General features: G+C 41.5%; 94 protein-coding genes, 7 tRNA genes, 1 rRNA gene, 1 pseudogene and 1 other annotated feature. Of the genes and pseudogenes, 38 read left to right on the forward strand and 65 right to left on the reverse strand.

Annotation, left to right across the window (positions count from 1 at the left end; all coding sequences use genetic code 11):
• Positions 1-224 precede the first annotated feature (224 nt).
• Together rsmD and SKA34_RS21025 are read left to right on the forward strand one after the other, a co-directional pair.
• Positions 225-830, forward strand: coding sequence for a 16S rRNA (guanine(966)-N(2))-methyltransferase RsmD (gene rsmD, locus SKA34_RS21020; RefSeq protein ID WP_006647444.1), 606 nt, complete (start codon positions 225-227; stop codon positions 828-830).
• Positions 827-1,093 (forward strand): DUF1145 domain-containing protein, encoded by a 267-nt coding sequence (locus SKA34_RS21025; RefSeq protein ID WP_005372036.1) that lies wholly within the window; start codon positions 827-829, stop codon positions 1,091-1,093. The genes rsmD and SKA34_RS21025 overlap by 4 nt, the downstream gene beginning before the upstream one ends.
• 69 nt (positions 1,094-1,162) lie before the next feature.
• Here the strand turns inward: SKA34_RS21025 and SKA34_RS21030 are convergent, their stop codons facing one another.
• The 4 genes from SKA34_RS21030 to SKA34_RS21045 all read right to left on the reverse strand — a co-directional run bounded on the left by SKA34_RS21030 (position 1,163) and on the right by SKA34_RS21045 (position 4,005).
• Positions 1,163-1,405 (reverse strand): hypothetical protein, encoded by a 243-nt coding sequence (locus SKA34_RS21030; RefSeq protein ID WP_006647445.1) that lies wholly within the window; start codon positions 1,403-1,405, stop codon positions 1,163-1,165.
• 287 nt (positions 1,406-1,692) lie between these two features.
• Positions 1,693-1,995, reverse strand: coding sequence for a DUF2007 domain-containing protein (locus SKA34_RS21035; protein ID WP_006647446.1), 303 nt, complete (start codon positions 1,993-1,995; stop codon positions 1,693-1,695).
• 50 nt (positions 1,996-2,045) lie between these two features.
• Positions 2,046-2,666 carry a lysoplasmalogenase gene (locus SKA34_RS21040; RefSeq protein ID WP_006647447.1) on the reverse strand — a complete coding sequence of 207 codons (621 nt, stop codon included), beginning with the start codon at positions 2,664-2,666 and terminating at the stop codon, positions 2,046-2,048.
• 982 nt (positions 2,667-3,648) lie between these two features.
• The gene (locus tag SKA34_RS21045; protein WP_006647448.1) at positions 3,649-4,005 is read right to left on the reverse strand and encodes a hypothetical protein; all 357 of its coding nucleotides are present in this window, start codon (positions 4,003-4,005) and stop codon (positions 3,649-3,651) included.
• Positions 4,006-4,194: 189 nt separating this feature from the next.
• Between SKA34_RS21045 and SKA34_RS21050 the strand changes: the two genes are divergently transcribed.
• A complete protein-coding gene (locus tag SKA34_RS21050) occupies positions 4,195-4,527 on the forward strand; it encodes a DUF2500 domain-containing protein (protein ID WP_005372057.1) in 333 nt (110 codons plus the stop codon).
• A gap of 61 nt (positions 4,528-4,588) precedes the next feature.
• Here SKA34_RS21050 and SKA34_RS21055 read toward each other — a convergent pair whose 3' ends face one another.
• Positions 4,589-5,593 carry an acyltransferase gene (locus SKA34_RS21055; RefSeq protein WP_006647449.1) on the reverse strand — a complete coding sequence of 335 codons (1,005 nt, stop codon included), beginning with the start codon at positions 5,591-5,593 and terminating at the stop codon, positions 4,589-4,591.
• A 160-nt stretch (positions 5,594-5,753) separates the two neighbouring features.
• Positions 5,754-6,476 carry an SDR family oxidoreductase gene (locus SKA34_RS21060; RefSeq protein ID WP_006647450.1) on the reverse strand — a complete coding sequence of 241 codons (723 nt, stop codon included), beginning with the start codon at positions 6,474-6,476 and terminating at the stop codon, positions 5,754-5,756.
• A 367-nt stretch (positions 6,477-6,843) separates the two neighbouring features.
• Here SKA34_RS21060 and SKA34_RS21065 point away from each other — a divergent pair, with 367 nt between their 5' ends.
• From SKA34_RS21065 to SKA34_RS21080, 4 genes are all read left to right on the forward strand, one after another.
• Entirely contained in the window at positions 6,844-8,433 is a 1,590-nt protein-coding gene (locus SKA34_RS21065; RefSeq protein WP_006647451.1) for an AbgT family transporter, read from the forward strand.
• Between the two features lie 113 nt (positions 8,434-8,546).
• Positions 8,547-9,404: a LysR family transcriptional regulator gene (locus SKA34_RS21070; protein ID WP_006647452.1), complete on the forward strand. Its 858-nt coding sequence runs from the start codon at positions 8,547-8,549 to the stop codon at positions 9,402-9,404.
• Positions 9,405-9,507: 103 nt separating this feature from the next.
• Positions 9,508-10,392 (forward strand): patatin family protein, encoded by an 885-nt coding sequence (locus SKA34_RS21075; protein ID WP_006647453.1) that lies wholly within the window; start codon positions 9,508-9,510, stop codon positions 10,390-10,392.
• A gap of 210 nt (positions 10,393-10,602) precedes the next feature.
• Positions 10,603-11,079 carry a Dps family protein gene (locus SKA34_RS21080; protein ID WP_006647454.1) on the forward strand — a complete coding sequence of 159 codons (477 nt, stop codon included), beginning with the start codon at positions 10,603-10,605 and terminating at the stop codon, positions 11,077-11,079.
• A 142-nt stretch (positions 11,080-11,221) separates the two neighbouring features.
• Here SKA34_RS21080 and SKA34_RS21085 read toward each other — a convergent pair whose 3' ends face one another.
• Both SKA34_RS21085 and rhtB read right to left on the reverse strand, forming a co-directional pair.
• On the reverse strand, positions 11,222-12,445 hold the full coding sequence (locus SKA34_RS21085) for an EAL and HDOD domain-containing protein (RefSeq protein ID WP_006647455.1): 1,224 nt from the start codon (positions 12,443-12,445) through the stop codon (positions 11,222-11,224).
• Between the two features lie 29 nt (positions 12,446-12,474).
• Positions 12,475-13,092: a homoserine/homoserine lactone efflux protein gene (gene rhtB / locus SKA34_RS21090; RefSeq protein ID WP_006647456.1), complete on the reverse strand. Its 618-nt coding sequence runs from the start codon at positions 13,090-13,092 to the stop codon at positions 12,475-12,477.
• A 265-nt stretch (positions 13,093-13,357) separates the two neighbouring features.
• On the opposite strand from rhtB, the gene SKA34_RS21095 reads away from it, so the two are divergent.
• Positions 13,358-14,278: an alpha/beta fold hydrolase gene (locus tag SKA34_RS21095; RefSeq protein WP_006647457.1), complete on the forward strand. Its 921-nt coding sequence runs from the start codon at positions 13,358-13,360 to the stop codon at positions 14,276-14,278.
• 157 nt (positions 14,279-14,435) lie between these two features.
• A complete protein-coding gene (locus SKA34_RS21100) occupies positions 14,436-15,242 on the forward strand; it encodes a Cof-type HAD-IIB family hydrolase (RefSeq protein ID WP_006647458.1) in 807 nt (268 codons plus the stop codon).
• A gap of 60 nt (positions 15,243-15,302) precedes the next feature.
• Here SKA34_RS21100 and SKA34_RS21105 read toward each other — a convergent pair whose 3' ends face one another.
• Positions 15,303-15,761, reverse strand: a complete 459-nt coding sequence (locus tag SKA34_RS21105) for an EVE domain-containing protein (protein WP_006647459.1) — start codon at positions 15,759-15,761, stop codon at positions 15,303-15,305.
• 60 nt (positions 15,762-15,821) lie between these two features.
• Between SKA34_RS21105 and SKA34_RS21110 the strand changes: the two genes are divergently transcribed.
• From SKA34_RS21110 to SKA34_RS21120, 3 genes are all read left to right on the forward strand, one after another.
• On the forward strand, positions 15,822-16,238 hold the full coding sequence (locus tag SKA34_RS21110; RefSeq protein ID WP_006647460.1) for a hypothetical protein: 417 nt from the start codon (positions 15,822-15,824) through the stop codon (positions 16,236-16,238).
• Between the two features lie 78 nt (positions 16,239-16,316).
• On the forward strand, positions 16,317-16,904 hold the full coding sequence (locus SKA34_RS21115; protein ID WP_006647461.1) for a tRNA-uridine aminocarboxypropyltransferase: 588 nt from the start codon (positions 16,317-16,319) through the stop codon (positions 16,902-16,904).
• 120 nt (positions 16,905-17,024) lie between these two features.
• The gene (locus SKA34_RS21120) at positions 17,025-17,492 is read left to right on the forward strand and encodes a glycine zipper 2TM domain-containing protein (RefSeq protein ID WP_006647462.1); all 468 of its coding nucleotides are present in this window, start codon (positions 17,025-17,027) and stop codon (positions 17,490-17,492) included.
• A gap of 86 nt (positions 17,493-17,578) precedes the next feature.
• On the opposite strand, the gene SKA34_RS23755 is transcribed toward SKA34_RS21120, so the two are convergent.
• Complete coding sequence (locus SKA34_RS23755; RefSeq protein ID WP_232284293.1) at positions 17,579-17,812, reverse strand: hypothetical protein; 234 nt, start codon at positions 17,810-17,812, stop codon at positions 17,579-17,581.
• Between the two features lie 150 nt (positions 17,813-17,962).
• Positions 17,963-18,298, reverse strand: a complete 336-nt coding sequence (locus tag SKA34_RS23845; RefSeq protein WP_006647464.1) for a prepilin-type N-terminal cleavage/methylation domain-containing protein — start codon at positions 18,296-18,298, stop codon at positions 17,963-17,965.
• 752 nt (positions 18,299-19,050) lie between these two features.
• Between SKA34_RS23845 and potE the strand changes: the two genes are divergently transcribed.
• A complete protein-coding gene (gene potE / locus SKA34_RS21135; protein ID WP_006647465.1) occupies positions 19,051-20,376 on the forward strand; it encodes a putrescine-ornithine antiporter in 1,326 nt (441 codons plus the stop codon).
• Positions 20,377-20,592: 216 nt separating this feature from the next.
• Positions 20,593-22,896, forward strand: coding sequence for an arginine decarboxylase (gene adiA / locus SKA34_RS21140; protein WP_006647466.1), 2,304 nt, complete (start codon positions 20,593-20,595; stop codon positions 22,894-22,896).
• A gap of 168 nt (positions 22,897-23,064) precedes the next feature.
• Here the strand turns inward: adiA and SKA34_RS21145 are convergent, their stop codons facing one another.
• The 5 genes from SKA34_RS21145 to SKA34_RS21165 form a co-directional block, all read right to left on the reverse strand.
• Positions 23,065-23,277: a cold-shock protein gene (locus tag SKA34_RS21145; RefSeq protein WP_006647467.1), complete on the reverse strand. Its 213-nt coding sequence runs from the start codon at positions 23,275-23,277 to the stop codon at positions 23,065-23,067.
• Positions 23,278-23,502: 225 nt separating this feature from the next.
• Positions 23,503-23,703, reverse strand: a complete 201-nt coding sequence (locus SKA34_RS21150) for a hypothetical protein (protein ID WP_006647469.1) — start codon at positions 23,701-23,703, stop codon at positions 23,503-23,505.
• Between the two features lie 336 nt (positions 23,704-24,039).
• Positions 24,040-24,273, reverse strand: a complete 234-nt coding sequence (locus SKA34_RS21155; protein WP_039861059.1) for a cold-shock protein — start codon at positions 24,271-24,273, stop codon at positions 24,040-24,042.
• 282 nt (positions 24,274-24,555) lie between these two features.
• Positions 24,556-25,623, reverse strand: coding sequence for an FUSC family protein (locus SKA34_RS21160; RefSeq protein WP_006647471.1), 1,068 nt, complete (start codon positions 25,621-25,623; stop codon positions 24,556-24,558).
• 31 nt (positions 25,624-25,654) lie between these two features.
• Positions 25,655-26,224, reverse strand: a complete 570-nt coding sequence (locus SKA34_RS21165) for an isochorismatase family cysteine hydrolase (RefSeq protein ID WP_039861083.1) — start codon at positions 26,222-26,224, stop codon at positions 25,655-25,657.
• Positions 26,225-26,377: 153 nt separating this feature from the next.
• Between SKA34_RS21165 and SKA34_RS21170 the strand changes: the two genes are divergently transcribed.
• Positions 26,378-27,280, forward strand: a complete 903-nt coding sequence (locus SKA34_RS21170) for a LysR substrate-binding domain-containing protein (RefSeq protein ID WP_006647473.1) — start codon at positions 26,378-26,380, stop codon at positions 27,278-27,280.
• A gap of 181 nt (positions 27,281-27,461) precedes the next feature.
• Here the strand turns inward: SKA34_RS21170 and SKA34_RS21175 are convergent, their stop codons facing one another.
• On the reverse strand, positions 27,462-27,803 hold the full coding sequence (locus SKA34_RS21175; protein WP_006647474.1) for a hypothetical protein: 342 nt from the start codon (positions 27,801-27,803) through the stop codon (positions 27,462-27,464).
• A 162-nt stretch (positions 27,804-27,965) separates the two neighbouring features.
• Here SKA34_RS21175 and SKA34_RS21180 point away from each other — a divergent pair, with 162 nt between their 5' ends.
• Positions 27,966-28,352: a hypothetical protein gene (locus SKA34_RS21180; protein WP_006647475.1), complete on the forward strand. Its 387-nt coding sequence runs from the start codon at positions 27,966-27,968 to the stop codon at positions 28,350-28,352.
• Between the two features lie 47 nt (positions 28,353-28,399).
• On the opposite strand, the gene SKA34_RS21185 is transcribed toward SKA34_RS21180, so the two are convergent.
• From SKA34_RS21185 to SKA34_RS21195, 3 genes are all read right to left on the reverse strand, one after another.
• Positions 28,400-29,164 (reverse strand): hypothetical protein, encoded by a 765-nt coding sequence (locus SKA34_RS21185; RefSeq protein ID WP_006647476.1) that lies wholly within the window; start codon positions 29,162-29,164, stop codon positions 28,400-28,402.
• Complete coding sequence (locus SKA34_RS21190) at positions 29,154-30,005, reverse strand: hypothetical protein (protein ID WP_006647477.1); 852 nt, start codon at positions 30,003-30,005, stop codon at positions 29,154-29,156. Before SKA34_RS21190 ends, SKA34_RS21185 begins: the two co-directional genes overlap by 11 nt.
• Positions 30,006-30,301: 296 nt before the next feature.
• Positions 30,302-30,619, reverse strand: a complete 318-nt coding sequence (locus SKA34_RS21195; RefSeq protein ID WP_006647478.1) for a hypothetical protein — start codon at positions 30,617-30,619, stop codon at positions 30,302-30,304.
• Positions 30,620-30,726: 107 nt separating this feature from the next.
• Between SKA34_RS21195 and SKA34_RS21205 the strand changes: the two genes are divergently transcribed.
• Positions 30,727-31,904 (forward strand): IS3 family transposase gene (locus SKA34_RS21205; RefSeq protein WP_086004105.1). Its coding sequence is split into 2 segments (ribosomal slippage): positions 30,727-30,985 and positions 30,985-31,904, totalling 1,179 coding nucleotides; the frame shifts between segments, so codons are not numbered across the junction.
• A 927-nt stretch (positions 31,905-32,831) separates the two neighbouring features.
• Here SKA34_RS21205 and brxL read toward each other — a convergent pair.
• From brxL to SKA34_RS21285, 14 genes are all read right to left on the reverse strand, one after another.
• The gene (gene brxL, locus SKA34_RS21215; protein WP_039861060.1) at positions 32,832-34,910 is read right to left on the reverse strand and encodes a BREX system Lon protease-like protein BrxL; all 2,079 of its coding nucleotides are present in this window, start codon (positions 34,908-34,910) and stop codon (positions 32,832-32,834) included.
• Between the two features lie 66 nt (positions 34,911-34,976).
• Positions 34,977-37,562 carry a BREX-1 system phosphatase PglZ type A gene (gene pglZ, locus SKA34_RS21220; RefSeq protein WP_006647481.1) on the reverse strand — a complete coding sequence of 862 codons (2,586 nt, stop codon included), beginning with the start codon at positions 37,560-37,562 and terminating at the stop codon, positions 34,977-34,979.
• A complete protein-coding gene (locus SKA34_RS21225) occupies positions 37,559-39,433 on the reverse strand; it encodes a DUF262 domain-containing protein (RefSeq protein WP_006647483.1) in 1,875 nt (624 codons plus the stop codon). Before SKA34_RS21225 ends, pglZ begins: the two co-directional genes overlap by 4 nt.
• A 9-nt stretch (positions 39,434-39,442) precedes the next feature.
• Positions 39,443-42,976, reverse strand: a complete 3,534-nt coding sequence (gene pglX / locus SKA34_RS21230) for a BREX-1 system adenine-specific DNA-methyltransferase PglX (protein WP_006647484.1) — start codon at positions 42,974-42,976, stop codon at positions 39,443-39,445.
• A 20-nt stretch (positions 42,977-42,996) separates the two neighbouring features.
• On the reverse strand, positions 42,997-43,521 hold the full coding sequence (locus SKA34_RS21235) for a hypothetical protein (protein WP_006647485.1): 525 nt from the start codon (positions 43,519-43,521) through the stop codon (positions 42,997-42,999).
• Positions 43,518-43,928: an AAA family ATPase gene (locus SKA34_RS21240; protein WP_006647486.1), complete on the reverse strand. Its 411-nt coding sequence runs from the start codon at positions 43,926-43,928 to the stop codon at positions 43,518-43,520. The genes SKA34_RS21235 and SKA34_RS21240 overlap by 4 nt, the downstream gene beginning before the upstream one ends.
• Before the next feature lie 66 nt (positions 43,929-43,994).
• Positions 43,995-45,172, reverse strand: a protein-coding gene (locus tag SKA34_RS21245; RefSeq protein WP_086004105.1) for an IS3 family transposase whose coding sequence is annotated in 2 segments (ribosomal slippage) — positions 43,995-44,914 and positions 44,914-45,172 — 1,179 coding nt in all. Because the reading frame shifts where the segments join, the coding sequence is not laid out codon by codon here.
• Positions 45,173-45,231: 59 nt separating this feature from the next.
• Positions 45,232-45,897, reverse strand: coding sequence for an AAA family ATPase (locus SKA34_RS21255; protein WP_006647487.1), 666 nt, complete (start codon positions 45,895-45,897; stop codon positions 45,232-45,234).
• Positions 45,894-49,475 (reverse strand): BREX system P-loop protein BrxC, encoded by a 3,582-nt coding sequence (gene brxC, locus SKA34_RS21260; protein WP_006647488.1) that lies wholly within the window; start codon positions 49,473-49,475, stop codon positions 45,894-45,896. Before brxC ends, SKA34_RS21255 begins: the two co-directional genes overlap by 4 nt.
• Before the next feature lie 15 nt (positions 49,476-49,490).
• Positions 49,491-50,114: a DUF1788 domain-containing protein gene (locus SKA34_RS21265; protein ID WP_006647489.1), complete on the reverse strand. Its 624-nt coding sequence runs from the start codon at positions 50,112-50,114 to the stop codon at positions 49,491-49,493.
• A gap of 1 nt (position 50,115) precedes the next feature.
• On the reverse strand, positions 50,116-50,706 hold the full coding sequence (locus SKA34_RS21270) for a DUF1819 family protein (protein ID WP_006647490.1): 591 nt from the start codon (positions 50,704-50,706) through the stop codon (positions 50,116-50,118).
• A complete protein-coding gene (locus tag SKA34_RS21275; protein WP_006647491.1) occupies positions 50,699-50,899 on the reverse strand; it encodes a helix-turn-helix domain-containing protein in 201 nt (66 codons plus the stop codon). Before SKA34_RS21275 ends, SKA34_RS21270 begins: the two co-directional genes overlap by 8 nt.
• A gap of 143 nt (positions 50,900-51,042) precedes the next feature.
• Positions 51,043-52,608 (reverse strand): TnsD family Tn7-like transposition protein, encoded by a 1,566-nt coding sequence (locus SKA34_RS21280; protein WP_006647492.1) that lies wholly within the window; start codon positions 52,606-52,608, stop codon positions 51,043-51,045.
• A 32-nt stretch (positions 52,609-52,640) separates the two neighbouring features.
• Complete coding sequence (locus tag SKA34_RS21285) at positions 52,641-53,543, reverse strand: ATP-binding protein (RefSeq protein WP_232284294.1); 903 nt, start codon at positions 53,541-53,543, stop codon at positions 52,641-52,643.
• Between the two features lie 61 nt (positions 53,544-53,604).
• On the opposite strand from SKA34_RS21285, the gene SKA34_RS21295 reads away from it, so the two are divergent.
• Positions 53,605-54,782, forward strand: a protein-coding gene (locus SKA34_RS21295) for an IS3 family transposase (protein WP_086004105.1) whose coding sequence is annotated in 2 segments (ribosomal slippage) — positions 53,605-53,863 and positions 53,863-54,782 — 1,179 coding nt in all. Because the reading frame shifts where the segments join, the coding sequence is not laid out codon by codon here.
• On the opposite strand, the gene SKA34_RS21300 is transcribed toward SKA34_RS21295, so the two are convergent.
• From SKA34_RS21300 to ftnA, 6 genes are all read right to left on the reverse strand, one after another.
• Positions 54,775-56,601 (reverse strand): Mu transposase C-terminal domain-containing protein, encoded by a 1,827-nt coding sequence (locus tag SKA34_RS21300; protein ID WP_006647494.1) that lies wholly within the window; start codon positions 56,599-56,601, stop codon positions 54,775-54,777. The genes SKA34_RS21295 and SKA34_RS21300 overlap by 8 nt on opposite strands.
• Complete coding sequence (locus SKA34_RS21305; RefSeq protein WP_006647495.1) at positions 56,588-57,415, reverse strand: TnsA endonuclease N-terminal domain-containing protein; 828 nt, start codon at positions 57,413-57,415, stop codon at positions 56,588-56,590. The genes SKA34_RS21300 and SKA34_RS21305 overlap by 14 nt, the downstream gene beginning before the upstream one ends.
• Before the next feature lie 132 nt (positions 57,416-57,547).
• A complete protein-coding gene (locus SKA34_RS21310; protein WP_006647496.1) occupies positions 57,548-58,735 on the reverse strand; it encodes an NAD(P)/FAD-dependent oxidoreductase in 1,188 nt (395 codons plus the stop codon).
• Positions 58,736-58,880: 145 nt separating this feature from the next.
• On the reverse strand, positions 58,881-59,990 hold the full coding sequence (locus SKA34_RS21315; protein WP_006647497.1) for a mechanosensitive ion channel family protein: 1,110 nt from the start codon (positions 59,988-59,990) through the stop codon (positions 58,881-58,883).
• A gap of 149 nt (positions 59,991-60,139) precedes the next feature.
• Positions 60,140-60,475 (reverse strand): universal stress protein UspB, encoded by a 336-nt coding sequence (uspB, locus tag SKA34_RS21320; RefSeq protein WP_005372140.1) that lies wholly within the window; start codon positions 60,473-60,475, stop codon positions 60,140-60,142.
• A 69-nt stretch (positions 60,476-60,544) separates the two neighbouring features.
• Positions 60,545-61,069, reverse strand: a complete 525-nt coding sequence (ftnA, locus tag SKA34_RS21325; protein ID WP_006647498.1) for a non-heme ferritin — start codon at positions 61,067-61,069, stop codon at positions 60,545-60,547.
• 254 nt (positions 61,070-61,323) lie between these two features.
• On the opposite strand from ftnA, the gene SKA34_RS21330 reads away from it, so the two are divergent.
• Positions 61,324-61,746, forward strand: a complete 423-nt coding sequence (locus SKA34_RS21330) for a universal stress protein (protein WP_006647499.1) — start codon at positions 61,324-61,326, stop codon at positions 61,744-61,746.
• Positions 61,747-61,894: 148 nt separating this feature from the next.
• Positions 61,895-62,767, forward strand: coding sequence for a carboxylate/amino acid/amine transporter (locus tag SKA34_RS21335; RefSeq protein ID WP_039861063.1), 873 nt, complete (start codon positions 61,895-61,897; stop codon positions 62,765-62,767).
• 65 nt (positions 62,768-62,832) lie between these two features.
• On the opposite strand, the gene fre is transcribed toward SKA34_RS21335, so the two are convergent.
• The 6 genes and pseudogenes from fre to trxA all read right to left on the reverse strand — a co-directional run bounded on the left by fre (position 62,833) and on the right by trxA (position 68,856).
• Positions 62,833-63,543, reverse strand: a complete 711-nt coding sequence (fre, locus tag SKA34_RS21340; protein WP_006647501.1) for an NAD(P)H-flavin reductase — start codon at positions 63,541-63,543, stop codon at positions 62,833-62,835.
• A gap of 9 nt (positions 63,544-63,552) precedes the next feature.
• Positions 63,553-63,819: pseudogene (locus SKA34_RS21345) on the reverse strand (2Fe-2S iron-sulfur cluster-binding protein).
• 73 nt (positions 63,820-63,892) lie between these two features.
• Positions 63,893-65,752 (reverse strand): 4-hydroxy-3-polyprenylbenzoate decarboxylase, encoded by a 1,860-nt coding sequence (gene ubiD / locus SKA34_RS21350; protein WP_006647503.1) that lies wholly within the window; start codon positions 65,750-65,752, stop codon positions 63,893-63,895.
• 170 nt (positions 65,753-65,922) lie between these two features.
• Positions 65,923-66,939 (reverse strand): hypothetical protein, encoded by a 1,017-nt coding sequence (locus SKA34_RS21355; protein ID WP_006647504.1) that lies wholly within the window; start codon positions 66,937-66,939, stop codon positions 65,923-65,925.
• A gap of 127 nt (positions 66,940-67,066) precedes the next feature.
• Complete coding sequence (rho, locus tag SKA34_RS21360) at positions 67,067-68,332, reverse strand: transcription termination factor Rho (RefSeq protein WP_005372168.1); 1,266 nt, start codon at positions 68,330-68,332, stop codon at positions 67,067-67,069.
• 197 nt (positions 68,333-68,529) lie between these two features.
• Complete coding sequence (trxA, locus tag SKA34_RS21365; protein WP_005372169.1) at positions 68,530-68,856, reverse strand: thioredoxin TrxA; 327 nt, start codon at positions 68,854-68,856, stop codon at positions 68,530-68,532.
• A 112-nt stretch (positions 68,857-68,968) separates the two neighbouring features.
• On the opposite strand from trxA, the gene rhlB reads away from it, so the two are divergent.
• Positions 68,969-70,282: an ATP-dependent RNA helicase RhlB gene (rhlB, locus tag SKA34_RS21370; RefSeq protein WP_006647505.1), complete on the forward strand. Its 1,314-nt coding sequence runs from the start codon at positions 68,969-68,971 to the stop codon at positions 70,280-70,282.
• Between the two features lie 22 nt (positions 70,283-70,304).
• Positions 70,305-71,795 carry a guanosine-5'-triphosphate,3'-diphosphate diphosphatase gene (gppA, locus tag SKA34_RS21375; RefSeq protein ID WP_006647506.1) on the forward strand — a complete coding sequence of 497 codons (1,491 nt, stop codon included), beginning with the start codon at positions 70,305-70,307 and terminating at the stop codon, positions 71,793-71,795.
• A 63-nt stretch (positions 71,796-71,858) separates the two neighbouring features.
• Here gppA and prlC read toward each other — a convergent pair whose 3' ends face one another.
• Complete coding sequence (gene prlC / locus SKA34_RS21380; RefSeq protein ID WP_006647507.1) at positions 71,859-73,901, reverse strand: oligopeptidase A; 2,043 nt, start codon at positions 73,899-73,901, stop codon at positions 71,859-71,861.
• Between the two features lie 214 nt (positions 73,902-74,115).
• Between prlC and SKA34_RS21385 the strand changes: the two genes are divergently transcribed.
• From SKA34_RS21385 to SKA34_RS21410, 6 genes are all read left to right on the forward strand, one after another.
• Complete coding sequence (locus SKA34_RS21385; protein WP_006647508.1) at positions 74,116-74,955, forward strand: 23S rRNA (adenine(2030)-N(6))-methyltransferase RlmJ; 840 nt, start codon at positions 74,116-74,118, stop codon at positions 74,953-74,955.
• Between the two features lie 205 nt (positions 74,956-75,160).
• Positions 75,161-76,519, forward strand: a complete 1,359-nt coding sequence (gorA, locus tag SKA34_RS21390) for a glutathione-disulfide reductase (RefSeq protein WP_006647509.1) — start codon at positions 75,161-75,163, stop codon at positions 76,517-76,519.
• A gap of 95 nt (positions 76,520-76,614) precedes the next feature.
• Positions 76,615-77,940, forward strand: a complete 1,326-nt coding sequence (locus tag SKA34_RS21395) for a tyrosine-type recombinase/integrase (protein WP_006647510.1) — start codon at positions 76,615-76,617, stop codon at positions 77,938-77,940.
• On the forward strand, positions 77,933-79,702 hold the full coding sequence (locus tag SKA34_RS21400; protein ID WP_006647511.1) for a hypothetical protein: 1,770 nt from the start codon (positions 77,933-77,935) through the stop codon (positions 79,700-79,702). The genes SKA34_RS21395 and SKA34_RS21400 overlap by 8 nt, the downstream gene beginning before the upstream one ends.
• The gene (locus tag SKA34_RS21405) at positions 79,695-81,743 is read left to right on the forward strand and encodes a hypothetical protein (RefSeq protein ID WP_006647512.1); all 2,049 of its coding nucleotides are present in this window, start codon (positions 79,695-79,697) and stop codon (positions 81,741-81,743) included. Before SKA34_RS21400 ends, SKA34_RS21405 begins: the two co-directional genes overlap by 8 nt.
• Entirely contained in the window at positions 81,740-82,201 is a 462-nt protein-coding gene (locus tag SKA34_RS21410; protein WP_006647513.1) for a hypothetical protein, read from the forward strand. The genes SKA34_RS21405 and SKA34_RS21410 overlap by 4 nt, the downstream gene beginning before the upstream one ends.
• A 43-nt stretch (positions 82,202-82,244) precedes the next feature.
• Here the strand turns inward: SKA34_RS21410 and SKA34_RS21415 are convergent, their stop codons facing one another.
• The 4 genes from SKA34_RS21415 to SKA34_RS21435 form a co-directional block, all read right to left on the reverse strand.
• Entirely contained in the window at positions 82,245-83,126 is an 882-nt protein-coding gene (locus tag SKA34_RS21415) for a hypothetical protein (RefSeq protein ID WP_006647514.1), read from the reverse strand.
• 126 nt (positions 83,127-83,252) lie between these two features.
• A protein-coding gene (locus tag SKA34_RS21420) for an IS3 family transposase (RefSeq protein ID WP_086004105.1) occupies positions 83,253-84,430 on the reverse strand; the annotation gives its coding sequence in 2 pieces (ribosomal slippage) (positions 83,253-84,172 and positions 84,172-84,430; 1,179 coding nt in all).
• Between the two features lie 59 nt (positions 84,431-84,489).
• Positions 84,490-85,476, reverse strand: coding sequence for a helix-turn-helix domain-containing protein (locus SKA34_RS21430; protein WP_006647515.1), 987 nt, complete (start codon positions 85,474-85,476; stop codon positions 84,490-84,492).
• Positions 85,477-86,496: 1,020 nt separating this feature from the next.
• Positions 86,497-87,084, reverse strand: coding sequence for a hypothetical protein (locus SKA34_RS21435; RefSeq protein ID WP_006647516.1), 588 nt, complete (start codon positions 87,082-87,084; stop codon positions 86,497-86,499).
• Positions 87,085-87,537: 453 nt separating this feature from the next.
• Between SKA34_RS21435 and SKA34_RS21440 the strand changes: the two genes are divergently transcribed.
• Entirely contained in the window at positions 87,538-88,911 is a 1,374-nt protein-coding gene (locus tag SKA34_RS21440) for a YjiH family protein (protein ID WP_369750695.1), read from the forward strand.
• 66 nt (positions 88,912-88,977) lie between these two features.
• Here SKA34_RS21440 and SKA34_RS21445 read toward each other — a convergent pair whose 3' ends face one another.
• The 9 genes from SKA34_RS21445 to SKA34_RS21485 all read right to left on the reverse strand — a co-directional run bounded on the left by SKA34_RS21445 (position 88,978) and on the right by SKA34_RS21485 (position 95,633).
• The gene (locus SKA34_RS21445; protein ID WP_006647518.1) at positions 88,978-89,916 is read right to left on the reverse strand and encodes an ABC transporter permease; all 939 of its coding nucleotides are present in this window, start codon (positions 89,914-89,916) and stop codon (positions 88,978-88,980) included.
• 3 nt (positions 89,917-89,919) lie between these two features.
• Positions 89,920-90,897 (reverse strand): ABC transporter permease, encoded by a 978-nt coding sequence (locus tag SKA34_RS21450; RefSeq protein ID WP_005372184.1) that lies wholly within the window; start codon positions 90,895-90,897, stop codon positions 89,920-89,922.
• Between the two features lie 75 nt (positions 90,898-90,972).
• The gene (locus tag SKA34_RS21455; protein WP_006647519.1) at positions 90,973-92,532 is read right to left on the reverse strand and encodes an ABC transporter substrate-binding protein; all 1,560 of its coding nucleotides are present in this window, start codon (positions 92,530-92,532) and stop codon (positions 90,973-90,975) included.
• A 56-nt stretch (positions 92,533-92,588) separates the two neighbouring features.
• The gene (locus tag SKA34_RS21460; protein WP_006647520.1) at positions 92,589-94,307 is read right to left on the reverse strand and encodes an ABC transporter ATP-binding protein; all 1,719 of its coding nucleotides are present in this window, start codon (positions 94,305-94,307) and stop codon (positions 92,589-92,591) included.
• Positions 94,308-95,077: 770 nt separating this feature from the next.
• A tRNA-Pro gene (locus tag SKA34_RS21465) sits at positions 95,078-95,154 on the reverse strand.
• Positions 95,155-95,207: 53 nt separating this feature from the next.
• A tRNA-His gene (locus SKA34_RS21470) sits at positions 95,208-95,283 on the reverse strand.
• A 9-nt stretch (positions 95,284-95,292) separates the two neighbouring features.
• Positions 95,293-95,369, reverse strand: a tRNA-Pro gene (locus tag SKA34_RS21475).
• A gap of 76 nt (positions 95,370-95,445) precedes the next feature.
• Positions 95,446-95,521, reverse strand: a tRNA-His gene (locus tag SKA34_RS21480).
• Positions 95,522-95,556: 35 nt separating this feature from the next.
• A tRNA-Arg gene (locus SKA34_RS21485) sits at positions 95,557-95,633 on the reverse strand.
• Positions 95,634-95,915: 282 nt separating this feature from the next.
• Between SKA34_RS21485 and SKA34_RS21490 the strand changes: the two genes are divergently transcribed.
• Positions 95,916-96,323, forward strand: coding sequence for a cytochrome c5 family protein (locus SKA34_RS21490; RefSeq protein ID WP_006647521.1), 408 nt, complete (start codon positions 95,916-95,918; stop codon positions 96,321-96,323).
• Between the two features lie 90 nt (positions 96,324-96,413).
• Here the strand turns inward: SKA34_RS21490 and rep are convergent, their stop codons facing one another.
• Positions 96,414-98,429: a DNA helicase Rep gene (gene rep / locus SKA34_RS21495; RefSeq protein ID WP_006647522.1), complete on the reverse strand. Its 2,016-nt coding sequence runs from the start codon at positions 98,427-98,429 to the stop codon at positions 96,414-96,416.
• Positions 98,430-98,739: 310 nt separating this feature from the next.
• On the opposite strand from rep, the gene SKA34_RS21500 reads away from it, so the two are divergent.
• From SKA34_RS21500 to SKA34_RS21525, 6 genes are all read left to right on the forward strand, one after another.
• Positions 98,740-99,888 (forward strand): efflux RND transporter periplasmic adaptor subunit, encoded by a 1,149-nt coding sequence (locus SKA34_RS21500; protein WP_006647523.1) that lies wholly within the window; start codon positions 98,740-98,742, stop codon positions 99,886-99,888.
• A 9-nt stretch (positions 99,889-99,897) separates the two neighbouring features.
• A complete protein-coding gene (locus SKA34_RS21505) occupies positions 99,898-103,029 on the forward strand; it encodes an efflux RND transporter permease subunit (protein WP_006647524.1) in 3,132 nt (1,043 codons plus the stop codon).
• Positions 103,030-103,235: 206 nt separating this feature from the next.
• Positions 103,236-103,847, forward strand: coding sequence for a TetR/AcrR family transcriptional regulator (locus SKA34_RS21510; protein WP_006647525.1), 612 nt, complete (start codon positions 103,236-103,238; stop codon positions 103,845-103,847).
• Between the two features lie 26 nt (positions 103,848-103,873).
• Positions 103,874-104,977, forward strand: a complete 1,104-nt coding sequence (locus SKA34_RS21515) for an efflux RND transporter periplasmic adaptor subunit (RefSeq protein WP_039861094.1) — start codon at positions 103,874-103,876, stop codon at positions 104,975-104,977.
• Positions 104,978-104,993: 16 nt separating this feature from the next.
• Positions 104,994-108,071 (forward strand): multidrug efflux RND transporter permease subunit, encoded by a 3,078-nt coding sequence (locus SKA34_RS21520; protein WP_006647527.1) that lies wholly within the window; start codon positions 104,994-104,996, stop codon positions 108,069-108,071.
• Positions 108,072-108,179: 108 nt separating this feature from the next.
• Positions 108,180-108,449: an accessory factor UbiK family protein gene (locus tag SKA34_RS21525; RefSeq protein ID WP_006647528.1), complete on the forward strand. Its 270-nt coding sequence runs from the start codon at positions 108,180-108,182 to the stop codon at positions 108,447-108,449.
• Positions 108,450-108,516: 67 nt separating this feature from the next.
• Here SKA34_RS21525 and ilvC read toward each other — a convergent pair whose 3' ends face one another.
• A complete protein-coding gene (ilvC, locus tag SKA34_RS21530; protein WP_006647529.1) occupies positions 108,517-110,001 on the reverse strand; it encodes a ketol-acid reductoisomerase in 1,485 nt (494 codons plus the stop codon).
• A 133-nt stretch (positions 110,002-110,134) separates the two neighbouring features.
• On the opposite strand from ilvC, the gene ilvY reads away from it, so the two are divergent.
• Complete coding sequence (gene ilvY, locus SKA34_RS21535; RefSeq protein WP_039861096.1) at positions 110,135-111,031, forward strand: HTH-type transcriptional activator IlvY; 897 nt, start codon at positions 110,135-110,137, stop codon at positions 111,029-111,031.
• Positions 111,032-111,069: 38 nt separating this feature from the next.
• Positions 111,070-112,275, forward strand: coding sequence for an NAD(P)-binding domain-containing protein (locus SKA34_RS21540; protein WP_006647531.1), 1,206 nt, complete (start codon positions 111,070-111,072; stop codon positions 112,273-112,275).
• Between the two features lie 104 nt (positions 112,276-112,379).
• On the opposite strand, the gene SKA34_RS21545 is transcribed toward SKA34_RS21540, so the two are convergent.
• The 3 genes from SKA34_RS21545 to rrf all read right to left on the reverse strand — a co-directional run bounded on the left by SKA34_RS21545 (position 112,380) and on the right by rrf (position 112,751).
• Positions 112,380-112,456: transfer RNA gene (locus SKA34_RS21545), tRNA-Trp, on the reverse strand.
• A gap of 37 nt (positions 112,457-112,493) precedes the next feature.
• Positions 112,494-112,570, reverse strand: a tRNA-Asp gene (locus SKA34_RS21550).
• 65 nt (positions 112,571-112,635) lie between these two features.
• Positions 112,636-112,751: ribosomal RNA gene (gene rrf / locus SKA34_RS21555) — 5S ribosomal RNA — on the reverse strand.
• Positions 112,752-112,882: 131 nt separating this feature from the next.
• Positions 112,883-113,755 (reverse strand) — a sequence feature (23S ribosomal RNA rRNA prediction is too short).
• Positions 113,756-113,794 lie beyond the last annotated feature (39 nt).

Below are 113,794 nucleotides of genomic sequence, written 5' to 3' on the forward strand. Positions count from 1 at the left end.
TCAGAGAAATGTGTTGATTCAGGGCTATCAGTAGCCCCATCCACTACCTGATGTTCAGTAGTTTGTTCCTTTTGAGCATCGTTATCTTCAGAGCCAAATCCGAGCCATGAAAATAAACCGCGTTTCTTTTTTTCTGCCATTGGCGAATCCTAGCGCTTGATTGGTACAATTTGCAGCCTAAAAACAGGTGTATACTATCATTTTCTTAACGGTCAAAAAAATCTATGACGCAGCGTAGACAACAAACAACTCGCAAACCACAAAATAATCGTCCTGGCGGGTTCGTTCGCATCATTAGCGGACAATGGCGTGGACGCAAATTACCCGTTCATGATGTCGAAGGACTACGTCCGACCACTGACCGTGTAAAAGAAACACTTTTCAACTGGTTAGCGCAAGACATTTATCAATCTAAATGCCTTGATCTGTTTGCTGGTAGCGGCGGTTTAAGTTTTGAAGCTCTTTCTCGTGGTGCTGAAAGCGTAACGATGCTTGAACTCGACAAAAAAGCCGCGAATCAATTAGAGCAAAACTTAAAAACCGTTGGGGCAAAAAATGCCACTGTGGTTAATGGTGACAGCTTAACGTTTTTGTCACAACAAGGACGTGCACATGATTTAGTCTTTATTGATCCCCCATTTAGAAAAGATCTTATTCAAGACGTGATCGCCGCATTGGAAAACAACGGCTGGCTTGCTCCCCATGCAATGATTTATATTGAAGCAGAAAAGGAATTGGGCAACCTGATAACGCCAAGCCATTGGCACCTATACCGTGAAAAAACGGCAGGACAGGTTTGCTACCGCTTATTTGCAAGAGAGGAACCATGAAGGCGCTAATACTTATCGCAAAACTTGCCATAGCCTTTGTTTGGCTGGTACTACTGATTAATATCGTTCACCCATTCCCTGGCGTTGCTGCCATGGCGTTGTACATCATGACAGCGTTCTTGTTTATGATGCATGGCTTACAAATGCTGATATTTATTGGCGCATTTGGTGACAAAATTAACATGTCCGGCTGGGAAAAGTGGTCCATTTTAATTTTTGGTATCTTCGCCCTACTTGATATCCGCCGTAAGCATATGATGTAAGTAAATAAAAAATAATAAAAAAGCGAACCATAGGGTTCGCTTTTTTTGTTGCTTGCCGATATCTGCGGCTTATTTATCTGCAGCAGACAGTAACTTTTCAGCAAAGGTAAGTTGTGATGCTGATTGAGTGAATACCACACCTGAGTGTGAACGCTCTGCGGTACCTTGTTTTTGGTAGTGACCTGCATTCAAGCCGTTCACCGCTGCTTTTTGAAATTGAACATTACCAGTGAACGCACCATCTTTTGCTGAAGCATTGTAAGACATAGCGATGATAGCGGCTGCGATAGTTGCTTTAATAACTGTTTTCATGAGTAATAAAACCTTATGCTTTTATGTTTTTGAACGCCTTGTGCGTTTCGATGGATGCATTATGAATAATTACACCAAAACAACAATACAGTATAAAAACAAAAGATTATTACCATTTAGTAACAGTAAAAAGAGGTCGTGAAATACTCAATAGCTGAAAATTAGACAATAAAAAGATTATTTGGAATAACATTTATCAAGTAATAAAAAGAATTAACGAAGGGGTTAAAGACGGCTGGGTTTTCTTATCATTTGCACGTTGATTTGATACTTACTTTTCATCTCGATTAAGGCTCTTGATCGCGATCACATTGGCAATTCCAACACAGTTCAAATTGCCCTTGGTTCACTTCACCGCATTGCGAACAATGCCAATCATGGTAATCAGTGCGTTCATAATCACTAACTATCCCTTGTGCGCGCTGCCATTGCCCTTGTTCAACCCACACTTTCACTTCAACAACATTTGCTGGAAGCTCTCCCATCGCGGCACCTAACGCCTCACCCGTTAACCGTGTATTAACTCCCTCACTTTCTAATAACCCTTTTACGCTATGCGCTTCCAAGCTATTACAAGCTATTACAAGCACTATAGATACACTGCCATTGCTCTGACATAGATAACTCCTCAAATGACAAGCTATAAAACGAGTACCGAGCCAACAAATAAACCTTGGGCAATAAAGTATGTCGACATAATGATCGCCGTTGCGGCACCGAACTCACCCTTAAAACGATTAACAGCCAAGGTAAGATCTGATAGCACAAATAAAATAGCGCCAACAATGGTAAATAGTGCAGCTTGGCTATGGGACAACAACCAATACTGCCCAGCAGCAAAGGTCATCGCCATAATAATGAGTATATAGAAAGCAACTGGCGTTTGTAGTGGTGCTAGAGAAGGTAACAACAGTAAGAAAACGACAATCCCGATGGCAAGACAAAGCGCAAGTAACCACCAGCTTATTGTGCCTTGCCATTGACTGACAAATGCGACGGTAAAAGCAACATGAGCAAGAAAAAAGCTCACCAGGCCTGCGAGAAAACGTTCTGCTGGCAACATTAAGTAAATGTCACCAATGATTGAAAAGCAAAGCCCTACAACAATTGCCCAGTAATAAAAACTCGGGGCACCGCTCCATACACATTGTATTACCATCAACATAACCGTTAACGGTTTACTGACATAGTAAAGCCAGCGTGGTCCACGATAAGCCGCAGTAATGTGCAATACCGCTAAAAATATAATACATAACCACATAATCAGACATTCACTACGATTTTAAATACACTCTTTGTAAAGGTGAGCAAATATCATTGTATTTGCCATCTCAATAATCAGAAATAGCGTACAACCACCTCATAATAGCTCTCAATACATCTTTGATAGATTGTAAAAGCAACCGTTCATCTCTCGTAAAAAGCTATTTTATTAATTTTTTATCACTTTATATCTACAAAAAACATCGCAACGACAAGGACACTATAAAGCCAATAAAAAAAACGCAAATAAAACATAAAGATAAGAAAGAAAGATCATGCTATCACCGTTATTTTTAACGCATATCACCTTGGTGAATAAACCACCAAAAAATAAAAACACAATCCAAATAGGCGTTTAGGTAATAATAAACACAAAAAACGACAGATTTAGTTATAAAAAAAACAAGCATCTCTACAGAAAAGTTAGAATAAACAAAAGGACAAAAGTCTAGATAACATAAACACTTATTTTGACAACTAAACAATTCACACCCGTAATGAAAAATAAAATAACAATTTAAAATCAACAATATAAAAACAAAAAAAAGTAGGAGAACGAAAACTCTCATAGTAAAAAAAACAATAAACTTCTATTTTTCTTCCATTTAAAAGCTTTATCTTGATTTTAAAATGTTTTTATCTAAGTTTTTCACTGATTTCAATTGCCAAGCCGGTTAAAAAAATGTTATTCTTTTTTTCAAGAAAAAATAGACACAGAAAAAGGATAACAAAATAATGACACCTTCACAAAAACAGGGACTTATGATGATTGCAGTTGTTGTAGGCCTAATGACATTGCCAGTTCTTTACTAAAAGAATTATCAATTTCAAAAAAATAGCGCCTATTGGCGCCATTTTTTTATCTGCGTCACAAAACGTTAAGATTCGTATTAAATTCCTACAATTTTTGATTTTTAAATAAAAGAAAACCCGACGCATTACTGCACCGGGCCTAATAAGAAAAATCTAATATTTAACGCTTACAACTTAATATGGTGCCAATTCACGCTATAAAACCATATTGCCGCAAGCGTAAAGCCACATAATAATGTAATAGCCACTCCCCATACCAGGCGACTACTTCGCGGGGCTAGCTCTTTCTCACACCAATTACATAATTTGATAAATTCATCACTAGAATCAACTAGTGTATCTGATGAGGTGAATTGTTTATTTAATTCAGCAACCTTATTCAGCTTAATTAGCACATCATGTGGTAGGCGATCTTCACAACTGATAATTAATTGCTGAAGGTCAGAGCCTTTCGCGTGATAATGCTGACGTAATAAATCTTCAATACGGCGAGAACGATCAATCACTTGCTCAATATCAATCATGAGCCCACTCCTTGTTGAGGCTATATCTTTACCTTACAACTAAAGTGCCAATATGCAAGACAAGTAACATAAAATTTGCTTCATTTTGTCGCATATAGATCACGCTTTTCTATCCATTGATTAGTGATATCTCACTGATTGTGAATAATAGCCAAGAAACTGTCTTTCATCGTTCAAGGAGTTAGTGTTATGCCAACAGGGATCATCGTGGCAATTTGCATTCTATTTATCTTCTCATTTGGCTATTTTATTTTTAGCTATCGTCGACATACGCTGGGGCTTGGCGCGCCAGAAAAAAAACTCGACGTTATGATCCTCGATAAACAGAGCAATAAAATCATCGGCGCTCAAGCGGGTGAAGAAGATGAAGAATATTGGATTTATGTTGAGCCGATATCAGGAGGACCAAAGCGTGAATTTATGGTGGGTATCCACTATTACCATGCTTTGAACCCGGGAGATAAAGGCACTATGACCTACCGTGGACAGCAGTTTATTCACTTTGCCTTACAACGTGATTAACGCTATTTAAACCGCCAATATGATGCAATAAAAAAGCCTGACATCGTCAGGCTTTTTTATTTTATGGTACCAACCAAGCGGTTTTAGGACTGCGGCTTAATAGCCAGCTTGTCCCTAATGCAAGTCCCCCCGCTATCACAGTCCAAACAGGGATAGCAATCAGAGGGTTCGCAAAATACCAATCATAATTTCGCAATGGCCATAAGAAAATAGGATGGATCAAATACACGCCTAGACTATAGCGGCTCAACACTGCTAATCGAGATCGCGCACTCTCACTAAATTTATCAAACATGTAACGACACAAAACAAAGACGCCTGCAGCAGCTATTGCCGTATTCAGGGTTTTATATGATAACCAGCGACCAATTTTATATTCGCCAGCCGTTAAACTATGGCTCACCACCATATAATCTGTCATCAACAAAGCCACAATTGCTAAAGGAATAAGCCACTTCATCGCAGGCCAATGATATTTGTACAGACAGTAGCCCAGGACTAAATAGCCACTGTATAGCAGGTAAGTTTCACTCCATAAACCATCAATGTGGTACAAATACGATCCAGTGATCACCAGCCATACCATCACCACCCCTTTAACTTGTCCAGGCTCCATACGTTGTACCGCCCATTGATAAAAAGGGACAATGACATATAAAGGAATAAAGTAGTAAAAGAAACCTAGGTGGTAATAAGTTTCATGAAAAGGCATATCAGTCAGTAGCTTCCAACTGGTCGAAAAGCTAGTGCCAGAGGCAGAAAAAGCCGAGAAGAAAGCGTAGAAAACAGACCAAACAACAAATGGGATCAACACTTTACCGACACGGCGCTTGAAATAATAGCGTCCTTCAAATGGACGTGCATCGCTGAGCATTAGCGCACCTGTGATCATAATAAACACAGGCACAGCCCAACGACTAAAACTGTTAAAAGTAATCGCGGTGATCCATTCCCAGTTAGGTATTTGCCCTAATTGTTCTCGATATGGCCCTAAAACATGGATCACAACTACAGCAATGGCCGCAACCACCCGCAGAAGATCAAAATACCCAACCTTTTCTCTCATTACCTATACCTCTGATACAAAAAAGAGAAGTTATTAATATCACTGATACCAATAACTTCTCTTTAAATATAACAGGGGATCAATAACATGTATTGAATAAGCGCGTCTTTATTAACATTACTCACGACATGCTGACATTGCCACCTTCAGCGACAACGCATTATGGTTGTTGGCGCGTTGCGGCAAGCACAATTTCACGAATACATAGATTCTGTGGTTGGTTATATGCGTAGCTAATCGCATTAGCAATATCTTGTGGTGCAATCACCCCACCCATGCCTTCTTTCCACTCTTCATAGCCTGCTTTAATTGCGTTGCTACTGGTATGGCTCAGTAATTCAGTTTCAACAGCACCTGGTGCAATGGTAATAAAGCGAACATTATCGTCAGCAACTTCTTCACGGATATTTTCAGTGATCGCGTGAACAGCAAATTTAGTTCCGCAATAAGCCGCATGATTAGGAAAGGTTTTACGTCCTGCAATAGAGCTAATGTTGATCACTGTACCGTGTTTACGTACTTTCATGCCTGCCAATACTACGTGAATACCGTTTAGCATACCCATCACATTAACATTAAACATCGTTTGCCATTCTGCTGGATCTTGTTCATCAGCCAGACCAAGTAACATCATGCCAGCATTGTTAATTAAACAATCTACAGGACCAAACTTTTCTTCCGCTTCAGCAACGGCTGCTTGGATGGCTTGCGCATCAGTCACATCTACTTCTCGACATAGTGTATTAGGTAAGTTCATTGCTTCCATACGCTCAACACGACGCGCAAGTAATAATAATGGATAACCTTCTGCAGACAATTGACGTGCTGTTGCTTCACCAATCCCCGAACTTGCGCCCGTAATAACAACTAAAGATTTAGACATAAGACTTTCCTACTCTGATAATTCGAAAAATATTCAACAGGCCGGCATGTTGTTGATGCATTCACTATAGGTCGGATTGAGAGAAGTGAAAAATATCGATTTCTTAGGTTTATCATCAAAAAAAATTATGGATAAGAGCATTTTTTATTGGCTTTTCTTATCTAACTGAAAGTATTTTTACGCAACAAAAAAACATAACATTAACATGCAGTTAAAAACCCTGTCTCAATTACATTTAAAAGACTTATTTATCAATCATTTACAATTAGAAACAATTTAACATTGATTTCACAATATTTTGCGATATAACATCTCATTCTCAAAAGCAGCACCCATTGATGGGATTAAAACTATATTGGAGGTAGTGATGCATTCATCAGCTTCACAACAACAACCTAAGAAAACACTTTTTACCCGTTTTCTTGATACCGTCGAATGGTTAGGTAACTTATTACCTCACCCAATCACACTCTTCGCTATCTTCTGTGTCGCGATTTTAGTTGCCTCTGGCATTGCAGGCTATTTCGGTGTTTCTGTTGCCGATCCTCGACCAGAAGGCGCGGCAGGTCGTGCTGCAGACGGTATGATCCACGTGGTCAGCCTATTTAATGCTGAAGGCTTGCAACTTATCGTGGCAAACCTTGTGAAAAACTTCACTGGCTTTGCACCACTAGGTACCGTACTGGTTGCCATGTTAGGTGTCGCAATTGCTGAACACTCTGGCCTACTTTCTTCGGCTATGCGTGGTTTAGTGATGGGGGCGTCTCGTCGCATGGTAACCCTCGTTGTGGTATTTGCCGGTATTATCTCTAACACCGCATCAGAGCTTGGCTACGTAGTACTTATCCCACTTGCGGCAATGCTATTCCACTCTCTAGGTCGTCACCCTCTTGCTGGTCTTGCTGCCGCTTTTGCTGGTGTGTCTGGTGGTTACAGTGCCAACCTATTACTTGGTACGGTTGATCCCCTACTTTCGGGTATTACCCAAACTGCAGCACAGATGATCGATCCTAACTACATTGTTGGCCCAGAAGTGAACTGGTACTTCATGTTTGCTTCAACCTTTGCGATCACCATCATGGGTGCATTCGTTACCGAGAAAATCGTTGAGCCGAAACTAGGCAAATACGATGCCTCTGAAGCTAGTGATGATCTAAGCCAAGATAAAATGGGCAAGCTAACTGCGATTGAAAAGAAAGGTTTGAAAGCGGCAGGTCTTGCAGCGCTAGCTGTTGCTGCGCTACTTGCACTAACCATTGTCCCTGCTGACGGTATTTTACGTAACCCACAAACAGGTTTAGTGGCTGGCTCACCGTTCCTTAAAGGTATCGTGGCATTTATCTTCGTGTTCTTCGCCATCCCAGGTTTTGTTTACGGTAAAGTAGTAGGCACAATGAAGAACGACCGTGATGTGATCAACGCGATGTCTGTGTCAATGTCATCGATGGGTATGTACATTGTACTCGTGTTCTTCGCAGCACAATTCGTGGCGTTCTTTAAGTGGACTAACTTCGGTCAGGTGTTTGCGGTAGGTGGTGCAGACTTCCTACAATCGATTGGTCTAACAGGTCCTGCACTGTTCTTCGCCTTCATCCTAATGTGTGGCTTTATCAACCTAATGATTGGTTCGGCATCAGCGCAGTGGGCGGTAACCGCACCTATCTTTATTCCAATGTTAATGCTGGTAGGTTACGCGCCTGAAACAATTCAAGCGGCATACCGTATCGGTGATTCTGTTACCAACATCATCACCCCTATGATGAGCTACTTCGGTATGATCTTAGCTGTAGCCACTCGCTACCAGAAGAACCTTGGTCTAGGTACACTGATCTCAACCATGCTGCCATACTCGATTGTATTCGTGATTGGCTGGAGCATCATGTTCTATGTTTGGGTGTTCTTACTGGGTATCCCTGTCGGCCCAGGCGCTAATACTTACTACAACATCGCAGGTTAACCTGTAATCCCCCTTTAGCCGGACATCATGTCCGGCTTTTTTATGCCTGTTTTCCCGCTTACTCGATTCCTATGATAATCTGCTCACTTAGCATCATATTCAGGTAACTTACGATGGATTTACGACTACTACGCTTTTTCATTGCGGTTTATGAAGAAAAAAATATCACCTTTGCCGCAGAGCGCTGTTTTGTTTCTCAACCGTCGATCTCCAATGGCATCAAGCAACTAGAGCAAGAGCTGAATACTGTGCTGTTCTTGCGTCATAAAAAAGGGGTCGATGTCACCGATGAAGCTCACTACCTATATCCCTTAGCAATCCGCTTACTTAACGACGTTAACACCTTGCCGCAATTGTTCCAGCAACGCACCGAGCGCTTACCATTAACCTTGGCAAATTTTCCCGATTTAAGCCAAAGCCAACTGGCGAAAGTATTTGCAACCTTGCACCACAACATTGCCAATTTATCGCTCGAACTGGTTGATCACGAAAAGCCTGCCGATGCTCGCTTAACTCTCGATATGTTCAAAGCAGAAGATGAGATCTTTTTGCCGCTATGGGATGAAGACTATGTGCTTTGCATGTTGCCTGATCACCCGTTGGCAAACTTAACATCAGTTTCGCCTGAGCAATTACATCAGCATGATTTTATTGAGTGCCCACCTTGTGAAGCCCATCAGCAAACCATCAGCTTACTCGCCTGTGATGGCCTATCCGTTAATCTCGTTGCAAAAGCTGAGCATAAAACTCAAGTTATGCACTTGGTTCAAGCAGGTCTCGGCATTTCATTTTTGCCTACAGGGGTACTGGAAAGTGCCAATCAATTGGTGACCGTTCCATTAGAAGGCCCACGCATGTTTCGCCGTTTAGGGCTTTGTTATCCCGCCAGTAAAACCTTAAATCCAGCACTTTCTGAGTGCATTAAAGTATTGAGCCAAAGTGTTACCACCATCCAAGCAGAAAAAGGTTAAGTTTTTCCTATCACACCGATAAGAAAAACCGACTGTCCCTACAACCCTGCTCGCTTTATTCTTGAGATATTGGTCACTTGATTCTAGTTATGGGTAGTTTGGTATGAGCACAGCAGAAAATTCACGAGCGCTTGTCGTTGAAGGTGGCGCAATGCGCGGTATTTTTACTAGTGGTGTATTAGATGCCTTTCTCGATAACAACTACTTAGACTTTGATTTTGCGATTGGGGTGTCAGCAGGGGCAACCAACCTCATTGGTTACCTGTGTGGTAATTACGGTCGCAGCCATAAAATCATTACCGAATATTCCCGTGCTCCTGAATTTATTAACTTTTCACGATTTACTCATGGTGGACACCTCACTGATATTGATTGGCTATGGCGAACCAGTACCCGCCATCTTCCACTCAACTTACACAAATATGAGCAGCGCCAAATTCCTTTATTTGCCACCACAACAAACCTAGAAACTGGCAAAGCTGAGTACATTGAAGTCACTCGTAATAACGTGACCCCCTTGATGGAAGCGACCTGTGCCTTACCCATTGCTTATCGTCATAACCCTACGATTAATGGCATTGCAATGAGTGATGGTGGCATAGCAGATTCTATCCCTGTGATCGAAGCTTACCGTCGCGGGGCCCGTGATATCACGGTAGTACTGTCTAAACCTTTAGGTTTCCACAAAGCAGAAACCAAGGTGCCATGGCTGATCAAATCCATGTTCCATGATCATCCTGCGTTTGCTGATGCGGTGATCAAACGTGCACAGCGCTACAATGCCGCGCTCGATTTTATTCATCACCCACCGAAAGATTGTAAAATTACCGTCATTGCGCCAAATAACGACTTTCAAGTTGGGCGTCTGACGCGCAAGCTCGATAAACTAGAGCAAGGCTATGCGATGGGTAAAGCAGCCGGTAACCGTATTTGTGGTATCACCCCTTGCTATGGTCAAAACTGCCACGGTGATTTAATCGCAGCGTAAATATTAATAACTATCTTAGAAAGCCACTCAATGTTTGCCGAATCTCATCTGGTGGCTTTCACTTATCTAGCCGGCAATAGATAGTTAACACCTATTGGTACAATAGAACCTAACAACTATACCTATCATAACGTTATCCCTATACTGACCACATCTTCTGAAAGGTAAGCACCTTTTGGTCAATTTATCGAATTAAGTAAGGAAAGTAGCATGACTAGCGAAATGAATTTAATCGGTCTCGATACCCAAAAAGCAAAAGCTCTGGCTACAGACCTCAATAAATTATTAGCTGATTACCAAGTGTTATACATGAATACCCGTGGCTATCACTGGAATATTAAAGGACAAGAATTTTTTGAGCTTCATGTGAAGTTTGAAGAGATTTACACTGATCTTCAGCTAAAGATCGATGAACTTGCAGAGCGTATTTTAACCCTTGGTTATACGCCAGATCATAGTTTCAGCTGTTACCTCGACGTAAGTGATATCCAAGAACATCGCAATGCAACACAAGGAAAAGACTGTGTTGAAGGCTTAGTGAATGGCTTTAGTGTCTTGCTACGTTTAGAACGTCAAATTTTAGTGCAAGCAGGTGATGCTGATGATGAAGGTACGGCTGCATTGATGGGTGATTACATCCGTGAGCAAGAAAAACTACTATGGATGTTAAACGCATACCGCCAATAGAAAATAAATAAACAAGCAGATATGGATTTAGTCGGCCATATTATGCGCTTGTAACGTTGTATCAACGACGCTGCTCCCTCCGACTCTCCAACTACAATATTACGATTCCTATTCGGGGGCGAGACTACATAGCCCCCACTTTTTATCGCTTTAAATTCACCGCGGTACATTTATCTGCCCACTCAACCGCAGTCAAATAACTTTCATGTACCACTTCTTCTTTTATTCCAAGCACCTGACAACAAATCTTTACCCGTGTCCAATCTGCAGTACTGAACGCATCAACCACATCCAACACTAACCCTAATCGCCCATTACGTTGTAAAAGTGCGGATTTAATTTCAGGTTGAAGCTGGATCATATTCAGTAAACTCTCTAGTGAATTATCAAGCAGAGCATCCAATAACGAAAACATCCCTGCTAAAAAGGCTTGTTCTGAGCGAAGCACAATGCCACCTTTTGTCACCAGTAACTCACACATTTTGGCGCGTAATAACGATAAAGCATAAAGTTCTTTCGGCTTCTCAAGCGCAGCATGTGCGGTCGCCACAACACCAATAAATAAGCGTAAGTTATCTTCACCTAAATACACTAAAGCTTGGCGAAATGAGCTGATCGGTGAGCGTAAACGCTTGGTCACGGTATTGACGTAACGGAGTAATAAATAGGACAGGGAGACGTCACGGCTAATAATGGTTTCGATACGAGAAAAATCCACCGGATCATTGGAAATTTCATGCAGTAGCTGTACCGTTGTGAGCTCTGATGGTGCCACTTTACGGCTTTTTAGCACTTCAGGTTTACTGAAAAAATAACCTTGGAATAAATGAAATCCCACAGCGAGTGCTTGCGCATAATCCTCATAGGTTTCGACTTTTTCTGCTAAAAACTTGGTTTTCAAGTGCTGGTTATCTTTTACATATTGGCAGGCTTGATCAAGGCCTAATGCCAGTAAATCTAGTTTAATGACTGATATGTAAGGCAGGAAACGCTGCCATTCAGGATGACAATCAAAATCATCAAGCGCAAAGATATAGCCTTTTTGATGGAGATGTTTAACTGCCTGTAAAAGTTCATCACTTGGACGACAACTTTCAAGGATTTCAATAATAACTTTATCTTTAGGCAGTAATAATGGCATTAATTCAATCAAACAATGCTCAGGAAAATTAATAAAGTTTCTCTGACCTTTGTATGAACGGTTGTCGCCAATCGCCATGTAATTTTCCATGACTAAGCGACATGTCGCTTCACTCGCATCGATATTCGGAAAAGCATTACTTTCTCCGTCACGAAATAATAATTCATAGCCAATCGTTTGTTGCTTACGATTAAAAATTGGCTGACGAGCAACATAGGAATACATCAAACCTTTCCTTTATCTATCATCAAAATTTACGCTCGAGCCAAAGCAAGTAAAGCACCACATCCAATAAACATAGATCCGAATAAACGGTTTAAACGAGACATCACCGTTGTTGAACGGATATAGCGAGTAAAACGTGACGCTAACAGTACATAAAATAACATTACACAACCATCAACGACTAATGTCGTTGTACCAAGTACCAATAACTGTGGCAATTGAGGTTCTAGTGGATTGATAAACTGAGGAAATAACGCAACTAAGAACACAATCGTTTTGGGATTCGTTAAATTGACAAACACTGCCCGTTTAAACAATGTAGCAGCCGATACAGAGCTATCACATTCGTGTAAGGCTAATGCTGACTTCTCGCGCCACTTTTGGATCCCCAGCCACACTAAGTACACCGCGCCTAGCCACTTAATAATGGTAAAAACCAACTCAGAGCCGGCGACTATAGTTCCTAGCCCTATGCCAACAAGAATGATGTGTGCAGCCATGCCACACTGCAAGCCGATAATAGAGGCTAATGACTTACGCCAGCCATAAACCATCCCATTACTGATTGAATTTACGGTACCAGAGCCTGGGGCAAAACTAAAGATAACTGCAGCGAGCAAATATGCTAACCAAACATCAATACTCATGTGATCTCAGTGAAATATTTATGACATTTATAAAATGCGTTTATAACCTGAATAGAGCAAATAAAGCAATATGGATACACTTATTCTGTCTTAGATAAATAAGGTATACTGTATTAATAATACCATTTTTGACTAATCCACAGTAATCGCCACGCCATAATTTGCTGTGATGCTTTTCAAACAGATAAATTTCGGACGCGCTTTAATGACTTGTCAACCTTCGACTTTTCCCCCTTTTTCTCAAGAAGAACATTTCAGCCACACAATGACGAATGCGGTAAGTGAAATGTGGCAACAACGTCACGAAGGAAAATTCACTGGCGTTAAACAATGTGAATTAGGATGGGTCAGTTTAACCCCAAAGCGCAGTGATAAAGTCATTATCGTGGTTAATGGGCGAGTAGAAACCTATTGGAAATACCAAGAGCTGTTCTACGATTTAGTTAAACAAGGCTACCACGTTTATTCCTTCGATCATCGTGGCCAGGGCGTCTCTGAACGATTAGTTGCTGATCATGAATTAGGATATGTCGAACACTTTGATGACTACGTTGAAGACCTGCATCTTTTTATGCAAAACATCGTAAAACCACAAGATTATAAACAGCACTTCATCCTTGGTCATTCGATGGGAGGGGCAATAACCAGTTTAGCACTGGCTCGTTATCCCACTCTTTTTGACCGCGCCGTACTTAGTGCACCCATGCATGGCATCTATGTTAAACCTCACTTAAAGCCCTTTGCCGAAGCACTGATCGGCATCACCGAATTATTTTGTCGTCAACCTCACTATGCTATTGGTCAAAAGCCCTATTATGCAAAACCGTTCGATGGCAACTTACTCACCCACAGCCAAACACGTTACCAATGGTTTCGCGATCTTTACGATGTTCGCCCTGAATTACGCATTGGTGGCGCAAGTAATCACTGGGTATGGGAAAGTATTAAAGCGGCCCGTCAAGCGATTCAGCAAGCCAATACCATCACTATCTCTGTTCTTTTACTTCAAGGCAGTGAAGATAAAATTGTTGATAACGCCTGTCAGCAGCAGTTTCAGCAACGGCTAAACCAAGGCTCAGGGCACTGTAATTTTCAGATTATTGAAGGTTCTCGCCATGAGATCTTATTTGAAAGTGATCCGCTCCGTAATCAAGCGATTACGGCACTCTTGGCGCATTTTGCTTAATCTTCACTAACAGACTTTCGTTTTTATCAAACGAAAGGAAAGCGGAAGTCTAATTATCCTACTTTAGCCTCTTTTTTCCTCATTAACTTGTTTTAGAATTAATCACTTTTTGGCATGCTACATATCATTACCGCCCGTTTTACTATCGAGAGTCCACATGTTTAAAATTGTTGCTTCAGATCTAGATGGCACCTTGCTTACTCCTGAGCATAAGATCGCCCCGTATACTCAAGATGTCTTACAACGTCTTTATCAACACGATAAGCATTTTGTATTTGCAACAGGTCGCCACCATATAGATGTCGCTGGTATGCGTGAAGAACTGGATATCCCTGCTTACATGATCACATCAAATGGCGCCAGTGTGCATGATGCCGACGGTAATCTTGTGTTTCAACAAAGTTTAAGCCCTGAAGTGATCCGTGGCGTTATTGCACTAGCAAAGCACGATCCTGATTTACACATTCACTTATACCAAGGCGACCATTGGCTACTCAATCATGAAAATGAGGCACTGCGTGAATTCCACGATAGCTTTCACTACCAGTTATTTGATGTTGAGAACCCACCGACAGATAACGTATTAAAAGTTTTCTTCACCCGCGATGATCTTGACCATGAGAAAATGGTGAAGTGGGAGCAAGCATTTAATCAAGAGTTTAAAGACAAAGCTAATATCGCTTTCTCCACACCTTGGTGCTTAGAAGTGATGGATGCTGGCGTCTCTAAAGGCGATGCCTTAGCTGCTGTAGCCAAAGCGCTAGAGCTGACATTAGATGATTGTATTGCCTTTGGTGATGGAATGAATGATATTGAAATGCTATCAATGGCAGGTAAGGGCTTAATCATGGGCACCTCTCATGACAAAGTGAAACAAGCACTACCAGATAATGAGGTTATCGGTTCGAGTGCTGATGAAGCGGTAGCGCACTACTTAGAAAAGCATCTCCTTAATCACGCATAAAAACCCGTAGAAAGGCTGTTAAACACAGCCTTTTCTTATATCACTCCCCTTGAAAACAGCTTAGAACTGCCCGGTCATGGTTAAAATTTCCTGCCATTGCGTGTCAGTAACTGGCATCACGCTTAAGCGACTGCCTTTTTTTACTAGTGACATCTCAGCCAAGGCTGGATTGGCTTTCATACGTTTTAAGCTAACTAACCGTAAATGACGTTGGTATTCAATATCGACCATAAACCAGCGTGGGTTCTCTGGATCTGATTTCGGGTCAAAATACGGACTTTCGGGATCAAACTGGAAGTGATCGGGATACGAGGCTTTAATCACCGTTGCGATCCCAACCACACCAACATCTTTACACGATGAATGATAAATGAAGACTTGATCGCCTAATTTTACCTCGTCACGTAACATATTACGTGCCTGATAATTACGAACGCCTTCCCAAGGTGAAACTTTTTGTAATTTTAGGGTGTCTATAGAAAATGTATCTGGTTCGGTTTTAAATAACCAATAGGCCATATTGTTCTACCATTACTGCCAACTTCCTCATGAATTTGAGCCTACCATAGAGAGAATAAAATGACAGTTTCACGGTTACCCCTCGCCCTTATCTTTACCGCATCCACACTAACCGGCTGTGCCAGTTGGTTACCAAGTAGCTTGGGTGGCGATGACAGTAATAGTACTTGGGTGGGTGAGTATCAAAGTCAGCCAGAAATGGGATTAACGACTCTACTTAGCCTTAAAAGCGATCACTCTGCGACAACCACATATCAATATACCAATGGCGATCCAAGTCTAAAAGAAAACGGGAACTGGCAGGCGATCAGCGACACTCAACTGCAAGTAAAGATGACCTCACATCATGGGCTCAATAGCGAACGTATTTATACCTTTGATCCGAGTAGGAAGCAGCTCAGCGCAACAGAAGAAACCGTCAACGGTCAGAAATATCACATCGGCAATGATGGGTTAGTGCTGACAAAACAAGACTAAACGCCACTATCACAATCGTGACTTAAGACATCGATATATGCCACACTGCAAGGGTATTTGAGGTTAGGAGAAATAACCATGTCATGCCCTCGCTGTGGCTTTCAGCATAATTGTATTTGCAACCTTGAGCCACACCTTCAGTGCCCCGCACACTTTGTGTTATTAACTCACCCTCGAGAGCTTAATAAAGATACCAACACAGGTAAGTTACTGGTAAACAGTTTGCCCCATTGCCGCGTTGAGGTATGGCAACGTACCGAGCCGCCAGTACACTTGCTAGCGCAACTGCGTGATCCTCGCTACCAAGCTTATTTGGTTTTCCCAAGCGATGAGCAACATCCGACTATCGAGCTACCTCAAGCACGAACTGAACAACCAATTCCCCTATTTATTATTCTTGATGCCACCTGGCAAGAAGCGAAAAAAATGGTTCGTAAAAGCCCTTGGCTTAGTGACTTGCCGCGTTTAGCTTTAACGCCACAACAGGCATCAAACTACGCCTTACGACGTAATCAACAAGACGGTAATTTATGTACCTGTGAGGTGGGGATAGTGCTACTTTCTCAACTGCGACTCACAACAGAAGCAGCACAGTTACAACAATACTTCGCGGCATTTATTGATACTTTTCATGCTGATAAAAGTGGGCATAAGAAAACGAATTAACAGATTCAGTACATTATGTTTACTGTTTTAGTAAAATGAGTTTTCGTGCTTTCTTTTCTCATCGAATGAGCTCAAATTACACCCAATATTTAAACACTGTATTTTTATTGAAGAAACAACATGAAAACAAAGATACTTGCCTTAACCGTGATTTTATCAACGCTAGGTCTCGCAGGCTGTGCAGCCAATCCTTATGGTAATGCTTACAATGTTAATGATGCACGCCAGATGCAAGAAGTATATTACGGTACTGTGGTTCGCACCCAGTCGGTCACATTAAATGGTAATGGTAATGGTATTGGTACACTTGCCGGTGGTGCTATTGGCGGTATTTTAGGCTCTGGCGTAGGTGGTGGGACAGGCTCTGAAATTGCAACCATCGGTGGTGCATTACTCGGCGGTTATCTAGGTAATGAAGCGGGTGAGCAAGTCACAAAACGTAATGGTGTTAACTTAACCATTAAGCTAAACAGTGGTCGTACCGTCTCTATCGTGCAGCAAGTTAATCCAAACGTCATGTTCCATAATGGTGAGCGTGTTCAAGTTAACATTTCTGACGATGGCACTTCACGCGTGACTCCAGCTTAAGTGTTTCTTCTCAAAACAACATCAAAAAGGCGCTCATTTAGCGCCTTTTTCATTGATAGTTATAGATAGTGTCTCAGCATTTATCATCAACGACTGTAATCGTCGGGGGCATTTAGCAAATTAGGCTCATTCTGATTATGGGCTTTATTATCTGTTGCTTGATGGCAGATATTAAAATAACTCTCTAAATGAAAGGCCGTTAATACATAAGGGCAAATCCCTTCCTGCCAAATTTTCTTATGGAACTGATACAGTTTATTTCGCCAGCCTGATAAAGATTTATCACCAATGTCGGGAACGGGAGGCGTATGACCAGACACTTCCGCTCCCTCAGCTAAATCAAGGTACATAACAATGCGTATCTAAAATCTGTTTTTGTGAAAGTCCTGATAGGTCTTTTAATGAAAAGACCATCATCCCCATATTCAGCTTCAGCTTACTGCCAGCCCAATCACTCCATACATGATCGCCTAACGCGAGTTTTTCATATCAATAGGATAATGATACCAAATATTCGGTGAGGCTAGCGCTTGAACAATACCGCTCTTCGTTGCTGTGAGATAACCATTCGCTATCGATATGCCATCAACAGTAATCACTAAAGCTGTTTCTTTCCCACTCATCATCGCTTTGGCGTTTACGGTTGCAGATGTTGATTGCAAGGTACCGACTAGCTGATGGAGATCAGCCTTACGAGCATCGGATTGTATTTGCAGAAATTTGGGTACCGCAATCACAGCTAAAATACCTAAGATAATAATAGCTATGACTAACTCTATAAGAGAAAAGCCGAATTTACGCTTCATTTATTTACCGCCAAAACCTAAAACATGATTTAAAGGCATAATAAATAAAATGAGTATTTTTATTGAAAATAATGACGGTCTTTTATTACAAAAAACGATTAAAGACATCATTAATATTATATTTATTATTAATGAATCCTGAACGTATCGTTTAAGTTTTTACTATACCTCTCAAAATGACGCCGATTTCTTACTAAAAAGTACTTTTTATTGTCATTAAATAAAAATTAACCCTGCATAAGAAAAAAATAAACGTCATTTAAATGGCATTTAACCGCACAAAAAGTGAATAACTATATTTTAGTTATTCTCTTTCCTAGCCTATTTTGTATGATGAATCTCATTCGGTGAGATTTTCAACCTCTTGTTATTCATTGCTATTTTAAAAAAACACCTGACAACAATAACTTATAAGCTGGCATTGTTCACGATAGTGGCTGATCGAATAACGATACTGTTTGTCATTTTTAACACTAAAAATGGAACGTTTCATTCCGAAATTAACGTTTTTTTTTTAGCAAAACAGTCGCATTATACGCTCCATCGAAGGGATGAAGAGTTCACTCTCATATATAAGTCTTAATAACCAAGGTTTATATCTGAGTTATTTTTTAGTTCGTTCCCCCTACTGAAAAATAATAAACAATAACCTAAATGTTATTAATGAATTCACCATGGATTGGGTCTTATTAAATATAACAATAGCTACTTATTTTTGTTGTAGTTATTACCTTCTAATCATAGGTGAATATATGTCATCAGATACTGGCACTAAAAAAATGGGCCTTGTCGGCTTAACTGTACTTGTTGCAGTTAACATGATGGGTTCCGGTATTATTATGCTACCAGCGAGCTTGGCTCAAGTTGGTGCAATTTCAATGTTGTCTTGGGTGGTTACAGCAATAGGTGCAATGTGTATTGCTTACACGTTTGCTAAATGTGGTGCTTTTTGTAAACGTTCAGGCGGTATGTCAGCTTACGCAGAAGAAGCACACGGCAAATCATCTTTCTTTATCTCTTCTTACACATACTATGTATGTCTAGTAATTAGTTGTGTAGCAATTGCCGTATCAGCTGTTGGTTACATTAAGCCATTTATGCCTTGGCTAGATACACCAGTACACACTTTCTTCGGTGTATGTGCAATTCTTATCATTACGATGATTGCTAACTTTGGTGGTCCTAAGATCACAGGTCAAATCTCAGCATTCACTGTTTGGGGTATTATTCTACCTGTACTTGGTCTATCTATGATCGGTTGGTGGTGGTTCGATCCACAAACATTCATGAGCGCATGGAATCCACACCATGACACTACAATGCACTCAGTATCTTCAGGTATCGCACTAACTTTATGGGCATTCCTAGGTATTGAATCTGCAGGTGCTAACTCTGATGCTGTTGAAAATCCAGAGCGTAACGTACCTCTTGCAGTACTATTTGGTACAGGTTTCGCAGCGGTTATCTACATTGCGTCTACTGGTGTTATCCAAGGTATTATTCCTAACTCAGAACTAGCAGCATCTACTGCACCGTTTGGCTTAGTATTCAGCCACATGTTTAACCCAACAGTAGGTAACATTGTTACACTAGCAGCGGTTATTGCATGTATCGGTTCTCTACTTGGCTGGCAGTTCACTAACGCTCAAGTATCTAAAGCTGCAGCAGATGAAGGTCTATTCCCTAAAATCTTCGCAAAAACTAACAAAGCAGGCGCACCAATTGCCGGTATGCTTATCATGTTAATTGCTGAGTTGCTCCTTGCTGTGATGACGATTTCTCCAAACTTGATCAGCCAGTTCAACGCACTATTGAACCTAGCCGTATTTATTAACATGGTACCTTACATCCTATCTATGACAGGTTTGGAAGTGTTACTTCGCAAAAATATGGTATCTAAAAAGCAATACCGCCTTGGTGCAACTGTGGGTACATTAGCTGTTCTTTACAGTATCTACGGTGTGTACGCTTGTGGTGCAACTGCAGTATTCGGCGGTACTATCTTGACACTACTTGGTTATATCTTCTATGGCTTCATTGCTGCACGTGATACTAAACCAACAGTTCAAGTAAACTAATTAAAAATTTAATAAATTCGATAATAAAGAAATTTATTAATAACCAGCTAGAACGAAAATGGGAATAAATAATAAATACACTGCAGATTAATATAGACATTAATAACAGTATTATTTATTCCCTACTAAAAATATTAGGTAAGACGTTTATTTCTTCATATTAATTATGTCGCGGTAAAACACATCTGCCATCAATTATTTTATTCAGGCGTTATTATGAACAACAATAATAGTACAAATAAAATGCGCGCTCTCGTTATTGAGCACCAAAACATTACTCCAAACAGCTTTGCAGATCGTGCAACTAAATCATTAATCGCTGAATTAGAAAGCCGTACTATCGAAATCATTACGGCAACTTCTTACGAAGATGCACGTGCTGTTATTATGGCGTCTCAAATCGATAGCCTTGTATTAGCACTAGAAAAAACAGAAGAGCAAATCGTTAACTCTCACGAAGAAGTAGATTTGTTAGCAGCACTACAAGCACGTCAACCTGAAGTGCCAGTATTTCTACTAGCAGAACGCGCTCGTACGTCGATTCTTAACAACCGCCAGTTAATGGAACGTGTTGATGAGTGTTACTCTGTACTAGAAGATACTGCAGATTTCGTTGCGGGTCGTATCGTTGCTTCAATGCGTCGCTACCGCTCACAAGTACTACCGCCTTTCATGAAAGCGATGATGCACTACAACGACATCCATGAGTACTCATGGTCTGCACCTGGTCACCAAGGTGGTATTGGTTTTACTAAGACCCCTGCTGGTAACCAATTCTTTGAATTCTTCGGTGAAAATCTATTCCGTACCGATATGGGTATCGAACGTGCAGCACTAGGTTCACTACTTGACCACAGCGGCGCATTCAAAGATTCAGAAGTTGAAGCCGCTAAAGTATTTGGTGCTCACCAATCTTACTCTGGTATCGTTGGTACTTCTGGCTCTAACCGTACAATCATGCAAGCTTGTATGAAAGATGACGACATCGCTATTTGTGACCGTAACTGCCACAAATCAATCGAACAAGGTCTGATCTTAACAGGCGCACGTCCAATCTACATGGTACCTAGCCGTAACTGCTACGGTATTATCGGCCCAATCAGCAAAGTTCAAATGAGCAAAGAAGGCATTGCACTTAAAGCTAAAAATGCAGGCATTCCTTTCAACGCTGATGAGAAAAAAGCAGGCTACGCGGTTGTAACTAACTGTACTTACGACGGTTTATGTTACCACTCAGAAGTGACTGAAGCACTACTAGGCGAAAGCTCTAGCCGTATTCACATGGATGAAGCATGGTTCGGTTACGCACGCTTTAACCCTATCTACAAGGGCCACTTCGCAATGCGTGGCGATGCTAAAGACCATAAAGGTCCAACAGTATTTGCAACTCACTCAACGCACAAGTTATTGAATGCATTGTCTCAAGCATCATACATTCACGTACGTAACGGTGAAAACGCGATCAACTTTGACCGTTTCAACCAAGCATACATGATGCACACATCAACATCGCCACTATACGCCATCTGTGCGTCTAACGACGTTGCGGCTAACATGATGAAAGGCGAAAGTGGTAAGACACTGACTGACGAAGTAAACCGCGAAGCGATCATCTTCCGTCAAAACATGCGTCAGCTATTCAACAACTACACCAATGACAACGATTGGTTCTTCAAGCCTTGGAACGCAGAAACTGTTACAGAAATGAACGGTGACAAGGTTAACTTTGAAGATGCATCTGTTGAGTCTCTAATGACTATCCAAGAGAACTGGAAACTGACTCCTGGCGACAAGTGGCACGGCTTTGACGAAATCGACAATGACTGGTGTATGCTTGATCCAATCAAAGTTAGCTTGCTAACTCCGGGTCTTGACGACAACGGTAATTTCCTAGAAACAGGTGTTCCTGCAGCGCTTGTGACTGCATACCTAGGTCGTTTCGGTATCGTACCAACACGTACTACTGATTTCCAAGTAATGTTCCTATTCTCAATGGGGATTACTAAAGGTAAGCGTGACACATTGATCAACACATTGTTGTCATTCAAGCGTCACTACGATGCTAACGCAGATATCGAAACACTATTACCTGAGCTAGTTGCATCAGCACCAGAAGTGTACAAAGGTCTTGGCCTTAAAGATCTTGGCGAGCGTATGTTTAAGTATCTAGTTCGTCACAACCCAAGCCAAGTACTAAACCACGCTTACTCTAGCCTTCCAAAAATGGAAGTGAAACCACGTACTGCTTACCAGTTCGTCGTATCTGATGACGTTGAGCTAGTACCTTCTGACAAGCTAGTGGGTAGTGTTGCTGCGAACTCTGTTATCCCTTACCCACCAGGCATCCCAATGCTAATGGGTGGTGAAAACTTCGGTGACGAAACAAGTCCTCAAATCCAGTACTTGAAAGCACTAGAAGCATGGGATGCAGAATTCCCAGGTTTCGAACACGAAACTGAAGGCGCAGAGATCGAAGACGGTAAATACCACGTTCTTTGTATCAAAAAAGACGCTCTATAATCGACTAAGTCGATAACGTGACTACCTAAATCCCCGCTCATTGAGTGGGGATTTTTTATCTATTTAATCGCGTATACATACCGACATAACATCACGATCACAGCACCAAATTACAGATATAAAAAATGCCGGCCTTAGCCAGCATTTCATGTTCATCAATAGATAAACTTATAGTGCAATAACATTTGCCGCTTGCAGGCCTTTTTGGCCTTGCTCTACGTCAAATGAAACTTTCTGACCTTCAGTCAAGGTTTTAAAACCTTCTGAAGCGATCGCACGGAAGTGAACAAAGACGTCAGCGCCGCCGTTGTCTTGGGTTAGAAAACCAAAACCTTTCTCTTCGTTAAACCATTTTACTAAACCAAGTGTTTTATTAGACATTATGTGTCCCTTATATTTATTTCATTGAGGTGTCGCAACACGCGACGGCCGAAATAACGATGTTTGAACTATCGAGAAAGCAAAGGGAAACACGGATAAAACAACAAAAATGCAGCTATAAACAGTTTTCTTCTACGAAAAAGATGACAAATTTCAATTTTCAGCGAGTAAGGTTATTAAATTAAGCGAATCAGTTTATTCGATTAATTTAATACTCTTCAGATATTAATAAGAGATGGTGAAATTACCAATTAATTTATCATCAGCATTAGTAATATCGCCTTTACCGGTTTTCTCACAGTATGTGAATTTAATATCAACATTACCTTTCATTAATACATGTCGGGTTAATACATCACTATTTAATTGATGAATAGTCGAATTCCAAGAATGTTTATTTTTTAATAAATCAAAGTTTACGTTCATTATTTTACTGCTTCTTTTGTTTGTGTATTAATTGTATTTACAGGGCGGTTTTGTTGAAACCAAAAGCGTTTACGACCAATTGATCGAGACATGGAATATCCTTATTTTTATCATTAACTTAAATGCATTTTTAAAACATTTATTAGTGCATTTAAATTGTAAAATGTGTATAGATTTATTTATTATAGGTAACGAGGGAAATAGAAACGTAACTACAAATACAAACAAAGCAGATATTGGAAGTGGTTATTATTTTCGATGATACGGTATAACTAATTATTATTAATTTTTAAATTGGCGCAAATAGCATATTACTCTTTGCGCCAACTTAATTTCTTATAGCGCTACAACGTTAGCTGCTTGTAGGCCTTTTTGACCTTGCTCTACTTCGAAAGAAACTTTTTGGCCTTCAGCCAAAGTTTTAAAACCTTCAGAAGCGATAGCACGGAAATGAACGAATACGTCAGCGCCGCCATTATCCTGAGTAATGAAACCGAAACCTTTCTCTTCGTTGAACCACTTAACGATACCAGTAGACATATTGTGTCCCTTATTTAATTTAAAATTCATGAGTTATCGTAATAGAAATCACGATGCGCTGAAAGCTTGAATTATTGAATGTGACGATGAAGCTAAGGGAAACACTGAGGATGACGACAATAACGAAGAAATTCTGAGGTTTTACTTTTACTTGATGTTTCATTAATAACTCTGAACAACAGAGCAGCGCCATTATTGTCTTATAACCAAAAATTGTAAAGGGTTATTTTCTATAATTCTTAGTTATCATTGCAACTTGTTGATAGTAATAAATTTAAATTTAAAATAAACATTTTAGGTTTAAATTTCGATTCAATATTCCTCTTTTTCTCTCTTTATTTTAAATACTGGGCTAATAAAATAAGTCACAACATAAACACTTATCACACCAATAGCACCACCCAATACAACATCGAACATTCGAACCAAAGCAATTGATTCTGTATGTGTCATCGAGCCAGCAGCAATAGCAATTAACATACAACGTAATGTAAAAGCGACAGGATAAGGTTTAATTACTAGGGTTAAAGGAATTAGAAAAGCGGCAAAGCTACTTAGTAATGTGGCACTTCCAATAAATGAAGATAGATAAACACCTCCACCTCCTAAACTTAAACCTAATACCGCTCCTCTACCTCGATGTTTAAACTTTTTATGCATACTACTTAGCTCTCCGGTTATCACACTCACCGAAGACCAAATAACCCACTGCCCTTGCTCTATAGCGAAATATTTAACAAAAGCCGCGGTCATAAAAATAGCGCAGAAAATACTTAATACCGAATAAATGACCGCTGGTTGTTTTTGAACGATATAGGGATGATCCCTACCAATCAGAGCATATGTCCGATTTTTCGGTTTTTTAGCCATATTTAAAAAGACTAAAACCAATATTGGCCCAATTAAGGTAACGGGTAATTGCTCAAGTAATTTTATATACGCAAGAGTAAAAGCATGAGGAGTTACACGATCATAAAGCTCACAACTTAAATATAACGCAGGGATCAATATCCAATTCCCTAACGATTTTAAATTTTGATCCCAATAAGCAAAACTAGCGCAAATCGCACCCAATAAAGCACTGAACAAAGCAAACAACAACGGAGAGTTTTGCACCCAATACAGCACCGTAAAACCTAAAATAATAGCCAACCAATGTAAGCACGTTTCTAATAACCCACTCAAGCCTAAACTATTTTGCACACAAAAAAGTGCCCCACTCACCAAACCCAGTTGCAGGTAATGATGATCGCCGGTTATACACGCCACAATGAAACAGGGAAAAATAGCAACCGTCATGTAAACAAGCGTTGGTACATCACACCATGCAGATAGCGTCTGTTTTATATGCCGCTGATTATAGCCCCATGTCATTTTCATCGGTTTTATGCTCCTGTATTTGCATCAATTACTAACAGGTAAGCTGTTCAACACTGATCACTTCGGCAAGTCGAGAAAGCAACTCTATAGACTGTTGATGCGTTTGCTGACTGTCTGCAGCACAAGCGTCTTCAATGATCGTTACTTGATAATCGCGGTCATGCGCATCTCGGGTCATTGATTGAATAGCTAAAGTTGTACTCACACCAGTTAAATACAAATGATCAATACGGTTAGCACGTAAAACCGCTTCTAGTGGCGTACCGTAAAAAGGACTAATCCTTGGTTTTTCAATAATAAAGTCACTCGTTTGTACATCTAAATCTTCATGAAAGTCAGTACCAAAGCCGCCTAACTGCAATGCCTGATATTGATTAGCCAAACCAAAGATTGGCGAGTTTTTGGGTTGAGCATAATAATGGGATTCGAATCCGACTTTAACGAGAATAACTATCCAATCATTTTTACGGGCATATGCTAACGCTTGGTTGGCATGGGTTATCGCATTTTGTTCTTGAGCATGCAAAGCACATGATGGGATTTTTCCGTCGGGGTGGACAATATCATTAATAAAATCGATAACGAGTAATGCTTTTTTCATCATGAATTTCTCTTGTTAGGTCATTAGCACTTCAATTAAATGTCCTGCTAAAAATGAATATTTCATATTGTTTTCACTATATTTTAGTTTTTAGCGACAATAGAGAGAAACGATATATACTTACGGTTATGTAAGTTTTTCTAACAAATAAAAATGAAGCATCTACCGCCATTAAAATCGCTGCCTGTTTTTCTCAGCGTATGTGAACACCTTAATTTTTCTAAAGCAGCCAATGAGTTGTGCGTCACTCACTCCGCAGTTAGTCAAAGCATTCAAAGCCTTGAAAGCTACCTTGGAAAGCGTTTATTTCACCGTACAACACGCCAAATGACGTTAACGGAAGATGGAAAACGCTATCGACGTGCCATTCAGGAGGGGGTAAATATCATTGAGCAGGCAACTCTTCGAGAGTTAACCTCTCAGCAGCAGATCTCTGTCAGTATTATTCCTTCATTAGGGCTAAAATGGTTAATTCCTCGAATGCCGGCATTACAAGAAAAGTATCCTGATATTGATTTACGCTTCTCTACGCATTCGACGTTGGCATTAGAGCTTCTTCCCCATAGCCTTGATATTGCTATTTGTTATGGTGAAGGAAATGAATGGCCTGAATACAATGTAGTTCCTTGGAATGAAGATAGATTGGTGCTAGTGGGTAGTCCCTCAAAAAAACCTTTTCCTGATGATTTAAATAACTACTTTGCTGAACAGCCAACGATTTGGGTTAATCGCTCTCTACGTGACTCTGATTGGACACATTGGTGTCAAAGCCTAGGCGTTGATGTACCTAACAACACCAAACGACGTTATTTTCAAAGTTCAGTGCAGGCAATTGAAGCTGCTATCGCAGGGTTGGGGGTTTTTGTTACACATCGAATGTTTGTCAACGATGAAATAAAAGCAGGCTTATTAGCTGAGCTTACTCCACATAGTGTATTAAGCCGTTGTAGCTATTTCATCGTCAGTAAGAAAGAAAACCAGAACAAACCAGAAGTACAAAACGTTATTGCTTGGCTGCAAGACACGCTCAAACAAGAAAAGTCAGCAAAGTCGTGATTGGCAGGTGGAATACTCTCTTATCTTTCTTAATAAGAGAGTGTTAAAACTAGAGACAAAGTATCGTATAAAATAAATTTGTGTAGAGACAATAAAGTTTGCCCGTAAGTGGGGAATGATACAATAAAGTTTGCCCGTAACGAGCCCCTTTCATCACCTTGCTTGAAACATTTGGAATGAACTAACTCAAAAATTGCTCTTCATACTTGCAAACGATATCAGCAAGCTTGTTTAGTTCTTTTCCCAAAGCAGTATCAGGCTTGGCCCCCCACAATTGCTCTATCCGCTTAAGAGCAAACTGATGTTCGACTGAGTTAGATATTTTACATTCCGTCAAAATGTCTCTAATAGCGATTAACAGATCGGAGTCATCTTTGAGGAAAGTAGCTTTTTCCTCATTTACAGCGTCAAAGATATTATCGTAATTGATAGATTCCTCATTTTGAGCGAAACACCTATTAACTGTTGATTCTGCAGTCTTTTTATTTGCAACCTCTGTTTTTAACGATGACTTTTTATTCATTCAGAAGTAACCAACTTTAAAGATACACTAGTCTCATTATACTCCGTTTTAAAAGAGTAAGTCAGAACGCTATGCATTAAAGTTGGCTCCTGGCATTAAGTTGCGATTCAGTATCAAGTGCTACTTTAACCAAATCTGAATAGGCTTACTTAAAGTGTATCTATGACCGAACTAACTAAAATGGAGCGTAAAAAAGAGCTCACCCGACTTAGGAAGCAATACCCACTAGTAGTAAAATACATCCAAAAGAACATGCCTCCGAACACTGACGATGACCTCTCATTGATGAAGTTAAATAATATACAGTATCAAGCACGATTGCGAAGAGTCAGTAGTGAAGTAAGTACTTATGCTGATGAAATTAATACCTTCTGCTCTATTAACAATAGTCGTCTAAATTTACTAAATATAAAATTAACTAGTGCAGTGAGTTTGTGTAAGCCTAGCTCTCCACGTTATCCAATTCGCGTCCAGCTCTGTTTTGCACTAGAACTCTTAGAACAAATAGCGACACAGGCAAGTATTACAAAACACAAAATATCGACATAACCATACACACATGTCGATATCATCAACATTTCTAGTTATTCAAGCCATTAAACAAACTCAGCTTCACTCTCACTCACCTCAGGCAGCAACATCCTAAAGATTTTCATAGACGACGGAGAAAGGAAAAACTCGTGTTGTTCGCAATAATATCCAAATAACATCAACTGATGACCTAGTAGCTTGCAGGATATAGGAGATCTCAACTCCTTATTGTTACTTAAATGAGCGAGTTGCGAATCAGGCCCAAGCTTGGCCGCGCCGTAACAGATCAAAGCCATTACATCCTCCAAGTTTATTTGATGGATATCTTTGCTAAGCTCATGCCTAACCGTCGCGGATAACTGAGCTACATTAAACTTCATTGCTGTAATGATTTGAGTTACTAGCTCATCATAGTTAGCGAGTTTAGTTTCTAGTGGGTAACGCCGCCACTTTGTTCCAGGTCGATAGGCACAAAATGAAACGCAAAGCTGTTCCCTTGCAAATCCATCAACCTCTTTAGCTATGTAACCTTTTAACTTAAGCGCTAGCTTTATCTGCTCTATATCATCGATATTCACTTTGTAATTGATAGATAAACGAATGTGGATATCACGTGCAGGCTCAATAAGGTAGATCTCACCCCAATGCGTCACTTGAATATCGAACTTCTGCACTTTTAACTGCTTAAAGAGTGCTTTCACAAAGACCTGCACATCAGAATACTGTTCTTTCGAAACGTCGATGCCACCAACTTGCCTTCGATGAAACAGAAGAATGGCTCTGAGCTTCCTCACCTTTCTTAGCTGTTGCAGCTTGCTTTCAATGTTCATGCTGCGATATCTCTATCGTAAAGCTTTCAACTCGCTTACCGACTTCTCCTTTCTGAGTGATATTTGCGCCACGAATAAATAACCACCCATCAGAATAACTTGCCGACTCGACCACCAGCTGAAGCTTCTTGCCACGTGCAACATCCGATGACACCCAATCTCCGCTCTGTACTTTCAGACATTGGTAAAGCAGCCTCATATTGAGCGCTTCTATTTCTTGCTCCAGTTGTTCAACAGCCTGAGTGAAACTATCGACTTCTTTCCTGAGTAAATCCTGATGCGTATCTAAATCGACATTAATGACCGCCGTCACCTCATCCAATTCACTCATGGCCTCCCCAAGCCTATCAAGCGCATAAGATTGTTCGAGCCGGCGGCCAAGTTCAGCGTCTTTGGCTTCTATTTCCGCAATGAGGCTTTTTACCAACGGACTAACATCGACAACGGGATCAGCGTGCTTGAATTGGCCTGGATTTAAGAGCAACTCCGCTATCGGTATTTTACAGGTTTGAAAATGTGGTTCATCAAACGGCGGAAGGAACCCGGTAAGAAACACCGCCTTTTCAGTCACGTTAATGAAGCTCTTCACTTCGTGATGATAGCGTTGGCTTAACTCATAAAACCAACGCGCCTCTGGTAGGCATTGAGTAATTTGATGAAAGCCCTCTTCAATCAACCGTTCCCTCAAGCTCAGCACCTGAGACACTAATTCATCATGGAATGCACAATGACAAAACAGCGGCTGGACACGCCCCGCGTGATACATACCATAATATGTTTCAACAAAGAGTGGCTTCACCTTCAAACAATAAACCCGCTTTTTCCCTGCTTTTTGCACCATAACCCTCCTTTATTTGTACATCCCCCCTATACATTTAGGTAGAGATAGCACTAATAAAAATACCTTTTATGGGATAGTAACTATATTAAGAGTCTACTGTTCAAGGAGCTTACCAAACACACAAACCGAGTCGTAGTGGCTTGCGATAGAGATAACTAATTCAATTATAGAATTTTTGCGACTGGTACTATGCGTTTATGAGAGTGAAAAATGGAGGTTGAGTTGTGGCTCAGATAACATCGATTATTAAGTTAACCCACACGGTAATAATAGAACTTACCTGTAGTGGATATGTTTTAACCTAAGTTAAAGTATGACTTATATGAAAAAGAGCAATATCCATACTTTTTTATCAGTGTTGCTACATGAGGTAAATGCTCATGCAAAATGCAAGCAGCCCTTACCGCATCATCATCGGTACAATTTTCAATATCTCTTTTTTCACATAGGAGTAAATTTTTTTTCATCTCATCAAATGAGAAAAACTCGACCCCTAATGAAAAGTAAGGACCCAAAAACTCTTTAATTTGCTCTTCTGTTCCAGAAACCAAGATATGAGTTAAACCTTCGCCTGTAGCAAAATATTCAACAAATCCAATAACATCTTGGCTCATACTCGCTCCTATATCTATGGACAGTAGTTATGTACTGTAGTGGCATAGTGAATTTGGTCACTTAGTTAGAGGTGATATCATCACTTCATACGTTAACAGGTGACACTATGACAAATCGTACAAGACGACTATTCAGCGCAGAATTCAAGCTCGAGGCTTCACAGTTAGTGATTGATCAAAATTACTCAGTGGCAGAAGCCGCCCAAGCCATGAATGTGGGTAAATCCACGATGGATAAATGGGTTCGTCAGCTTAAACAAGAACGACAAGGCAAAACGCCAAAAGCTTCGCCTATGACCCCTGAGCAAATAGAAATTCGGGAATTAAAAAAGAAGTTAGCTCGTCTTGAAGAGCATAATGAAATATTAAAAAAAGCCACGGCTCTGTTGATGTCGGACTCACTGAACAATTCTTGATGATCAAGAAACTCAAGCAGAGCTATAGCGTAAAAACATTATGCGAAGTCTTCAATGTTCATCGAAGTAGTTATAACTATTGGCTAAAGCGTCCAACAGCGATTAGGGCGGAAACAGTCAAACTTCGCAGCTTAGTTAGTGAGGCCCACGCAGCAAGCAACGCCTCTGCGGGAGCGAGGACTATTGCAGATATAGTCACAAATCAGGGTTTAAAACTGAGCCGATACCGAGCAACAAAACTCATGAGAGAGCTTGGTTTAGTCAGTTGCCAACAGCCAAAGCATCGATACAGAAAGGCTTCTCAAGAACATGTTGAGGTTCCAAATCACTTGGGCCGACAGTTTGCTGTTACCGCCCCAAATGAAGTTTGGGTTGGTGATGTTACGTATATTTGGACAGGAAATCGCTGGATGTATTTAGCGGTTGTTATTGATCTTTTTGCCCGCAAAGTGATTGGTTGGTCGATGTCTTTATCACCTGATTCCAGTCTGACAGGCAAAGCTCTTTCAATGGCTTATGAGTCGCGTGGTAAGCCGAAAGGCGTCATGTTCCACAGCGATCAAGGTAGCCACTATACAAGTCGAAAGTACCGTCAATTACTGTGGCGTTTTAAGATAAAACAGAGTTTATCTCGCCGAGGAAATTGCTGGGATAATGCACCAATGGAGCGTTTCTTTAGAAGCTTAAAGACCGAATGGGTGCCAACAGTGGGTTATCGTAGTTTTGCTGAAGCTCAACAAGAGATCATCCGCTACATTATCGGGTATTACTGTCAACTCAGGCCGCATCAATATAATGGCGGCCTAACTCCCAACGAATCAGAACGATTATATTGGGAAAACTCTAAAACCGTGGCCAATTTTAGTTGACCACTACATACCCCCTCACTAAACATTCCAGCGACTGAGATGAAACACTACTCTGTTAGTAAACTTCACTAATAATAATGTAGCCCATATTTCATAAAGAAATCATAATAACTGTCTACGTAGTTTATAGACTTGGGCTTGTTAGCTACTTCCAATCTAACAACTTGACAGGACAATCCCTATGATGAGCTCACCGATAACACTTTGCAGTGACAATAGAGTTAAAGTCTGTGTTCTCTAACGTACAATCGTTAGTTGATTTTTAAGCTAAATACCAGTCAATAATAGCTCTCATCTAAAAAGTGAGATAATTACTCCTATTTCTGTCAGTTAAATAAACAGTGCTCGAAAATGCCCAATTGGAAGACTGGCAATTGAAGCACTTTCCTGACAGGGCTGACTGCAAGCAATTAAAAATATTGGCATACTTACCACAACACTTTTGAATAACAGTATGTAGACTGCACATCCTTTTGTCGTGTATATCACAATCTATAAAATACCCCCAATTTAGTCTAAACCACGCAAACCCATAGATTTTTATTTGCTCTCTGAAACATTCAATACAGTATCTTAATTCAGTTCGACTATTTAAATTGTTTTTATTACCTTCATTCTTCCCCTTGAAAACATAATCTCCAACGTAATTGTATACTTCGGTGTTGGTATACCTATATGGTGTATTATTTGTCAGAATATGTTCAATATCTTTAAACGTTAGCGGGGTAAAATATGTTCTTTGTTGTTCATTCAATATAGGTAATTCACGAATTACACCTGAGTCACTTAAAATTCCCGCCAAGTCTCTAGTTTGCTGCAGCTCTCCAGCAATAGTAAGTACTCGAATCAAGTAACCATGTATTAATTCATCTTTTTTTATCTTAATCATGCTTCGCATTCCGGCAAAGATGAACAGAGCAGGCATTACTATTCAACTTTTATAAACGTAACTTCAAACTGCTTACAAGAGCGGTGTTTCTGTAATCTTGTTGATAAGCTAAAAGCATCATTTACATCATAATGTTGGAAAATGTCTAAGCCACGATCTAGGGACACTTTCCAGCCAATATCGGTCACTATGTGTCTTGCGTGCTGACTACCTGATGTGTCAAATGAATACGCGAACTTGATACCTACTGCAAACATTGAGCTTTGGATTTTATCAAAGTATTCACGTTGCTGTTCGCCTTTAAATTCATCCTCAACAGTGACTAAACTGACAACAACTTCATCTTCCTCTGCTTTTTGCTTAACGATCGTCTCAAGTAATTCCATCAAGTTTTTTGCTTGATAGAAAATACGAATATAGGGATCAGTAATTGTAATGTGCTTTGCACCTTTCAAGTAAGGCCCAATTAAGGAGTCATAACTGACCCCTCGTTGATTCTCAGAAAATGTTAGATGCTGCTCTTTTAAGGTAGGCTCATCACTAACCGTTGCTGAGGAAGCACCAGCAATTGGCTGAACCTTATGATCTGACTCCTGATAAGAAGGTATTTCAGGTTCAGGCATCCCTATATCAGTTACATCACCTACAGTTTTGTTGAAGTAGTTAGGGTATTGCAGCTCTTCAAGAGTTTGAACCGGTGTCTCGTTGCCTGCTTTATCTGTGTAAGCAAAGTTAACATCAGCATAGGTGCTATCAATTCTAAACAGCTGATCTTTGACCCGCTTTCTACCTTCCATTGAAAACTTTAAGATCTCTTCAATTTCTTCTTCAGAAGCCCCCCCTTGCGGGAATAATATCTTCATTAAGCCTGAAAAAGTTTTATGAATCGCATCCCTATCACGAGTAGATATCTGCGGTGATATTTTAAAGTATTCACTATAGTGATCTGAATAGTCTTGGTTCCTTAAATGACGAAGCACCTCAGCAAGGTAATCAACCACAAACCCATAGCTGCTTGAGAACATTTCACCACGAATAATATCTATTTCCCAGCCCGGAATGTAAAAATGAAGACGATCTAAAAAGGCTGAATCATAGAATTTTTCAGGCAATGCGTCGAATAGGTCTGAGTGCTTCAACATATAGGGTACGCTGTGTTCAGTATTACCAATAAATGCCATTGATGCATCTGCACCCAACATTTCAACACCACGAGAAAAAGACTTGTTCGCCATATAGTTTTTCATGATATCGACTAAAGCTTTATCTACTTTCTTTTGTTTTCCTGCAAATTCATCAAATGCAACAGTATCCCAGTAACCGACTAAGCCTAACTTTCCACTAGAGTTATTCACGAATAGTTTGGGAACTGTTACTTCACCACCAGATATTAAAATACCGTGAGGCGAAAACTCAGAGAAAATATGCGATTTACCAGTACCTTTAGGGCCTAGTTCTATTAAGTTGAAATTACGCTCACAAAAAGGGATTAAGCGCACTAACTGCATCAGTTTGCTTCTGCGACCAAAAAACTCTGGGTTGAAGCCAATGCTCTGCACCAGTACATCAATCCACTCATCAAGACTAAACTTACTACGAGCGCCGATATAACTGTCATAATCCAAATGAGACATTTGAATTGGTTTGATGGTGCTCAGAATCCAAGGGCTAGCATCTTTATCTTCAGTATGATCATACTCTACGTCTGCAATAACCCAAACACCACCGACCAATAGCTTGGGATGCTTTTTTACTGTTCCAGAGTCAATCAGAACTTTTTTAATACCAAGATTTGAGAACTCTGTTTCATAGACATCTTTTTTGTCATTTAAAGAGACACTTACCTTATCAATGACTTTATGACGACCCTTTTCACGAATGGTAGAACGAATTAACCCAGCTTCATTACGGTGAACATAATGTTTAGCTAAAATTTCCTTAACTGTTTGGATGCCGGACTCAATACTTGCTTCATCGCTAGTTGCACAATACTGCCCAAGTAAGTATTCCAAAACATATGAAGGGACAATTGCATTGCCTTTTACGGTCTTAACCAGATCCTTTCTTACAACAAGGCCTGCAAATTCACTACAAATTTTTTGATTGAGTTCGTTCATTTGTTTACCCACATATTAAGTATGCCAAAGTCCATTTCAGCTTTTTCCGTTTCTATATTCAACAGATTAAAAATCAAAATCAGATGTGAAAGACCGACGAATGGTATAGCGCAATTGTTTGTAATCTTGGAACTGATTAGTTCCAATCACGGGCTCTTCTAACTTTAAGAGGACTTCTTCGTTATTTGCAGATTCTGCTTCTTGATTAAGTAAGAAGCGTAACTTCATCTCACGTTCACGTGGATGCTCAGAGGTCAGGTCTAGCTCAACAGTATGGCTATCTGAGATCAATGTGCCTGATTCGGTATAGATGCCTAAACGTAATGTTCTCGCATGGGTCTTATCAGTAACCGCTTCTGCTTGATATAGCGTAACTGATATCTGACCACTAGTAATAACACTAGAGCCACTTCTAAGCACATCAACATCCACCATTTTAGTATCACTCGAACGTTTCTTATTGATGCTAATAACTGGAACGATTACTTCCTGGAGTGAAGCGCCACCATGCACAAATCTACTTCCTGAACCACTTAATCGCAAACGCTGGATACCTTTTGGTACCACTGCATGAACATCACCGCTTATACCAAGTTCTATGCTACTAAATGCTTTTAGTGACTTCCCGCATGACAAACCCTTACCTAGTACAAATCGTCTGTCGTTATATAAAATGTCACCTTCAATATCTTTGGCCAAATAGTCACTCTCATCTAGAGTACTATTTTGATAGATAAATCCATGATCCGCAGTGATCAAAATATTACTGGCATTACCATTAGTAAGCTTTTTAACAAGCTTAGTTAAATCATCAAAAGTCTTTTCGGCAGCTTCAAACGCTTCACCTTCAGACTGCATTTTATCACCGGTATGGTCAATGCGATTATGATAAACATACAAAACATCATTAGCTTTCACTAATTCTCTTGTATTAGCCTGATTCATTTCAATGAGGTCTTTAGCTAGAACTGCACTCGCTCTTTCACCGTGAATAGTTTTTAATATTTTATCTCTACTATCTTTACCTTGTGTAGAAAGCCCCCCCATCAACACAGTACCCGTTTTATTGTCAGCTAACTGTAGCGGGTAATCTTTAGATTGTGGCAATAATGATGCCATTCCTAATTGTGTATAGCTTGGCATTGCGGATAAAGCATGGTTAAGGCTCGCTTCATAACGATCTTCCTGCCTTATCCTACTAACCATCTCTTCACCAGCTTCATAACGGAAGGCATCAGATATAATCACGCATACTTTTTTCTTCTTTGCTAAATATTGACCTACAACATAATTTTCGAAAAACTTATTTTGAGAGATTACATCCGGCACTTGCCAAGAGCCCATACCATCAACATGATGCTGCCATGCATTTGTAAGTGGCTGTACGAAGCTATTAACATATAAGTTTTCTATCTGCTCGGTTAATATACTAAGCAAGGTGTGCTGAGAGGAAACCTTAAGCGCATATACATACTGACGATAGAGCTGATCAAGCTTAAACCACTGGCTTGTATACCTGTGTACGGCTTGAGTCGCGCTTGGCATATCAAGCTTAACTACATCTAACAGTGCAAAAAACTGGCAGGCAACATCAACCGCACTGTATAGCAGTCTATATTCACTATACCAATGGCCATGTCGCCGCTGACGACACCAAAGGGCAACCTCACCTTGAGATAGAGTTCTATCAGCTACACCATGAACAAGGTCGTGAATAACTTTTCTATCTATAACACTGAAATAATCTAAATCTAGCACTTCCCTGATCGATCTATGTTGTAAATCTCTCTCGATATCCATAAAGTTGGAACATTGCTCAGAAAGCCATTCAAATGTCCGTTGATGGGCCCGGCTATCCTTCCAACGCTTAAAAAACACCAAAGCGTTATTTGTCATATTATGCTTTTGAGAAGCGTCTGAATCTATTCTCGTTCCTTGTAGCCCTGTTGAAAGTTCAGCTAAATAGCAAAACTTAAATAACTCAAGAACAAAATCCTTAACTGATGGACTATCAGTTTGATAACCATAACTATTAGTTACCTGTTGCCATAAAAATTGTTGAAGATTACAACGTTCAATAAACGAATATAGTTTGCCAACGGCCATATCAGCCATCAATAACTCTAAAATGACATCTAATCTAGTATCACCTTTTTGCTTCAAACCGACTGAAATCGCCAACATTTTGAGCCTAGCACGGCTAAGGGTGTCATCGGGTTCAAGTAAGCCCTTCAATGTTTGCTTTCTTGATTCGGCTTCTGAAAGCGCGTCTTGCTCTTTCCCTTGAGGTTCGAAAAATGCCGTATGGTTCTCTATCAACTCGGAAAACTCACTCGGCAACTCAAGCTCACTTAGCCAAATAGCCACTTGATCAGTTCTAAAAGTGACATTTGCAAGCTCTACGTCATATAGCCAGTTATTGAGCGGCTCAGGTTGTTTCCCCTCTTTGTACAACAAAAAGTTTGTTTTCGGCGCACCACGTAACAGTCTATGTTTTATAGAAAATTCATTATTATCAATTTCAATTTTTTCAATATTTTCTAGCTCTAAGGCTTCATAATCGGCACGAAGCTCTTGCTTATCATCATACCAAAAAACAATTCTGTGCTTAGCAAACAAGCGCTTTAGCGCAACAGAAATTCTTGATGTCATGCTACTTCCTCATCAACGACTTCTTCATCAAGGCCATCATCGATACTTTCTAGGCTTAATACATCAGTCATAAAGACTCTATCTTGCAACCTAATTCTTAGCGCTGCTCTTCGAGCTGCGTAGAATGCCTTAAATTCAGAAAAAGACAAACTCACAGTCTCATCTAAAAGCAGGCTACTTTTCGTTAGAGTGACCCCAGAGGCCTCTATCCACTCCTCTAGTGGCGCTGCTTTTTTAGACATGTTTTGTGAATCATTCAACAGATGTAAATTTGCAATGCTATTCCAATGTTTTTGGTCTGTATAAAAAACCATGGCTTCTTCATTTTCTGATAAAAAATCGACCTGTTTTAATTCATTTTTATTGAAAGCTTTACTAGGGTGTAAGTGATCAATGTGAAATGTTTCTGTAGGGTTCATCTCGGGAAATAGTAGATGTAACAAAGCTCGACATCGACCCTCACCATATTGAATGTCCAACAGACTCTCAATGTATTCAGCATTAAATCGGAGGTCTTTATTGGAAGCTTTATACCTGTCAATTATCTTTTCAAGTGGAAACTGTGGCTCGTCATTGAACTTTTTTAATACGTCCCTCATACCAGAGAGCATTGTATCTGAGTTGCCACCGAAAACTCCTTTTATCAATGCCATATAAAACCACTGACTAATCACTTTTCGTTGCTCAAACTCTTTAGATAGATTATTTATCCTATGAAATAAAGGTTCTCCACCAGACTCTTTCGTATACAGGTAGTAGCAGATAGGGATAACCGCATTCTTAGAGGTTAAGGACTGGGGGTTTATACCAAAGCGCCGAATAGCTTTAAAGGTTTCTTTTATGCAGTGCTTAATTGCTTCCCACTGGCTCTGAATTGCCTCAACTTGCTCTGCTTTAAAGTTCTTCACCTTAAATTTCACATCTGATTCAGTGAGCATCAGGCAGGTTTTAAGGATCCAGTCCCTCCCTACGTAAAAGCCCATCTCAGCACTTTGATTAATCTCCTTTACTAAGGTATCAATCTCCTTACGGAAATCGCCATTCCAGTTAGCAACTGCAATAGACATCAACAGATCTGAGAAATCGAGCTTGGTGCCGCCACTATTTGTTCTGATAAACACATCCAAAACATGATCAATTTTCTGCTCTTTTTCATTAAAATAGTGAATAAGCTTCTGACTGCGAATAGCAGAATAGAGCTTTAGCAGTGTTTTGCGAGCAAACGTGTTCTCTTGCAAGCTATGCTTTGCAACATAGGGCAAAACTACATTCATCAAAACATCATCAGATTCGCTAAAAGAAGCTTCCCGTAAGATGTTGTGCAGGCAATACCAGTGATGTTCACCTCTAGACTCTTCAAACTGTTTGTCAGTTAAAAAACGAAAGTTATACTGCATCATTGACTCATTATCATCCGATTCAATCGGCATTAACAAATCTAGATACAGTTTCCGAGGTGGTAGTACTGTATCGTCCTGTGCATTGGGCCACCACACTCTAGGCTGCTTATAAGCGTAGGTACTGCACAAGCCAATATATAAAGATGTCAAACGCTGCTGCCCGTCGATCACTGCCTGGAAGTTCTTAAAACTAGCATCAGTAGGTACGTGCGGGTTCTCTTCATTAAAGCGCTGACAATAGCCCTCTATAAATTTGTAAAATTTATAATTATTCTTAATTTTACCTTCTTTAACTTCCCACATCATAAAACTGTTGATCGGGTAGCCACGCATTAACGAGTCAAATAACACACAAATCTGGTGACTACTCCAAACAAATTTGCGCTGAATAGCGGGCAAGAGAAAATCGTTACTGCGGATTTTCTCTACAGCCTCAATAATACTGATCGCTTTTTCGTAATCACCAGCCATAGCTATCCCTTAAGACAATCCTGTCACTTTTTTAAGTGCTTTACCAAATAGCGGGTAGTTATGCTTCACCCCATCATCCAAATCAATTTCTGGTGGCTTACCAGCTAACGGATACAAGGTCTCATGCTCATAGTCGTTAATCTCGTCTAGCACCTTGTTGACATTCTGGATGGCTTTTATAGCCTTAGTTTTCTCCCCCGGTGAGGCCGATGCACTGATCTCTATTTGCTCATAGCTCTCTTTACGAGCCTGCAGCTTAGTACGGAATTCACGCAGGTAATCATTCAGCACCACACTCACCGTATCGGTGCGGTAGCGGTGCATATAGATCAAGGCATTGAATGAACCTTTAGGGCTAGAGAACATCCAGTAAATAGGGCGCTTTTTATAACATTTAACATGATCGGTATAGAAATCTTTCAAGAAGAACTTCTTGATATCCTTACCGATAGCGTCTTCGATAAATGTTAAGTTTTCGGTAAAATGTTCTTCGCCGAAAGTGACCTTCAAAAACTCATTAAAGCGTTCGGTGATATCATCTTCAAACCAGTCACCATCAAAATCGATTAATGGGATGACGTTATCCTTGTCGGGCATAAAGGATGGTTGGGGGACTTGTTTTAGATAACATTCAAGCGTATCGCTCTGGTTAGCTAAGATTAAACCTTCTTTGTCTAACGAATAACGGCCAAAAATACAGCCTACCGCATAAGAGATAAATGCAATTAGAGTATCCTTCTTAATTAAGGACTCTAGTTCAAGTTCAGTCTTGTCAGTACCAAATCTATAATGAGGATTAAAACTTAATGTTATCTCACTTAAGGGAACATCTGGTGTCAATGTATCAGATAAACCGTAGAGATTAATAAAAAGCCGATTATTATCCTCTTCAATCCTTTTCATACGCAGAGTTACATCATTCCAGTTTGTTCGTAGTTGTTGATAAGAGTCCTCTAACCTGGTTTGACGGTGACGATAAGCTGCAACTGGAGAAAAAGTAAAGTCACAAGACATTTCACTTGAGTCCCAGTCTTCCTTATGAATCTTTATTGACTCATTTCTGGTTAATTTTAACTCATCTGTGGCAGGCACTATTAACGGCATTTTTGCCATCACACCAACTTCAAAATTCAATGTTGGAGAAAGAAATTGAAGAAACGATAGTGCTACTTTTGAATTGGAAAAACATAGTACTGCATCTTCCGACGATGACTCATCATAAAAGCATGGCCCGGCATCGCCAGGAATAATCCCATCAGGAAACCAGCGGAAACTACATCTCCCACCGCTAACTTTTGGCCAAGTAATAGCCTTCTTAAAATATAGATCTTCACTAGGAATAATAGCCTTCCCTGATGCCTTTATCTCTTGGCCATCTTTCCCCCAATTAACAACATCTTCAATATTCCCATACCACTTCCTAAATGTTCCACCTGAATTAAATAAAAACCAATTACAACCACTTTTCTCAGCAGCTTCCTTAGTAAGGCCTCTTCCTATATTGTCTAAAGAAACCTCATACCAACGACGAATGAATCTATCAGAGTCACCCGTCTGTAGCCCTCGTCGAGTCTTACCCACGCGACCAAATGGCTGAGCGGAAGAGAATGTTTCAATAATTTTAGTTTCTACCCAATAGGCAATCGGAGAGCCAGGTATAGCATTAAAATGATTTGCAGATACCTGAAAAAGATAGTCACATGTCTTATTCGCAACAGCCTCTAGAAGTGATTGTTCTTTTTCTTTCTCTGATCGCCCTTCAACTAATCGGATATAATCACCTTTAAAGCTAATATCTATTCCATTACGCAGCACATAGGCTGTAGTTGATACAACTTCACCGCCGATACTATCAAATGCCCGAGTTCCTAGATGGCACATTGATACTATTGTAGATTCTTCAAGTAACTTTAACCTAAGCTTCTCAAAAGATGACAAAAACATCCAGCTCTGCATATTTATCATTGCAGAATAGCCTGATTTAACTACAAGCTTTAAATCTCGTTCAATAAACATCGAAAATAAGTCAGATCTGCTGTCAGGGTAATTATCTTTCGCCCATTTAGACAAGCGGTTATTCATTCCTTTACTGCCCATATAAGGCGGATTGGCAACTACTACATTATACTTCGGACTCAAGTAATCCGCCTGCTGCAACACTGTTAAAATAGACTGATGCGTATCCGCTAAAAAGAGTTCACCCGAAACATCTTTCCCCTCAAAAATAGCAAGAGTATCAGCTGGCATTTTCAAGGTTGGCTGAATTAGAGAACCCAAATTATCTGCCTCTTCAAACTCCTTTAGCGTTAACCTTAGTTCCTGACTAAAGAGATCTTTACCTGCAAAGTCGATATAACTATTCAGCTCATCATCGGAGAAAATCACCTTCTCTAAACGACAGATATTAGGCTTAACGGGGTTGCGAAAAAAACGACGTCGATTATTGCTTTTCCCTAAAGGATCGCCTTTAAGTGCTTTCATCGTTAATGCAAAAGCCGCCAACTCAGCAGCACGCTCATCAATCTCAATGCCATAAAGGTTTTTAGTGAGAATTAACTCTGGTATCTCAGAATCATCGTATTCACCAGTTGAGGAATAAATTGCATATAGTAGGTCATATGAATAGGTCAGCATGTGTCCAGAACCACAGGCAGGGTCACACACCTTAATATCTTCTGGACTGCTGATACGTAAAAAATCCGTTTCCACTTCGGCAGGCTTGATATAATAATCCATCTGATCAATCACTTTCGAGTCAGGATTATTTAACATCCACAGTCTGCCTAGAGAGTTCTCCACAAGGTAGCGTACTATCCAGTGAGGGGTAAACAACTGAGTGGCTGCGGGGATATTCTCAGGGGTGATTTTCTTGTTCTTCTTCAGGCCATCAAAGACTTGGTCTTTTTTCTCAGAGATATAGAACTGGTACAGCCAACCAATAGACTCAACCGATTCACAAGCCTCTGGTGTCATCGCCTCACGGGTATAAGCAAGAATAGAGTTACCAGATAACAGGTCATCCGGCATCAGCAGTTCAGTGTAGTCCTCTATACGCTCAAACAGATAGGGCATGATGCGGTGCAGGTCATTACATACGGCAACAATCAATAAGCGAAAAGCTTCTGACTGGCCATCACGACTGGCGATAGAGCCACCAAGCAGGCCAAATGTTTTTTCTTGAGTAGCTTTATTGACGATGCCTTCATCAATATGCCCCGCCTTGGCCTCAGTCAATATTTCTGGCTGGAACTGACCAGGTAAAGGCGATAGCACCATAATACGGTTGTATTGATTAACATCCATAAAGCGCAGTGCACAGAAACGGTTAAACCAGGTGTAGGCCACTTGTTCTACGAGCTGCTCTCTTGCCTTGTCATCTTGCCCGTGCTGTTTAAGTTTCTTCTCTAATTCCGCTACAGCACTAGGGGATTCACGGCGAGCTTGACTCTCATCAGCTAAAACTAACTTGAGTTTACTTTCGACCTGGTCGATTAAGCTACGGCGGGCGTATTGGGCGAACTTTTTAAGTCTAGATGTATCCATTATGAACTTCTCATTTCTAATTATGCAACTTTACTAACTGGCCATTTAGGAAAATTCAAATTCCATCGTTCTATATTAAGGACTCTGCAACTTTGGGCTAACGACTTATTCCACCTTCGGCTTTTTCTGCCTATTGGCAACTCTTGTTGTAAACCTTTAGTAAACTTAGAGTTCAGGGCATTATCAAAAGTTAACAAGCATATATAATGTATTGGCTTTTCTACCTTATCTTCAGCATGTCTATATAAATAAGAATCTCGGTATTTATACTTGAGGTAATTTTTGAGCCACTTAAAAGCTTTTCTTTTTTCTTTTAACTCTTCATTCGTAGAGTAGGTATTAACATCATATGTAGAAGCAAGTTCGGCATCATAGTCTTTGATTTCAATATATACATATGCTTCGTCGAACTCAGCCACTACATCAACACCTTTCATCGGAACTCCATGAAAGGTGGCTTTCGTTCTATCTTTTTCATCAAAAACAAATGCAGCTATAGCATCAGAAAATTCGAATCTAAATCCATCAGTTTCTACAGGGATCATTTACCCAATGCTCCCATATCATTAACGATTTCTTGATCGATTAAGAAACCGAAGGCTTCATCAATGGCATTTGGGCTCAGCTCAAGGTATTCGTCAGTCGTCATTACCTCTACAGCACTATCTACTTCAGTGCGGTATAAAGAATGATATTTAATATGATCTCCTTTCATTTCATCGATGAGTAGATCAAACCATTTCAACAACACGTAGTCATGTGTAGCTATAATAATTTGCTGACCATTTCGAGCCAGTTCCAACATACATTGAACTAAAAGTTTCATAAGAATCGGATTAATATTTGACTCAGGCTCATCCCAGAGCAAGACATTAGTTCTACCTTTTACTAAAGCCCCTGTATCAATAAGACGTTGTAATAGCCCTATTTTACGGTAGCCTTCTGCTGTCATTGTGACTGAAGTTCCTGATGATTTGTCTTTCTTAAACTTAAGCTGTTTAAAGTCAGCATGTAGTGGTCAACTAAAATTGGCCACGGTTTTAGAGTTTTCCCAATATAATCGTTCTGATTCGTTGGGAGTTAGGCCGCCATTATATTGATGCGGCCTGAGTTGACAGTAATACCCGATAATGTAGCGGATGATCTCTTGTTGAGCTTCAGCAAAACTACGATAACCCACTGTTGGCACCCATTCGGTCTTTAAGCTTCTAAAGAAACGCTCCATTGGTGCATTATCCCAGCAATTTCCTCGGCGAGATAAACTCTGTTTTATCTTAAAACGCCACAGTAATTGACGGTACTTTCGACTTGTATAGTGGCTACCTTGATCGCTGTGGAACATGACGCCTTTCGGCTTACCACGCGACTCATAAGCCATTGAAAGAGCTTTGCCTGTCAGACTGGAATCAGGTGATAAAGACATCGACCAACCAATCACTTTGCGGGCAAAAAGATCAATAACAACCGCTAAATACATCCAGCGATTTCCTGTCCAAATATACGTAACATCACCAACCCAAACTTCATTTGGGGCGGTAACAGCAAACTGTCGGCCCAAGTGATTTGGAACCTCAACATGTTCTTGAGAAGCCTTTCTGTATCGATGCTTTGGCTGTTGGCAACTGACTAAACCAAGCTCTCTCATGAGTTTTGTTGCTCGGTATCGGCTCAGTTTTAAACCCTGATTTGTGACTATATCTGCAATAGTCCTCGCTCCCGCAGAGGCGTTGCTTGCTGCGTGGGCCTCACTAACTAAGCTGCGAAGTTTGACTGTTTCCGCCCTAATCGCTGTTGGACGCTTTAGCCAATAGTTATAACTACTTCGATGAACATTGAAGACTTCGCATAATGTTTTTACGCTATAGCTCTGCTTGAGTTTCTTGATCATCAAGAATTGTTCAGTGAGTCCGACATCAACAGAGCCGTGGCTTTTTTTAATATTTCATTATGCTCTTCAAGACGAGCTAACTTCTTTTTTAATTCCCGAATTTCTATTTGCTCAGGGGTCATAGGCGAAGCTTTTGGCGTTTTGCCTTGTCGTTCTTGTTTAAGCTGACGAACCCATTTATCCATCGTGGATTTACCCACATTCATGGCTTGGGCGGCTTCTGCCACTGAGTAATTTTGATCAATCACTAACTGTGAAGCCTCGAGCTTGAATTCTGCGCTGAATAGTCGTCTTGTACGATTTGTCATAGTGTCACCTGTTAACGTATGAAGTGATGATATCACCTCTAACTAAGTGACCAAATTCACTATGCCACTACAGCATAAGCCTTTGCACTCAGTGCATTAGATGTGGTTGAACTTTTCGTTTCTACAAATTTCCCCTTAACGAATAAGTGTTCACCATCGTTGATTTCGAACCTCCCACCTATAGCAGCAACAAGCATTGGGATAACTTGTCCTAAACGAGGGTCACTGTTTACAGTTTCAGTTAACTCTTTTGTTGGTTCAGTTAGTAGCAAGTAGCACAAATCAACTATTGAATCATCAAAGAGTGATTTTAAAATTTCATCAGGGATTGCTTTGGATTGAATCGCTTCAAGCAGAGATAAAACCTCTTTTGTTGGTATCAATACTGGCTGAGCAAGTTCCGTAAAGCCTGATTGTCTATGAGCCGTTTCCATTTGTGGTCCAAACTCAATCTTAGATACTTGATCTGAGGAGTCTGTGATGGTTACTTTCGCTTTTCCCTTACCACCACGGTGATATATTCCTGATAACTTTTCATTATGAGGTTTAAATAAACCTAATAATTTAGACGTTATATCTTGTTCTGATGACAGCGCATAAATCGACTTTAATAGCTGTGTTTTACCACAACTATTCTCACCAATAATTATATTAATTCCAGGAGTGAACTTCAGATCTAGCTTCTTAAATGCTGCGAAATTCTCTAGTGATAGTTCCGATATCATAACTGTATATGCTTCCCATCATTAATCGCTGCTAATAGAGCCTTTTTATACTCTTCTAGGTACTGTTCTACATCTTGCTCATTGGCTAACCAAGGTTTGTGAAATTCCACCTTCATGTTTCTGGCGGTGATGGTTTGCGGTGCAGCAGTTGACTCTTCTACACCAGCTTTTTCCTGAGATGGCTTATCACTGACATTACCAGCAGCTTCAGGTTGCTTTGTCGTTGAGTGCTTTGGTTTTACTAGTTCAGGAGCAGGCTGACTCCAGGTCATTAGCTGCTGGACTAGACTTGAATATTTTTGATCCTCAAAACGGCGCACTTCATCCCTTAACATGGCGATTAGGCTCTGCTCATTGAGTTTGCCAATAGCGGTATCGAAGGCCGATGCTAACGATGCTTGTTTACTCTGATCTAATGCCTGATATTCATCAAAACCTGTGAGTTTTTTCTTCAATGACTCGACACTGCTAATCGCCAGTGCACGTTCTTTGACTAAAAGCTCATTTAGCTCTTTTGCTAAGCTTTCAGTATTGGCCTTTAGTTGCACAATAGTACTGCTTTTGTATATATCTTGGCTGACTAAAGCATCGGTTATGTGTTGATAGGCGCTCTTTCCGTTTGAGCTACTCACATAGTCAAGGTTGGGCTTTTGAGTCGTTAATAACTGCTTAGCTTTGTCATAGCTGCCTTTTTGAGGACCCTTCATAAACTTGATGATTGGGTCTATGGTGTTTTCTTTGAAGTCGAACCATTTGTCCTCATCGCTAACTAGCTCTGACATGAACCAAGTATACGGTTTTGCTTTTAGTGCTTGTAGTTCGGCTAATATAGGCGATAAGGCACGAATAAAGGGATATTGTTCCGATAGGGCTAAAAGCTTATCTATCGCGTTGCTCTGCTCGACAAAGCTTTCTTGTACCTCTTTGGCTAATGCCTTTACCTCAGTGGCATGAGCTACTTTATCGAAGTAGTCATTATAGAACTCTTTGACTTTTCGGATCTGTGACTGGCTAAACTCTACTTGTGGCTCAAGTATCAAGCTGCCATGCAGGGGGGTGCTCTTCAGTGCTTTAGCTAGATCAGCATCATCCAATAGATTTGTTGACTCTCGCACTTCGACCTTAGCACGGCCACAGAGGTGCGCAAGCGTACAGAGTACCGCTGCAAATGACCAACCGTAGGGCTTGCCTTCAAATTTTTCTAACAGGGACTTTACCGTAGTTCTCACGCCGCCACGACTATTGCTCTGAATAAAGGACAGCATCTCTTGCTGGGATTCAGGCAGTTGAGTTTCATCACCAAAAAGGCCTTGCTCTGCTTTAGTGAGAATACCTGGAATGTCGTTCTCGCTATAACTAACTTCACGCAACATCTTTAGGTTGGGATAGGTGCGTTTAATCAACTCGCCAAAGGCTTTGATTATTTTACTTTGACCATCGTCACCTGTGAGTTCGAGATCTTGTCCTGCGACATAATATTTAGCTGTACCAATCAACTTGGCTACCAACTGCTTTAACTGTAATAGTCGCTCTGCGTTATAGCTGCGTTTCTCGGCAATTATTCGCTTAATGGAATCTTGCTGAGTACTTTTAGTTGCGTGTACCGAGTACTTTTCAGTTTGATGATAGAGAATTAAGTCTCTGTATAGACGCTCACTGTCAGCCATCACTATTCTTACTTCGTCTACATAAACTGTATCAACTTTATGTTTTTCTAGAGGCACTAACTTATCATAAAAGGGTGAGATTACATTGATTGCTAGCTCATGTTCGCGCCCTGAAAGATTGTCGTCCAGTTTACGACTAAAGCTGTAATCTTGTTTATTTTCTTCCCAGCGAATTTTTCTAGTTTTAAGGACTGCATCGTAAATTAGCTTTTCGAGCTCACTGGTAATGACTGAGTTGTCTACCTCAGTATTCTTGATCTCTTGCTCAATATCTTGTTCTTCATCAGTAAGGTATTCGTAGACTTCGCCATTACGCTGAATGTAGCTCTCCTTTTCCAGCAGGTTTAAGGCTTCTTCTATTTCCAGCTTTAGTGACGGAATATCACGCTCGAAGCTATCGTGCATTAACACGCAAAGATTGCGCACACTAGGCTTAAACTCTTTGACGTATTTCACTAGGAATAAGGCTTTAAGGAGGCGTATTGCAAACATATTATCTAGTTGTTTTTCTGCCTTGATAATGGATTGCTGTATAGCCGTTTTCAGTGCTGTACGGATACCTTCAAACATTAAATCGAAAGTAGCCAGCTCTCCAAGTTGATGATCTTTAATAGCAATAGCAACTTGCTGGAATACACCCAACATTGAGCGCTCACCCACTGAGCTGTGCTTACCTTCGAAGGCACTATGTAAAGACAGATTCTGAATAGCTGACTGGAACAAAGTAAACTGGTAAGGGATAAAGGGGTAGCTTTGAATGAAGTGTTCTCTATCACGATAGTTGCGATAGGTTTGAGAACCATCAGCAAAATCAAATAAGGTTTTAAAATTATTCTCTTGCTGATGGAACAGGTCGGAGAGAGTAGGGACTAACTCCTCTTTCTTCTCAAGCAGGCGGCGCTGAATAACCTCAGCCACATCCTGACTAGTCAATTTCATTCGGTTTTTAAAACGGGCCTGAATCTTAGTAAAGTCATTCTCACTCTTTTGGCTTGCTTCACCGAGTACCGAAGACATATCCTCCTGAGCCGTGACAATAACCCAAGCCTGACCTTTACACTTGGTAGCAAGGCTCTCAGCAACAGTTTGCAGGTTGGTCATCAGCTTAGTATTACCTGCTATATATTGACCAACCTCATCGATAAAGAAGTTTAAGCGGAAACCCTCTTTCTGCGTTGCAATATAGCTTTGCACTTGCTCAGCAAAATCTTCAATAGAGAGTCGGTAGTCTGCACGGTATTTATCTAAAATACCTGTGACACTTTGAGCGGATACTTTGTTGTAAGCTTTATCGATAGAGTCGCCCATTCGCTTGGCTCGCGCACGACCTTTTTCCCATTCCATACCACTGATATTTTTAAAAATGCTGACAAAATCTTCTAAAAGGCCATCATCAGCTAATTCACGTTCAAACTGTGCAATATAAGCTTGCTTACCATAAAAGCCACAGTGTTCGTCGAAGACCTTAACAAATACAGCGATAAGGGCATCCATCTCGGTTTTACTGATGACATCGGCCTTTTGGTCGATATTAAACAGGATACTCTCTGAAGGGATAGTTACTGCACGTTTAAGATCATTGGCAAAGATACCGCCTTCGTTAAGAGGACGCTTCTCCAAGAAAACCTCTAAAGGAGTAATGTCTTCGATGGGATTATTTTCTAATAATAGAGCAAGCATTTTCAGCAGGTGTGATTTGCCAGACCCAAAAAAGCCTGACACCCAAACTCCGTTGGCACCTTGGTAATTCAAATAGGCATCGAGGAAAATATCAAGTCGCTTAGCTACTTCATCGGTGATTACATATTCATCCAACTCGAGATATAAGGCTACATCGTCGTCAGCCTTAATAACACCTTCGATAGTACGATCAACTTGTTTGCTAAATAGCTGCTCTAATTTCATACTCATCTTTTACTACTTCCTTCAGATTGCCCGATCTAAGATATTAAATGCGCGATAGTATTTGTCGTCTTCTAAAGTCCCAAATAGGACTAAAGAGGTGCCTTTTTCAACGGAGTGTTTATATTGACCAGGGTAAAACATTAGCGTTGGTTTTTCTTTTGCTTTTATCTGTAAATTTTCCAAAAGGTTACTAGATCTCACATATGGGAAAACCTCACCGACACCAGTTATCAATAGCAGGTCAAATTCAGCCTCAGCCATTTTGTCGACAATTGCAGGAATGAGCACAGGCTTGGTATCAATGATGCCCTGTAGCTGCTCTTTGAAGACATCCTTTGCCATCGTTACTTCGTTTTCTAGTAGCCACTCCCAATCGCCTTCCTCTTTTGCAATCTCTATGACTAAGTCATATAGATTGATCTCAAGCACTTTTACCTGAGCATCTATTAGGTAGTTCTTTATCTGTCGAATCAATAAATTGATATCATTTTGAAGCGCAGGATCAAAAGGGCAGATATGGAAAGGGATATCACCATTTAACCCTTCCATTTTGATAAATGGATCACTTGCAAGCACATCCGTTAAGTGTGCATAGGCATCTTTGAGGCTTGATTTAGTTAAAACGCTATTGAATTTTCCTGCCATTTTAGCTGTAGTCCCCAGGATATATTCTTAAGAAATCTGCATTAGTTTGCTTGATAAGCTCTTGAAGTTGCGCAGAGACGTGTTGATGTAGAATCTCTTTATCCTCATTGACTAAGCCGCACTCAGCAAGCATCTTGAACATAGTTTGCTGAGCTTTATATCTTGACTGTTGAGTAATGCTGTCTAAATTACTATGCCATTCAGCTTTTGCGTTAAAAAATGCAACATAATCTTCAGGGTAGAGATGAAGCCGACTTTTGTTGAAATGCTCACATAAGACCTCAACAGCAAATTGATATGTGAACAGGTATTCACGACAAATAGCTAGCCAAACTAGGTGCTTCGCATCTAAGTCTGACGTAGTCATTAACAACAGCTCATCATCAGTTAAATTCTTCAGACGCTTAGAGACTTCGCCATATATGGTTTTAGATGTGCTCTCAGTCCGAGCTTGCAATAGATTATTCGTTAGCACTTCGTCACGAACCAACTGCCAGTCTTTTAGTTGAGTATATTGCTCTGCAACGACTCTACTTTCATGAATTAACGCAGGCCTTAGCGTAAGAGATAACTTGTATTTAGAATTACTCATTTGAAGTCCCCTCAGATGGCTCGGAGGCACTTCCATTTCTAACCCAGCTATCTACCTCATCGACCTTAAATTTCCAAAACCGACCAACCTTATGCGCAGGCAAGCCTTTCTTTTCTCGCCAGGCGTAGATGGTGTCTTTACTCACACCAAGGTGAGTTGCAATCTCTTCTACTGAAAGCCATCTTTGGGTCATCTAAAAACCATACTCAAATTCAATTAAAACTATGCTGCAATATGACATGTTTAGCTTAAAGTGTACATCGGATTGAGTAGGGTTTAGACGGATTAGACATGATCTAAGTCATAATAAGGAATACAAATATAGGTAGGTCTTTACTATCGCTTTTCTTTGAGCAAACTTTGATATTTCATTAATGCTCTAGGCAGTTTGTGCTTTTTCTTCGTTAACCAACCATGACCTCCTAGCAGCTTATCGAGCTGCGTTCTTGATAACTGGTTTTGGTGTTGCTGCATGATTGAACATATTTCAGCCACCAATAGTTTATCACGCTGGTGCCAATCAACTCTCCCTACATGCTGTGTTTGAGTAGCAACAGGAAGTACACTTTCAAGCCATTGATGTTCATGAATGTACAACCAATAAAATGCCGCTTCATTAATGCTTTTAACCTCTTGTCGGCAAGCCTTAGGATTAGAAGCAATAAACCGTATTATTTGACAGCAATATCTACGCCGTAAAGATTCAACTTTACATTGTTTTCGCCACTCAACAAGACCCGCAGTCGTAGAGATAATTAGCTCTACACTGCCAGTAGAAATATCATGGAGCTTAGCTAAAACATCTCGATGAAAGCCTTTTCTAGCCCATTTAATTATCGAATTCTTGATATTCAGGGTGATTTTCTTGGGCTTTAAGTTAACAGGGATATTGTTTTTCAAAGCGATACTTTTCACATAGCATCTGCTTTTATCAATTTCTCTGCTTACCGCTGCCATTGATAACCCTGATCTCAATAAATCACAGCAATGGTCTTCTTTGTTTATAGGGGCATTAACGTTCATGATTCGAGTTTCAGGTTCATCATCGTGTTTACTGCGAGACAAATAGAACTCAAATAGGAGGTGCTTAAATGGGTGTTGAGGATATTGACCAGAAAGCAGGGATGAAACAAAGCGATAATCTTCAGGTGTTCTAAGTGATAAATCAGACTGCGTGGGAAATAACTCTTCAGATATTTCAAACAACTCCTTAGCTATCTTTTTCCGTTTGACTCGACCACTTAGTGTTAAACCACCATTGATCCTGAGCTTTTTAAGGTAAGTGTCACTAATAGTGACAACGCTTTGTTTCTTAGATTGTAAGCTTCTAATTTTATTTAATGAGAACTTTGAGAACTCCCTCGCAAGCTCATTACAATAAATAGGCTCGACTCTGATATCAGGAAGTAAGACGCCACTTGCGTGGCTACGATCTAAGAGCTCATTGTGTACCAACCAAGTGCGATGTACCGAGCAAGCTTCAACACCAGGGATTTGATGAGCTAGGTGCCAGTAGGCTACACCAAAATTATATACATCATCTTTAGCGCACAAAGCGCAGTGCTTTACAGATAATCGTTCTTTGCCGCGAAAGGTAGAAAGTTGGCTCGCTCTTAGTATGTCATTTGTATTGGTCGTTACATTTTCAAGAATGGTTCGATATTGCGGCAAGTAATAGGAAAATAACGGACGCAGAGTTTGATTAGATTGAAGTACTTCTGGCGATTCTTCGGAGAATTGACCAGTAATGTGCAAATTGGATGTAAGGTAAGGATGAATAGCACCTCTCCCGTCGCCCACAAGTTTTTGCAAGGCTTGCTCAAGGGGAAGCTCACTAATAGCTAAATAACGACATATACGGCTAAATAGAGATTCATCAGCTAGTGCTGTAGGCAGCTGCATGATGAATCTCCAGTTTAGATAAGCCCTATTAATTAACTATAGGCTAATTCTGAGAGTGGATCGTCAAGAACGATATTTCTAGACCTTAGATAACTCATCGGGTCCTCTAATCCAGCTGCTTGTTGGAACAGATCAGGATCATTAATTCGGCTTTTTAGGTCAACGGCGTCAACTAACTCAATAAGCTTAGAAGCAAACTCAGGGTGCTGTGGTTTAGTTATATCCCCCGTTTTATCGATAGTTTTTACCTCTGGACTTTCTGTGGTTCGAGCACTACGTTTCCTCCCCTTGGGTAGCAAAGTAGCCGCTTTAAGCTCATTAACTTCTTTAGTTTGTTTTGAAAGGCCACACGCAGCAGCATTACCTGCTTCTAATGTTGCCGAAGTAATACGCTCATCATCAGCGCCAATAACTAACCGTTGCGCTTCTCGGAAGGTACGGCTCGCCATATCAATATTACCCACCGAAAGTGTATGAAGAGCATCGTTAAGTTCTTTCGTCAGCTTTGTATACACACTCGTCCATTGATATTGCCAAAGCTGATCTACAAACGTATTCCATGAATCACTTTCACGCTCTAATACAGACATAGTGTGGTGATACCCGCTTTCAGCTCGACGGGCTGCTTTTAGCTCTTTAATCAAAGATTTATCAAACGGAGGGTTTGCTACAAAGAAAAGAGGAATACCTAGTTTATTCATCAATCTATGTAGAAATTTTAGTAGATTGTTTTCTCCACCCGTTCGCTTGAACTGCAAATTCTGCATTTCATCAATAACCAGCATGCCTATAAAGCTTGATTTCATACACTGCTCAAGTTGTCGAATTAAAGCACCTATCGTTCCCGCAGGCTTCGTTTTTTCTCTATCAAGGGTAAGATCTAATGTTGAGAGGATCTCTTCACACAAGTCCCTTACGCTTGAGTGTAGTGGCATAGTGAATTTGGTCACTTAGTTAGAGGTGATATCATCACTTCATACGTTAACAGGTGACACTATGACAAATCGTACAAGACGACTATTCAGCGCAGAATTCAAGCTCGAGGCTTCACAGTTAGTGATTGATCAAAATTACTCAGTGGCAGAAGCCGCCCAAGCCATGAATGTGGGTAAATCCACGATGGATAAATGGGTTCGTCAGCTTAAACAAGAACGACAAGGCAAAACGCCAAAAGCTTCGCCTATGACCCCTGAGCAAATAGAAATTCGGGAATTAAAAAAGAAGTTAGCTCGTCTTGAAGAGCATAATGAAATATTAAAAAAAGCCACGGCTCTGTTGATGTCGGACTCACTGAACAATTCTTGATGATCAAGAAACTCAAGCAGAGCTATAGCGTAAAAACATTATGCGAAGTCTTCAATGTTCATCGAAGTAGTTATAACTATTGGCTAAAGCGTCCAACAGCGATTAGGGCGGAAACAGTCAAACTTCGCAGCTTAGTTAGTGAGGCCCACGCAGCAAGCAACGCCTCTGCGGGAGCGAGGACTATTGCAGATATAGTCACAAATCAGGGTTTAAAACTGAGCCGATACCGAGCAACAAAACTCATGAGAGAGCTTGGTTTAGTCAGTTGCCAACAGCCAAAGCATCGATACAGAAAGGCTTCTCAAGAACATGTTGAGGTTCCAAATCACTTGGGCCGACAGTTTGCTGTTACCGCCCCAAATGAAGTTTGGGTTGGTGATGTTACGTATATTTGGACAGGAAATCGCTGGATGTATTTAGCGGTTGTTATTGATCTTTTTGCCCGCAAAGTGATTGGTTGGTCGATGTCTTTATCACCTGATTCCAGTCTGACAGGCAAAGCTCTTTCAATGGCTTATGAGTCGCGTGGTAAGCCGAAAGGCGTCATGTTCCACAGCGATCAAGGTAGCCACTATACAAGTCGAAAGTACCGTCAATTACTGTGGCGTTTTAAGATAAAACAGAGTTTATCTCGCCGAGGAAATTGCTGGGATAATGCACCAATGGAGCGTTTCTTTAGAAGCTTAAAGACCGAATGGGTGCCAACAGTGGGTTATCGTAGTTTTGCTGAAGCTCAACAAGAGATCATCCGCTACATTATCGGGTATTACTGTCAACTCAGGCCGCATCAATATAATGGCGGCCTAACTCCCAACGAATCAGAACGATTATATTGGGAAAACTCTAAAACCGTGGCCAATTTTAGTTGACCACTACATACATAGACTTATCACCCAACATTCGACTCCGCGGTAACAAGTTACACCTAATGAACTCTCTGTTTTTATCTAAGCGAACATAGATATAATTCGTTGTATTTTCATCTATGCGCGCCTCTAGCCTCCAACGTCCTGATGACCTAGCGACAGATGCCAAATTAAGCTCCTCAACTTCTGAACAAGAGTAATACATACCATTAAAATATATTCCGCTTCGAGTCATACTTACTTCTGCTGAAGGCAGCAACCTAGCTATAACCTCATCACGATTAGCTGATTGAAGCTCATGCCTATGCTTTTTGAGATGTATTTTCCAGTAATTCAGGGGAGTTGGTGATAAGTCATTTTCGATGAGTAAAGGGCTAGAAAAGGCTAAATCATCAAGAATCGAACGATTATGCTCTAGTACCGCCTTTATTATTTCAGCCGTAACTTCCTTAAGCGTATAGATTGCGTCTTTTCTAGGATCTCGACTACCTCGTACAACCTGACCACCTCTCGTTGTACCCAGTAACTCATGAAGTACTTCTTTATTGATAATATCAAATCGCTTTTCTACCACACCTTTACAATCTGGCCTATATGGTGGGGAAAATGATAATTGGGTCATTGGTGTCAGTGCTTTTCGGGGTTGAACCCCAATCATTTCACCATTATCACAAACCAACTCTTTCGGAATGTGAGCACAGGGCCATTCAGAGTCTTCAATATCAATACCAAAGCTTTTACAATAATTAGATTTAGGTAAGAAACTATTCGTTAATGCCTGACGCGCTGCACGCCATGAAGCGTGATAAAGCGATACGTGCATACCAACTATCATTCGACTCGCCCTGTCTGCAACGATATAAATCGTCGGTCGCCCTAAGACGTACTGAGAACCGAGCTCAGACACGATATGCACATCCGCAACTGTGGCATCTATTTCAAAGTGAGTACCAGGGAGATAACTTCGATCAGTAATGCTGCCTAGCGCTCCCCTTTTATTTCTGAGGTAATCATTCTCTGAGGTTCGTTGCTTGATTATCTGATCTTTACTGAATAGCTTTGTACGCCAATAACTAAACTGTTTTTTAGTTGGGACTAAAGGGGGCCTACCACATGCCTCTGCCTGCTTGACCTCTTTTGAATAATTATCTTTGAGCAGGTTGTCATAGGTTTTTGATAGCGTCAGCCCAGATTCTTTTAGGTAGTATTTCTTTAGTGCTTTTTTGAATTTGTTTTTGTCATCATCATTCACGATATACTTAGCGACTCTTTCAACTGCTATAGTTCTTGGCCGTTTTGGTGATCCTAAGGGTTTCGTTACTAGAGTTCGCTCTTGCCCTGAACCTCCACTTTTCGAAAATGCAGGTAACAGAGCCATTTTATCCTGCCCATTTCGCCAATATAGAGTAAGTATCCGTGCTAATGACTTACGATCAACATTAATTTTTTTCGAATATTCAGCAAGTTGAGGTGAGCGTTTTTTGGTCGCGTAATCAAAAACAAAAGCACTGTCTGATATAATTCCTTTGATTAAATCATAATTTTTGTCTCGACGGGCAATGTGCTCATCTGAAATATTTTCTTCATCAACTAAAAGGTAAGTTGGCAACTCATATTGTGCTTTTTTAGCTTTGCGACTGGAAACAAGTTCAATAAAACCTTCTAGAGAAACAGCTACAGGCCTTACCGTTGTTGAAGTATCGGTAAGTGAATACAGAATAACAGACTCAACATCCTGCATGATATCCAACAGACGATAGAGTCCATCTTCAAGCAATTCAGAATCTTTCAAGCTCCAAACGCTATTTCTAGGAAGCTCCATATAAAGTGTCCTCCTGCTTTGCTGTTACATACTTAATATCAATAAGCCCTGATTCAGGGATATTAGTCGATAAATCCACATCGATAAATTTATCGGCAATGAGGAAACGTACTAGTAATAAAGCGTCTTCATGAGATGTTATGTTTCTTGAGATTAGCTGGCTGCAGAGGTCTTCAACAAAGTATTGCCCAACAGCCACGACAGAGAGAGCACAATGAATCTGGTCACAAGAAAAGCTTATCGGATTCTTACGAAACGGGAATGAAGCCCACTGAAGGTTGCTGCTTTGAACTCTCGTTAATTCATTGCCCGTAAAGTAGCTGAACTTAACATCAAGCAACTCCCAACAAACTCGCTCTATATCTATTTTCTCGAGTATACGTAAATCACCTGAATCATCTTCAGGTTTTACAGAGATTGCATGGTATATAGTGCCTTGAGGGGAGTCTATCGTGAGCAACTGATCTGTTGTCATAATAATCCGTTCTTTGGTAATTGGATGTTTTGGGTGTTCAACACCTAGGTTTTTCGCGACTTTTTGGGTGAGATTAAGGGGAAGAAGCGGAAATTGCTCTCTAATATCAACCACGCAGTTTAAAGACTCAGCTAGGAAGAAATGCTCACTTTCGATTGAAGACATCATATGGTGATCTCTTTGAGACTTCCTACCATAGATTAATGAGCGCGCACCTTTAGACTTTACATCAACAGTCCTAAGCCAAGGCTTATAATCTGAGCCTTGGCCGATTCCGTATTTATTCTTTAATGCTCGCTCAAAGTCTTTAAACGACTCTAGTTTACGCCCGCGTCCCATACTCAATCCAATAAGTTTTACCTACACTAATCATAGTAAGCAGAGCCACTACGGGCAAACTTTATTGTTTCAAAATGCTCTTATGGGCAAACTTTAGTGCTTACGGGCAAACTTTATTGTCTTTACACAAAATTAGGCATATTGCCCAGCAACATAACCAGAGCTCCATGCCCACTGGAAGTTATAGCCGCCTAACCAACCACTCACATCCATCACTTCACCGACAAAGAACAAGCCTTTCAACGTCTTAGTTTCCATGGTTTTGGAGGATAGTTCATCGGTATCAACACCGCCTAATGTCACTTCTGCTGTACGGTAACCTTCTGTACCATTTGGCGCGATCTGCCATTGGTGGAAATATTCACTCAGTAATGCCAGCTCTTTGTGATTAAGCTGCTTTAACGGTTTATCTTGTACATCCCCACGCTCAATCAGAGCCTCGATAAGACGCTTAGGTAGTAAGCGAGACAGTGAGTTCTTTAAGCTTTGGTTCGGGTGTGCTTCACGCATTTCACTTAACGTGTCAGCCAAGGTTAAATGCGGTAATAAATCTGCGGTGATCTTCTGACCCGGTTTCCAGTATGACGATACTTGTAAAATAACAGGACCTGATAAACCACGGTGAGTAAACAGTAAATTTTCTTTAAATGAAGTGCCATCCTCAGTTTCAACGACCGCTGGAACGGCAATACCAGACAGATCAGCCAATGCTTCTTTATCTTCTACATGTAAAGTAAACGGTACAAGGCCTGCTGTGGTTGGGAGCATTTTCAAACCAAACTGTTCAGCAATTTGATAACCAAAAGGAGTTGCACCCAGTTTCGGCATCGATAAACCGCCGGTGGCAACCACCAGCGATTCACAGCTAACGGTGTCGGTATTAAGGCCAAGAGTGAAGCCTGAATCGGTCTTTTCAATAGTATGAACATCGACTTGGTAACGCTGGGCGATGTTTGGCATATCACATTCAGACAACAGCATTTGAACAATATCTTTTGCTGAATCTAGACAGAATAACTGACCATGATCACGCTCTTCATAATCAATCCCGTGTTGGCACACCATGCCAATAAAGTCCCATTGGGTGTATTGAGATAGCGCAGATTTCACAAAGTGCGGATTACGACAAACAAAATTATTCGCGGCCACATCCATATTGGTAAAGTTACAACGACCGCCACCCGAGATCAGGATTTTACGTCCCGGCTTCTTACCGTGATCAACCACCAATACAGAGCGACCACGCTTACCCGCTTCGGCTGCACACATCAGTCCTGCAGCACCCGCACCGATAATGACGACATCGTATTTATTTGCCATGAATTACTATCTGCCTTTCAAAAACACTAAGGGAAAAACGAAAAAAGGATGCTAGTCGCTAGCATCCTTTCTCTCTCGCGGCGGCTATTTTACCTACCTAATGGCGTAATACCAACCGTAATAATTTATCCTGATAGCAAACCGATCAAGCTTGCTGAATACGCTCAATAGAGACCAGTGCCGTAGATGCCGCTGCAGGCATATCTAATGTTGTGGTTGGGAAAGCAAAATCGGCCCTATGCGAATGCACAATCTCAACAATTTTCAGCATCACATTCTGCTGTACGTCTTTGTACTTAGCCCACTCAACCGTTTTGGTAAAGGTGTATACCAAAATATTGAGTGACGACGCACCGTAAGTATCAAAGCTCACAATCAAGGTTTGTCGAGTATCGATATCTGGGTGGTTCTGTAGCATGGTTTTGATATCACGTACAACATCACCCACAACTGCAGCATCACAATAACGTAAACCGACACTTTGCTTAATACGGCGGTTGAGCATGCGAGATGCATTTTCTACCACCACCGAGCTAAACACAGAGTTAGGCACATACAGTGGACGCTTATCAAAGGTGCGGATAATCGTCATACGGAAGCCAATTTTCTCTACCGTACCTTCAATTTGACGATCAGGACTGCGGATCCAGTCAACGACTTTAAAAGGACGATCAAAATATAACATCATGCCGCCAAAGAAATTTGCCAGCAGATCTTTCGCTGCCATACCGACAACTAAACCACCAACACCACCAAAGGTTAGTAGGCCTGATAAGCTCAAGCCTAGATTTTGCATCGCAATTAAACCGCCAAACACCATGACGATTAAACGTAAAATCTTCGATATCGCATTAACGGTTGTCGTATCACGCTGCGGTCGGTTTTCCAATATGGTCTGCTCCATATTGGAAATTAAACGAAATAGCGTCCAAATAATGGTCCAGATCAGCAACAGATGACGAAGAGTCGATAATGATGTACTGGAATAAGTGCTCAAGTTATCAATTAATATGCCAATTGACAGCAAGCCTGGCCAAACCCAAATACATAGCGTAATAGGCGCACGGATTGCACTGATTAATGCATCATCCCAAATAAACTGGCTTTTTTCTGCCACCGTAGCTAAACGACGTGACAATAAGATCCATCCACCCCATAGCACCGAGCTCAACAATAACAGTAAGCCAATGTTATACATCCAATCGACAGATGCGCCCTTTTCTAACGACGACCACCAATATATGAACTTTTCCATAACGTTTCTGTTTCTCTATGATTAGCGATACGCAAAAATAGGCTATCGATATAGCCTATCCGTCATATTATATTGGGATCATACTAAACATCAGACACGCGCATAGCTAGCCTCAAGATAAGGTTCTTAGTACTCTGTCGAAAGAAGTGTTAGTAGCCAAGAAAGGCAACCGCAAAGATCGCGATAAAAAAAGTGATCATAAAGGTACTGGCGAGAACAAATAGCTTACGTACTTTAATACATTTAGCCATAAAGACCGGATCATGATGCTTTTTATATTGCTCACTGCGGATGTAATGAAATAAACGGATTTGTTTACTGACATTACCTTGAGAGGAGAAAAAACCGCGTCCATCCACTTGCTGATACAAAAGGGGATCACATTCTCGCATTACCACCAGCAATGTTCTTAAGGTACTTATATAACGGAACGTATTAACAACTGCCACTAAAAAAAGTGCGAAAAGAAATGCATCACTACTCATATATATTCTCCCAAAAAATGCGGTTCCACACGCCGGGAGATAAGGGAGCAAATTCGCTCCCTATCAATATTAGGCTTGTGAATCCATAACAGATGTAGACTCTGCTTTTGCCATCGCGGATAAATCTTTATCAATAAAGAATAGTGCCTTACCGTCTTCACCGACTAATTCAATTTTATCTAAAATGCCTTTAAATAATTTTTCTTCTTCATGTTGCTCTGATACATACCATTGCAAGAAGTTAAATGTTGAGTAATCTTGCGTAGTAAATGCAACATGAGCAAGCTCATTGATCTTCTTAGTAATTAATTGCTCGTGCTCGTAAGTTTCACGGAATACATCACCTAATGATGCGAATTCATGTTTTGGTGCCTCAATAGTACCAAGAATTGGCAAAGCACCTGTTTCGCTTACATAAGTAAACAAACGTTGCATATGTTCCATTTCTTCAACGGCATGAACACGTAAAAATTCAGCAGCACCTTCAAAACCTTTATCCTCACACCATGCACTCATCTGTAAGTATAGGTTTGAAGAGAAAAATTCTAAGTTGATTTGCTCGTTTAGGTTATCAACCATAGCCTTGGCTAACATTGCACTACTCCTGTTTGTTTAAGTGTAATCAAGACATTGTCACTGTGCATTGTTTAGAATGCAACTAACGAAAAAAAATATAGAGATAATTCTCTTTATTTTTCATGAAATACGAAATCAATAGCAAAAACGCTTACTTGTTTTTGAAAAATAATTAACCACTAACTCCGCAATAAGATGCGACCAAATCGATATTTTTACCCCATACTCAATGCTAATATGAATGATACCTAATGAATATGGAGTGTCAGTTAATGGTCTATAAACATATCCTTGCCGCCATTGATTTATCAAACGATAGCGAAGTATTAGTCCATAAGGCTGCGCTATTAGCCAAAGCCCTCGATGCTAAATTATCTCTGATCCACATCGATGTTGATTACGCTGATTTATACACCGGACTCATTGATATTAATTTAGCAGAGATGCATGAGCGCGCTGAAAATGATGCGCAAACACGACTTCACCAACTGGCACAAAAAACACAATATCCAGTGTCACATACCCTTGTCGGTAGTGGTGATCTGAGTGAAGAAATTTGTCATGCGATAAAAAACATGAATATTGATTTAGTGATTTGTGGTCATCATCAAGATTTCTGGAGCAAAATACTATCGTCAACTCGCCAGCTACTAAGCCGTACGCCTGTTGATTTATTAATGGTTCCACTGAAATAATCTAGCTATAACCTCTCTTAATCCAGCAGCCAATACCGTTGGCTGCTGCTCATACCTGTTATTTTCTACTCTATATTTTTCATAGGCGACAAGATTAACTTTCGTTACACTAATATCCTTAATTCTCTATATGGATATTGCTAGCGTAATGGGATATTTATCTGTCATCACCCTTTTATGGGCGTTTTCTTTTAGCTTAATAGGCGTCTACCTTGCCGGCCAGGTTGACCCTTGGTTTTCTGTATTAACTCGTGTCAGTTTAGCTGCGCTGGTTTTTATCCCTTTTTTACGCTTTAAACACATTCATCCCAAATTGGCTCTCAAATTAATGATGGTTGGCGCTTGCCAATTAGGGATTATGTATTGCTTCTACTACCAATCTTTTTTATATCTCAGTGTGCCTGAAGTATTACTGTTTACTATTTTCACTCCGATTTATGTCACTTTAATTTACGATGCACTCCATAAACAGTTTTCTCCTTGGTATTTGCTCACAGCAGCAATAGCGGTATTGGGTGCTGCTGTTATCAAGTTTGAAGGTATCAACCAAAACTTTATTATCGGCTTTTTCATCGTCCAAGGGGCAAACCTGTGCTTTGCTATCGGGCAAGTAGGCTATAAACGAATTATCGAACAAGAAACCACAGAGCTACCACAACATACGGTATTTGGCTGGTTTTATATTGGTGCCATTTGTATCGCATTGCCGATGTTCTTACTGTTTGGCAATAACGACAAACTACCAACGACTGATACTCAATGGGGGATCTTAGTTTATCTTGGTGTAATTGCTTCAGGCTTGGGGTATTTCATCTGGAATAAAGGGGCGACGTTAGTCAATGCAGGCGCTCTTGCAATCATGAATAATGCACTGGTGCCAGCAGGGTTGATTGTGAACATTGTGATTTGGAATCGTGATGTCGACTATCCACGTTTGATAGTCGGTGGCGTGATCATAATGTTTTCACTGTGGCTAAATGAAACGTGGGTAAAACGCAAAGTTCAGCAAAGCCTTCGATAAGTCGCCGCTTATAAGAACAACAAAGCCAGCGTTTAACGCTGGCTTTGTATCAAAATATTTAATCGTTAAATAAACGCAAATGCGTCAGCAAACATATGTTCCCTTTGTGCATTTTTATCACTGCAGAAACGCTCACGGGCAGCACCCGCCATTTCAAAACGCCCGCAAACATAAATGTCATAAGCGGATAAACAAACAAAGTCTTCAGCAACTGCATCTAATACGTTACCCACTTTGCCTTGCCAATTCTCCAGCGCTTCTTCTACGACTGGTACATAAGTAATGTTGTCATGTTTTTCAGCTAACGCCTGCATTTCATCGTTGGAATACAGCTGATCAATACTACGGCCTCCCCAGTACACAAAAATAGGTTGGGTTAAACCACGGCTAATGCAATTATCTAACATGCTACGGATATAAGAAAAGCCCGTACCACCGGCAATCATCAGTAGTGGACGCTCACTTTCATGACGTAACCATGCATTACCATGTGCAGCATCAATCACCACTGGTTCATTGCAATCTAATGCCGCTTTCATCGCTTTTACGACTTCTAGAGCATACGCATTTTGCTCTGCTGCACCAATATGTAGCTCAAGCTCGCCTTCACGGCATGGGCTACTGGCAATTGAAAATGGACGCTTATCTTTCTCGCCCATTACCGCAAGCAGATATTGTCCCGCTTTGAAATCAATCGCCTGCTCAGGCTTTAACAAAATGCGATATGTGTTCGCGGCTAAGGGTTGTACTGACTTTACTTTGCACTGGATAGACATGGTTTTCCTCTAGTCTAACGTTAACACCAAGTCACTTTCCGCTATCGCTTGGCAGGTAAAAATCCACCCTTCCGTTTGTTCTTTTTCAGTGAGCATTGGCTCTCACTGATAACTCACTTCACCGGATGTTTTACGACACATACACATAGCACATGCCCCTACCTGACAGCGATTGGGAAAAGTAATGCCTGCGTCGAGCGCTGCTTGTAATACCGTTTGCTGCGCTGACGCAGTAAAGGTGATGTTATTTGGCAACAGGCGTACTTGATACATAATTTACTCTTACTACTTACTATTTGAAGCAGTAGTAAATAATACTTACTCTACCGCTCAGTATAGCGATAAACCTTTACTTCTCGATCCCAAGTTGGCTCCAAATTGCATCTATTTTTGCGACAACTTGCGGATTCTTAACTATTGGGTTGCCCCATTGACGTTCTACGGCATCAGGCCATTTATTGGTAGCATCTAATCCAAGCTTACTACTTTGGTCTAATGTTGATGCTAGTTGTACCGTATCACGGCTAGGATCCATACGTGTAGTGATCGCCCAAATAACATCGTTCCAATCACGCACGTTGACGTCTTGATCACACAAGATGATAAATTTTGCATCACTAAACTGCGTAATGAAGTCCCAAACGCCTTGCATCACACGCAGCGCTTGATCCGATTCTCTATTGGTAATACTTACAATCGCCATCTGCTGCTTGCTTGCAGTCGGTAAATAAATATCAATGATCTCAGGGTAAGCGTCACGCAACGCAACAATACCCGCTTCAACATCAAATTGATCATCATATTTGGCTTCAATCGATGGCGTACTAGCAAGCTCAGCGTCCCACTTCACCGTTGCATCTAAGCCCATTTTAGAGCCAAGGCCAACCACTGGAGAGGCAAAATCTAAGGAATCGATCGGCGTGTTATCTATAAATAATGTGTCACGTACAGGTTCCATATGGGTTGTCATGGCTGCTACCACACTATCCCAATTGCGCGCATCGACACTTTCATCACACACAATCACATATTTGGTATACATGAACTGACGCAGGAAAGACCACACACCCATCATTACCCGCTTGGCGTGACCAGGATATTGCTTCTTCATCGTCACGACTGCCATTCGGTATGAGCAACCTTCTGGCGGCAAGTAAAAATCGGTAATTTCAGGAAATTGTTTTTGTAAAATAGGCACAAAGACTTCATTGAGTGCCACACCCAATACCGCAGGCTCATCTGGCGGACGACCAGTGTAAGTGCTGTGGTAGATAGGATCATTACGCATTGTGATGTGAGTGATGGTAAAGACGTGATGACGCTCTTTCTCGTTATAGTAACCCGTATGATCGCCATAAGGACCTTCATCGGCAAACTCTTCGGGATCAATATAACCTTCCATCACAATTTCTGCGCTCGCAGGCACATCTAAGTCATTGGTCAAGCTCTTTACTACTTCTGTTCGACGACCGCGCAATAATCCGGCAAAGGCATATTCCGATAAGGTATCTGGAATAGGCGTTACCGCGCCGAGCACAGTGGCAGGATCGGCACCAAAAGCGACAGTGATTGGGAATTTTTCACCGGGATGGGTTTCTATCCAATCACGTAAATCTAGCGCACCACCACGGTGAGCAAGCCAACGCATGATGATTTTATTTTTAGCAATTTTTTGCTGGCGATAAATACCTAAGTTTTGGCGTTTTTTATGTGGCCCCTTGGTTATCGTTAATCCCCACGTAAGCAATGGCGCAACATCATCAGGCCAACAACTCATCACAGGGATTTTATCTAAATCAACGTCATCACCTTGCCACACAATTTCCTGGCACGGTGCATTACGCAGACGCTTCACTGGCATATTGAGCACTTGCTTAAACGCCGGTAATTTATCTAACGCTTCACGAAAACCACGTGGCGGTTCAGGCTCTTTTAAATATGCTAATAGCTTACCGACTTCACGCAACTCTTTAACTTCAGAGCGCCCCATCCCCATCGCTACTCGTTGCGGGGTACCAAATAAGTTAGCCAGTACCGGCATATCGTAGCCAATAGGATTTTCAAATAATAACGCGGGTCCACCAGCACGTAAGGTGCGGTCGCTAATTTCCGTTATTTCCTGATCTGGATCGACAGCCTGCTTAATTCGCTTCAACTGCCCGTTCTGTTCTAAATAGGCAATGAAGTCTCGCAGATCCTTGAATTTCATATCTGATACCACGATTGAGCTACGCCTTTAATATCAAAGATAGAGGCGTAGGGATGAGAATGATTTTCGCTAGTATAACCAGTTGTGCGCACTAAAACACCCATCAACAAGCGCTAATTTCATCACAAAAAAGAGAAATAATAGCGCCATAATCCTCATAAAAATAAAGACTATTTACGAGTTATCGGCGGAATTTGTCCTGTCGGTAATATTTCTTTGATATGCGCGACTAAATCAGGATCAGTACTGATTGCTAATAATTGTTGTAACCAATGATCATGACCTTGTTTCATCAAATAAGGTGTGATGAGTGATCGTTCAATCTGATCACCTAGCTGTATCTGCAAAAACGATTTCGCCATCTCGGGTAATGGATTAAAAGACGTCAATGCGCGATAAGCCGGCTCTTTAAGTGAAGGGTTTGAAGTGGCTGCAATTAACTGGCTAACAACAAAATCAGAAGCTGGTGTAATGGATAAACGTTGTATTTCCGCCAAGCTGTATTGATCGGTACGGCGACGCCACAGTAAATCATATAATTGACTGTCATCTGTATAGGCAGCAAGGACGGCAATAATACTGTTATCAGGTAGCCATAATAACTTTGGATCAGAATGAAACTGCTCGACTAAAACATCAATGGCAGAGTTAGATAATTGCGGGATAGCGCGCACTATCACTTTGCTGCGTTTCTGTTGCTGTTCTAAATCGCCTTTTAGCCATTCAGATAATGTTAGTTTTCCACGCTCTAAGTTAATCACAGCGTGATGGCTCACTAATTCTTTTTTCCATTCACGCAGCAGTCCGTTGGCTTGATTACTATAAAAGAAAGCCATTCGTTGCACCGTATACCCATCACCTTGTTCTGTGATAGTAAACGGCGATTGTCGCTCGGCTTGAATGGTTAACCATGCAATACGCGCAGCATTAAACTGTCTTACTTCACTGGCATATTGAATTAATTGGCTACGAGCAACCTCTTGTGTTAAAGCGGGAAGTTGATCGAGTAAAATTTCCAGTGACTGAAAATCACTGTGATCATAGTAAGGTTTGAGGCTTTCAATATGCGCGACAAATTGAGGCATTGTTTGAACATGCTGAATTTTCGCTTCAGTCACTTCTAACGCAGAAATAGGCTGTAATACACTCGCGATCAGTAAGCTTAACGCACACCATCGTCGTAACATAACACCTCCTTGTTAAGTCAAATACGCATAATCCGTGCCTATACAATCTCAGTATGCAGTAATTTCTGTCAATAAAAAACGCCGCCCGTGGGCGACGTTTTTAATAAATGTGACTCAGTGCAGCGAATTATGATTTTTGGCGACGCATCGCATCAAAGAATTCATCATTAGTCTTCGTCATTGATAGCTTATCAATCAAGAATTCCATGCTGTCAGTTTCGCTCATTGGGTGAACGATCTTACGTAGAATCCACATTTTCTGTAGCTCATCCGCTTTCGCTAGTAACTCTTCACGACGCGTACCTGAGCGGTTGATATCGATAGCAGGGAATACACGTTTCTCAGCGATCTTACGAGAGAGGTGAAGTTCCATGTTACCTGTACCTTTAAATTCTTCGTAGATAACCTCATCCATTTTCGAACCAGTATCAACTAGCGCTGTTGCGATGATAGTTAAGCTACCGCCTTCTTCTACGTTACGTGCAGCACCAAAGAAGCGCTTAGGACGGTGAAGGGCGTTGGCATCTACACCACCTGTTAATACCTTACCAGAAGAAGGAATTACGGTGTTGTATGCACGTGCTAGACGCGTAATTGAGTCAAGTAAGATAACAACATCTTTCTTGTGCTCGACTAAACGTTTTGCTTTTTCAATTACCATTTCAGCCACTTGTACGTGACGTGATGCTGGCTCATCAAACGTTGATGCAATCACTTCGCCTTTTACAAGGCGTTGCATCTCGGTCACTTCTTCTGGACGCTCATCAATAAGCAATACCATTAACTCACACTCAGGGTGGTTATGGGCAATACTTTGGGCAATGTTTTGAAGCAGCATTGTTTTACCCGCTTTTGGCGGAGCAACAATCAGACCACGTTGGCCTTTGCCGATTGGTGATGCTAAATCAAGAACACGTGCAGTGATGTCTTCTGTAGAGCCATTACCACGCTCCATACGCATACGAGAGTTTGCGTGCAGTGGAGTAAGGTTTTCAAATAGGATCTTATTGCGGGCGTTGTCAGGCTTGTCGTAGTTTACTTCATTAACTTTCAGTAATGCAAAGTAACGCTCACCGTCTTTCGGTGGACGGATCTTTCCGGCAATGGTATCGCCAGTACGTAAATTAAAACGACGGATTTGGCTTGGTGATACGTAAATATCATCAGGGCCTGCAAGGTAAGAACTATCAGCGCTACGAAGGAAGCCGAAGCCATCTTGTAAAATTTCTAGAACACCATCGCCAAAAATATCCTCACCACTCTTCGCATGCTGCTTAAGGATGGAGAAGATGATGTCTTGCTTTCTCAAGCGGGCAAGGTTTTCTAATCCTAAACTTTCGCCAAGTGATACCAACTTAGAAATCGGTTGGCTCTTTAATTCTGTAAGGTTCATAGTGGTGGGTTTCTTGTCTGTCAAAATCGGGGTTCTATATTAGTTGAGATAAAGATGACCAATAGGGCCTGGTCAAGAAATGAACGAAAATGTAATTTCTGTGCGCTACGGTAACACTAAACGTTCTATCCGTCTAGCATAGACGTAAGACAAACCATGTACAACTTAGAAATTGTCCATGGTTTGTAAAATTGCACTTATAAATTCGCGTCTAAGAACTCTTTAAGCTGTGTTTTCGACAGTGCGCCAACCTTTGTTGCCGCTACACCACCGTCTTTAAACAGCAGTAATGTCGGAATACCACGAATACCAAACTTTGGTGGTGTCTCCGCATTCTGATCAATATTTAATTTACCAATCGTTAGCTTGCCTTCGTATTCATCAGCGATTTCGTCAAGAATAGGGGCAATCATTTTACATGGACCACACCATTCAGCCCAAAAATCGACTAATACCGGCCCAGCAGCATTGATTACATCAGTGTCAAAACTCGCATCTGTAAGCTGCACAATCTTGTCGCTCATCTTCCACTCCAACAGTTGATTTTGTTAGCTGATCTTATTTTACCAGCAAATCGTTGCCCTATTTGAATGGAATACGTTTCGTATTGCAACCCTAAGCTGATATTCTATAGCAATGAAGACGACTCACATCACAGAGCGGAAATTTGCCGAGCTAGGGTTAAACCCTCTAGTTTTAAAAGGATTGGATGATAAAGGGTTCCATAATTGTACCCCGATCCAAGCCTTGGCATTGCCAGTTATGCTCACTGGCCATGATATCGCGGGACAGGCTCAAACAGGTACGGGTAAAACCATTGCCTTCCTAACCGCTACTTTTAACCATTTATTGGAGACAGCTGCGCCTGCGCATCGTAAAACCAATCAACCGCGTGCCATCATCATGGCGCCTACGCGTGAATTGGCGATCCAAATTTATAATGATGCATCATCATTGATTGCAAGTACGGGCTTAAAAGCCGGCCTCGCTTACGGTGGTGAACCTTACGAGAAGCAAAAAGCGGTTCTTGATGAGGGCGTGGATATCTTAATCGGTACGTGTGGTCGAATTATTGATTTCTACAAGCAACGTGTTATTGATTTAGCGAGCATTCAAGTGGTAGTGCTTGATGAAGCCGATCGTATGTTCGATTTAGGTTTTATTAAAGACATTCGCTTCTTGTTCCGTCGAATGCCAGCACCAAACGAGCGTTTAAGCCTGCTATTCTCAGCCACATTGTCTTACCGTGTGAAAGAATTAGCGTTTGAACATATGAATAGCCCTGAAAGCGTTGTCGTTGAGCCTGAACAAAAAACCGGTCATCGCATTCAAGAAGAATTGTTCTACCCATCTAACCAAGAAAAAATGCGTTTATTACAAACGTTAATTGAGGAAGAGTGGCCAGAGCGCGCAATTATTTTCGCTAACACCAAGCACCGTTGTGAAGATGTTTGGGGACACTTAGCCGCTGATGGTCATCGTGTTGGCTTGCTAACTGGCGATGTGCCACAGAAAAAACGCGAGCGTATTTTGGATCAATTCACCAAAGGTGATGTTGATATCTTAGTCGCGACCGATGTTGCTGCGCGTGGTTTACATATCCCTGCAGTAACGCATGTATTCAATTACGATTTGCCTGATGATGCAGAAGATTATGTACACCGTATTGGTCGTACAGGTCGAGCAGGCTTAAGTGGTCATTCAATCAGCTTTGCTTGTGAAGAATACGCAATTAATTTAACGGCAATTGAAGCTTACATTGAACATGGTATTCCACAGTCAAAGTATGATTCAGAAGCGCTGCTAGAAGATCTTCCAGCACCAATCCGCCTACAACGAAACCCTCGTCAAGGTGGTCGCCGTAATACTCAACGTCAAGGCCAAGGTCAAGGGCAACAACGTTCGCGCAATAATCGCCGTCGTCCGCCTCAAAACAATAAGCCAGCGTAATAACGATAAGTAATGTATGTCTATGGAAAGAAATTCAGTATCACCGCTTTATGCCGCCATTGATCTGGGCTCAAACAGTTTCCACATGTGGATTGTGCGTGAAGTTAATGGCAGTGTTCAGACACTCGCGAAAATCAAACGTAAAGTGCGTTTAGCCGCAGGTCTTAACAACCAAAATGTACTCAGTGAAGAAGCGATGCAGCGCGGTCTTGATTGTTTGGCACTCTTTGCCGAACGTTTACAAGACATCAAAGCCGACCATATCCGTATCGTTGGTACTGCCGCCTTACGCACAGCAGTGAACGCAAAAGAATTTCTTTCCAAGGCGAAGGCTATCCTTGGTTATCCGGTTAATATCATTCCGGGTGAAGAAGAAGCCCGCATTATCTACCAAGGAGTGGCGCACACCTCTGGTGGTAGTGATAAACGTTTAGTGGTTGATATCGGCGGTGCCAGCACTGAAGTTATTATCGGTAAAGGGTTTGATAGCAGTGCTTTAACCAGCTTAAAAATTGGTTGTGTAACATGGCTTGAGCGTTACTTTAAAGATCGCTACCTTACTTCAGCCAACTTCGAAGCTGCGATTAATGGCGCTAAAGAAGTCATTGAACCGATCATTGACCGCTATACCGAGCTTGGTTGGGAATCTTGTGTAGGTGCCAGTGGAACTGTACAAGCACTACAAGAAATTATGCTAGCGCAAGGAATGGATGAAATCATTACTTTGCAAAAGCTTAAGCGCTTACAACGCCAAGCTATGCAATACGAGCGTTTAGAAGATCTTGATATTGAAGGTTTAACACTAGAACGCGCATTAGTCTTTCCTAGTGGCTTATCAATTTTAATCGCGCTATTTGAGTCATTAAAAATTAAATCTATGACGCTAGCTGGTGGTGCACTACGTGAAGGTATGGTTTATGAAATGATGGAGCAAATGCGCCATCATGATGTATGTACTCGTACCATAGACAGTGTTCAAAAACGCTTTCAAATTGATACCGAACATGCCAATATTGTCAACAATATGGCAATGTCGATGTTAAGCCAATGCCCGAATTGGCAACTTGAACCACAAGCACAAAATATCTTGGAAGCGGCAGTAAAACTGCATGAAATAGGCGCAAGTATTGAGTTTAAGAAAAGCACTGAGCATGCCGCTTACCTAATCAAACACCTTGATCTCCCTGGCTTTACCCATGCCCAGCGTAATTTACTGGCTGAAATCCTGCGTCGTTACACCGGATCCCTGACCAGCTTACCTGAGCAATATGCACTCTCCGCACAAAGTGCGGCGCGTTTATTACGTTTGTTACGTATCGCCGTGATTGTATGTCATCGTCGCGATACGCGTTGTTTACCACCGTTTAACCTGCAAGTAGAAGGGGAAAAGCTAATCCTACTACTGCCTGCAAAATGGTTGATCAACAACCCGCTGACACGAAGCGAACTGCACCAAGAAGCGACCCGTCAAACAGACATGGGTTGGCCAATGCTTGTAACATCGCAAGACTAAATATTCTATTCGATCAAAAAAGGCTCCTAAAAGGAGCCTTTTTTTATACAACAACAGTCATTATTAACCCGTAATACCACTATGACGCAGCATTGCATCTAGCTCAGGCTCTCGACCGCGGAAGCGTTTGAATAGCGCCATTGGCTCTTCACTGCCCCCTTGCTCAAGGATACAAGTTAAGAAGTCTTGGCCTGTTAGCGGGTTGAAAATGCCTTCTTCTTCAAAGCGTGAGAACGCATCAGAAGACAATAATTCCGCCCACAAGTAGCTGTAGTAGCCTGCGCTGTAGCCACCAGCAAAAATATGACTAAAGCTATGTGGGAAACGTCCCCATTCAGGGCTTGGTACCACAGAGACACGTGATTTCACTTTAAATAAGGTATCTAACACCTGTGCACCCACTTCTGGATCGTATTCGGTGTATAACGTGAAATCAAACAGACCAAACTCAAGCTGACGTAAAATAAACATCGCTGATTGGAAGTTCTTCGCCGCCAGCATCTTATCTAGCATTTCTTTTGGTAGCGGCTCACCTGTCTCATAGTGACCTGAAATAAACGCCAGTGCTTCTTCTTCCCAACACCAATTTTCTAAGAACTGGCTTGGTAGCTCTACCGCATCCCATGGCACACCGTTAATACCTGATACTGACGCTACATCAACTTGAGTCAGCATGTGATGAATACCATGACCTGTTTCATGGAATAAAGTCACCACTTCATTGTGGGTAAATAATGCCGGCTTATCGCCAATCGGACGGTTAAAGTTACAAGTTAAGTAGGCTACAGGGGTTTGTAACGTGCCATCAATACGGGTGCGACGAACCATACATTCGTCCATCCACGCACCACCACGTTTATGATCACGCGCGTAAAGATCAAGATAAAAGCTACCGCGAAGTTTGCCTTTATTATCAAAGATGTCATAAAACGTTACTGATTTATGCCAAACTTCTACACCTTCACGTTGTTTAATCTCTAAACCAAACACACGCTTTAATACTTCAAAGAGACCTGCAACCACTTTCTTTTCAGGGAAATATGGACGTAACTCTTCATCTGAAATGCTGTAACGATGTTGTTTTAGTTTTTCTGAATAGTAAGCGAAATCCCATGGCTGTAGATCGTCAATACCAAATTCATTCTTAGCATATTCACGTAATTCAGCCACCTCACGCTCACCTTGTGGCTTTGCACGATCAGCAAGATCATTTAAGAAACCTAACACTTGCTCGGTAGATTCTGCCATTTTGGTCGCCAGTGATTTTTCACTGTAACTGTTAAAACCTAACATGCGAGCCAATTCGTGGCTCAGTTTAAGTTTTTCAGCAATTACTTCAGTGTTATCAAATTCACCTGCATTAGGACCACGATCTGAGGCACGGGTACCGAACGCTTCATACATTTCAGCACGTAGCTCACGGTTATCACAGTATGTCATTACCGGTAAGTACGACGGCATTTCTAGGGTGAATAAATACCCTTCTTTCTCTTTCGCTTCTGCGTTCGCTTTTGCCGCAAGCAAAACCGATTCAGGCAAACCGCTTAATTGCTCAACATCAGTAATGACCTTGTTCCATGCCATGGTGGCATCTAACACGTTATTACTAAAGGTTGAAGATAGCTCAGATAAGCGTTTACTGATCTCACCGTAACGCGCTTGCTCTTGTGCAGGTAAGCCTATACCTGATAGCTCAAATTCTTTTAAGGCGTCTTTGATCGACTTTTGCTGCGCTTTGTTCAACGACGCAAATTTATCGCTCGCTTTAATCGCTTTATAGGCTTCGTACAATCCTTTGTGTTGTCCAACCCAGGTACTGTAATCAGATAACAGAGGCAAACAGCTTTCATACGCTTCACGTAATTCAGCACTATTTTTCACGCCATTAAGATGACCGACAGGTGACCAAATACGACCCAGGCGATCATCAGTTTCAGCTAAAGGCGCACAGATGGTTTCCCAAGTTGGCTCAGCCATTTCCATCAACACAGATTCTACATTTTCACGGCAATCTACGATCGCTTGTTCTACCGCGGGCTTAATATGCTCAGGTTTAATATGAGCAAACGGTGGCAAATCTGTCATCGCTAATAATGGGTTGGACATACGCTTTTCCTTTATTTTTATCTTATTATTAACATGCGCCCATGATGGATGAATTTCAATCCTTGCTGCAACTTTGCCGCTAAATACTTAGTAATAACGGGTTGATACCGCACGGTTAGGCGCAAAGGTTCGCATCATAGTTGGATAATAGTTGAGAATTAACGATAATACTGACTAACAACCCCTCCTTTAGATACCGATAGAGATTGATTTCATGCTGAGTTATCGTCACAGCTTCCACGCAGGCAACCATGCTGACGTGGTTAAACACATTGTTCAAAGCTTAATTCTGGATGCACTCAAGCAAAAAGATAAACCTTTCGTCTATCACGATACTCACTCAGGTGTAGGTCGTTACGATCTGCAAGATGAGCGCAGCGAAAAAACCGGTGAATTTAAACAAGGTATTGCGCGTATTTGGTCACGTGATGATATCCCGGAAGCGATCCAGAGTTACATTGAAGCGATTAAAGATCTGAATCACAGCGAAGAGCTGCGTTACTACCCAGGATCACCAAAAGTGGCACGCGCACAAATCCGTGATCAAGACCGTATGGTACTCACCGAGCTTCATCCAAGTGATTTCCCACTGCTTCTGCAAGAATTTCGTGGTGATCGCCACGTTAAAATGTATAAAGAAGATGCCTTTGCTCGCTTAAAAGCTAGCCTTCCGCCGAAAGAACGTCGCGGTGTCGTATTGATCGATCCCCCCTACGAACTGAAACATGAATACCAAGATGTAGTAAAAGCGATCAAACAAAGCCATCAACGTTGGGCCACGGGTACCTATGCAATTTGGTACCCTGTGGTTTATCGTGAAACTATCGACAACATGCTTGAAGGCTTAAAAGATTTAAATATCCCTAAAATCTTACAAATTGAACTGGGTGTAGAGCCTGATAGTGAAGAGCGCGGTATGACAGCATCAGGTATGATTGTGATTAACCCACCTTGGAAGCTAGAAAGCCAAATGCGTGACATTCTGCCTTGGTTACAGCAAGCCATTGCGCCTAATCATGGTCACCACACCGTTGAATGGGTTGTGCCTGAATAAACCATTGGCAATATTTCCTCCCTTTAAAATACAGGCAGTGTATGCTGCCTGTACCAGATAATTCGTGCCACAATCTCAATTTCCGATGATTTAATGGTAAATCAATCGTATTTTTCGATTTTAAATCCTCGTCAGGCACCCCAATCTTTATTACACTAGCTCAATAGCTCGTCACGAATATAACGAATATTAATGGAGTAAAGTCATGGCAAAGCATTTTGATTACATCTGTATCGGCGGCGGTAGCGGCGGTATTGCATCAGCAAACCGTGCTGCAATGTATGGTGCAAAAGTTGCGATTATCGAAGCAAAAGCACTCGGTGGTACTTGTGTAAACGTAGGTTGTGTACCTAAAAAAGTGATGTGGCATGGTGCTCAAATCGCTGAAGCTATGCACCTTTACGCTAAAGACTACGGTTTTAATGTTGATGTAAAAGGTTTTGACTGGAGCAAACTGGTTGAAAGCCGTGAAGCTTACATTAGCCGTATTCATACTTCTTACGATAACGTATTGGGTAACAATAAAGTTGAAGTGATTAATGGCTTTGCAAAATTTGTCGACACAAAAACAATTGAAGTGAATGGCGAGCATTACACAGCCGATCATATTTTAATTGCTGTCGGTGGTGAGCCAACAATTCCTGCGATCCCAGGCGCTGAGCACGGTATCGACTCCAATGGTTTCTTTGAGTTAAACGAACAACCTAAGCGTACTGCAATTATTGGGGCGGGTTACATCGCCGTTGAAATTGCAGGTGTACTAAGCGCACTGGGTACTGACACTCACCTATTCGTACGTAAAGAATCACCACTACGTAGCTTCGATCCTTTGATTGTTGAAACGTTAGTTGAAGTAATGGCAACTGAAGGCCCAACACTACACACTCATTCAGTGCCTAAAGAAGTGGTTAAAGAAGCTGATGGCTCTATCACACTGCACTTTGAGAACGGTGAATCACACAATACTGATGTATTGATTTGGGCTATTGGCCGTCACCCAACCACAGATAAAATTAACCTTGAAACAACTGGCGTTGCAACCAACGACCGTGGTTACATCAAAGTCGATGAATACCAAGAAACAAATGTTAAAGGTATTTACTGTGTCGGTGACATTATGGAAGGCGGTATTGAGTTAACCCCAATAGCGGTTAAAGCAGGTCGTCAACTTTCTGAGCGTTTGTTTAACAATAAACCTGATGCGAAGATGGATTACTCACTCGTACCAACAGTTGTGTTCAGTCACCCACCAATCGGCACGATTGGCCTGACAGAGCCTGAAGCTATTGCGCAATACGGTGAAGAAAACGTAAAAGTATACAAGTCTGGCTTTACCTCCATGTACACCGCTGTAACGAGCCACCGTCAACCTTGTAAGATGAAACTCGTATGTGCTGGCGATGATGAAAAAGTAGTTGGTCTACACGGTATTGGTTTCACTGTTGACGAAATGATCCAAGGCTTTGGTGTTGCAATTAAGATGGGCGCAACAAAGGCTGACTTTGATAGCGTTGTGGCAATTCACCCAACGGGCAGTGAAGAGTTTGTTACCATGAGGGGTTAGTGTAGAAACTTAACTACCACACGTTTAGAAATCTGGAAGAACATTCAACACTGCTTATACTGGTTGTATAGGCAGTGTTCTTTCTAGGTGGATAAATGGCTCAACTAATACATTCCAGTGACGTTTACAAAGATACAGAATTAACACTCAGAGATGATGGTACTTACCATTGTCAGCCAACAAAAAACAACATAGGCTCACTGCCAACACTGTTTTCTGATGACGGTGCTTTTCTCCAAGAGCCAAATAGTTATCTCTTTTATCTCAAAGCTGTAAAGAGAGCTAAAGATCTCAACCCATGCAGTCGCGCTCTACTCAAATACTATCAGTTCCTAGAAGATGAGCAGTTGAAGTGGAATCACTTCCCTCCAATCAAAAGACTAAAGCCCACGTACCTGTTCCGATCTCACTTACTTAAGCTAGTAAAATGTGGCGAGTTGGCGCATAGCACCGCCAATACCTACATGAACCAAGTTAAGAACTTCTACCTTTGGACAATGCACGAAGGTTATTTGCGCATAGAGAGAGAGCAAGAAGCTCCATTCAAAATGGAATTTGTGCAGGTTCAAAATCTCGGAATGCTAGCGCACATTAAGCCAACATTTACTGTGGAAACTAGCGACCTTAGAATCAAGGTTCCCAAAGACAGCGATTCAAAAAACATCCGTCCCCTAACCCCGCTAAACCAAGAATCGCTTAATTTATTGCTCTCATTTCTACCTAAAACCTCCGAAGAACTTAGGCTACAGGTGCTCCTTTCAATTGATACAGGAATGCGTATTGAAGAAATCGCCACCTTTAGCTTGAACGCATTAGATACAGCAGTGCCTGTTGCTGATAGCCAGCATCGTTTTGAATTAACGTTATGCCCCCAGTCTACTGGTGTTCAAACCAAATTTGATAAAAAACGTCGAATTGAAATTTCTATTGAGCTATTGGGAGCACTACGTGAATACCGAGTTTCTGAGCGTAGGCTTAGTCGCGCCAATAAGTTATATAAAAAAATAAGCCAGCTCACGGATGACTCCGTAACTCTTAATCACAACAGCATAGAAATGTTAGAGCGATGCGAACGCCACGAGCCTTTGTTCATCAGCCAGCAAGGCAACCCGATGTCCAGAGAAACCATAGAATCTCGCTGGATTGAACTCAGGGGTGAAATACAGAAGGTAGACAGTTCTTTTAAGCATCGTTTCCATGACCTAAGGGCAACTTATGGCACTTACAGGCTGAGTGACTTACTGGATGCCAAGCTCGGTACTATTGAATCCCTAGAACTCTTGATGGGCTGGATGGGGCACAAGGATGAAAGCACTACTTGGAAATACCTACGTTACCTCAAGCGCAAGGAAGTATTTAAAGTGAAATTCGGCATCTTGGACACCATCATGCACGAAGCACTTGGAGGTGGTGATGAGTGATATCACTTACCTAAGTGGCTGGGATGCATCATTGAGCATTCAAATGAATACAGATGGCAATAATACCTGTGACTTCAACCGCTTGATGTACAGAGGCTTTCCTAGCACCAAACACCTTCAAGAAAACAGGTATTTTGAGTTAGCCAATCGTGATGGTTTTATTCTTCAGTATAAAGACAGCCATGTAGAGAAAATGGAAGAAGGAACTAGTCACAAAACTTTATGTACTCACTACTCGGAAATATCACTATATCTGAGATGGTGCGATGAAAAGGGCATTGACGCTTTTACTAAAGAGTCGCTGGAAGGTTACTTTGAACATTCATTACAAAGAATACGCTTAGGGACACTAAAAAAAACGACCTATACTGGCAGGCTTGCCAAGATCACGGTGGTTTTTCGAGATTATCTCGATTTACCTACTGGCTGGTTTCTCAATATTCCTACTGTCGGAACAGATGATGGAGAAGCCTTTGAAGCCTATACCCGAAGCGATTTAAACCAGTTACTGCCGTTTTTGCGAAAGCTGTTCAACCAAACCTCAAAGCAGTTTATTGAGAACCCTAGCAAGCATATAGATGCTTGGAAAACGGCACCTACAATGACATTTCATTGGAAGGGACAAGAGTATCAATTATGCGCTGCAATATCGAAGATGATGTGCGCTGCAACTTACTTGTTAAGCTATTACACATACTCAAACACAGGTGTACTTTTTGATTTAAAGCGTCCGAGCAATGCTTCTACTTCAGTTGGTGAGCAGTGGTATCAAATGCCAGCCTTCAAGCGGAGAAGTTTTAAAACCGTTCATGTAGAGATAGGTGAACATGATTACCTTGAGATACCTAAGTACAGCCTCAGCGTCTTCGATAAATTGCTTGAAGTTTCAAAGGTCTTGGACAATTCAAGTAATGCATTGTTATTACAGACCATCGCTCACAACAAATTACAGCCAATAAAGCAAGCCACCCTCCAAGCCTTCAATAAACTCTGGCTAGAAAAGCACTTTAGTTTTACTGACCAAACAGCGCGAAAACTAAGACCAGTTGTGAGCCGATTCCGAGAAACGGGATCACAAATAACAACGGCTTATCAAGGCGAGCTTGCCAATGACATAACCCTTGGCAATACACCACAAACGCGTAAACGTCATTACACAACGGGCAATAAGCACAACAACAATGCCATGATGCAGGACGTGACGACTATCAGGCAGGAGCAAGCTCAGTCCAAACAAAGTGTAACAGCAGCACGCTCCGCTTTAGGGATCGAGGTTCTAACTATTGAAGAAGAGTTAAAAACAACCTTTCCTGAGCTTAGCAGAACCCCAAATGGGGGAAGTTGTGCTAATCCATTTGGTGAAAGATCTGAGGCTTACAACCGAAAAGCACAACAGCGCAAACTACTTAAAGACGGTGAAAAGTTGGCGTGTGCAGATTTACTCAAGTGTTTTGGTTGCCCAGAACAAGTGATAGTGCAGTCGGTCAGTGATATCTGGTGTTTACTGTCATTTAAAGAGTGTATTGAAGAATCTCTATACCTACATTTGAACGCCCATCATTACCGCCAAAATTTTGAAAGTATAGTGGTATTCATCACTGAGAAAATCTTCCCAAAAATTAACAAAAACATTTTAAAACAGGCTGAAGCATTGATTGATGAAGAAGGATTGCATCCTCTTTGGGAGGACTCTGGTGCAATCCTTTCCATGATACCAACACAGCATGTTGACTCAGCTGCCAAGGAAATGATCAATGACTAATCCATACCTTTATACAACGGACTTCCCAGAACAACACTGGGTTATAAACTCCGACATTATCAGTTTATTTCACAACAATGATTGGGGTGCACTCAATAATTTAGTGGTATGCCGAGACAAGCATGGAAAAGTCACTGCTCGTTTTGGAGACGATGTATGGAACCTACAGCCCTACGCTCGGAGCAAAGACAAATACAACATCAAATTTGGAGATTGGAGTGATACTCCTGAGTTAAAAACTGAACTCAAGTTACTATCGTATGGTTGGCTTCACCATAAAATAGTGAAAGGTAATGCCCCTAAGTACACAACCGTTTGCCATAGAGTAAGTACGATTAAAGTAACTTTTCATTTTCTAAAGCAGATTAAAGCAGCATCTCTTGCAGCCTTGGCTAAAGATAAAACATTCCAAGACTTCAAAAACTATTTAAAAGCAAAAGATAGTAGAAAACGTAATTTAGACCAGATATTTACTGCAATTAACAATGCGATCGCCTTAGAGCCATGGCTAAAAAGCTCATTTGGTTTTCCAGCGAAACTTGAGCCTTCCGTTCTGTCAAAAGAAATTAGCAATAAAGAGTCACAACAAACACTGGCAATACCAGAACGCTTAAGTGATGAAATCTATGGGAAAGCAATTGAGTTAATTGAAACTGCATTTCCTCAACAGCACCTCATTGCAAACATAGAGTCTGAATTACAACACAACTACACAGAAGGCAAAGCCTTTGTCGATAGTAAGATTCGTAGTGGCAGTAGATTTAGTTGCACCGACGATATGGGGCAAGTTACTGATCGGCATAAATACGCATTACTAATTAACTATAATCTACGTCTGCCCCCCAAAGAAATAGTTGCTCCACTCTCTAATCAGATAACAGGTATTACAATCAACAATGCCGTTGATTTTCAACGATATCTAGGACAGCTAATCACCGCCTGCTATATAGCATGCGGAGGCTTTTCTGGAATGCGAGAATCCGAGCTTGAAAAGCTCAGCCCAGATAGTTATTACAAAGATCATTTTAATGGTCGTGACTTTCATATGCTCCAATCCAGCACCTTCAAATTGGGAGAAAAACGCGAGACGTGGGTTGCAGCACCCATCGTTGAGAAAGCGATAGCGTTGATGTCTACCCTCTCTGAGGCATGGCGAAAGAGCGTCAAATACCCCGACGAACGCTACCCAAATACGCTTTGGTGCAATCAAGGTGCTCGGTCTAGATCTCCCGCATTAATTTGCCACTGGAATAAGCGATTAGAGCTTTTCTGTAAGCATTTTGGCTTTGTGGTAACTAAAGAAGATTATCAAGAATGCATTGTATCTAACCCGAACTCATTAGACAGAATCAAAAACCGTGTGGTCATTGGAAAACCTTGGCCTTTAGCAACTCACCAGTTTCGACGTTCACTAGCTTTTTACACAATTAAACACCGACTAGGGACTAAAGTAGCTCTAAAGCAGCAGTTTAAGCATCTCTACCTTTCAATGACAGAGTGGTACACCAACGGTGGGCAACTAGCTAGCCTACGAGACTTAACCGTTGATAAAAAGGTGCAACAAGCACTTGATGAAATTAACGCCGAAATGACAGCTAGCAAGATCTTTAAACAATGGTACTCTAATGAACCACTATCAGGTTCAATGGGTAAAGCCATTATCAAAATGCGTGGCGACGTTCCGCATATTTATAGCTCTTGGGAAACCATTTATGAAGCCGTCAAGAAAGGTACTTTGACCTTACACGGTACAGCACATAGCTATTGCAAGAATGGTTATGATTGCGACATGGATGGTGTGGTAATGCCTCAATTCTGTGTTGATTGTGCAGGCCAAGGTAGCATCATCGATAAAGACCAAGCCTTATGGTGGCAGAAGAAACACAATAGCTTAGTTCGCTACATGGCGTTAGGTGAGGATATTTCAGTAACGGATAAGAGCCATTACATTACCCAGATCAGGGCAGCCGAAAACGTAATGGCTGACTTTGATATGCCCTTCACCCCGTTTGAGCCAGACCTAAAGGTAACGAATTTATGAGCAAAAGTGAAAACACTTTAATTGCCTTGGAAGCAGCACTAGAGCGCATTGCGCAAGGTAAACCTAAGCGTATTCCCACCACGCGAAAACTTAGCGTAAGAGCTGTGGAGGAAGAAGCTAATCTAGGTAACGGCAGCGGCTATTACTACCCAGATTTCGTGCAAAAGGTAAAACAGGTCAAAGCCGATATTGCGGAAGCCAAAGGTGAATATGTTCAGCCAGAAATCCAAGCGGTGCGGAGTAAGCTCAAAGAGCAAAAGCGCATTAAAAGTAACTTCAAAGACAAGTATGAGGCTGAGCGAGAGAAGTTAGCCCTGTTTGCGGCTGCACAGCATCACCTCAATGATAAGTTAGTTAAGGCACTGGCTCGTATTGATGAACTTGAATATGAGAATGCTAATCTCAGAGAACAACTGGCTGTTGCCAGTCGTTCAAATCTTCAAGCAATCAAGAAGTAAAGCAATCTAACAGCTATACAAAGCTCAAATAAAAATAGACCAACTAGCCTATGGTAATGTACCCCTGTTTTTTATGACGCTTAGCGTATGGGAAAGCCATACTCATCTTCCCATTTTCGACTAGTGGTGCTAATTGTTTCTCTCGTATATTCTGCGGAGTGCGGTCAACTAGCTGAGCAATGATACTTAATGGGATAAAGTGGCCTCGGCACAAGTTCAGAACAATATCGTCCATAATCTCGTTTGACAGGCGCTTTTTATCTCGTGCTGGCTCAGAAATGCCTTTCAATTTTTGCTTTAACTGATCATCCAAACACTCAAAATCGTCAATATATGGATATGGAAGCTTATTAGTAACAAACCTCCCGAGTTCATCCCTATCTGGCCCCTTATCCGTGATCATATCGCCATTATCCGTGTTCATATTTCCACTATCCGTGATCATATCTTCACTATCCGTGATGACAGACTGAATTGATAACGGATTTACAGCAAACACTTCATCTGGTGAGGGCAATTCTACTCCAGGTAATGTATAAGACTTATCTCGCTTCTCACCGTGAGAGATCAGAAAGCCATTACTTACTAACTTAGGTAATGCCAGAGTAACATCTCGAGAGTGCAGACTAGTGAGCTGGCACGCTCGCTCATGGTCAACCCAACCTTCAGCCGCCGCAGTAATCACTATGCTACGTTCAAGCTCATTGAGCCTCTCGACTTTACTACCAAACTTCTGATGTAGTAACGCGGCTGTTTCCTCGGATACCAAATTAACAATCGAAAGTTCGAGCAACGTTTGTTCTGGCTCCACTTTTTCGTGTAGCCGAGGGACACGCCAGTTTGCCCATTTCCAGCCACTGTATATCTTCGGGATCCCCGAGCCCGAGCGCTCTCCGGCACCGATCATCAGAAACATTTGATGCATAAGCCTGTTCCTACAATCACTCTCATAACCTTTAATTGCCTGTTCTGGAGGAATACGCATTAAACCAGGGTTACGGAAGCCAAATAGGTCTGGTCGCTTTACAACTAAGATAGGCAAATGTAGTGGTCAACTAAAATTGGCCACGGTTTTAGAGTTTTCCCAATATAATCGTTCTGATTCGTTGGGAGTTAGGCCGCCATTATATTGATGCGGCCTGAGTTGACAGTAATACCCGATAATGTAGCGGATGATCTCTTGTTGAGCTTCAGCAAAACTACGATAACCCACTGTTGGCACCCATTCGGTCTTTAAGCTTCTAAAGAAACGCTCCATTGGTGCATTATCCCAGCAATTTCCTCGGCGAGATAAACTCTGTTTTATCTTAAAACGCCACAGTAATTGACGGTACTTTCGACTTGTATAGTGGCTACCTTGATCGCTGTGGAACATGACGCCTTTCGGCTTACCACGCGACTCATAAGCCATTGAAAGAGCTTTGCCTGTCAGACTGGAATCAGGTGATAAAGACATCGACCAACCAATCACTTTGCGGGCAAAAAGATCAATAACAACCGCTAAATACATCCAGCGATTTCCTGTCCAAATATACGTAACATCACCAACCCAAACTTCATTTGGGGCGGTAACAGCAAACTGTCGGCCCAAGTGATTTGGAACCTCAACATGTTCTTGAGAAGCCTTTCTGTATCGATGCTTTGGCTGTTGGCAACTGACTAAACCAAGCTCTCTCATGAGTTTTGTTGCTCGGTATCGGCTCAGTTTTAAACCCTGATTTGTGACTATATCTGCAATAGTCCTCGCTCCCGCAGAGGCGTTGCTTGCTGCGTGGGCCTCACTAACTAAGCTGCGAAGTTTGACTGTTTCCGCCCTAATCGCTGTTGGACGCTTTAGCCAATAGTTATAACTACTTCGATGAACATTGAAGACTTCGCATAATGTTTTTACGCTATAGCTCTGCTTGAGTTTCTTGATCATCAAGAATTGTTCAGTGAGTCCGACATCAACAGAGCCGTGGCTTTTTTTAATATTTCATTATGCTCTTCAAGACGAGCTAACTTCTTTTTTAATTCCCGAATTTCTATTTGCTCAGGGGTCATAGGCGAAGCTTTTGGCGTTTTGCCTTGTCGTTCTTGTTTAAGCTGACGAACCCATTTATCCATCGTGGATTTACCCACATTCATGGCTTGGGCGGCTTCTGCCACTGAGTAATTTTGATCAATCACTAACTGTGAAGCCTCGAGCTTGAATTCTGCGCTGAATAGTCGTCTTGTACGATTTGTCATAGTGTCACCTGTTAACGTATGAAGTGATGATATCACCTCTAACTAAGTGACCAAATTCACTATGCCACTACAAAACGACCTGTGTAGTCCGCATGAACCAGTGTGTTCACAAGAGCTTCACGTAATGCAACATGCACCTGTGTACCATCTTGTCGAATACCATCTTTAAGCTCAAAAGGGACTTTCAGATCTTCGGTCAATTTACGATAAGTTCGGCGGTAGAAGTCAAAAATATTGCCAGACCAAGTGCCGTCAGGGCAAAGGCGATCAACCCACCGCCGCTCTGTCTTTGCTTCAGGGCGCTCCTGGTAGTCCACAAAGTAATTCGGAGCAGCATCTTGAATTGCCTCCCAATTACCAAACATTAGAATTCCTGCGAGAGTCATTCCTTCTTGGCCTGTTTGTCTGTCTTTTCGCCAACCACCAATACTCCTTAGCAAGTCAAAGTTATCAAGCTCTAGGGATGGATGTCCGGGTTTTGAGACGGATAATAACCGACGATATGCTTGCAAGCTTTCGATATTGATATCTGACATATCAAAGTTTTGTAGAACTCGACTATCACGGCTATCTTCTACTTGTTCCGCCATCATTCGTCGCACCTGTTCTTCTGAACATCGACAGTCACCCTCGTGCAAACGTACATAAGTTTCTGTCATTGGCTGGTTGTTGAGAAAAATAGGTTTTTGTTCACGTCTAGCAGCTGGGACCTCAACCACTAAAATGGCCTTATCATCTAGGGTAAGGGTATGCACATGTTGATCAGAAAATAAGTTAATATTTACTTTCTTCTTGTTGTTAGCAATATCAAAAAGCTGCTTTTTAACTACGTCTACATTTTGAATTCCGGCAACTTTAAAGTTACCTTTCTTCTCTCGTACACCAAGGATTACATAGCCACCCCGACTGTTTGCCATTGCACTGTATGTGGGCCAAAAGTCATCTGGAAGTTTACCTTTACCATCTTGTCCCTGAGCGAGCTTGAACTCCAGCTCGGCCGATTCAGAGAGTGTTTGTATATCAATTAAGTCGTTTATCGGTAACATTCATGGATATCCTTTTATGCTCAATACATACGTATTGCGAGAGACGCATAATTTCAGTCATAGTGTTGATCGGGTACTCGACAAAACACTTGGTAATTAAACACAATCAAAAATTACAGCTCCAGCAACACCACATTATAAAGTCTGAAAATAAGTACTTCAATCAACTAACATTTCTAAGATTCATGCAGAAAAAAGCCCGTAACTTTAGGAAAGTACGCACTCCATGTGTTTATCTAAAACATAAATGCTTTGAGGGCAGGTTGGAGCTTAGTTCTTGTCTATAGTGTATTCTCTGGAAAGTGATATAGTGATTACATGGTTTTTAGGGAAAATCACTCCGAACTTCGATTTTTCTGAAAAAGGCTCAAATGCCTTTTCCTTTGTAGCTTTCCAGATTTATTACAGAAACCACCTGTGTAGGTAATTCATTACCATGAGATAATTGTCTCACTGAGATAATATTAAGAGGCGATGTATGCAAAATACATCGCCTTTTTTATTCTCTTTGTCGTATCACTATAAGTCTAAATACAAGTATTATAAGCCTTTAAAAGCTCAATTAATCCTTGTATATTTAGATTAGAAAAACTAATACCAAAACACTAGTTTTTTTCATTTTTCAATAATCAAAAAATATCTATAATGCGCGCATCGAAACACGACCGAATGCCTGTTGTTACATTGTTTAGGCGATGGTTGTACATAAAATCTAGCTTAATCTTTTATAGGTAATTCCATGACTCGTATCGTTAATAAAATTGTTGCTCTATACACTCCAGCGTTTTCTTCTCTATACAAAAACGGCAACAATAAGTAAGCATTAAATATCTTACTGAAAAAAGAATTTAAAAAGGGCTTTGAACGGCGTGTTCAAAGCCCTTTTGCTATATATCGCCTGAAAAATCGACCAATCGACATGCATCTTTAGTCTTACGTTTTTAATCACGACAACGTAAGCTTTATTTAAACGAAAAAAACACCGCGCAAAGGCGGTGTTTTTTAAAATCTATTTACTTATTAGTGATGGTGGTGATGATCATGACCACAGCTACAGCTTGGCGCAATGACACTTTGAATTTGCGTAAGCGTGATCTGTTTAAGTAACTCTTCTGTACTGATGGTGTTTAGCAAGTGCATGTTTTCTGCATTCACTGCCATCATATCTTCAATTTCACGCTGCTTGTTAACCACATCAATTAATTTATGGCTAACTTCTGTTGGTAATGAAAACTCACGGATCACTTTCATTTCATTGCTATGCGTATCAACTGCCATCATATTCAATGTTAATGAAGCGGTATCTTCTGCTGGTTGTGCAAAAAACTCATGAGGGATAACCGCAGCATTAAACTGAATATCAAACGCTAGATCACCGAGTTTTAGTACCACTAAACAACCGCCATTTTCAGTGCTTAGTACACCAAACTCAGCACCAGATTCAGCAAGTAGTTGTTGTTCGTCTTCAGTAATATTTTCTAAACCAATAAAAACAACATTCGTCATATCATTGCGGAACATTTCCAGAACAGCACCATCTCCCGCTGCAAATGGATGATTTTCAATAAGTTGACCAACGTGAAAATGATTATGATGTTGTTCTGTCATAGCAAACCTCAATAAATTGGTAACGTTATAATTTAGCTAAAGCAATAAATACAACATATTGTTTAATGTCACCATTATAACCATTACAAATAAAAACATAATCCCCATAAAAGCAAAAACACTATTACATATAAGTAATAATATTACGCAAATGAGAAGAGTCGCTAGAGCCACTAGAATAATGAATCAAACTCCAATCACATTATAATAGTCATAAGACACTAATTTTTATTCATTTGTTAAATCATAACGTTTACTAAGCACATAAATATTAGAATAAAACCAAAAAACATTTACATAATTAACCATTTTTTACCAGTCAACTATTCCATGCTTTACTAAAAGAATGTAATCTCTCCCTCCCTAAATATGGAAAACCAGTGAATAGTTATTCTCACAGGGCCTATAAGGGGTATTCCTATTTATTCGGCAGTTTCTATCAGTAGGTTGTAAATCAAGATGCAAGACCAAGCAGTAGCACCAGCTAAAAACACCTTGAACACTTGGCTAATGTTCATTATCCCATCATTAATTGGTGTGTTCCTATTTATGGCACCGATTAATTTCAATGGTGACATTACAATCCCTATCGCAATCTTAGCGAAAACGATCCAAAGCCATTTTGAGAACTCGCTAACCTCTATTGTGACAGCAGTGATTAGCTTTACAGCTATCATGTCGATCATCACTAAATTGTTTAAACCGGGTTTTATTACCCGTAATAGCTTTTTAAACGGCTTAATGAATCCATCACCAATGTGGTTTGTGGTTCAACAGCTAGGCGCTATTTTTGTTGTTATGGCGTACTTTAATATTGGCCCTGTGATATTTCGTAACGATGCAACAGGCGGTCTTGTATTAAACGATTTACTGCCCGTTCTATTCTCAGTATTTATTTTTGCAGGTTTGCTACTGCCGCTTCTACTCAATTTTGGTCTACTGGAATTTTTTGGCACCCTATTTACCCGCATTATGCGACCTATTTTTGGTCTACCTGGCCGTTCATCTGTTAACTGCATTGCATCTTGGCTAGGTGATGGTTCTGTCGGCGTCTTATTGACCAGTAAACAATACGAATCGGGAATGTACACCCAACGTGAAGCTGCCATTATTGGTACAACCTTTTCAGCAGTATCTATTACCTTTAGCTTGGTTGTAATTGCGCAAGTGAACCTAGAACGCATGTTCGTGCCGTTCTACTTAACAGTATGTTTAGCAGGTTTAGTCGCAGCCATCATTGTACCTCGTCTACCACCGTTATCACGTAAGAAAGACGTCTACATTGATGGCACAAAAGAAAGCAAACACAATGAAAGCGTACCGCAAGGTCACAACGTTTTATCTTACGGTTTACACCAAGCACTAAAGAAAGCTGCTGAAGTAAAAAGTATTCCAGCGATTGCGTTAGATGGAGTGAAAAACGCAGTCGATATGGTATTTGGTGTACTACCTGTTGTAATGGCAATTGGTACTATTGCGCTGGTAATTGCCGAAAACACACCACTGTTTGATTACCTTGGCATGCCATTTATTCCGTTCTTAGAATTGCTGCATATTCCAGAAGCGGAAGCAGCATCAAAGACAATTGTGGTCGGTTTTGCAGATATGTTCTTACCATCTATTTTGGCATCAACCATTCAAAGCGACATGACACGCTTCATCATCGCTGCAATGTCAGTGACACAACTTATCTACATGTCTGAAATTGGCGCACTATTAATTGGTAGTAAAGTGCCAGTAAAAGCGTGGGAACTGTTTGTAATTTTCATTTTGCGTACACTAGTGACTTTACCTGTGATTGCAGGTATGGCGCATTTACTGTTCTAAATTTTAGTTTCACTGATAAAAAAGGCGACCAATTGGTCGCCTTTTTACTATCTAAACGTCAGCTCATTAGCCTTTATAAATCTTCGGGTTAAACACGTCCCGTAACCAATCACCTAACAAGTTGATTACCAGCACTAATACCACCAGCAAAATACCTGGGAAGACGGTGATCCACCACGCGCCAGAGAAAATATATTTAAAGCCGATACTGATCAGTGAACCCAATGATGGCTGATCCACCGGCAGACCTAAGCCTAAGAATGACAAGGCCGCTTCTGACATAATGGCATTCGCCACCTGCACCGTTGAAATCACTAAGATCGGTGATAAGCAGTTTGGTAGAATATGACGGAACATAATACGTGGCGCTCTAAAGCCCATGACTTTTGCCGCTTCAACATACTCTTTCTTCTTCTCGGCTAATACCGAAGCTCGCACTGTACGTGCATACTGAGGCCATTCAGCAATACCAATGATCATCACCAGCATGATCACCGCATATTGCGCATAGGTTTCAGCACCTAATGCAGTACGGAAAATCGCAGAAACGATGATCGCTACCATCATGGTCGAGAATGATAACTGCACATCAGCAATACGCATCAAGAAGCTATCAACACGGCCACCATAATAACCCGCAGTTAAGCCAATCACGATCCCCAGTGTCATTTGCAGTGCAACAGCAAGTAAACCAATCGTTAGGGATAAACGCGCACCATAGAGCATGGTCGATAAAATATCACGGCCTTGATCGTCGGTGCCAAGTAAGAAGTTTTCATCACCGTCTTCCATCCATGATGGCGGTAATTCTGAATCCATAATATCTATCGACGCTAAATCATACGGATTACTCGGCGCTATAAACGGTGCAAACAATGCCGTAGTGGCAAACGTTAGAAAGACAGCGAAGCACACCATCGCCACTTTGTCTTTCTTAAAATAATACAAAATATCGGAGTTTTTAAAACGCTCCCAACGGCTTGGTGCAGCTAGTGTATTACTCATGACTTACTCTCCCTTGCCAGTCAGGTTTACAGTCGGGTTAACCAATCCATAGAGCAAATCGACGATGGTATTAGTCACAACAAAGATCAAGCCAACAAAAATTACGTAAGCTGTGATAAGTGGGGTATCAACACGGTTAATGGCATCTAAAAAGAGCAATCCTGTGCCTGGCCATTGGAATACACTTTCAGTCAAAATGGTGTAAGCAATCATGGTACCAATCTGCACCCCACCAACCGTTAATACTGGCAGCATGGTATTTTTTAAGGCGTGTTGGTAGTAGACCTTTTTCATCGGTAGCCCTTTCGCTTTCGCAAACTTAATGTATTCAGAGCTCAACACTTCTAACATTTCAGAGCGTACTAAACGAATAAACAACGGCAACATAATCGACGCTAAGGCTACACATGGCAGCACAAGGTGCTTTAAGCCATCAAGGGTAAAGAACCCCGATTCCCAACCTAAATAGTTGGCGGTTTCACCTCGCCCAAACGAAGGTAACCAACCTAGCTCAATAGAAAAGACGTACATCAACATAATGGCAGTTAAGAAAACGGGAATTGATATACCAATACTACTGAACGCCATAATGGCTTTGGTTAAGAAACTATTGGGATGAATCGCGGAATACACCCCAAGCGGAATAGAGACCAAGACAATAATAATAGTGGCACCAAAAACTAATTCTAAGGTGGCGACTAACTTGTCTAAAATCACTTCTGTGGCAGGCTTTTTAAAGGTATAAGACGTGCCAAGATCGCCTTGTACCGCATTCGCTAAAAATCGGCTGTACTTAGTGATAAACGGATCGTTAAGTCCTAAATCATCACGTAATTGTTGTCGTTCAGCTTCTGATACAGATTGCCCCACCAACTCTCGTAATGGGTCGCCAAGGTTATCTTGAATGGCAAAGGCCACCAAACTGATCACAAACATCACTATCAGTGCCTGATACAGGCGCTTGACCAGAAACGTAAACATTCCCTGCCCCTTCTCTTTCTTCCTGAAAAAGTGCCGGAGCAAGCTCCGGCACTGTCGCTTTCGCTATAACATTACTTACTTTTCATCGACCACAAGATCGCCAAAGTAAGGCTGTTCCATTGGATTAACAATATCGGCCGCGTGAACATTTGAACGCGCGCCCCATGCAAGGCTCTGCCAGTGCAGTGGGACAAATGCCGCTTCGTTGTACAACGTTGCTTCTACTTTCTGTAGCATTGCTTTACGTTTGCTTTGATCGGTTTCAACGTTCGCCGCTTCAATTAACTTATCAACTTCAGGGTTAGAGTAGAAACCACAGTTGTACTGACCTTGACCCGTTTCTTCATTACGCGTCATGGTTAAGAACTCAGTCATGTTTGCTGAATCTTCAGTATCGGCATGCCAACCAATCATCATCATGTCTGCCGCACACTTATCAAATTCAGGCCAGTATTGCGCTTTTGGCATGGTCTTGAGATCGACTTTCACGCCAATTTTAGACAGCATCGCCGCTACAGCTTGCGCTACTTTTGCATCGTTCACATAACGATTATTTGGTGCCATCATGGTTAATGTAAAGCCGTCGGCATAGCCTGCTTCTTTCATTAATTCTTTAGCTTTTTTCACATCGTAACGCGGTACTAAATCAGCATTGTAACCTTGGTAACCGGCAGGGCTCTGTTGACCTGCCGTAGTCGCAAAGCCTTTCATGATTTTCTTCACGATGCCTTCGTTGTTAATCGCATGTACAATCGCTTGGCGTACGCGTACATCTTTCAACGCTTCATTGCTGTTCTGGTTCATTTGAAACGAGATGATACGGGTACCCGGTAGTGTCACCAGATCAACATCTTTCGCTTCTTTCAAACGTTTATGATCATTAGGTGCAACGTGATCAATCATATCAACACCGCCAGAAAGCAACGCTGCAAGACGTGTTGCATCCTCTTTGATAGGCAATAGTGTTAACTTATCAACATTACCTTTTGATGCTTTATCCCAATAATTCGCATTACGGGTAAATTCAACTTTTACCCCTTGCTCACGCTCTGTAACGATAAATGGACCGGTACCTGAAAGATTGGTAGAAGCAAATGAGTTACCGTGTTTCGCAATTTCCGCTTTATCTTTGCCTTCAGCAGTTTTACCAGTGTAAAACTTACTGTCCATTGGGAAAATATATGTCGCGGTTTGTAGAACCAGTGGATAGGTTCCTTTCGAGATCAATTCAACCGTGTAATCATCCACTTTCTTCATTTCAGAGTACGGTGCAAAGATCTTTTTAAAGTCTGCCGAATCTTGCAGACGATTAAATGTCCATACCACATCGTCAGCTGTGAGTGGATTACCCGAATGGAATTTTACCCCTTGACGCAATTTGAAGCGGAACGTGTGATCATCAACACGCTCCCAGCTTTCAGCTAGACGCGGCTCAAAATCCATATCCTGGGTAAAACGAACAAGAGGATCGAACACCATATGAGATAGCTGTAGCGTACCGCCTGATAACTGCTCATGCGGATCTAATGAAACAGGATCCGAGGCATAGCCCAGTTTAATTTCTGCGGCAGTGACACTAAAACTTAAACCCGCGGCAATCAATGCTACGGCTAATTTGCTCTTGATGGTTTTCATTGCATAACTCCTTTATGCACGGGACCTCTCCCGCGAGTAATGTTTGTTGATGTGGACTAAGCGCGCTTTAATCCATTTTGACTAATCCCTTTAAATTCAGGCATCAGTGAAATTAAATGTTGGCTGTATTCATGCTGAGGATCGGTAAAGAGCTGTTCAGTTTTCGCTACTTCCAGCAAAGTACCTTTTTGCATCACCCCAATGCGATCACACATTTGGCGGATCACGGGTAAGTCATGGCTGATAAACAACATGGTCAAATTCAATTCGTCTTGCAGATCTTTAAGTAAATTCAAAATTTGTGCTTGAACAGACACATCCAGTGCTGATGTTGGCTCATCACAAATCAACAATCGTGGACGTGTTGCGAGGGCACGAGCAATGGAAATACGTTGACGTTGACCGCCTGAAAACTCGTGAGGATATTTCACCCCAGAGGCACGACCTAAACCAACATGATCCAATAAATCATGCACAATTTGACGGGTTTGTGCTTCGTTCTCAGTTAACTTATGAAAACGGATAGGCTCTGCAATAATATCGAAGATACGCATCCGTGGATTCATCGAAGTATATGGGTTTTGAAATACCATCTGCATCTGACGACGGAAAGGACGACGGTCGGCTTCATTCTTCAGCGCCGTTAGATCCATCCCTTCAAATGTCACCCGACCTTCATTCGGTGGATATAAACCAGCAATCACACGGGCTATTGTTGATTTACCTGAGCCAGATTCCCCTACTAAGCCAAAAGTTTCACCTTCAAAGACTTGGAAACTGACATCATTATTGGCTTGAACATATTCACGACGACTTTCAAAGAAAGAATCTTTGGTCACGAAGCGCAAACTCACGTTCTCTACATTCAATAATGGGCCTGAATAATCACGTTGCTCTTGGCGCTGTCCTAACCAATGATTTTTAACATCTAATGGCGGCGTTTCTTCTGCCGCTTCGATATAATTCACCAATGGAAAACGTTGTAATTTAATATCTGAACGTGGAACAGCTGAAATTAGGCTTTGGGTATATGGATGCTCGGGACGGTGTAAAACTTGCTCTGTGGTGCCAAGCTCGACTAAGTCACCACGATACATTACTGCTACGCGATCAGTCACATTCGAGACAACGCCCATATCGTGAGTAACCAGCATACAGCCCACATTTTTCTCTACACACAACTCACGGATCAGCGTTAAAATTTGATCTTGAATCGAAACATCTAAGGCTGTTGTCGGTTCATCGGCAATAATTAAATCAGGCTCTCCTGCCAGCGCGATGGCAATCACGACACGTTGACGCATACCGCCTGAAAATTGGTGAGGGTATTGCTTAATTCGCAATTCCGGTTGTGGAATGCCCACCTGCTCCATTAACATTAATGCACGTTTGTACGCTTCCTGCTGAGTGACTTGTAAATTGGTTACTATGGTTTCAGTGAGTTGCTGTTCAACCGTAAATAGCGGATTTAGCGATGTCATTGGATCTTGAAAAATAAATCCAATTTTAGCACCACGCACCTGACGCATTTGCTCTGGCGTTAGCCCTGAAATTTTCGTCCCATCAAGATACACATCACCATTGGCAATTTGCCCTGGTGGACTCAATAGATCAATCACCGCATTACCGACGGTTGATTTACCCGCACCGGATTCACCCACCACGCCGACTATTTCACCGCGCTCAATAGAAAACGATAATGATTTCACCGCAGCATGAACACCATGGCGGGATGGATATTCTATCCGAAGGTTTTTTACTTCTAATAAAGCCATGACCGACCCCAATTGCTTGGCAGCTCCTGCCAATATAAAAACTTGAATCCTTTCCACACCAGAACATTCATCTATGGCATGTCGGCCTATCAATCTGTCAAAAATTTCACATAAAATCAACATTTCAAAGCAAAAAACTATCAAGAATACAAACTATCGAATAATTATTCGAACACTATCATACGTAAAAACATATACACCAAAGCGAATTATCAATACAAAACGCCTCTTTATTACAGCAATAATGCGCAAAGTTTCACACAAACCCATCACTCACCAAACAAAGGAAAAAACAAGTTATGAATAATTTATCACCAACACCAACAACAAACATTTACATAGTTACAACATAATCTGCTTTTAATACAATAAGTAACACTAAAAACTATTAAGTTTTAATTTACTAGATATAAAAGCGAATAATTACGATGATATTGATATCTAAAACCAAGAAAAATCAGAATAGTCACGAAAAAAACCTAACTATTATGATACCGAGCCTTAATTAGGAGCGATAAAAAGCGACACCCTGTCATTAGGGGCCTCCGCTCCTTTGAGCTTAATCAATAACGCAGAGTTACTTGGGCTTTTCTATAGACGAAAAAAACCGCATCTTTCGATACGGTTTTCTTAATGGTAGTCGATGAAAAGCAAGGTTCTAACATCAGGGGAACACCCGACCTTTTGGGCTCTAATCAATAACTCTGAGCTACTTGAGCTTTTCTAAAGGCGAAAAAAAACCGTATCTTACGATACGGTTTTCTTAATGGTGGTCGGTGAAGAGGGATTCGAACCCCCGACCCTCTGGTCCCAAACCAGATGCGCTACCAAACTGCGCTATTCACCGACAATGTTTTAGGCTTACAAGGCCAAGGTCTCTTAACAAGATAACCTAAATAATGGGGTGGCTAACGAGGCTTGAACTCGCGACAACCGGAATCACAATCCGGGACTCTACCAACTGAGCTATAGCCACCATTGTAAGTGGTCGGTGAAGAGGGATTCGAACCCCCGACCCTCTGGTCCCAAACCAGATGCGCTACCAAACTGCGCTATTCACCGACTTAATTCTGTGTACTTGAATAAACAAGCAGGCTTTTAAAAAGCCAGAAAGCTGACGTATCAACTCTCTATAATATGGGGTGGCTAACGAGGCTTGAACTCGCGACAACCGGAATCACAATCCGGGACTCTACCAACTGAGCTATAGCCACCAATGTATTACCTTCCGCCAATACGACCATTTAAATGGTGCGCCCGAAAGGATTCGAACCTTCGGCCTTTGGCTCCGGAGGCCAACGCTCTATCCAGCTGAGCTACGGGCGCCTTGCCCTATCGACGGGGGTGAATATTACGGATCAGAACGCCTCTCGGCAAGTGTTTTTTTTCATTTTTCTCTCGCTCGCTGATTTTATGCTCAAATAACTATTGATTCGTATCATACAAATACAGCGCACAAGTTTGATCCTACGGTACAACCCGATATACTAACAAAGATATAACAATATAATCATTTTAAAAATATTCGCAGCACTATTTCAACATTAGCCACGAGTGAAGAAGATAAAAGCAACTAAAAATACAATTTGGAAGTATAAGGTGAGCGCCATGGACTTTTCTTTTCGACAATTTATATTCGCTGCTGTAGCCATATTCACCATTGCAGCTCCCGCAGTTGCTAACGACATGACAGATGAAGCTATTGCTGAGCGTATTAAACCTGTAGGTTCATTATATCTAGAAGGTGAAGCCCCTGCTGTAGAAGTAGCAGCAAGCCCTCGTAGTGGTGAAGCCGTTTATAATACTTTTTGTGCTTCTTGCCACACTCCAGGTGTTATGGGGGCACCAAAAAAAGACGATGCAGGTGATTGGTCTGCTCGTATTGCCCAAGGTAAAGATGTGTTAGCTGATCATGCTATTAATGGCTTTAATGCTATGCCTGCAAAAGGTGCCTGTATGGATTGTAGTGATGAAGAAATTGTTGCCGCCATTGATCACATGATTGCTGGCTTATAATTTTTCTCAACTATAAATTTCTCAATCATAAATAAAGAGGGTGAGCATTATTAATGCTCACCCTCTTTATATGGGCACTATTTAGTAGGATTACTTTTTAAACATCGCGCGAATATTCGCAATATGCGCTTGCCCTTTGTTCATCCGCTCTTCTGCAGAAACGGGTTTGCGCTCACTTTCCCACTCCAAATCATCTTGTGGTAATTCGTACAAGAATCGACTTGGCTCAGGTTTTATTAGCTCGCCATACTGACGACGCTCTTTACATAAAGTAAAGATTAGTTCGCGTTGTGCTCGCGTTATCCCAACATAAGCAAGACGACGTTCTTCATCAACGTTTTCTTCATCAATGCTGGTTTGATGCGGCAAGATCCCCTCTTCTGTCCCCACTAAGAACACATAAGGAAACTCCAACCCTTTAGAGGCGTGTAACGTCATAAGCTGTACTTGATCAGCATCGTCATCATCTTCCCCTCGCTCCATCATGTCGCGTAGGGTTAAACGTTGCACTACTTCTTTTAAAGTTTTCTCTTCATTATCATAGTTATCGCCTTCTAAATCAGCGGTGATCCAACTATATAAATCAGAGACGTTTTTCATTCTCATCTCAGCAGCTTTCGGGCTTGGTGAGGTTTCGTATAGCCAATCTTCGTAATGAATATCACGAACTAATTGACGCACAACAGCTACCGTATCACCACGCTCAGCATTATCAGCTAATTGATTAACCCAATGGGTAAAGCGTTGTAGTGATTCTAAGCCTCGACCTGATAAGTGTTGCTCTAACCCCATCTCAAAACTCGCGGCAAACAAGCTTTTGCCACGCATGTTGGCGTATGTCCCGAGCTTCTCAAGTGTCACTGGGCCGATTTCTCGACGTGGTGTATTCACAATACGTAAAAATGCGTTGTCATCATCAAGGTTAGTTAGTAAGCGTAAGTACGCCATGATGTCTTTGATTTCAGAGCGTGAGAAAAAAGATGTGCCACCTGAAATTTTATAAGGAATACGGTTTTGCATCAGCGACTTTTCAAACAAGCGTGACTGATGGTTACCTCGATACAAGATCGCGTAATCTTTATAAGCGGTGTTATTCATAAAGCGATGGGCAATGAGTTCACCAATCACTTTTTCTGCTTCATGCTCTTCATTTTTCGCAGTGATCACCTTAAGCATCGCGCCATCAGGGATCTCAGAGAAAAGGGCTTTTTCAAATAAGTGGGGGTTATTAGCGATTAAAATATTCGCTGTTCGCAAAATACGGCTGGTTGAACGGTAATTTTGCTCAAGTTTGATCACTTTTAAACTAGGAAAGTCTTTATTAAGCAAGCCTAAGTTTTCTGGCTGCGCTCCACGCCATGAGTAAATAGACTGATCGTCATCACCAACCACAGTAAAGCGCGCACGCTCACCCACCAATAGTTTTACAAATAAGTATTGGCTGGTATTGGTATCTTGATACTCATCCACCAGCAGGTAACGAATACGGTTCTGCCAATGTTTACGTACTTCAGCGTTATCTCGCAACAACAAGACGGGCATTAAAATCAGATCATCAAAATCTAATGCGTTATAGGCTTTCATTTGACGCTGGTACATTTCATAGCAATGCGCAAACAATTGATCGCGTTCACTACGAGCGTGTGCAGTCGCATCGGCTGGCGATAACATGTCATTTTTCCAATTAGAAATAGAGGACATTAATTGCTTTAATAAATCTTTATCGCCTTCAAGCTCATCTTCGGTGAGCTCTTTGAGAAGCGCCATTTGGTCTTGATCATCAAACAGTGAAAAACTGGATTTTAAGCCTAAATGCTTATATTCACGACGAATGATATTCAAACCTAAAGTGTGAAAGGTGGAAACCATCAACCCTTTCGATTCTTGACGTCCCAATGTTTGCCCTACACGCTCTTTCATTTCACGTGCAGCTTTATTTGTAAAGGTCAGCGCGGCAATATTTCGTGCTTTGTAATCACACTGCTGCACCAAATAAGCAATTTTATTAGTGATTACCCTAGTTTTACCAGAGCCTGCACCGGCGAGTACTAAGCATGGCCCAGAAACGTATTTTACTGCTTCTGTTTGCCTTGGGTTCAGTTTCATTCGTTATCCTGACGCTCGTTTAAAAAAGTGCATATACATGCATTTTAAACCTGAATTTTATTCACATGACAAATAATAAAACTCAGACCAATCACAAAAAATCATACATAATGATTAACAATTCCATATAGGTATAAATAGTGATTTCTACATTACTCCCAGATAGAAACTCTATTTTATGCCAAAAATAACCGTTCTGTGTTTAAACGGCTATCATAGGTTACAAAATGGTAAATAGTGGTTATTCTATTGTAAATCCATAAATTTGGATATTTACGCTCGGTTATATTGCTTAAAATTAGGAGATTTCATGCGGAAAATCGCAAAAATTGCCATGGTTGTCAGTATGGCACTATGGATAACAGCTTGTGACCAAAATGCGGCAGAAAATACTGCGCAACAAGCAGCAAAAAGTATCCCCGTCGGTACTATAGCCATTACATCTCACCCACAAGAAATCCGCGTGGAATTACCTGGCCGAAGCAAAGCTTATTTAGAAGCAGAAGTTCGTCCTCAAGTTTCAGGCATTATCACAAACCGTGGTTTTACCGAAGGTAGTGATGTAAAGAAAGGCCAATCACTCTATAACATTGACTCTGCAACTTATAATGCTGCCTATTTAAGTGCTAAAGCAGAACTTGCTAAAGCACAAGCAACGCTTGATTCAGCAAAAGCATTATCTATTCGTAGTAAAAAACTGGTCGAACGCGGTGCTTTCAGCAAACAAACCAACGATGATAACCAAGCAGCCTATAAAGTTGCTATCGCAGGACTTGAAGTTGCAAAAGCAAACGTCAATACAGCCAAAATCAATTTGGATTATACCAAAGTTAAAGCCCCAATTTCAGGTCGTATTGGTCAATCTTCTGTTACTCCCGGCGCATTAGTTAATGCGGGGCAAGCTCAAGTGCTGGCAACGATTCAGCAGTTAGATCCCATTAATGTCGATATTGCTCAATCTAGTGCGCAATTACTACGCTTGAAAGCGGCATTAAAGCAAGGTGAACTCCAAGCCAGTCAGAATGCTGATGTTGAGCTTATCCTAGAAGATGGTTCGGTTTATCCTCATCACGGCATATTACAATTTTCTGAAGTCAACGTTGATCCTAATACAGGCTCTGTCACATTACGCGCTGAATTCCTAAATCCAGAAGGTATTTTACTACCAGGTATGTATGTTCGCGCAGTGCTAAACACAGGTACCGATCCTAAAGCAATCATGGTTCCACAAAAAGCCGTTACCCGTAATAGTAAAGGCGAAGCAACGGTCATGGTTGTTAATGCCGAAAACAAAGTGGAATCTCGCCTTGTAACGACAGCACAAGTGATTGATAACCAATGGCGTATCACTAAAGGCTTAAAAGACGGTGACCAAGTCATTGTTGATGGCTTACAAAAAGTCCGTCCAGGCGCTTTGGTTCAACCGACCACAGCCAATAACACACAACCAAAAAAGTAGAGATAAGATATGGCTCGTTTCTTTATCGATCGCCCTATTTTTGCTTGGGTGATCGCAATTATCGTGATGCTTGCGGGGGTACTGTCAATTATCAAATTGCCAGTGTCGCAGTATCCGAGTATTGCGCCGCCTACGGTGGTGATCAGCGCTAGCTACCCTGGCGCAAACGCAAAAACCATGGAAGATACCGTTACTCAAGTTATCGAACAACGTATGACAGGTATTGATAACCTGCGCTACTTGTCATCAACCAGTGATAGCTTTGGTAACACACAAATTACCCTGACCTTTAATGCCGAAGCCGATCCTGATATTGCTCAGGTACAGGTGCAAAATAAGCTCCAGTCTGCACTTCCGCTATTACCTAGCGAAGTACAACAACAAGGTGTTAAGGTTAATAAATCAAGCTCATCTTTCTTGATGGTTGTTGGCTTCTATTCTAAAGATGGCTCAATGGATAAGAACGATATTTCGGACTACATTAGTTCGAACGTTGCTGATCCTATGAGTCGAGTTCCGGGTGTAGGTGAAATCCAAACCTTTGGCGCTCAGTATGCGATGCGTATCTGGTTAGATCCACTCAAACTAACTAAATACAACTTGACCAGTATTGATGTCATTTCAGCGATTAAAGAGCAAAATGCGCAAATTTCTGCAGGTCAGTTAGGTGCCGCGCCTTCTTTGCCGGGTCAAGAATTAAACGCTACAGTTTCGGCACAAAGCCGTTTGAAAACACCTGAAGAGTTTAAAAACATTATCGTTAAATCTGATTCTTCTGGTGCAACAGTACATTTAGGTGATGTAGCTCGCGTAGAATTAGGCGCAGAAGATTACTCCGTTCAAGTATTCTACAACGGAAAACCTGCCAGTGGTTTAGGTATCAAACTCGCTACAGGGGCTAATGCCCTTGCAACAGCGGAAGCAGTAAAAGCAAAAATCGACGAACTAAAGCCTTTCTTTCCAGAGGGGTTAGAAACCGTTTATCCGTACGATACAACTCCATTTGTTGAAAAATCAATCGAAGGTGTTGTTCATACACTGTTTGAAGCAGTTGCACTGGTGTTTATCATCATGTATCTGTTCTTACAGAACTTCCGTGCAACTTTGATCCCTACCATTGCTGTTCCCGTTGTACTTTTAGGTACCTTTGCAGTACTTTCCATGGCGGGTTATTCCATTAATACCTTAACCATGTTTGCGATGGTACTTGCGATAGGCTTGCTGGTTGATGATGCCATCGTGGTGGTGGAAAACGTTGAACGTGTAATGCATGAAGAAGGCTTAAATGCTGTTGAAGCTACACGTAAGTCGATGGATCAAATTACAGGGGCACTGGTTGGTATCGCCATGACCTTGTCTGCGGTATTTGTACCGATGGCATTTATGTCTGGTTCTACCGGAGTTATCTATCGTCAATTCTCGATAACCATTGTGACGGCAATGGCTCTATCAGTGATGGTAGCATTAATATTAACCCCTGCTCTTTGTGCAACCATGCTAAAACCGATCGAACATGGCGAGATAAAAGGTTTCTTCGGTTGGTTTAACCGTACCTTTGATAACTTAACCAAGCGCTATGAATCAAGTGTTGCGGCGATGATCAAACGTTCAATCCGGGTGATGTTTATCTTCCTTGGCCTAACTGTTGCGGTTGGTTGGGTATTCTCGAAGATGCCTACCTCGTTCTTGCCAGATGAAGATCAGGGAATCTTGTTTAGTCAGGCTATTTTGCCTGTTAACTCGACCCAAGAGCAAACCCAAGAGGTGATGGATAAAGTCTCCAACTACTATCTAAATGAAGAAAAAGATACTGTCGCTAGTGTATTTAGTGTATCAGGCTTTAGTTTTGCCGGTAGTGGTCAAAACATGGGGATGGCATTCATTGGTTTGAAAGATTGGTCAGATCGTCAGTTACCAGGTATGGATGTAAAATCTATCGTTGGCCGCTCAATGGCTTACTTCCATCAAATCAAAAATGCATTGGTGTTTTCATTTGCGCCACCTGCGGTGATTGAATTGGGTACTGCCAGTGGTTTTGACTTCTATCTCCAAGATAGAAGCGGTCAAGGACACGATAAGCTGATCGCAGCACGTAACCAGCTATTAGGGATGGCCGCGAAGAATAAAAACCTTGTAGGTGTCCGTCCTAATGGTCAGGAAGACGCACCGATGTACCAAATCAACATTGACCAAGCGAAAATTCGTGCTCTCGACATTAATATTCAGTCAGTGAATCAAGTGTTAAGTACCGCTTGGGGTAGTTCTTATGTGAATGACTTCATCGACCGTGGACGCGTGAAAAAAGTGTTCGTACAAGGTGATGCACAATACCGTATGAAGCCAACGGATTTAGATACATGGTATGTCCGTAACAATAAAGGTGAAATGGTGCCATTCTCCGCATTTGCGACAGGTGAATGGAAATACGCGTCGCCTAGACTTGAGCGCTTCAATGCAACTCCTGCGGTCAATATTCAAGGCAGCGTGGTTGCAGGTTATAGTACCGGTCAGGCAATGCTTGATATTGAAGAGATGGTGAAGCAATTACCACCGGGCTTCGGTATTGAGTGGAATGGCTTATCCTATGAGGAGCGTCTATCCGGTAACCAAGCACCTATGCTGTATGCGTTATCTATCTTAGTCGTATTCTTAGTACTTGCAGCCTTGTATGAAAGCTGGTCTGTTCCTTTTGCCGTAATCTTAGTGGTACCTCTAGGGATCATCGGTGCACTACTGGCAATGAACGCTCGTGGGATGCCAAATGATGTGTTCTTCCAAGTTGGTCTGTTAACTACCGTTGGCTTGGCGACTAAGAACGCCATCTTGATTGTCGAATTTGCTAAAGAGTACTACGAAAAAGGTGCTGGACTAGTTGAAGCAACACTCCATGCCGTTCGTGTACGTCTTCGCCCGATTATCATGACATCACTGGCATTTGGTCTAGGTGTTGTGCCATTGGCAATCAGTACCGGTGTTGGCTCTGGCGGTAAGAATGCGATTGGTACTGCTGTACTTGGCGGTATGTTAAGTTCGACATTCCTAGGGATCTTCTTTATTCCAATATTCTTTGTGGTGGTTGAGCGTATTTTCAGCCGCAGAAAAAAGAAGAATACCGACAATAAAGAGCAAGTAGCCGAGTAATACTTACTCCGAAAAACAAATAGCGCATGCCTTTAGGTATGCGCTTTTTTTTACTTTAAATTCCTTATAACGGCAATACCTATAACTTCTAACAAAAAACGTCAAAGTTACCATTCACCACACATATATCTTTAACTGAATAATCAATGAATATTGTGCAAAAGTTATATTAAAAACTTGCGTATCAAGAACGACTATCTACAATAATGAACGATCGTTCATTCATTGCACACCCAAATATGATTACTACTATGAATGAGAAAAAAATACGTATATTGACAGCGACAGAAAAGCTACTTGCCGAATTTGGTTTTCATGGCCTTTCAATGCAAATGGTAGCTAAAGAAGCCAATGTTGCAGCAGGAACCATTTATCGTTACTTCAACGATAAAGACGACTTACTCAACCAATTACATGATCATATTTTAAATTATATCGCTGCTCAAATTAGCCACAATGTTGTCGATACAATGCCGATTAAGCAACGTTATCGAACAATGTGGCTTAATTTATGGCATATGACACTAAATGGTAATGCCCCATTGATCATTCGGGGTCAGTTCCAAAATCTACCTTGTCGCAGTAGACAAGAGCAGAAGCACTTAAGCCAAAAATTGTTTTCTTCGGTAGCAACTATGTTCAATGAAGGAAAAGCCTGCGGCTTATTTAAAAATATTGATAACGAGGTTCTGAGTATTTTGAGCCTTGAGACGAGTTGTAACCTAGCTCGACGTCAAATCAATGGTGGTTTACAGATCAACGATGACGAACTTGAAGCAGTAATTAATGCTTCGTGGGATGCCATCATTCTGCATTAATGCGTAAAACCGGAGCAAACTTTACAATGAAAAAATGGATAGTCGTGTTACTTCTTATCTTCCTGTTATTCGGGAGCGTCATTGGTTTCAACTTGTTCAAACAGAAAAAAATCGCAGAGTACATGGCAAATATGCCAGAACCCAATTATCCAGTAACAGCGATGACTACTAAAGGCGAAAACTGGTATCCAGCCATTCAAGCGATTGGTTTTATTGAACCAGTACAAGGTGTAACACTAACTTCTGAAGCCTCGGGTGTGATCAGCAAAATTGCATTTGAATCAGGTCAGCGTGTTAAAGCCGGTCAAGAGTTAGTATCAATTAACTCTAATGTAGAAGTCTCTAGCCTACAAAGTACTAAAGCTCAGCTGCCTGCGGTTGAAGCAACCTACAAACGTTATCAAGATCTTTTCCGTAAAGGTTCTGTATCGAAATCAAGCCTTGATGAAGCAAAAGCAAACTACTTCGCTCTTGTTTCACAAATCAAATCGCTAGAAGAATCGATTCAACGTCGTGATATCGTTGCACCGTTTGATGGCGAAGTTGGTTTACGTAATGTTTACCTAGGTCAGTATATTCAACCGGGGACGCAAATTGTTCGCCTCGAAGATACCCGTACCATGCGTTTCCGTTTCACTGTGCCGCAAACCGATATTTCTAAGATTAAAATTGGTCAAACGGTAGATATCAATGTTGATGCTTACCAAGATACCGACTTCAAAGGCCAAATCACAGCGATCGAGCCTGCGGTAAACGCCCAGACAGGCCTAATCCAAGTACAAGCAGATATTCCAAATAGTGGCGGTAAGCTACGTAGCGGTATGTTTGCCCGTGCTCGTGTGATCCTACCAACCATTAGCGATCAAATCATCGTTCCACAAACGGCGATCACTTACACCTTATACGGTGACACTATTTACGTACTAAAAGAAGTTGATGGCAAATTACGTGCCATTCAAACAGTCGTAACAACAGGTCAAAACCACGGTAATAAAGTGCGTATTCTTTCAGGCATTAAAGCTGGCGAGCAAATTGTTACTACAGGTCAAATCCGTTTAAGTAATAAGACGCTAGTACATGTCGTTGAAAATGATGCACTTAAAGCTCCAGCCGTAACCCCACTGTTGTAATTGGAGAACACTCAGTATGCGCTTTACTGATATATTTATCAGACGCCCAGTCCTCGCGATTTCGATCAGTTTAATGATCGCATTGCTAGGATTTCAGGCGATTTTCAAAATGCAGGTTCGACAGTATCCAGAAATGACCAACACCGTAGTAACCGTAAGCACAGCTTACTACGGTGCAAGTGCCGATCTGATGCAGGGCTTTATTACTCAGCCCTTAGAACAAGCCATTGCCCAAGCCGATAATATTGACTACATCAGCGCCCAAAGTACCTTGGGGATGTCGACAATTACGGTACAAATGAAATTGAATACCAACCCAAATGCAGCATTGGCTGATATTCTGGCGAAGGTAAATTCAGTACGTTCACAACTACCAACAGAAACCCAAGATCCGACCATCACCTTATCAACAGGTGGTAATACCGGTGTGCTTTACCTAGGTTTCACCAGTAATAGCTTAAACTCGAGTCAAATCAATGACTACCTTGAGCGAGTAGTTAAACCGCAGTTATTTACCGTTAGCGGTGTATCTAAAGTCGATATGTACGGTGGTGTCCCTTACGCCCTTCGCGTTTGGTTAGATCCACAAAAGATGGCGGCATTTAACTTATCAGCAACTGATGTTATTCAAGTACTCAAAGCCAATAACTACCAGTCTGCAGTTGGTCAAGCGAAAAACGACTTTGTGCTTTATAACGGTAGTGCTAACACGCAATCAAATAGTCCTGAAACACTAGAAAAGCTAGTTGTTACTAGTAAAGATGGTCAAGTCACTCGCTTAGGTGACATCGCTAAAGTGACGTTATCAAAAGAAAGTGATACCTACCGTGCGACAGCAAATGGTCAAGAAGCCGTGGTAGCTGCCATTGAAGCAGCACCGAGTGCCAACCCGATTGACATATCCGCTGATGTACTCAAACTACTGCCAACCATTAAACGTAACATGCCAAGTACCATCAAAATGACGGTGATGTACGATTCAACGATTGCGATCAACGATTCTATTCATGAGGTGATTAAAACCATTCTTGAAGCGGCCATGATTGTATTGGTGGTGATCGCTCTATTTATCGGTTCGCTACGTTCAGTACTGATCCCAATCATCACGATTCCGCTATCACTGGTTGGTGTGGCGCTGGTGATGCAGCTATTTGGTTTTTCTTGGAACCTCATGACACTACTGGCCATGGTACTCGCCATCGGACTGGTGGTGGATGACGCCATAGTGGTACTTGAAAACGTTGAGCGTCACATGAAAATGGGACAAAGCCCTTTCCGTGCAGCCATCATTGGTACTCGTGAAATTGCCATTCCGGTGATTTCGATGACTATCGCCCTAGGCGCGGTGTACGCACCTATCGCATTAATGGGTGGCTTAACTGGCTCGCTGTTTAAAGAGTTTGCACTAACACTCGCGGGCGCCGTATTTATTTCAGGGATCATCGCACTAACATTATCGCCAGTAATGTGTGCCCACTTCCTGAAAGAAAACGCAGCGCCGAATAAGTTTGAACAAGCAGTACATCGCTTTCTTGATCGACTCACCCTACGCTATGAAAAAATGGTAGGCGGCATCATGAAGATGCGCTCAGTCGTGATTGTATTTGCAATTTGTGCATTTGTGAGCCTGCCGTTCTTATTCAAATTCATTCCAAGTGAACTTGCACCTGCAGAAGATAGCGGTGTGGTGGTATTCCAAGGTAATGCGCCATCAAACGCAAACTTGGATTACATTGAAGACACCATGAACCAAGTGAATAAGGTGCTAACCAATCAAAAGAGCGTGGAGTATGCGCAAGTATTCTCCGGTATCCCTGCATCTAACCAAGCCTTTGGTCTAGCCACCTTGAAACCTTGGAGTGAGCGCGACCAAAGTCAAGCAGAAGTGGCTAATGATGTAGCGAAGAAAATTAAAGACATTCCTCAAATGTCAGTGGCTGCGTTCCAGATGCCAAGCTTACCGGGTGCGGGGGCAGGCTTCCCTGTTCAGTTTGTGATCACCACGCCGAACAACTTTAAAAGTTTGTTCCAAGTGGCGTCTGAAATGCTGACTAAGGTGAAAGACAACCCGATGTTCGTGTTTTCAGATCTCAACTTGAAGTACGACTCGGCTGATATGAAGATCAATATCAACAAAGATAAAGCAGGCGCTTATGGTGTAACGATGCAATCGATCGGTAACACATTAAGTACCATGCTTGCTGGCGGTGATATTAACCGTGTTGATATCTTGGGTCGTTCATACAAGGTGATCCCAGAGGTTGAGCGTAAAAATCGTTTTAATCCAAATGATTTAAACAACTATTACGTGAAAACCAATACTGGCGATCTGATCCCGCTAGGTAGCTTAGTAACCATCACGGTGAAATCAACCCCACCAACGTTACCAAGCTTTAATCAGCAAAACTCAGCAACCATCAGTGGCGTATTAGCTCCAAGCACATCCATGGGTGAAGCAGTAAGTTGGTTAAATACTGAAGCGGCGAAAGTTCTCCCTAAAGGTTATAGCTACAACTATCTTGGTGAGAGCCGTCAGTACGTAACAGAAGGTAATGCACTATACGCAACCTTCGGTTTAGCATTGGCTGTTATCTTCCTAGTACTTGCGATTCAATTTGAATCTCTACGCGATCCGCTGGTTATTCTTGTCTCAGTTCCACTTGCTATTTGTGGTGCGTTAATCGCACTGGCGTGGGGGGCGACGACCTTGAATATCTACTCGCAGATCGGTTTGATAACCCTGATAGGCTTGATAACCAAACACGGTATCTTGATCTGTGAAGTGGCAAAAGAAGAGCAGTTATATCATGGTAAAAATCGCTTAGAAGCGGTCATGGAAGCCGCGAAGATCCGTCTTCGTCCAATCCTAATGACCACATGTGCGATGATTGCAGGCTTGATTCCACTACTTTACGCATCAGGCGCAGGTGCAGTCTCTCGCTTTAGTATTGGTATCGTTATCGTTGCAGGTCTTTCTATAGGTACATTGTTTACCTTGTTTGTTCTGCCAGTTATCTATACATTCCTAGCAAGCGAACACAAACCACTACCTGTATTCGTTGAAGATGACGATGCTACAGATAGCCATTTCTAAGAAATAAATAAATGAAAAAGGGCGCTGGAACTTCCGCGCCCTTTTATTTTAGCTAGTACGACGATTACAATAGAAGAATAACGATTCTCGCAACGGAGTAAGCGAATCATGTTTGATCCAAAGAAGCTTGAGCAAGTAGCTAAGCAAATTCAAGACGCAATGCCACAGCCAGTAAAAGAGCTCGGCAACGATGTTGAGCAAAAAGTACGACAAGTGATCCAAGCGCAATTAGGTAAATTAGACGTCGTGAACCGTGAAGAATTTGATGTGCAAACTCAGGTTCTCCTTCGTACTCGCCAGAAGCTTAATGATCTTGAGCAAAAAATGGCAGAGCTTGAAGCAAAACTTGATGCTGAAGAGAAAAACGACAACGCTTAATTTTAAAATTCAGAGACTAAAAAGCCCGGTATCAACCGGGCTTCTTTCTATTTAGTCGACGCTAAAATTAACCGCCAACAGCGATTTGCTTCATGTCTTTCATGTAACCACGTAGCTCTTTACCAATCACTTCCACTGGGTGATTACGTAGTGCTTCGTTCACTTCAATTAGCTTCTGGTTATCAGCAAAGTTAGATGTCTCACCCAAGCCTTTACCAATCACATCCGTCGCTACTTTCGGCATAAATTGCTCACGTAGTAATGGTGTTGCTACGTTTGCAAATAGGTAGTTACCGTACTCTGCTGTATCAGAAATAACCACGTTCATCTCGTACAGACGCTTACGTGCAATGGTATTTGCAATAAGCGGTAGTTCGTGTAGTGACTCGTAGTATGCTGACTCATCAATAATGCCTGATGCTGTCATTGCTTCAAATGCCAGTTCAACACCTGCACGTACCATAGCAACCATAATGATGCCGTTATCAAAGTACTCTTGCTCACTGATTTGAATATCAGAAGATGGGTAGTTTTCGAATTGTGTTTCAGCGGTCTCACCACGCCAGCCAAGAAGATCAGCATCATCGTTCGCCCAGTCAGCCATCATCGTGCTAGAGAAGTGGCCAGAGATAATGTCATCCATGTGCTTGTTGTAAAGTGGACGCATCAGATCTTTTAGCTCTTCCGATAGGTCAAACGCTTTTACTTTAGCAGGGTTTGATAGACGATCCATCATATGAGAAACACCACCAAACTTCAGCGCTTCAGTGATCGTTTCCCAACCGTACTGCAGAAGCTTACCTGCGTATTCAGGTGCGATGCCATCAGCAATCATCTTCTCGTAACAAACAATTGAGCCTGCTTGTAGCATGCCACACAGGATCGTTTGCTCACCCATTAGATCAGATTTCACTTCTGCAACGAATGAAGACTCAAGTACGCCTGCACGGTGACCACCCGTCGCTGCCGCCCATGCTTTAGCAATTTCAAGGCCATCACCTTGTGGATCGTTTTCAGGGTGAACAGCAATCAGTGTTGGAACACCAAAACCACGCTTATATTCTTCACGAACCTCTGTACCTGGACACTTAGGTGCAACCATAACAACGGTTAAGTCTTTACGAATTTGCATCCCCTCTTCAACGATGTTGAAACCGTGAGAGTAACCCAGTGATGCACCTTGCTTCATCAATGGCATAACCGTTTCAACAACATTCGTGTGCTGCTTATCTGGAGTTAGGTTTACCACTAAATCAGCTTGTGGGATCAGTTGCTCGTAGCTACCTACTTCAAACCCATTTTCTTTTGCGTTCTTAAATGATTGACGTTGCTCATCAATCGCCGCTTGGCGTAGCGCATAAGAGACATCTAGACCAGAGTCACGCATGTTAAGACCTTGGTTAAGACCTTGCGCACCACAACCAACAATCACTACTTTTTTACCTTTAAGGTAATCAGCTTCTGTTGCAAACTCTGCACGATCCATAAAGCGACAGCGACCTAGTTGATCTAACTGCTGACGTAGGTTCAGGGTATTAAAATAATTAGCCATAACAACAAACTCCGTGAAAATATATCCTTGGGTCGACATCTTTACTGTCGAATAAACTGATAGTAGATCAGGTAATTTGTTGCGCAAAGTGCTATATTCACAACAACTAATTGCAAATTATGCAACATGGATGATGAATATTAAAAATCTGCAACTATTTCTTCACCTTTGTGAATCCCATAACTTCAGCCAAACGGCGCAGGCCATGCACATCAGTCCTTCGGCATTAAGCCGCGTTATTCAGCGTCTTGAAGGGGAGTTAGGTCAAAGCCTATTTATGCGTGATAATCGCAGTGTTGAATTAACGCTAGCTGGAAAGAAATTGCTTCCCGTTGCGTCTTTAATTGTGAGTAATTGGTTCGAATTAAAAAGTGAGTTGCAGGAAGATCAGTCTCAGCTACAAGGAAAATTAACCCTCTTTTGCTCAGTGACTGCAAGTTATAGTCACCTCCCCAATATATTAAATAAGTTTCGCGTCATTTATCCCCATATCGAAATTCAACTTCAAACCGGGGATCCTGCACTCGCAATAGAGAAAGTCCTATCCGGTGATGTCGATATCGCCATTGCCGCCAAACCTGATCTCTTACCGTCTAAATTAACTTACATCGAAGTTGATCAGATCCAGATGTCGTTGATTGGGCCATTAATATCATCACCAACATTACAAAAAAGCTTAAATCATGATCCAGACTGGAAATCTTTATCTTTTATACTGCCAGAATCAGGACCTGCGCGAACCCGTGCTGATAAATGGTTTAAGAAAAAGAAAATAACCCCTTCTATTTATGCCCAAATCTCAGGACATGAAGCTATTGTTAGTATGGTTGCACTTGGCTGTGGTGTAGGCATAGCGCCCGATGTCGTTATAAACAACAGCCCTGTTAGTGATAAAGTACAACGATTTAACACCGAATCAATAGAGCCGATGAGTTTAGGTTTATGTTGTAAACAGTCGCGTGAGCAAGAGCCTCTATTGCATGCTTTACTACAGCTTTTTAATGATAGCTATGTAGATAACTTACTTTAGCTCGTTTTTATTAGTGCATTTTTCAAGGAAAAACAGTAGTGCTGAGTCCAATATTAACGCATTCATATTGTGCTGATTTTTATGCTGATCATGGTTATCAATTTCTAAAAAAACTCTCACAAGAATATGCTCTCCCTAATAATCTTGTGATTTTTTCTGTCATGCATTGCTATGAAGGCTCTTTACCCTATATTAACGTTCTTGCCGAGCTCGCTGACAAACTTATATTTATTCCCAAAGATGCCACTGTAGGTGCAAACCCTGAGCTACTCACTACGATAAGAAAAATCCCACGTTGCCATGTTGTCTCTACTCATAATAATAAAGCTTACTTAAAAAATATTGAGCATTGTGAGATGCTTATCCGTCAGCATATTACTCCTGACACACCTTTCCTTATTCTTGATCACGGTGGATACTTTTCATCTTCTATCACACATATTTGCCAAACCTTTAAAGAACAATGCATTGGAATTACTGAGTTAACCGCGAATGGCTTAAAAAAATATATTAATAAACCCATTTCTAAGCCTCTTATCTCTGTTTCCCATCTTAGTATCAAAGCACCTGCAGATTTTGAAGCTTCTGAATGTATTGTTCATTATTCAGATCAAATACTACGAGAAGAGTTTGGTCTTAAAATCAATAACTCAGGCTTTCTAAAAGCAGGCGTGATCGGTGCAGGAAATCTTGGTCGTGGTGTGATAAAGCACCTTAAAGCTAAAGGCATTACCAATATTCATGTTACTGATATCGACCCAAGAAGATTAACGCAGTTTCCTCGTGACGGTATTCAAGCTTGTTCAATTAAATATTTAGTCGAACATTGTAATATGTTGTTTTGTTGCACCGGAAATCAATCGATTACACCTGAGATGATTGACGCTCTCTCGCAACCAATGTTTATCAGCACAGTTACCTCTGCTGATGATGAACTTCATTTGCCTGAGTTATTGCAACATGGTGTACTCACCGAAGTGAAAACCAATAGTTTAACTAAAGAATATAAGACACGTCATGGATACAGTGTGTATCTCTTTGCGGGGGGAGAATCAGCAAATACACCTTTTAAAACAGGGATGGGCGATCCAACTCTTTATTTATTTGAAGCGGCTCACATGCTTGCTGGATTAAAACTAATTAAAGATACCACGCAATTTAAACCAGGTATTCAATCATTATGTGAAGATGATGAAATAATGATAGCTGAGCGTTGGCTACGTCACTTTTATCACTATCAATGAATCTTATTGAGCCTCACTGTATCGTGGGGCTTTCTTTATACTCGAATTCAGGATCATACAGACGTAAAAAAGCCCCGTCATTTCTGACGAGGCTTTCTTGAATATGGCAGGGGTGGAGAGATTCGAACTCCCAACACGCGGATTTGGAATCCGCTGCTCTGCCAATTGGAGCTACACCCCTGTAGTTATTTTAAAGACTTAACTGTGTCTAAATAAAGTGGCGGAGCGGACGGGACTCGAACCCGCGACCCCCGGCGTGACAGGCCGGTATTCTAACCAACTGAACTACCGCTCCACACGGAGATAAAACTTTCGTTTTATCCGATATTCGTAGTTCAAAACGAATATCTTAAATTTAAAGCCTGGCGATGTCCTACTCTCACATGGGGAGACCCCACACTACCATCGGCGCTATTACGTTTCACTACTGAGTTCGGCATGGGATCAGGTGGGTCCATAACGCTATGGTCGCCAAGCAAATTCTGTTTTATTTATTGTCATCGACAATAAATAGCAATCTGGGAAAATCTAACTAGTTGTTCTCTACACGTTCAAGTGTACTTGGAGTCCGTATAAAAACCCCTTGGGTGTTGTATGGTTAAGCCTCACGGGCAATTAGTATCAGTTAGCTCAATGCCTCGCAGCACTTACACACCTGACCTATCAACGTTGTAGTCTTCAACAACCCTTTAGAGACCTTAAAGGTCTAGGGATGACTCATCTTGAGGCTCGCTTCCCGCTTAGATGCTTTCAGCGGTTATCGATTCCGAACTTAGCTACCGGGCAATGCGTCTGGCGACACAACCCGAACACCAGCGGTTCGTCCACTCCGGTCCTCTCGTACTAGGAGCAGCCCCTCTCAATCATCCAACGCCCACGGCAGATAGGGACCGAACTGTCTCACGACGTTCTAAACCCAGCTCGCGTACCACTTTAAATGGCGAACAGCCATACCCTTGGGACCGACTTCAGCCCCAGGATGTGATGAGCCGACATCGAGGTGCCAAACACCGCCGTCGATATGAACTCTTGGGCGGTATCAGCCTGTTATCCCCGGAGTACCTTTTATCCGTTGAGCGATGGCCCTTCCATTCAGAACCACCGGATCACTATGACCTGCTTTCGCACCTGCTCGAATTGTCATTCTCGCAGTCAAGCGGGCTTATGCCATTGCACTAACCTCACGATGTCCGACCGTGATTAGCCCACCTTCGTGCTCCTCCGTTACTCTTTGGGAGGAGACCGCCCCAGTCAAACTACCCACCAGGCACTGTCCGTAACCCCGATAAGGGGCCAACGTTAGAACATCAAGCATACAAGGGTGGTATTTCAAGATTGACTCCACAACCACTGGCGCGGTTGCTTCAACGTCTCCCACCTATCCTACACATGTAGGGTCAATGTTCAGTGCCAAGCTATAGTAAAGGTTCACGGGGTCTTTCCGTCTAGCCGCGGGGACGCAGCATCTTCACTGCGATTTCATTTCACTGAGTCTCGGGTGGAGACAGCGTGGCCATCA

Source organism: Photobacterium sp. SKA34 (assembly GCF_000153325.1).
In the GTDB taxonomy this organism is placed as follows: Bacteria; Pseudomonadota; Gammaproteobacteria; order Enterobacterales; family Vibrionaceae; genus Photobacterium.

Bases quoted from the DNA above. Each gene is read 5' to 3' on its own strand.
- rsmD (WP_006647444.1), top strand. From the start codon at position 225: ATGACGCAGCGTAGACAACAAACAACTCGCAAACCACAAAATAATCGT.
- SKA34_RS21025 (WP_005372036.1), top strand. From the start codon at position 827: ATGAAGGCGCTAATACTTATCGCAAAACTTGCCATAGCCTTTGTTTGG.
- SKA34_RS21030 (WP_006647445.1), bottom strand. From the start codon at position 1,405: ATGAAAACAGTTATTAAAGCAACTATCGCAGCCGCTATCATCGCTATG.
- SKA34_RS21040 (WP_006647447.1), bottom strand. From the start codon at position 2,666: ATGTGGTTATGTATTATATTTTTAGCGGTATTGCACATTACTGCGGCT.
- SKA34_RS21045 (WP_006647448.1), bottom strand. From the start codon at position 4,005: ATGATTGATATTGAGCAAGTGATTGATCGTTCTCGCCGTATTGAAGAT.
- SKA34_RS21050 (WP_005372057.1), top strand. From the start codon at position 4,195: ATGCCAACAGGGATCATCGTGGCAATTTGCATTCTATTTATCTTCTCA.
- SKA34_RS21055 (WP_006647449.1), bottom strand. From the start codon at position 5,593: ATGAGAGAAAAGGTTGGGTATTTTGATCTTCTGCGGGTGGTTGCGGCC.
- SKA34_RS21060 (WP_006647450.1), bottom strand. From the start codon at position 6,476: ATGTCTAAATCTTTAGTTGTTATTACGGGCGCAAGTTCGGGGATTGGT.
- SKA34_RS21065 (WP_006647451.1), top strand. From the start codon at position 6,844: ATGCATTCATCAGCTTCACAACAACAACCTAAGAAAACACTTTTTACC.
- SKA34_RS21070 (WP_006647452.1), top strand. From the start codon at position 8,547: ATGGATTTACGACTACTACGCTTTTTCATTGCGGTTTATGAAGAAAAA.
- SKA34_RS21075 (WP_006647453.1), top strand. From the start codon at position 9,508: ATGAGCACAGCAGAAAATTCACGAGCGCTTGTCGTTGAAGGTGGCGCA.
- SKA34_RS21080 (WP_006647454.1), top strand. From the start codon at position 10,603: ATGACTAGCGAAATGAATTTAATCGGTCTCGATACCCAAAAAGCAAAA.
- SKA34_RS21085 (WP_006647455.1), bottom strand. From the start codon at position 12,445: ATGTATTCCTATGTTGCTCGTCAGCCAATTTTTAATCGTAAGCAACAA.
- rhtB (WP_006647456.1), bottom strand. From the start codon at position 13,092: ATGAGTATTGATGTTTGGTTAGCATATTTGCTCGCTGCAGTTATCTTT.
- SKA34_RS21095 (WP_006647457.1), top strand. From the start codon at position 13,358: ATGACGAATGCGGTAAGTGAAATGTGGCAACAACGTCACGAAGGAAAA.
- SKA34_RS21100 (WP_006647458.1), top strand. From the start codon at position 14,436: ATGTTTAAAATTGTTGCTTCAGATCTAGATGGCACCTTGCTTACTCCT.
- SKA34_RS21105 (WP_006647459.1), bottom strand. From the start codon at position 15,761: ATGGCCTATTGGTTATTTAAAACCGAACCAGATACATTTTCTATAGAC.
- SKA34_RS21110 (WP_006647460.1), top strand. From the start codon at position 15,822: ATGACAGTTTCACGGTTACCCCTCGCCCTTATCTTTACCGCATCCACA.
- SKA34_RS21115 (WP_006647461.1), top strand. From the start codon at position 16,317: ATGTCATGCCCTCGCTGTGGCTTTCAGCATAATTGTATTTGCAACCTT.
- SKA34_RS21120 (WP_006647462.1), top strand. From the start codon at position 17,025: ATGAAAACAAAGATACTTGCCTTAACCGTGATTTTATCAACGCTAGGT.
- SKA34_RS23845 (WP_006647464.1), bottom strand. From the start codon at position 18,298: ATGAAGCGTAAATTCGGCTTTTCTCTTATAGAGTTAGTCATAGCTATT.
- potE (WP_006647465.1), top strand. From the start codon at position 19,051: ATGTCATCAGATACTGGCACTAAAAAAATGGGCCTTGTCGGCTTAACT.
- adiA (WP_006647466.1), top strand. From the start codon at position 20,593: ATGAACAACAATAATAGTACAAATAAAATGCGCGCTCTCGTTATTGAG.
- SKA34_RS21145 (WP_006647467.1), bottom strand. From the start codon at position 23,277: ATGTCTAATAAAACACTTGGTTTAGTAAAATGGTTTAACGAAGAGAAA.
- SKA34_RS21150 (WP_006647469.1), bottom strand. From the start codon at position 23,703: ATGAACGTAAACTTTGATTTATTAAAAAATAAACATTCTTGGAATTCG.
- SKA34_RS21155 (WP_039861059.1), bottom strand. From the start codon at position 24,273: ATGAATTTTAAATTAAATAAGGGACACAATATGTCTACTGGTATCGTT.
- SKA34_RS21160 (WP_006647471.1), bottom strand. From the start codon at position 25,623: ATGAAAATGACATGGGGCTATAATCAGCGGCATATAAAACAGACGCTA.
- SKA34_RS21165 (WP_039861083.1), bottom strand. From the start codon at position 26,224: ATGAAAAAAGCATTACTCGTTATCGATTTTATTAATGATATTGTCCAC.
- SKA34_RS21170 (WP_006647473.1), top strand. From the start codon at position 26,378: ATGAAGCATCTACCGCCATTAAAATCGCTGCCTGTTTTTCTCAGCGTA.
- SKA34_RS21175 (WP_006647474.1), bottom strand. From the start codon at position 27,803: ATGAATAAAAAGTCATCGTTAAAAACAGAGGTTGCAAATAAAAAGACT.
- SKA34_RS21180 (WP_006647475.1), top strand. From the start codon at position 27,966: ATGACCGAACTAACTAAAATGGAGCGTAAAAAAGAGCTCACCCGACTT.
- SKA34_RS21185 (WP_006647476.1), bottom strand. From the start codon at position 29,164: ATGAACATTGAAAGCAAGCTGCAACAGCTAAGAAAGGTGAGGAAGCTC.
- SKA34_RS21190 (WP_006647477.1), bottom strand. From the start codon at position 30,005: ATGGTGCAAAAAGCAGGGAAAAAGCGGGTTTATTGTTTGAAGGTGAAG.
- SKA34_RS21195 (WP_006647478.1), bottom strand. From the start codon at position 30,619: ATGAGCCAAGATGTTATTGGATTTGTTGAATATTTTGCTACAGGCGAA.
- brxL (WP_039861060.1), bottom strand. From the start codon at position 34,910: ATGAACGAACTCAATCAAAAAATTTGTAGTGAATTTGCAGGCCTTGTT.
- pglZ (WP_006647481.1), bottom strand. From the start codon at position 37,562: ATGACATCAAGAATTTCTGTTGCGCTAAAGCGCTTGTTTGCTAAGCAC.
- SKA34_RS21225 (WP_006647483.1), bottom strand. From the start codon at position 39,433: ATGGCTGGTGATTACGAAAAAGCGATCAGTATTATTGAGGCTGTAGAG.
- pglX (WP_006647484.1), bottom strand. From the start codon at position 42,976: ATGGATACATCTAGACTTAAAAAGTTCGCCCAATACGCCCGCCGTAGC.
- SKA34_RS21235 (WP_006647485.1), bottom strand. From the start codon at position 43,521: ATGATCCCTGTAGAAACTGATGGATTTAGATTCGAATTTTCTGATGCT.
- SKA34_RS21240 (WP_006647486.1), bottom strand. From the start codon at position 43,928: ATGACAGCAGAAGGCTACCGTAAAATAGGGCTATTACAACGTCTTATT.
- SKA34_RS21255 (WP_006647487.1), bottom strand. From the start codon at position 45,897: ATGATATCGGAACTATCACTAGAGAATTTCGCAGCATTTAAGAAGCTA.
- brxC (WP_006647488.1), bottom strand. From the start codon at position 49,475: ATGAGTATGAAATTAGAGCAGCTATTTAGCAAACAAGTTGATCGTACT.
- SKA34_RS21265 (WP_006647489.1), bottom strand. From the start codon at position 50,114: ATGGCAGGAAAATTCAATAGCGTTTTAACTAAATCAAGCCTCAAAGAT.
- SKA34_RS21270 (WP_006647490.1), bottom strand. From the start codon at position 50,706: ATGAGTAATTCTAAATACAAGTTATCTCTTACGCTAAGGCCTGCGTTA.
- SKA34_RS21275 (WP_006647491.1), bottom strand. From the start codon at position 50,899: ATGACCCAAAGATGGCTTTCAGTAGAAGAGATTGCAACTCACCTTGGT.
- SKA34_RS21280 (WP_006647492.1), bottom strand. From the start codon at position 52,608: ATGCAGCTGCCTACAGCACTAGCTGATGAATCTCTATTTAGCCGTATA.
- SKA34_RS21285 (WP_232284294.1), bottom strand. From the start codon at position 53,543: ATGCCACTACACTCAAGCGTAAGGGACTTGTGTGAAGAGATCCTCTCA.
- SKA34_RS21300 (WP_006647494.1), bottom strand. From the start codon at position 56,601: ATGGAGCTTCCTAGAAATAGCGTTTGGAGCTTGAAAGATTCTGAATTG.
- SKA34_RS21305 (WP_006647495.1), bottom strand. From the start codon at position 57,415: ATGGGACGCGGGCGTAAACTAGAGTCGTTTAAAGACTTTGAGCGAGCA.
- SKA34_RS21310 (WP_006647496.1), bottom strand. From the start codon at position 58,735: ATGGCAAATAAATACGATGTCGTCATTATCGGTGCGGGTGCTGCAGGA.
- SKA34_RS21315 (WP_006647497.1), bottom strand. From the start codon at position 59,990: ATGGAAAAGTTCATATATTGGTGGTCGTCGTTAGAAAAGGGCGCATCT.
- uspB (WP_005372140.1), bottom strand. From the start codon at position 60,475: ATGAGTAGTGATGCATTTCTTTTCGCACTTTTTTTAGTGGCAGTTGTT.
- ftnA (WP_006647498.1), bottom strand. From the start codon at position 61,069: ATGTTAGCCAAGGCTATGGTTGATAACCTAAACGAGCAAATCAACTTA.
- SKA34_RS21330 (WP_006647499.1), top strand. From the start codon at position 61,324: ATGGTCTATAAACATATCCTTGCCGCCATTGATTTATCAAACGATAGC.
- SKA34_RS21335 (WP_039861063.1), top strand. From the start codon at position 61,895: ATGGGATATTTATCTGTCATCACCCTTTTATGGGCGTTTTCTTTTAGC.
- fre (WP_006647501.1), bottom strand. From the start codon at position 63,543: ATGTCTATCCAGTGCAAAGTAAAGTCAGTACAACCCTTAGCCGCGAAC.
- ubiD (WP_006647503.1), bottom strand. From the start codon at position 65,752: ATGAAATTCAAGGATCTGCGAGACTTCATTGCCTATTTAGAACAGAAC.
- SKA34_RS21355 (WP_006647504.1), bottom strand. From the start codon at position 66,939: ATGTTACGACGATGGTGTGCGTTAAGCTTACTGATCGCGAGTGTATTA.
- rho (WP_005372168.1), bottom strand. From the start codon at position 68,332: ATGAACCTTACAGAATTAAAGAGCCAACCGATTTCTAAGTTGGTATCA.
- trxA (WP_005372169.1), bottom strand. From the start codon at position 68,856: ATGAGCGACAAGATTGTGCAGCTTACAGATGCGAGTTTTGACACTGAT.
- rhlB (WP_006647505.1), top strand. From the start codon at position 68,969: ATGAAGACGACTCACATCACAGAGCGGAAATTTGCCGAGCTAGGGTTA.
- gppA (WP_006647506.1), top strand. From the start codon at position 70,305: ATGGAAAGAAATTCAGTATCACCGCTTTATGCCGCCATTGATCTGGGC.
- prlC (WP_006647507.1), bottom strand. From the start codon at position 73,901: ATGTCCAACCCATTATTAGCGATGACAGATTTGCCACCGTTTGCTCAT.
- SKA34_RS21385 (WP_006647508.1), top strand. From the start codon at position 74,116: ATGCTGAGTTATCGTCACAGCTTCCACGCAGGCAACCATGCTGACGTG.
- gorA (WP_006647509.1), top strand. From the start codon at position 75,161: ATGGCAAAGCATTTTGATTACATCTGTATCGGCGGCGGTAGCGGCGGT.
- SKA34_RS21395 (WP_006647510.1), top strand. From the start codon at position 76,615: ATGGCTCAACTAATACATTCCAGTGACGTTTACAAAGATACAGAATTA.
- SKA34_RS21400 (WP_006647511.1), top strand. From the start codon at position 77,933: ATGAGTGATATCACTTACCTAAGTGGCTGGGATGCATCATTGAGCATT.
- SKA34_RS21405 (WP_006647512.1), top strand. From the start codon at position 79,695: ATGACTAATCCATACCTTTATACAACGGACTTCCCAGAACAACACTGG.
- SKA34_RS21410 (WP_006647513.1), top strand. From the start codon at position 81,740: ATGAGCAAAAGTGAAAACACTTTAATTGCCTTGGAAGCAGCACTAGAG.
- SKA34_RS21415 (WP_006647514.1), bottom strand. From the start codon at position 83,126: ATGCATCAAATGTTTCTGATGATCGGTGCCGGAGAGCGCTCGGGCTCG.
- SKA34_RS21430 (WP_006647515.1), bottom strand. From the start codon at position 85,476: ATGTTACCGATAAACGACTTAATTGATATACAAACACTCTCTGAATCG.
- SKA34_RS21435 (WP_006647516.1), bottom strand. From the start codon at position 87,084: ATGACAGAACAACATCATAATCATTTTCACGTTGGTCAACTTATTGAA.
- SKA34_RS21445 (WP_006647518.1), bottom strand. From the start codon at position 89,916: ATGAGTAATACACTAGCTGCACCAAGCCGTTGGGAGCGTTTTAAAAAC.
- SKA34_RS21450 (WP_005372184.1), bottom strand. From the start codon at position 90,897: ATGTTTACGTTTCTGGTCAAGCGCCTGTATCAGGCACTGATAGTGATG.
- SKA34_RS21455 (WP_006647519.1), bottom strand. From the start codon at position 92,532: ATGAAAACCATCAAGAGCAAATTAGCCGTAGCATTGATTGCCGCGGGT.
- SKA34_RS21460 (WP_006647520.1), bottom strand. From the start codon at position 94,307: ATGGCTTTATTAGAAGTAAAAAACCTTCGGATAGAATATCCATCCCGC.
- SKA34_RS21490 (WP_006647521.1), top strand. From the start codon at position 95,916: ATGGACTTTTCTTTTCGACAATTTATATTCGCTGCTGTAGCCATATTC.
- rep (WP_006647522.1), bottom strand. From the start codon at position 98,429: ATGAAACTGAACCCAAGGCAAACAGAAGCAGTAAAATACGTTTCTGGG.
- SKA34_RS21500 (WP_006647523.1), top strand. From the start codon at position 98,740: ATGCGGAAAATCGCAAAAATTGCCATGGTTGTCAGTATGGCACTATGG.
- SKA34_RS21505 (WP_006647524.1), top strand. From the start codon at position 99,898: ATGGCTCGTTTCTTTATCGATCGCCCTATTTTTGCTTGGGTGATCGCA.
- SKA34_RS21510 (WP_006647525.1), top strand. From the start codon at position 103,236: ATGAACGATCGTTCATTCATTGCACACCCAAATATGATTACTACTATG.
- SKA34_RS21515 (WP_039861094.1), top strand. From the start codon at position 103,874: ATGAAAAAATGGATAGTCGTGTTACTTCTTATCTTCCTGTTATTCGGG.
- SKA34_RS21520 (WP_006647527.1), top strand. From the start codon at position 104,994: ATGCGCTTTACTGATATATTTATCAGACGCCCAGTCCTCGCGATTTCG.
- SKA34_RS21525 (WP_006647528.1), top strand. From the start codon at position 108,180: ATGTTTGATCCAAAGAAGCTTGAGCAAGTAGCTAAGCAAATTCAAGAC.
- ilvC (WP_006647529.1), bottom strand. From the start codon at position 110,001: ATGGCTAATTATTTTAATACCCTGAACCTACGTCAGCAGTTAGATCAA.
- ilvY (WP_039861096.1), top strand. From the start codon at position 110,135: ATGAATATTAAAAATCTGCAACTATTTCTTCACCTTTGTGAATCCCAT.